Source organism: Comamonas sp. 7D-2, assembly GCF_022749555.1.
Lineage (GTDB): Bacteria > Pseudomonadota > Gammaproteobacteria > Burkholderiales > Burkholderiaceae_C > Comamonas > Comamonas thiooxydans.
Genome location: NZ_CP094238.1, coordinates 3200630 through 3314174 on the forward strand (window position 1 = coordinate 3200630; position 113545 = coordinate 3314174).

Sequence of the window (113545 nt, forward strand, 5' to 3'; positions counted from 1 at the left end):
TCATTCATCAGATTTGAATAGTTTTCTTATTGAAAACCTTTCATACCGTACGCTAGCAGCTCTCTTTTTTGAGAAGTTACAGGCCCTTGGCCTTGAGCGCCTTGTCCAGGCGCGTGAACACGCGGCGGGCATTGCCTTCATAGACGGCGTGCTTTTCATCGGCCGTCAGGTTCTGCGTGGCTTCGATGTAGCGCTTGGTGTCGTCGTAGTAGTGACCGGTCTGCGGATCGATGCCGCGCACGGCGCCGATCATTTCGCTGGCGAACAGGATGTTCTTGGTCGGAATCACTTCCGTCAGCAGGTTGATGCCCGGCTGGTGGTAGACGCAGGTGTCGAAGTAGATGTTGTTCAGCAGATGCTCTTCCAGCAGCGGCTTCTTCATCTCCTGCGCCAGACCGCGGAAACGGCCCCAGTGGTAAGGCACGGCGCCGCCGCCATGGGGGATCAGGAACTTCAGGGTCGGGAAGTCCTTGAACAGATCCGAAGTCAGGCACTGCATGAAGGCCGTGGTGTCGGCATTCAGATAGTGGCTGCCCGTGGTGTGGAAGCAGCTGTTGCAGCTGGTAGAGACGTGGATCATCGCGGGGATGTCGTACTCCACCATCTTTTCGTAGATGGGGTACCAGCTCTTGTCGGACAGCGGGGGCGAAGTCCAGTGGCCGCCCGAGGGATCGGGGTTCAGGTTCAGGCCCACGTTGCCGTATTGCTCAACGCACTTGACCAGCTCGGGAATGCAGGTTGCAGGGTCCACGCCGGGCGACTGGGGCAGCATGGCGGCGGGAATGAAGTGATCGGGGAACAGCTCGCTGACGCGGAAGCAGAGCTCGTTGCAGATGGCGGCCCAGGTGCTGGAGGTCTGGAAGTCACCGATGTGGTGCGCCATGAACGAGGCACGGGGGCTGAAGATGGTCAGATCGGAACCACGTTCCTTCATCAGACGCAGCTGGTTGGTTTCAATGGTCTCGCGGATTTCATCGTCGCTGATCTTCAGATCGGCCACCGACGGGGTCTTGCTCGGGTCCTTGAGGCCGGCGATCTGCAGATCGCGCCATGCGCCCAGAGCCGCAGGCGCCGTGGTGTAGTGACCGTGTACGTCAATGATCATCTTCAAGCTCCGTTAAAAATAATTCGTCAATCAAAAAGTTCAGTGCGCGCCGCCCAGGCCCAGCATGGAGGTGCGCGGTGCGCCGCCGGCATAGCGGTTCTTGACCAGCAGCGCCAGCGCGGCGATGACACCGGGAATGGCCACCACCATGAAGACCTGCGGCAGCTCCAGGTGACGGCGCGACAGCTCGGCCACCAGGAAAGAGCCTGCAATGCCGCCAAAGCGGCCGATGCCCAGCATCCAGGACACGCCACTGGCGCGGCATTCCGTGGGGTAGTACTCGGCAGCCAGCGCCTGCATGGACGACTGTGCCGCATTCATCAGCAAACCGGCAATGAATACCGAAGCCACCAGCATGCCCACGCCACCGCCGAGCACCTGGCCGATGAAGGCCACGCCCAGGCTGGTCAGGAAGTAGCCCGTCGCGATGATCAGATTGGCATTCCAGCGGTCCATCAGCAAACCGACGAAGATCGCGCCCACGCCGCCGAGCTGGAACAGCGCGGCAATCACGGCCGCCTGGCTGGCGGGTACACCTGCTTCCTTGAACAGCACAGGCATCCAGTTGACCAGGCCGTAGACGATCACCAGGCCCATGAAATACGTCACCCACAGGGCCAGCGTGCCGACCAGATATTTCTGCGAGAACACCAGACGCAGGCCCTGAGGACCTTGCTGTGCCTGGGCAGCCCCCTCGCCGCCGTCGTTCAGCACAAAACGCGCTGCATTGCGCGTGCCGGCGGCGATGCGCACCATCACCTTGCGCACGCGGTCTGCCGAGTAGTTCTTGAGCACCATGAAACGCACCGACTCGGGCAGCATCACGATCATCAGCACGGCCAGGATCAGGGGCACCACGCCGCCCACGATCAGCAGGCTGCGCCAGCCGAAATGCGGAATCATCCAGGCGGCGATAAAGCCGCCGAAGGCCGAGCCGATGGGGAAGCCGCAGAACATGCAGTTGGTGATGAAGGAACGCTTGCTGTCAGGGCAGTATTCGTTCATCAGCGTGATGGCGTTGGGCATGGCGGCGCCAAGACCCAGGCCGGTGATGAAGCGCCAGATGGTCAGGCCTTGCAGATCGTGCACCAGACCGGAAGCAATCGATGCACCGCCCATCACCACCGAAGCGATGATCAGCACGGTCTTGCGGCCCACGCGGTCCGCCAGCGGACCCGCGCCCAGCGCGCCGAACGCCAGGCCGAACAGGGCCGCGCTCAGCACCGGGCCCAGATGGGACTTGTCGATGCCCCATTCGCCAAGCAGCGAAGGAGCGATGAAGCCGATGGCGGCGGTATCAAAACCGTCGAGCAGAACAATCAAAAAACAGAGGAAGAAAATCCCCCACTGGAAGCGTGAAAACGGGCTCTCGTTGAGCACGGTCTGCACATTGACGACCGCCGGGCCGGTGCTCTGTTTGCTAGTTTGCGAAGTCATAGTTGGAATCTCAGTTGCCTCTCTTTGTCGCCTCTATCTCCTGTCTCGCGGCTGGCGCCAAAGCCTCGAAGGCATCTGGTACGTCCGTCACGAAAGGGCTATGACTGCCCTTTTGCTGGATGGGGTGTCAGTGCCAGGCCCCCGCCTGGACACGAATCAATTCAAGCGGGCTCCATGCCCTGGCGGCGCTTGGCCGCTTCGGCTTCAGGCGAAGCCATGAAGGCCAGCAGACGCTGCACGGCATCCGCATGTGCCGAGCCCGTCACAACGCCGGCAGAAAACACCGTGTCGATGGCAATCGCTGCAGGCAGGCCGCCCACGATCTGTATGCCCGCGACATGGATCAGCTCGCTCAGTTGCTGAAAGCCCAGCGCCACTTCGCCCGAAGCAATCATGGAGCCCACGGGTACACCGGGCCGGGCCTGCACGATGCGGGACTTGATCTCGTCGGCAATGCCCCAGCGCTCGAACAGCTTTTGCAGTGCCACACCGCTGGGGCCGGTGGAATAGCCAATGCTGGGCGCGGCCAGCACGGCAGCACGCACAGCCTCTTCAGAACCGATATCGGGCTGCTCCGCAGCAGCAGGCACGGCCACGGCGGTGCCAGAGAGCACCAGATCCACCTTGCTGCCTGCGACCACTCGGCCGGCGGCCTGCAGCTTGTCGATGGCGTTGGAAGCCAGGAAGACCACATCAAAAGCCTCTTCACCGGACTGCACACGCTGCGCGGCATCCACACCACCCACGGATTCGATCTGCACCGGCTCGCCGCCCTTCTCCTGCCAGGCTGCAACCAGATCCGCCAGGACCTGGCGGGTTGCCATGGAAGAAATGCCTTTGAGTGCTGCGCTCATGCCGGAAGACTCCTGAAGTGGATGCCATGGCTGCCCCGCAATCTCGAATGCCGCGTCCCGGCCGTTGAGGCCTTTCAAGCCACTCCCGTCACGCTGCGGGCAGACTGCACCGGCAGGACGAGGCGCTCGACAGGGCTTGCATCAGGGCAACCATATAGTCAAAACGAATGAGACTATTGTCGGCAGCCCCGCGCCCTCCCACTAGGCAAGCCCTCTGCTAGCAGCTATGCCGCAAAGGCATAGCAAAGTGCTTGCTCATAACACGTATAAATACCTACAAACAAAGCATGAAGCCAATAAAAATAAAAGGCTGATTGCTATTTTTTCAATAGCAATCAGCCTTCATTGCTGTGCATAAGCAACAGTGAATTTAGTGGTTAACCCCTAATTCAGTCGTCATGGCGTCCATGCCCACGCCCGTGACCATGACCACGCCCCCCCCGATCATCGCGATCATGCCTGTCCCAGTCACGTCGATCGCGGCGATCGTCTCTGTCCCAGTGCCTATGGTCCCGGCGGTCGTCATGCCAGTCGCGTCGCTCGTGGTGGTGGCGCGGCGGAGGTCCTGCACGCCAATGGGGTGGCGGATTGCGCAGGAAATAGACCGGCTGGCCGCAGGCGTGGTAGCGGCCGCAGTAGCGGCGCCAGTTGCGCGAATGGCCGGGCGGCACCCACATATAGATGGGCTGCACCTGCGGCACTACCGGGCCGCCCCACATCGGCTGGGCATACAGCAGCGGCGGCGGTGCATTACCGATATTGACCTGGCCGTAAACCCCGGGCGCCAGCTGCCCTGAGATGGAGCCGCTGATATAGGCCTGCGCCTGGGCGGCACCCGCTGCGCAAACCAGCGCCAAGGCTGCCAGGCTGCGGATGAGTGAAGTGCGATTGGACATATGTCTCCATGCTCGATATAGATCACCGTGGGCCGGCGAGATCGCGCTTCGTCCCGGAAACGCTTCAGTCCTTAACGTGCCAGAGCCGAATCTCGCTGACCTGGACCTGGCATGAAGCGTAATGAGGCGTAATGAGCTCACCCGGCTCATGGGCTGGATGGCCTGGCAGCCCTGTCACCTGATCGTCTGGCCCTGCAGACCTTTTTTCAGAATCAGGTCCACCACGGGCTGCTCGCGCTTGTTGGCACGCATGCAGTGATCCTTCTGGAAGTGATCGGTGATCCGGATGACCCAACGCGCCCAGCGCTTGTTCTCGCGTTCGCGCCAGGCATGCGATGACACGCTTTCCCAGGCATAGCCATTGAGCACTGCCGCATTGACAAAATGGTCCAGCGCCCGCACTCCGGCCCTGCCCCGCTCCGTCTTGCCGAACAGGCCGACCCAGCAAAGAATCAGCCAGCCCACGACCGCCAGCGGAACGACTGCACACATCAGCGCAAAACCTGCCAGGCGCTCCTTCATGCAGCCTCTCTCTTGCGCAAATTGATGCGTACGCCATTTTCGGAGCGAATCGTCAGCCGCCCCACAGGCTGCGGCACATGGCCTGCCGCCGGCAGGATTTCATAGCGCTGCAGCAGGCAGGCCAGAATCAAGACCGCCTCCTGCAAGGCAAATGCGGCCCCCAGACAAACGCGCGGACCCATGCTGAAAGGCATGTAGGCGTGTTTGATGGCTTCCTTGTCCTCCTCACGGTCAAAGCGATCCGGGTCGAAGGCATCTGGGTTCTTCCACCATTTTCGGTGGCGCTGCAACAGCCAGGGCGCCACCACCACCGTGCTGCGCTCCTTCAGCTGCTTGCCCCTGATAGGACAGGACTGAACATTCTCCCGGGCGAAGAAGCCCACAGGGGGAAACAGACGCAAGGTCTCCCGAAAGATATTCCAGACCTGAGAGAAGCTCTTCATGTCCGCCTGCTGCGGCAGACGATCGCCAACCACTTCCACCACTTGCTCGTAGGCACGCTGCTGTATGTCGGGTGACTGGGCCAGAAGATAGCTGGCCCAGGTCAGCGCGCTGGCCGAAGTTTCATGCCCTGCCAGAAACAGCATGGCGACCTGATTGACCAGCTCTTCCTCGTTGAAAGGCTCGCCTGTGTTCGGGTCCTTGGCCTGCATGAAGGCGGCAAGAATATCCTCCTGTTCCTCGGCCTCGCCCTTCAGATGCGCTTCATAGCGCGGCTTGATCATGGCGTGCAGCAAACCACGAATCTCCCTGGCCGCCTGGTTGCTCTGCCAGCGATACCAGGGCATGGTCAACCAGCGAGCACCGAACAGCGCTGGCAGCATGAGCTTGGGCGCCAGTGACTGATAGCGGGCAAATGCCTCGAAGATGCGATGCGCATCCGGCCCCTGCATGGGCTTGGAGAAAATCGTGCGGAAAATGATGTCGGCCGTGACATGGGTCATCTCGATCTCGATGTCGTACGGCTGTCCCTCCTCCACGGCATCCAGGCGCTCCAGCATGGATTGCGCAGCTCCCAGCATGCGTGGGAAAGCGACGTTCACGCGCGCCTGGGCAAACGCGGGGTTCATCATGGTGCGCTGACGCTGCCACTGCTCGCCATTGGTCGTGAAGATGCTGTCTCCCAGCAAAGGCTCCAGCGATTCATGCAGCAGATGGCTTTTGGGAAACTGCTGCGCCTCGCTCTGCATGACTCTCTTGACCTCTTTGGTGTCATTGAGCATGTAAAGATCCACGCCGGGCAGATGAACCTCACCCATCTGCATGCTGTAGCTGCGCTCGAACAGGGCATCCATCCAGGAGCGCCGCGCATGCCAGAACATGCGCAACTTCGATGTCTGTTCGGGGTGGGGCTTGGGATAAACGGGACAGAAACGACTCATCGCACCAATTTCCTCTCTATGTAGTCACGCATCGGACCGGCGCTGGTGAGCAACTCGAAATAATCATAGGCACCGGCAACTTCGCCGGCCATCAGATACTGAAAATGCATGCGCATCTTGTTCCTGCGCAACCAACGGTAGGTTGTCGGCAAAAACAGCTTGTGAAAGCGCGGGGAGCATATCGCTTGCGGATTGAATCCCCACTGCGGCCGGCGCTTGCTGGAATCAGCAACGGAGTTGACGGACGGGGCCCCATCCTTGCGCCCATCTTCGCGCAACGACAGCCCCACCACATCGCACATGCCGAAACACACGCTATCGCTGGGAGAAGAAATATCGGCCCAGTACACCGCGTCGTCCATGGCGACCTCACGCAAGGTTTGCCGCAACGCGCCAGCGCCGGGAAACAGCGCAAACAACGGAATGCAATTGCCCAGGGTGACCAAGCTCACCAGCGGCTTGCGAGAAGCGTGTGAGGATAACGGATCTTCAGCCAGCTTACGGCGAAGCGCCTGAGTCAGCTTCAGAGCCTGCACACTGCCGACACTGAAGCCGACCACGACCACCTCGCGCCAACGCTGCTGCTGCATGGCCTGCGCCACCTCGGCGGCCATCGCCTCGATACGCGCATCCAGCACGGGGAATGTTTTCCCGGAACTGGCATGGGCAAAGTTCAAAATTCTCAAAAGCCAGCTGATATGCAGATACCGGTCCAGCACAAAGCCGCCCCAGCAAACGGCAGCAAGCACCGCAAGCATCAGTGCGAATGCGCCCGCTTTCGGCAAACCGTCCCATAGATTAACGAGCAAGGATCCCATGCCGATTCCGGCCAGCAGCACCAGCAGCACATAAAACAGCGGGTACATCAGCGCCCACAAAGTAAAGCGCGCCTGCTCTCGCACAGGTTTCAGCCACTGCCTCAAATTCCAGACAGCAATATAGGTTCCCAGGGCCTGGCGAAAGACTTCCGCCCGACTCTGGGGCCAATGAAGACGAACCTGATCATGCCAGTCAAAGAAAACAAAATCGGCAGATGCAGTATTTTCGGACCCCGCCTGAGAAACCCGCCATCGAGAATGCAGTGATTTTTCTTGCGCGGCCTCGCCCTCATTCCACTTCTCTCTGCTGCCAATCGCGTATTTTCTACCCTCGGAAACAGACGGCTGCTTTTGCGATTCTGCGCGCATCAACTGGTGATAATGCCTTGCCCCACGGGGATCAAAGCCACCCATGAAGATCACCAGGCGCTCGCAATCACTTGTCTTCCCGGAAGACTCGAATGAGATATTCTTTTCTCTGCTAGTCATTGCACTCCGGAAAACGGAATCCTTCCATACCATGGCTTATTCAACAGAGGCCACCCCCTGCAACATAGAAGGCATGGCATTTTCCTGATTTTCCTGTCGGGCAACGAATACTGGCTCCACAGCCTCTTCCGGCCAAAGCAAGGGATCCACCGACGAACCGCCGCCCCACAGACGCTGAGCCATCTGTCCGTCCAGCGCGGCCCCGCAACGCCATGAGACAGCCGAAAGCCGGCGATAGAAGCTGCCGTTGATCTGCGTGCACTCTATCAAGGCCCTGCGAAAGCGCGAGAGCATATCCTGATCAGGAATGGCCTGATGGGCCCGAAACCAGAAATCCCGCATCTTGCCCTGAAAGGTCAAGCCTTCCAGGTCATACAAGGCATTGCCGCAGACCTTGACAGGGGCACCATGACCCAAAGCCGAAAGACCGGTCGTGCTATTGACCAGCACCACCCCCTTGGCATTCTTGAGCAACGATGGCAGATGCTGGTCATGGATATATAAGACCTTGCCCTGCAAACCATGGCGCCTTGCCAACAGGCTGATGATATTGGCGTAGTTCCGGTGCCCCCGGTCCATGGGGTGGTGCTTGAACACCACCACGTCATCCGCAATCGACTTTCCACCTTCGGGCACACCGTTCATGCGCTCCAGCGCCTGTGCCCTGGAAAATGAATGCAAAACGTGATTGATGAAATCCGTCACGAAATCATAGTTCGAGTGAACCACGATCTGGGCATCGTTATATACCTGCAGCGGAGCCAGGAAGAATTTCTTGCGCAAATCGCCGAGCAGCCGCTCTTCGATTTCCTTTTCCGTGCGGCGATACCAGAATTTACGCAGATAGCTCAGCCACCACCAAGGCGCATCCCTCACGGTCATGCTTCTGTGATGCAGGGAGTTATTCCAGAACCACTGCCCCAGCCAGGCAGCAAAGAAATACAGCATGCCCCATATAGCCGAATGCCAGAATGAGTTCCCGACCTTCTTCCATGACTCCGTCATCGGTCCATTCGGATGAGAAGGCTGTGGCGCAGTCTCTTGCTGCGCCCTCTGCTTAAGCCATATGGCCAGTCTCTTTTCAAAATGAGAATGCCCGTTGACGCCCATGGGCTCAAAAGTGATGTGGTCAGGCCGCAGATAGCCTTCTTCAAACACGCCTAAGGCACAACCCAGACGCTCCGTCATGGAGCGCACGCACGCATGCACAGGCCGGCAATCGCCGAACAGCAGCACCGCGTCAATCCGGTGTCTGATGATGAAGGCCTCCAGAGCCTCGGGCCACTGTGCCAACTCCCCCTCCCCCGCTGTCAGAATAGTTGGAACCTCTACAGATGTTAGAGTTTGAATATCCAACCTGGGGCAGAGAGAAGGTTCCCATGAAGTATTCCCCCGAGCGGCGCGAAGCCATCTTGGCCAAGCTGGAAGCGCCGTATAACCGTACCGTCAATGATCTGGCTGGCGAGGAAGGTATCTCAGCTGCCACGATATACAACTGGCGAAAGCAAGCCCGTAGCACGGGCCGATTGCTTCCAAACGCCTCCCCCACCACGGAAGGCTGGACCTCGGCGCAGAAGTTCAATGCGGTACTGGAAACCGCTGCGTTGACCGAAGAAGAGCTGTCCGAGTACTGCCGTCGCCGTGGTCTATATCCTGAGCAGATTCGTCGCTGGCGCGCCAGTTGTGAACAGGCCAATGATCGGTCTGACCAAGCCGCCGCACGGCAATCAGAAGCGACCAAGGCCGAGCGCAAACGCATACGGGAGCTAGAGCGGGAGTTGCGTCGCAAGGACGCCGCCTTGGCTGAAACGGCAGCATTGCTGGCGCTGCGAAAAAAAGTCCAGGCGATCTGGGGGGACGAGGAAAAATGACCAATGCCACAGATCGCCGTCGGATTGTAGAGTTGGTCAACCAAGCCAGAGCGGCCGGTGCGCGCCTGCGTCATGCCTGTGGCGAGCTGGGAATCGGGCAGAACACCTACCGGCGTTGGTCGGCAGGTGGTGAAGACCAGCGGCCTCACGCGACACGGCCAAGGCCGGCTCATGCCCTGACGCACAAAGAACGCCAGGCGGTGCTGGATGTCTGCCACCGACCGCAGTTTGCCAGCTTGCCTCCGGCGCAGATTGTTGCGCGGCTGCTGGATGATGAGCAACGGTATCTTGCCTCGGAGTCGACCTTCTATCGCATCCTGCATGCGGCGGGAGAACAGCGCCGTCGTGGTCGCCAAGCCGCGCCCCAGCGCAAGGGCCCGCCACGGCGCCATCGTGCCGACCACGCCAACGCCGTGTGGAGCTGGGATGTGACTTATCTGCCGACCCGGGTTCGCGGCCAGTTCTTTTATCTGTACCTGATCGTCGACATCTACAGCCGCAAGATCGTGGGCCACGAAGTCTTTGAAGCCGAGAACATGGCCAACAGCGCGCAGGTCGTTCAACGAGCGGTACTGCGTGAGCAATGTGGTCACCGGCCGCTGGTCCTGCACGGCGATAACGGCTCGGCGATGAAGGGTTCGACCATCCATGCCAAGCTTGAAGAACTCGGCGTCACACCGTCGCACAGCCGTGCCCGCGTCTCGAACGATAACGCCTACTCTGAATCCTTGTTCCGTACCTGCAAATACCATCCCGCCTTCCCTGTGGCTGGCTTTGCCGACCTGACCGACGCCCGCAAGTGGGTGGGGCAATTCGTGTATTGGTACAACGAACAGCATCGCCATAGCGAGATCCGTTACGTCACGCCCGCTCAGCGCCACGCCGGCCAGGATCACGCCATTCTTGCCCGGCGCCATGCCCTTTATCAGATCGCTCGCGCTCAGCATCCTGCACGCTGGTCGGGCAATACTCGAAACTGGCAACCCGTAGGCAGCGTTTGGCTGAATCCAGAGAAGGAAACGACCGTTATCCATGTGCATAGTGAACTAGAAGCAGCATGACTCATGTTCCAACTACATTGACAGACGCCGCCCTTAAACGAATGGGCCTTGCGGGGATAGAACAGCCAATCCCCCGCATTGAAGTTGAACTTGAAAACAGTCGCCCCCACCGAGCGCAAGTCCTTGGCCAGGTTCCAGAAAAAAGGCCCTACCGGGCCTTGCAGCAACAAAACACGTTTAGACGCAAATCCACTCTTGTTCTTCATGCGTTAGGAACTGCAGGCTGTCAGGCCGCTTGGTATCTTTATGGAGGCGTCATGAAGCATGACCTCCCTATTCTAGGGGGTTTCACCGAGAGAAACCTCTGCACATCACTGCACGTTGACAACAAATCGATGAAAAATAATTGCAAAAAAAGGTAAGTATCACCAATCCGACAAAATCGACTGCAGCAATACCCTGGATTTACGCCATTGCCGCCTCAACCAGCCGGACTTCAGGCCCTGCAAACTGCCCGACTGCTCCAGGGCAGTACGTTGCTCAAGCAAACGCCTGAGCACCGCTTCGCAACTCGTGTAGCCTCTGAGCACCGGATCCCAGTACAAGGGGTAGTACAGCAGCGCCCCGGCAACCAGCTCATCCAGAGACAGCGAGCGGCTGCGGCGCGGCACGGGCAGACAGTCCTGCGTGAGGCCCCAACCAGCGTAGAACGGCCGCCCGTGCACCACCACTTGCTTGTTGCGCAGCAAGGCATCAAAGCCGGTCAGCGAGGTCATGGTCACCACCACATCGCAGGCCTCAATACAGCTCACCACCGAAGCACCTTGCTCCATGTGGTCGGCATACAGCAAAGCCTGAGCCGGCTCGACACGCCCCTTGCGATTGCCGCTGCTCACATCAGGGTGCGGCTTGAAGACAATGAAAGCATCGGGGAATGCAGAGCGTGCGGCCTGGAGCAGACCCAGATTCGTGCAAACACCCTTGGGATCGCAGCCAAAGCGAATGGAAGCATCGTCCTCTACCTGACCCGGCACCAGCACCACTTGCCGACCTTCCTTCGGACGGTCCTTGTGGAACCAGTCCACCGGGCAATTGGGCTCCAGGTTGTACTTGGTGATGCCGTGCTCGACGATGAAGGCGCGCACATTGCGCGCACGCTCCAGGTCCTGCACCATGAATGTCCGGGTATTGAGCAGCTCCTCCAGCTCCGAAGGCTGACCCGGGTCGAAATAGATGCCCTTGGCATCCAGCACAAAGGACTGCGGCGGGATCAGGTCGGAGCCCAGCCCCACGGAGCGCACAAAGCCGTCCTCCATGCGAAGCAGGCGCACGCCTGATTCATCAGCCAACTCCTGCACACCCTTTGGCGGCACCCGGCCCCAGCAGACCAGGCAATCGTCTCCAGCAGGCCGCAAAGCCCTGGCTGCAGCGGCATTCTTGACAAAGACCACCTTGCCGGGATGCAGCGACAGCATGGCCTTCACGTTCGCCGCCTTCCAGCGCCGAAAGCCCACCACAATCATGCGCCCATCAAAGCGCTGGGCCACTTGGCGCTGACGCTCCAGCCAGTCCAGCACATCCAGTACATTGCCGCGCTGCCGGGTCTCAGGGTTCAGATAGCGGCTGTAATGCGTATAGCCGGCTGCAAACAATTCGTCCACCGAGCGCCTGCGGCCAACCCGGCGCACCATGGCCGGATGCTGCGGCTGGCGATCATCCGTCACGCCCCAGCCCGAATACCAGGGCACACCAAAACAGATGACGGGCTTGTCGGCAAGCAAGGCTTCAAAGCCCATGGTCGAGCTGACCACATAGACCTTGTCCATCTGAGCAATCAGACTCATCGGGTTGACGGCGTCGCGCAGTACCACTGTGCGTGCGTCGGGCTGCACGCCCGTCAGATAGCCACCCTTGCGGCCCGATGTCACTTCGGGGTGGGTCTTGACATAGATAGTGGCCTGCGGATTCTCGGCCTGTGCGGCTGCCAGCATGGCTTCAAACGTAGCGGCATCCGCCCCACCCTTGGCCACACTCATATCTCCAGCCGTCTGGTCCACTACCAGAACCCGCTGAACATCATCGACGCGCAACACGCCTGCGGGCAGATCCGGTGCATGGTTGTATTTGCTGAGGCCCGCTGAAAGCAGCTTCTCGCGGGCCTGCCGCGCCAGCGTGGCATCTGGCGTCAATACATCAGCATCATTGCAAAGCAAGCGCTCCAACGCACTGGGCCGCGTGCAGTCGTAGTAGATGCCTTCTTCATCGACCACCAACGACAGCGGCGGGAAATGCTCGCCTGTGCCAAAGGAGCGTAGAAAGCCATCCTCCAGTGCCACATAAGGCAGCCCGTGCTTGCTTGCATAAGCTATGGCCTTGCGTGTGCTGGGGCGCAGGCCCCACCCAGCCACAGCATCCACATCCAAACGGAGCCAGGAAGACAGGCGCGAAACATCAGCTCCCGCCAGCCTATCAAGGAAAGGGATTCTGCCAATACCCTTCGAGAGAACCCCGAACCTCATATCAAACTGCCGGAGAGGTTTCGCCCTTCAGGCCATAGATCTGAAGCACGCCCGTCACTTGACCTCCGCCATTCTTCACAATCAGAGCGCCCACCTCTTTTTCCTTCATGAAGGCTTCGGCTTCCGCAAAACGAACCTCTTCACCAATCGTCAGGGGGTTCGATGACATCATCTGCTGAGCGCTCAAAAGCTTTACATCATCCTGAGCACCGAATGCCCTGCGCAGGTCGCCATCGGTGATGATGCCTTGCAGCACTTCGCCATCCATCACCAAGGTCAGCCCCATACGGCCATAGGTGATAGAGGTCACCACATCGCGAAACGATGCCTCGGGTGAACATACAGGCAATGGCCCTTTTTGCATGACATCGCACACACGCGTCAGCAAACGGCGCCCCAGGCTGCCGCCGGGATGGAAGCGCGCAAAATCCTCAGGCTGGAAATCGCGCTTTACTGTCAAGGCCACCGCCAGGGCATCGCCCATCGCCAGCGTATTGGTGGTGGAGCTGGTAGGAGCCAGATTGTTTTTGCAAGCTTCACGCTCAACCCCAACATCAAGCACGACGTGCGAATGTCGTGCCAGTGTGGACTCCATCTTGCCGGTCAGTGCAATGATCCTGTTCTTCTGATGCTGCAGGAACGGGAGAATGCGCAGCACTTCTTCCGTCTCACCAGAGTTGGAAATCAGCAGTGCCACATCGATAGGCTTGATCATGCCCAGGTCGCCGTGGAATGCTTCACCCGGATGCACAAAGAAGGCTGGCGTTCCAGTGGACGCCAACGTGGCAGCAATCTTCTGTCCAATGATGCCGGACTTGCCCATGCCCACCACCACCACGCGCCCCTGCATGGCCAACACCATCTCCACCGCTTCGTTGAAGCGGCCATCGATACGCGAGCGCATGCGACGCAGTGCCTCGATCTCTATGTCCAGAGTCTCTTGTGCAATGGCCAATGCATCGCCTGCAGTATCGTTTTTCACCTGCATATCCATTTGTCTATTCTCCTTTGTGTGTCATTGCGCCATGGCAGACATGACGCCTGCGTAGCCTTCGGCAGAACCGATCACGTTTTGCTTGCCCTGTGCTGCCAGAATGGCATCCGCCAGTTCACGGAAGGCGCCCTGCCCACCCGGCGTCTGCAACACGCCGCTTGCTGCCTGGCGCACGTAAACAGGGGCATCAGGTACGGCAAAGCTCAGGCCGCAAGCAGCAAATGCCGGCAAATCAATGCTGTCGTCACCAATACAGACTGTTTGTGCAGCCTGCACTCCAGCCAGGGACATCAGTTCACGACAAGCAACGGCCTTGTCCTTGACGCCCAGCATGCACAGAGTCAAGCCCAGATCGGCAACACGCTTGCGCAGCGTGGCCGAGTCACGACCGGAGAGCACGGCCACACGTACACCGCTTTCTTCCAGCAGCTTCATACCCAGACCATCTCGCACGTGAAAGCGCTTCAGGCACTCACCAGTAGCGTCATAAAACAGCCCGCCATCGGTCAACACCCCATCCACATCGGTAATCACCAAGCGAACATCTGCCAGCGTCGGCTGCGACACCGGCACACGCCCTTCCAGCAAGGCACGCACGCGCTCCAGACACTCGGGCGTATCGACACCAGGCCCGGTAGGCTCCACCGCATAGGCGCGAATCTTCAGACCAGCGGCCATGAGGCGCAACTGCTCGAGCTTTTCAGCTTTCTCTGTCATGGGCTGTGGCAAGCCGGAATAGCGTTCCAATACCTCACGACGATAGGCATAGACGCCCACATGCTTGAGATAAGTGGCTTCCTGCGCATCACGTGGATAGGGAATGGGAGAGCGGCTGAAATACAGCGCGTCGCCGTTATCCGCCAAAACTACCTTCACCGTATTCGGGTTCAGTGCTTCCTGCCCCTCGATCGAATGGCAGAGCGTTCCCACTGCCACGCTGGCATCAGCCAGCATGCCATCCACCAGTCGCTGTACATCCTCGGGGCGTACCAGCGGTTCATCGCCCTGCAAATTGACATAGATGTCTGCGGGGATCTGAGCCATCACCTCAGCCAGGCGGTCCGTTCCGGACGGATGATCCTCAGAGGTCATCACCCAGCGACCGCCAAATGCCTGCACGGCTTGCGCCACACGATCATCATCGGTTGCCACCAGCACGGCCTGTACACCTGCAACCTGGCAAGCGCGCTCGTACACATGCTGAATCATGGGTTTGCCCGCAATATCAGCCAGAGGCTTTCCGGGCAAGCGGGTGGAGCCATAGCGGGCTGGAATAACAATAGCTACTGCTGTACCTATGCCAGCACCGCCCCTGGAATAAGCGTCCGAAGTGGGCTCCGTCAGAGCATGTTGCATATTCAATAAATATAAAAACAATAGCTACTACCGCCTATCAGACAAGCGATAGCAGCTATTTTTATAAAAAAATCAGCGAAAGCCGCGATACATCGCGGTTCAGTCAATCTCCAGCGGCTCGAATGACTTCACCAGGTCATCCACTGCCTTCACTTGGGCCAGGAAGGGCTCCAACTTGTCCAGCGGCAGTGCGCTGGGGCCATCGCACTTGGCCTGGTTCGGATCGGGGTGAGCCTCCAGGAACAAGCCAGCAAGCCCTGTTGCCATGCCTGCACGGGCCAGATCCACAATCTGCTGACGGCGTCCGCCCGATGCGCCTGCGTTAGGGTCGCGCTGCTGCAGCGCATGCGTCACGTCAAAGATGATGGGCAGATCACCCGTCACCTTCTTCATCACGCCAAAGCCCAGCATGTCCACCACCAGGTTGTCGTAGCCAAAGCATGTACCACGGTCGCACAGCATGAGCTGATCGTTGCCGGCTTCCTTGAATTTCTCCACGATATTGAGCACCTGAGAAGGGCTCAGGAACTGCGGCTTCTTGATATTGATGGGCTTGCCTGTCTTGGCCAAGGCCACCACCAAATCAGTCTGGCGGGCCAGAAAGGCCGGCAGCTGCAATACATCCACGACCTCAGCCACAGGCGCCGCCTGCCAGGGTTCATGCACATCGGTAATCACCGGAACGCCGAACTCTTTTTTTACCGCTTCAAAAATCCTTAAACCCTCTTCAAGTCCTGGGCCGCGATAAGAATGAATAGAGGAGCGATTGGCTTTGTCGAAGCTAGCTTTAAAAACATAAGGAATATCCAATTTTGCTGTGACTTCCACGTAGTGCGCAGCGCACCTCAAGGCAAAATCCAAATCCTCAAGTACATTGATGCCGCCAAAAAGTACAAATTTTGACGAATTAGAGAGAGGTGATTTTTCAAACTTCATAATTAAACAAACTCTTTATACAAACGCACTGCATTCAGTAACATGGCCTTCTGGCGCTCTGGCCGATCGTCATGCAAAGGCAGCATCGAGAGAAATAGCAGCACAACCAGGGGCATGGCCTCTCGGACTGGCACACCGTCGATAAAAGGAACGTCCAAGAACACTTTCTGCACAGCTGCCAGTCGCTGATCAATCTCGAATCGAATGCAGTCATAGCCATCTGCATCCGAATCAATCGCATAGCGACCCGCAATGATGAAGTCGTATAAACCAATCACCGAATGTGCCAACTTGGCCAAGTCGTACTTCTGATCCCCATGAATCGAGAAGTCCCCTTTGAAATTAAGGCCTCGCGGATCAATGACTTTCAGACGCTCCGAACGTGAGTCGAACAAGATATTGCTAAAGCACAAATCCCCATGGAGAATGGAAGGAGCCACGGGCATACTCAGTGCACGCCTCACGCAATCCTGCACGATCTGAGCCGCCGTCAACGGTTTCCCTTGATGCCTGGCAATCACAGCCTCACGAGAAAATCCGGTTTCCTGCTCGTACTTGCGCAACCTGGCAATAGTCTTTTCTTCGTAGAGCGATACAGCATCGCGCAGCACATCTTCATGCGCGCAAGACTCAAGCTGACAAGCTTGGCGAGCATCCGCAAAAAACTTTTTTAGCAAGGCAAACTTCTGCACCCAGAAGTCAACGGAATTGCGACCGTGCACGAACAGCTCGTTCAGCGGTAAATAGGGCAGATACTCCAATGCATAAAAATGCCCACCATCAGGCAGTGCTCCAGCATCCAGAAGATGGGGGGTGTATTTTTTGACCGCCAATGGAACGGTCTTGAACCATCGCTCTTCTGCTTCGATTTTTTCTGGTGGAATGCCAGTCTTGTACAGCACGCCCTCACTGATCTTTAAGGCATTGAACGAACGCTGAGTGGTAATTTGGGAGCGCGAGGAGAAATAGGTATTCACATGCCCAAGATCGAACCAGTCTTCGCAAGATACTGCAGTCAAGGATAGCGCCTGGCCATACAGTCTTACGGCCTTCACAAAATTACCTCGGCTCAGCGCCAAAGCTCGTAAAAACTCCCGCTGGCTGGAAAATGCGAAAAAACCGGACCATACCAGAGCATCGACCGCCTGGCCTTCCCCTGATGATTCAACCTCCCAGTCATAATCCCCTCTCGAGTGCCCCACTGCAACGGTATCCAGCTTATCGGGCATATCCAGAATCAGCGTATCGCCATGCAGCAAGCGCAGTCCATGCTCGCCATTGGCAGCAATATTGAGCACATAGATCAAGGCCTCGGCCAAAGAAAAGCCATCCGGTACAGCAACCAACTCAACCTGCAGCGTTTCCAGCAAATCACGCTCGTCAAGCGTCAACTCATAGCTGGAAGGTAAAGACACAACAATGCGCTCGCCCTCAAAGCGCCGCAGGACGCGCACCTGATGCTGCAGCAGCTTTTGATTTCCCAATGGCAGCAAGCAAGGAGGAATTGCTCCTAACTCATTCCGGAACTCCGGCACCACGTAAGCGGCAGAGTTGATGACGATCATCTCTTGATCCCCACTAGCTTCCGAATATCCTCCACTGACAACTGCACAAACTCGTCAGGCCGCAAAGCTCGATCATCCACGTAGAAACCATCGGTTCCACACCAAGGCTTTCCCGTATAGATCTCGTCATACGGCACTTTGTGCTTATCCAGCCAGCCGACAATAATCGGCAGTGTATTAGCATTGATCTTGCCAACATTGCCTTCATACGTGCGCATATTGCGGCTCGTACTGATCACGATCTCAAATCCCTGTGCCTTGAATTCGCGCATGCGCTCGATAACATCCGGCTTGGGTATGGAGTTTGCATAGTCGCCATTCACAGTGGAGCAAATGGTCTCATCCAGATCCATGACAATTCTCTTCATACCAGAGCCTTTTTCTTCAACAGTGCTTCGTACTCGTCCGGGGTGCCACAGAAATCGATCTGCTCTGGGCCGATTACCTCATACTTGACTATACCTCCGGCATCGATCAACCGGTTGTATAACGGAGCGATATAAAACTCACCCTTCACCTGCTCATTGGCTGCGATGGCTTGCTCAAAAATACTGCGAAACTGCAACTGACTCCTGAAATAGTACAGTCCATCGCTGCACAAATCAGAAATTCTCTCTTTTTCTGTCGTCCGAATTACCGACTGCTCAGGACCGGGCTCGACAAACGACCAATGCTCCCCTTCTCCACGAAAAACCTCCAAGTATCCATCACATTCATTGATAAACGCAGGTTTTTTATAACCATACCGAATAGTATCAATATTAAATATCGTCACTGGAAAATCTTCAGAAAATTCCTTCAAAGATATATATGCGGTTTCAGCTTGACCTCGTGTTTCTTTCCCCAAGCAAAAAATCCGATAATTCTTTATACCCAATCTATCAGCTGCATTAACAACAAATTTTTGCGAAAAATCATCTTGGCGGATAACAAAAACAAAAATCTCACTTTCAAAATAATTCTCAAATGTTCTAATTGCCCATTCAAACATGCTGCACCCATCTATTGGAAGAGCATATTTAGGCACTTGAAATCCAGCTTTAAAAAATCTGCTACTCAAGCCAGCCATTGTAATTAATATCATAAGATTAATAAATAAAATGAGATTTATATTTCAAATAATTAATTTACACAACACCAAATTACTTCAAGAGAACATGAAATAACTCTTTAACACTATCTTGATTTGGTGCGACTTTCATAGCTTTTTCAATATAAAATTTTGCATCATCCTTACGATCAAGGTACATTAGATTTCTCGATAGTTCACGCAAGATAACCCAGTCCTTTGGGCGATATAAGTATGCGCTCAAATAATTTCTAACTGCCTCTGAGAATTTACCCAATCTTGAGGCGCAACGTCCTGCTCCTGCATATGAGAACGCAGAAAGAGGATCTTTTTTTACTGCCAAATAGTAATAGTCTAGCGCAGCTCCAATAGACCCTTTACGCTCATGCCCATAAGCAACTATTTGCAAAGGCTCGCAAGAATCAAAATTTATAGCAGAAATACCATTAGCTCTAATTTTCTTCATCTTAATTTCAGAGCTAATTTCATTCCTTATAGACGAAAACACATGATGGTTATCAGAAATACATTCTTCAAAAATATTAACCAAGTCATCCAGAGAATATTTCGAATAAGGAATGATTGAAGGCATTTGAATCTTGTGAACTCGAACACCTTCTTTTACAAGATGATGATAAAGCAAGAATCCTGATGTCAGCCGAACCCCATCCCCCCAATAATCACTCAAAGATGGCCATATATTTGAATATTTACGCATTACCTCCTGCGTGCCGAAAGCAAATTGGTCATCCACATGCGTTTCCAAAGGAGTTGATCTAACAATCAAACCATCATCACCTACCTTCTTATACTCCCCTATTACGTCGATCTTTTCCTTTAAATCAAAATCAGCCCTAACCCTTAAAACATAATCATATTCACCATCAAGAAGCTCATTGCATTTCCATATTTTATAAAACATTGGAAGGCAAAAAATATCTCGAGGATTCGATTTCAACAATGCCAAAGGGTAGGTCACGCCAAACAAGCTAGGCTCAGATATATAATCCTCCTTATCTGGCTCGATGTCGAATACCTTTGATTCTATGCCTTCAAAATCGCACTCAGAAGCAGTACCGCACTCATTTATCTTACTAAAGAACTTAGGAAATTTCTGTTGAAAATCAGCAAGATTTATTTGATGATTTTTATGAGGCGCATCAAAAAAATAATGGTGATATACACTTGGTACGATTCTATCGAGAGCTGACGTTTGCCCTTTATTCTCCCAAACACTAAAATAGAAATCAGGATTAACAGGTAAGCATAAATTTTCAATGCTTTTAAGCAAAGACCCTGAAAAATCTCTTACTTGTCCCGAAACACAAACTGCAACACGCATTTTTCTACTCAGATTAAAATAAGTGCCTGATACTGCGGGCCAAAGGAGATTTAGAGTCCGCAAAGAATTTTCTGGGATTAGCTATAAATTTCTTAAATTTCCTATTTTTTGCAGAGATATTCTCTTTGCGAGGATTCTCTTCTTTTACAGGAGCAGTTTTCACTTGAGCCTTATTCGCGACAACAAGAGCTGATGGCCCATTTACTTTCTTTGATACACCTTCGACTTTGGGTGGCACATCATTTTTCGGAGATGTTTTTTTTGCAACACCAATAGTTGCAGGCGATAAGAAAATTGACTCTATCTTTGAGACACCAGAATCATGAACAGAAACCAACTGCCCTTGCATTAATCTATGTAAGAAGGTTTCAAAATTCTTATATTCTGAAAAATTCATTGTCCCATCAATATTTCCGGCCAAAATATCATCTACGCAATCTTTACAGCCTGCCAGGGGATAATCCCCCGTAAAGCCTTTCCCCCCAAAAAAAGCATTTCCGAACTGCAATGGCTTTAATCCATTAAATGCCGCCTCAATAAGACTTTGCGAATTAAGACCAGCGACAAAATCAGAATTTGCAAATAGCTTTTCTATTGGATAATGATCAACTATTTTTATACGACATTTTTCCATCTCAGGGAGGTCAGAGATGTACTTCAGCAATATATCGCGAGTCAGGGATGTTTTAATATTGGTTTTTTTCTCTTCCCAGGGGTGAGACTTGAAAACAACATTAAACCCACTTTTAACCAATTCACCAATAAGATCCTTATAAAAGGAAATAGATGCCAGACCCGTGTTCTTATACTCCAGCAAAGAGAAATCATTAACAACCTGGCCTAGAATTGTCACTATTTTTCCAGGAAATGGGAATATTATCTCCTCACCAAAATCCGGCTGCTCTACATTCTTGTTCTTTGCAAGAATCACCTTGTTAATAGCCTTCATTCGCTCTTTATCCATATCATTGGCGGACAACTCCACAGCCAACGATTCATAAACAGCTTTATGGCGAATTTCACAATTATTCGCTATTGGGCCATATTTTTCCTCACAGTAATAATCATTACCAGTGAAGAGCGACTCCATTACCATTACCTTCGTAGGCGTGTAGCGCAGCAACTCAATTAAAGACCTCTGATATATCAGTGACCCGGAGAAGACGCAGCAATGAGTGAATGCCTTCTCGTCCGCCAAAATTTTCGACCAGAAATCAAGCCAATCCCATGCTGCAGCAAGGCACAGCATCAAGACAGGTTTGTTATTAATTAGCAGCTTATCAAAAATTCCCCTAGATGATTCGGGATAAGCAACGTCATACCATTCTGGTTCGACCGCAACCCTCGAAAGAGTCTCCGCCCGCGATATTTTGAAAAGATTAACGCCTCTCACATTGTAATTAAACAATGTATCTGCAGGCAAACAAGCTAAAACCCGTGCCTTCTCATTCAAATCAGGTGCCTTCGACTCATAATTCCCATACAGGGCAACCCAATCTTTTCTATCCTTAATAAATTTTACCGTTGACGCATTTTTTGCGATGAACTTATGAAAAGAAGGGAAATTCCGTTGATTAAGATGCAAATCATCGGGAATCAAAATACTATATTTTTTACTCATGTACGGCCTCCAGCTCTATAGCCAAGCTTTCTTCTTGGATGTTTTCATCCTCTAATACATCCAGATATATAGGTTCAAAAATATTCGCACCAATTATCTTTGAATATGCGTCCAGATTTCCTCGAACCGAATCACCCCAAGTCGGAATAGTCGTAACTTGGCTCAGACATCTTCTTTCCACCAGTTCAAACTCCATATTATCGGTGGCATATTTCATTATCAAATTTGCATCAATATCTGGATCCAACGTCAAGAAGAACCCATTATCTCCGTGCTTGATAAAATCCAAAGACATTCCGATTGGGCTTGAAAATACGGGGGTTCCAGTGGCCATAGCCTCTGGTATATTGGCAGGACCACCTTCATGACTGCTACACATCAATAAAGCATCTATTTCAGAATAGAAGCTTTGGAATAAACGATAAGGCAAACGCTCAAAGACTTCAATCTCAAATCCATATCGACGAAAATCTACTGCGTCAATACTCCGGTCTTGTCCAACCAATAGGAATTTCACTAAATCTGGATCAAGTCGCTTAATTAATTCAGAGAGATATGCCTCACCCTTTACACGTCGACCATAGCGCCGAGACGCAATCCCCAATGTAAATTTTCTTTGCCTGTTTTTTTCTTTCTGAATAGGCGACAATATTTTATTGTTGTAACCATGTGGAACAACAAATATTTTCTCTTCTTTTACACCTTCCTCATTAATGAGTATTTTTTTCTGCGTCTCATTCAGGCATATAACAGCTGATGATTCGTTATATCGAGGAATAAACCTCTGACGCGCATGCCAAATATCTGGATCATCCAAATCATGATGCACTGTGCAGACCGAGTTTTTTCTCAGCTTCGTTTCCAAATGTGGGCGATGATAGTGATAAACGTCAGCCTCTTCCAGAGGCTCTACACTTTCAACGTTATCAACCCATTCGGGACTATTCTCTCTAAAATATCGAAGAATAGCCGCAAAGATACCACTATCGATATCTTTGCTCATTACATGATTGATCGTATATTTTTTGATTTGCATTAATTTCCCCTGTCCCTTTAAAGCCCGAATACAACCTTCGCGCCAATAGCGATCTGATACATGATCTGGGTGATATCCTTCCAGAACTGGCGCTTTTTCTCATCCACCTTGGGCAACACCAGCACCTGATCGCCGGCCTTGAGTCGGGTGTTTTCAAAAAGCTTGCCGGTATCGACCTGCTCGAATGCACCATCGCGGTGCGCAACAACGACGCGAGCAGCATCTGCGGTCTGGGTAAAGCCGCCGGCACGATCGATATAGTCCTTGAGGCTCAAAGAGCCATCGAATGCAACGGCATTCGGGAACAATACTTCCCCACTGACCAGCACCAGACCATCCTTTCGCGGTATGCGAATGACATCGCCGTTTTCCAGCAACATATTGTCACGCTGGGAAGCCTGGGCTATCTGCACCTGGCCAGTGGGTTCCACCTTCTTGGCCCGCTCCACCCATTGCAGAGTCAGATCGGCTTCTTCCTTGCGCAGTCGGGCCTCTTCGCTGCTGCCACTACGTGCGGTTAGCAACGCGGTCTCAAGACTACGAAGGCTAGTGGCCAGCATCTCCTTCTGGCGATCCTTCACACTCTGGCGAAAGAGTTGAATGCTTTCAGGCTCTGCGTCTGTAGAGGTCTGAATGTTCTGCATCAGAGAGCCCAGACGAGTGCCGTAGGGCAGCACATATTCCTGGGAGTTCATGTGCTCGCCTTCGACGCGCACGGTAATGGTGCCTGGCTTTTTGTCCGCGGTAAATTCCAGCTCATCGCCGTTTTGCAGCACCAATGCATTGGCCTCCTGCAGCGGGTAGTACTCCGTGTTCTTCACGGTTCCGGTATTGCGAGCAATACGCACATGGGTTGCCTGGGCCTGTGGCTTGGCCAGCTGCATCAACTGAGCCACAGTTTCAGAACCCTGAGCAAACTCGAAGCGCTTGGCATTGTTCACAAGACCGGATACGCGCACCCGGTTGGCAATGGGGGGGACAAAAATCACATCCCCATCATTGAGTTGCAGCAGCGGCAACTGGCCTTTGAGCAGAAAGTCATAGAGATTGAAAGTGGCACGCACGGTGCTGCCGCGCTTGACCTGCACAGTCAGAAAGCTGCCGCGCTCGGGGTCGATGCCGCCCGCCTGGTCCAGATAGTTAAGCAGGCTGTCCATGCTGGTGCCGTTGTAAAGGCCCGGACGCATGACATTACCGCCCACAAAGATACGCACCGGCTGCGCAGCAGCCAGGCTGGCATAGCTATAGACATTGGCACGGAATACACGGCGTACTGCTGCCTCTACCTGTTGCTGCAGATTCTTGTTGGCAATGCCCAGCACCTTGATCGGCCCGACCTGAGGCAGAAAGATATTGCCTTGCGGGTCAACAGCGGCCACGCTATCAAAGGTAAAGCCACCCCACAACCGTAAATGAATGCGGTCGCCTACCGTAACCAGATAATCGGGGTTGAACTGCGTTGCCCCTGCACGCGCAAAGTTGCCGGTAAACAGATTGGCACCAAAGACATCGCTATTGAGGTTGGCCGTGTAATCTGCCGTCTGGGGTGCTTGCGGCAATACGGGAGCCTGCATGGGGACCGCAGCGCCAGAACGGCTTGCCGAAGCGTCGCTGGAAGCTCCGCTAGAAGGGGTCAATCCCAGCGCCTGATTGATCTGGAAAGGATCAATACTGGATGCCGCCGATGCATCCTGCCTTGAACTGGCTTGAGAAATCTGTGCCTGGGCCGGTACCAAACCAGTCAGCAGCACCGCGACTGCTGAGCTGAGACAGGTTCGCGCGATAAAACGTTGCATGATAAAACTCGAAAAATTCAAAACAATCAGTCGCGGTGGTCGCGCACGATAGAAGCCAGCAATTGCACCAACCCGGCCAGCAGCAAGGCCCCCAGAATAAAGGTGGCAATGTTATAGAGGCGGCGCGGTCGCATGGGATATTCAGGCATTGATGGGCTCTGAAGTACCAGCACCTTCTTCAAGGTACGTGTTGCTTCCACGCGGCCTTTTTCAAGCGCTACCAGGGCGCTCTTGTAAGCATCCTGCTGAAACTGCGCCTCCAGTTCCAGGCGCTGGTATTCTTCAACGGTCTTGTTCAGCGACTGCCCCTTGGCACTGGTCAAACGGGCTTTTTCCGTTTTGATCTGCTTTTCCACGGCCTGAATCTGCAGATCGACTTCCACAACCGCAGGGGCTGTAGGCGCGAGATAGCCCAGCAGCGCCGTCTTGCGGGCACTGAGTTCGGTCAACTGCTCATCCAGCTTGTTGACCACGCCGGCCAGATTTTCGGCTGCGGACTGGGGAGAAATCAGACCCTTGGCATTCTGGAATGCCAGAACACGCTGACGTGCGTCCAATGCATGCTCACCGCGCACCTTGACCTGCTTCTCGAGAAAATTCACCTGCTCCTGAGCCAGTTGGTGGCCCAACGTATTCATATAGCGCTCGCCCTCATGCACCAGTGCCTTGGTGATCTTCTGGGCCATTTCTGCATCGTAGGCCTGAGCCTGGATGACCAGCACACCCGCATACTCGTCATATTCCACACTTACGCGCGAGAGAAAATGCCTATGAAAAAATTCTAATGATGCATCATGGAAGAACATGCGCGAAAGCACATCGTGATCGTGGCTGCTGTAGTGGTCGCGCAGGTTCAGATCCTTATCCAGTTGCAGCAACATATCGACAGACAGCAATCTGTCGCGCAGCAACATCTGGTCTGCACGTGATATTCCATCGCCACCAGCCAACAGCGAGCTGAAATCCATAGCCTGCGAAGCCGCCATATCGGTTCGCTGAATCAGAACGCGGGCTTCAGAAACATAACGATCAGAAGCTATAAATCCCCAATAGATAATCGCCAATATGGATACGCATAATGCGATTGCAAGAGCCTTCATGCGCCAAATGGCCCGAAATACCCCATTAAAATTTCTTTTCTTCAACAAATCGGTCATTTGGAAATACTATCTTTATAGTTTCTTAAAGCATCTTCAATATCATCAAACCAATAAGCCTGACCATCATTGAGCCAGATACCTGCTTGGCAAAATTGACGTAGCGTTCCATCGCCATGCGCAACCATAATGAGTCCAGAGCGGTCAGCAATCCGTTTGAATGCATCAGCCGCTTTTTGTCGGAAAGATGCATCACCAGCAGATGTCGCCTCGTCCGATATATAGACATCAAAGTCAAATGCCAATGACAACCCGAACTGCAGACGAGATTTCATGCCCGAAGAATAAGTGCGAACGGGCTCATCAAAGGATGAGCCCAATTCGGCAAAATCTTGTATATAGGCAATTTTTTCCGTCATGGCTTGTAATGAATCAAACCCATGCAACCGGCAGACAAATTTTGCGTTCTGCCGCCCAGTCAAGGAGCCTTGCAGGCCGCCGCCATAACCCATGGGCCACGATACACGACAACGCCGCTCCACCGTTCCACGAGTAGGCGTATCTACGCCTCCGATCAAATTCAGCAATGTAGATTTACCCGCCCCATTACGTCCGATTAAGCCTACGCTGACATTAGAAGGGATAGTGAAATTCACACCCTTTAGAATCCAGCGGCCAGCGCCATGGGGTGTCTGATAACGCTTGTGCACATCATTGACGATAATCATTGAGCTCTCAGCCGTTGAGAAAAACGCACTTGCAATGCAAGCCCTAAGAAAATAGAGCAGGCAGCGAAAGCATAAAGATATTCAAAATTAGCCTCGGGCGAGGCATGGTATGTAGGGAAAAAGCTACTCCTTAGCAGTTCCAAGCCGTGCGCAAATGGATTGAGAAAAGCCCATTCCCTATACTTAATTGGAATAGCTGACAACGGGAAAATAGCCCCTGAAAGCAGATATAAGGGCCTAAAAAGAAAATTCACCAAGTTTGCCGCCTCAGGCACCAAATCACTGAGAACAGAAAGAATGAGACCAACACCAAGCGCACAAAGAATCAGCCCTACAAACGAAAATATTGATTCAATAGGTGATTCAGGAATAATTGTTCGGCCGAAAAATGCTAAAACCAGAAGCAAAGCCAGCAATATTATGAGCCCCATCAGCGTTTCAAGAGCTGCACGCACAATCACAGTGTCTATGGGGCGCACCTGACGATAGGCAAATAGTGCCTTGTTGGCATCGACTGCTCCCATTGATCGCTGGAAAACGTTCTGCACCGTGAAGTAGCCGGTCAAGCCCAGGACCAGCCACACAGCTACATCAGCACCAGCCATGGTGCGAGTGCGCAACACCGTATACAACAGCAGCATGAAGCATGCATGAAGCACAGGCTCCAGCACGATGAGCACCCAGGCTCCGCGCGTAGCGCTCAAGCGCGCAACGGCTTCGCGCAGGAAAAGTGCATTCCATACCGCAAAAGTAACGGAAAGTGAACTACGTGGTGCGGTGATCTCACCAGAAGACGGGGCTGAGTCCAAAATAAATCCTCGTTCTTTTGGACTCAAGACGCACTGAAATCCAATCGGCTGATTGTAAATGAAAACATAAGCAAAACCTTATTACAACCAGTCATCACACCCGTTTCACATTCAATTACATTACAAATAATCTATTGATCAGATCAAGTCAATTTATTTTAACTATTTTATTATTTTAATGTTAAAGGTAGTTAACTTAAATTTTTTCAATCTGCGGAGTACGTTAGCGCATGAATATGCTATTCATCTCTCGCACCGATTTCCGAAAATATCAGTCAAGAATAAAAAACCTAGCTTCCTGGCATTTGACCATTAAAAACTTTAGTTATTGAATATTCAAAAATAATATTCCACAGCACCCAGTACACAGCGGAGCCATCTTGATGCCTCTCCAAGCACATCTCCCAGAGAATCGACAATAGACTGCAAACCAAGACTCCAGACAGTCAATAATGAGAGCCTACTGTGCATTCGGGATGAACTTCCGGCAGAGCATAAGCATCTCTATCACTACCGCAGCAACATAAGCGCTGCTTGCCGTCTGGATTGACATGAACATCACTCAAGAAACCGCCTCCCCCGCGACCCCGCGCCTGACATCTCTCTCTCACGGTGGCGGCTGCGGCTGCAAGATTGCACCCGGCGTGCTGTCGGAGTTGCTGGCCAAAAGCAATCTGCCCAAGCAGTTTTTCCCCGACCTGCTGGTAGGCACAGAGACCGCAGACGACGCGGCCGTTTACAAGATCAATGACGAGCAGGCCATCGTGGCGACGACGGACTTTTTCATGCCCATCGTCGACGACCCTTATGACTTTGGCCGCATTGCCGCCACCAACGCGCTGTCCGACATCTACGCCATGGGCGGCACGCCGCTGATGGCGCTGGCCATTGTTGGCATGCCCATCAATGTGCTGCCACACGATGTGATTGCCAAGATTCTGGAAGGCGGTGAATCGGTCTGCCGTGATGCCGGCATTCCTCTGGCGGGTGGGCACTCGATTGATTCGGTCGAGCCCATCTACGGCCTGGTCGGCATCGGTATCGTCAACCCCAAGCAGATGAAGCGCAATGCCGATGCCAAGGACGGCGATGTGCTGATTCTGGGCAAGCCCCTGGGCGTGGGCATTCTCTCGGCGGCGCTCAAGAAGAATCTGCTGGACGATGCAGGCTACCGTGCCATGGTGGATGCAACCACCAAGCTCAACCGCCCCGGCGCCGAGCTTGCCAAGCTTGACGGCGTGCACGCGCTGACCGACGTGACCGGTTTTGGCCTGCTGGGCCACGGCCTGGAGCTGGCCCGTGGCGCCCAGCTCAGCGCACGCATTGAAAGCGCCAAGCTGCCCGTGCTGCCCGGTGTCCAGGCGCTTGCAGAGCAAGGCATTTTCACGGGCGCATCGGGGCGCAACTGGGCATCCTATGGCGAGCACATGCAGTTGGCATCGACCGTGACAGACGCCCAGAAAGCGCTGCTGACCGACCCTCAGACCTCTGGCGGCCTGCTTGTTTCCTGTGCGGCGGATGCTGTCCAGCAGGTGCTCAAGGTCTTTGCCGACAGCGGCTTTGGCGATGCTGCAGTGATTGGCCGCATGGAGGCAGGTGCATCCAAGGTCTTTGTGGACTGAGCGCCAGGCAGTCGAGAAGGAGCGCGGCCCTGCTCTCCTTCCACCACAGAATGCAAAACGCCCGGCTCAAACCGGGCGTTTTGCATATGAGCGTCAGACTGTGACTTGCGTCTAAGCCTCTCCCACAACCTCGGCCGTGGTGCGGCGGTCGATCTTGCGGCTCAGCACCACCGAGGTATAGGTCTGCTGGATGCCGTCGATCAGGCCGATACGGTCGAGCAGCGCATCCAGTTTCTCATTGCTCTCGCAGCGCACAAACACCATGTAGTCGTACTGTCCGCTGACGGCCGACACCTCTTCCACCTCGGTGAAGCGGTTGAGCGCCTGCATCACCGAAGTTGCTGTCTTGGGCTGAACACGGATACCGCAATAGGCGCGCACGGCAGACTGCTCCATGCGCGAGCCAAGGCGAACGCCATAGCCGGCGATCACGCCCTCCTGCTCCAACTTGGCAATGCGAGCAACCACCGTGGTCCGAGCCAGATTCATCTGCCGAGCCAAATGCGCGGTCGAGGCACGCGCGTTGGTCTGCAGCAGGCGCAGCAGCTGGCGGTCCGTTTCATCCAGTCGATATTCCATACCTTGTCTATCCAAATCTTGCCGTGCACTTACGCAAACGCTGCGTGAAACACAAACCCCAAGAACTCTCTGCCACCACCTGCAGCCATGCCTTGCGCCGAGCGGCTTCTGTTGCTGTTCGCCCTCAGCCAAACGCGTGGAGCGAACCTCAGCGACACCCAACAGCCAATCATTGTGTCAGCTAACCCAGCCTGGTAGTGAGCTTGTCTTTTCAGATGGCAAATCTGTATACATTTGTTTCAATCAGGCAAGATATATCAACATATCTGCACTTGCCTGCGCTTGTGACCATGGCAAGGGCGCACTGCGGTACGTCAGAGTGACTCCGGCCGAGACCAGGCCTCTGTCGTGGGCGAGCGGTCAAGCTCGCTCACAAGGACCCAAGTGCGCTCACCGAGTAACAGCGACACAAAAGAGCGAAGAGTCTAATGGTTGTTTTCCCGCGCTCATCGATGCCACCGACGATACGGCGAAAACACTCGGTAAGTTTGGCTGGTTTGCTGCAAATATCTGCAAAAGGTAAGTGCTTACCCTAGGTTATCCCTTGGTCTGGTGCGTCGATTTCAGCAATGCTTGAGCCCACCAGACTGCAAGCAGCCCCCAATCACCGACAACTGCGCCTGTGCTGCCCAGCAAGGCTGTATGTGCGATAACGCACCCTGAGCGCCCCAATCGCGCATGACTGAAAGCTTTGGGCTCGCTTTCATGCGCCCCAAGCTCACAAACAAAAAACCCTGCTCATTGCAATGAGCAGGGTTTTGGATTTTGGCAGGGGAGGAAGGATTCGAACCTTCGCATGCTGGAATCAAAATCCAGTGCCTTAACCAGCTTGGCGACTCCCCTACGATGGAACGAATTCTACAACGACTTTTCGCTATAAATTTCGAAGTAGTCCAAAAATGTGCAATTGCACATGGAATAGGTTTGCAGCCTTCCTTGCGTCAAGCCAGCTCAGTCACTGGCTGCCTATTCCACGACGACAGCCGTGCCGCTGGCCGAGACCATGAGCATGCCATTGCCCTGGCCCAGCACCTCGAAATCAAGGTCCACGCCAACCACCGCATTGGCACCCGCCTCGGCAGCGCGTTGCTCCAGTTCCTTGAGGGCAATTTCACGCGCTTTTTGCAGCTCGCGTTCATAGGTTCCAGAACGCCCGCCCACGATGTCGCGAATTCCGGCAAAGAAGTCCTTGAACACATTGGCGCCCAGAATGGCCTCGCCCGCCACCACGCCGCAATAACGGGTGATGCGCTTGCCTTCGATGGAGGGAGTGGTTGTGACGATCATGCTTTGCTCTCTTAAAAATCAGCGCAAGGAGACTGGCAGCCATATGCTCTGGTCATAGCGCTGCGCGTGGCAGAGGCAGATACAGGCCTGTCCTTGCCGCAGGCGCCAAGTCATCCGGTCGGATCAGTATATGCGTGCAATCCGCGCTGTTATCAAGGCGATGGCAGCTGCGTCCATCGACGCTCAGGGCTTCTCATGACTGACTCCCAACGACTTACTCCCAACTGCTCTGGCAGCGCAGACCAGCCTCCATGCAGCGCAGGATGCAGGGTCAAATCAGAAGTCAGGCCGCCCCATCAAGGGCAAGACGCCATCAAAAATCATGCATCCGGCAATAGCAGCTTCTGCATGCCTTGCACGGCATCGCGCAGAAAGCTCCAGGTCGTGGCTATGCGCGGAATCTGGCGCGACTCTACGGGCATGCTCATCCAGAAGGTGCGTGTGAAACAAGCCTGCTCGGGCAGCACGCGGCTCAGTATCGGATCCTTGTCGGCCACAAATGCCGGCAGCACGGCCAGACCGGCACCGGCACGCACGGCTTCGTATTGAGCGGTGATGCTGGTGCTGCGCAGCGCAAAACGCTCGGGCCGGTGCAAGGTATCCAGCAATTGCAGCTCGCGCGTGAACAGCAGATCGTCCACATAGTGCACAAAGCTGTGATGGCGCAGGTCCTCGGTTCTGGCCACCAATGGCTTGCGCGCCAGATATTCACGCTGGCCGTAAAGATAGAGCCGGTAATCGGTCAGCTTGGTGACGACAACCGAGCCGCGCTTGGGCCGCTCCAGCGAGATGACGATATCGGCCTCGCGGCTGGACAGATGCAGCATGCGCGGCAGCGCCAGCAGGTCCACGCTGAGCAGCGGATAGCGCAACGTGAGTCTGGCGAGCTCGGAGGCCAGCATCTGTGTGCCAAAGCCTTCGGTGGCCCCCACCCGCACCAGACCGGCCAGCCCCTCGGCGGTCGCTGCATGCGCCAGGGGGCCCCGCTCCAGCCCGTCAACCGCGCTTTGCATGGTGTTGGTCACTTCCTGCAACTGCCGCCCTGCCTCGGTCAGCCGCCACTGGCCGCCTTCGCGAGCAAACAGTACGGCACCGAGTTGCTTTTCCAGCGCTTGAATGCGCCGCGACACCGTGGTGTGCTCGACTCCCATGCGCCGCGCAGCCGCCGCCATGCTGCCGCTGCGCGCCAGTTCGCCAAAAAAACGCAGATGGTCCCAGTCCAATGTCTTTCCTTGCGATCCGTGGTTCAGTCGTTCACGCTGCCCTGCATCTTGCCCGTAAGGCCCTTGACCGCCTTGACGGCAGCACTGCGCTTGCGCTCGGCACTGCGCTGGGCCACCGCGCTCGGGGCGCGCGCGAACTCGTCGTTCTCGTGAATCAGCAGCGACAGCATTTCCATGAACTGCGCCCGTTTGTCGTCAGGAAGAGGCTCCAGCATGCGGCGCTGAGCGCGCAGCACCGAAGGCTCGGCGGCCACCAGCAGGCCGCGCCCCTCTTCGGTCAGGCTCAGCAAACGCACGCGCCGGTCCGCAGGGCTGGCGTTGCGCGCCATCAGGCCGCGTGCTTCCAGGCGGTCGATCACGCTGCCTATGGTGGAGGTGTCGAAGCCGATATTGCGTGCCAGCGTGCGCTGGTCGATGCCCGGCTGACGCAGCACGGCCGACAGGGCCGCGTATTGCACGGGCGTCACGCCGAATTCCTCGGTTTCTTCCATGAACACGGCTACGGCGATCTGCTGCAGCCTGCGGATGTGGTAGCCGGGATAGTTTTCTAATTCTGCGGGTTGGTATTGCATGTCTTGGGTGGCCGAAGCCGAGCCCGCCCTGCCTTGCGGCAGTTGAAGGGCCATGACTGAAAGACCCCGATATTCGCACGACTGCCGCCCCGATTCGAGCCAGGCCTGCTACCGGGTTTAACCCAATCATCGCTGACGCAGATCAACATTATGCTAATCATCAGTGTGCTGTTTATTTGATTCACAGCCTCTCTTTGACCCCATTCCAGGCCGCAAGCCGCCAGACCCGGCAGCAACGCACTGCCAAGCAGATACCAAAGAAAGAGACAAACCATGAGCCTTGCGCAAGCCCAGCCCTCACCGGTCAAGCTCACGGCCCGCGACGCCCCCGGCCAACCCGAGCCCACAACTGCGCTTGCGCAGCTGTACCGAGGTTTCGAGCAGGAAATGCTGGTGCCGCTGTGGACGGAAATCGGCGGCCTGATGCCTGCCCACCCCAAAAGCCAGGCAGCCGCCCATTTGTGGCGTTGGGAGAATCTGCTCAAGCTGGCTGATGAAGCCGGTCGCATCGTCCCCGTGGGCCGGGGCGGCGAGCGCCGCGCGATTGCCCTGGCCAATCCGGCGCTGGGCGGCCGCCCGTTTGCCACGCCCACGCTGTGGGCTGCCATCCAGTACCTGATGCCCGGCGAAGATGCGCCCGAGCACCGCCACACCCAGCATGCCTTCCGCTTTGTGGTCGAAGGCGAAGGCGTGTGGACCGTGGTCAACGGCGACTCGATCCGCATGTCGCGCGGCGACTTTCTGCCCCAGGGCGGCTGGAACTGGCACGCCCACCACAATGCGGCCAGCCAGCCCATGGCCTGGATAGACGGGCTGGATATTCCGTTTGCCTATTACACCGAGTCCCAGTTCTTCGAGCATGGCCGCCTGCATCTGGACCCCGAGGAGCGTGCCACGCCCGAGTTCTCGCGCTCCGAGCGCCTCTGGGGCCACCCTGGGCTGAGCCCTGTGGCCCATCTGCAGAACAGCCCGAGCACGCCTTTGCTGGCCTACCGCTGGGTGGATACCGACCGCGCGCTGAGCGAGCAACTGGCACTCGAAGCCGAAGGTCATGCTGCCACCGTCAGCCCAGGCCATGCCGCCGTGCGCTACACCAACCCTAGCAATGGCCGCGACGTGCTACCCACCATTCGCTGCGAAATGCACCGCGTGGCTTGCGGCGCCAGCACCCGGCAAAAGCGTGAAGTGGGCTCTGCCGTCTTCCAGGTCTTTGACGGCCAGGGCACGGTGACCGTGGGCGAGCGCCAATGGCAGGTGCGGCGCGGCGACATGTTTGTCGTGCCCTCCTGGCAGTTGTTCAGCGCGCAATGCGATGCCGACCAGGCGCAGCTGGATCTGTTCCGTTTTGCCGATACGCCGATTTTCGAGGCCGTCCACGCGTACAGGGCAGATACCCCCTGAGCCGCTTCGCGTCTTCCCCCTCAAGGGGGAGACAGCCTTTGCTGCGGGGCCGCCCAGGCCCTTGCCGGCTGTCTCACACATAGAACGCGTCTTTTTCAAGTACCTAGTCACCGATACCCATCAGGAATCACACATGACCCAAGCCAACTATCTCTGGGCACCATCCCCCGTGCAATCCCTGCCCGTGCGCGGCAGCGAGCAGCGCCTGCCCGTCAACCGCCTGTTCTTTGTGGGCCGCAACTACCACGCCCATGCGCTGGAGATGGGCCGCCCCGTGGACAAAAGCACAGAGCGCCCCTTCTACTTCACCAAGGCCCCGCAGACGCTGACCGAATCGGGCGCCACCGTGGCCTATCCGCCCGAGACCAGCAACTACCACTTCGAGATGGAGTTGGTCGTGGCCATCGGCAAACCTGGCTTTCGCATTCCTGCCGACCAAGCCCATGAGTACATCTATGGCTATGCCTGCGGCCTTGATATGACGCGCCGCGACCTGCAACTGGTGGCACGCGACAAGGGTCGCCCCTGGGATCTGGGCAAGGATGTGGAGCAGTCCTCCGTCGCCAGTGAAGTCGTGCCCATGGCCGGCAAGGTGATCGAGTCCGGCCTCATCGAGCTGAGCGTCAACGGTCAGGTCAAGCAGCAGTCCGATGTGAACAAGCTGATCTGGAATATCCGCGAAATCATTGCCGATCTGTCGCTGTTCTATCACCTGCAAGCCGGTGATCTGATCTACACGGGCACTCCCGAAGGCGTGGGCGCCGTGCTGCCCGGCGACCGGATCACAGGTCGTGTGGAAGGCGTGGGCGAGATTGCCCTGAACGTGGGCCAGCCCGAGTAAGGCGCGCAGACCATGAAGCTCTACAGCTTTTTTCGCAGCGGCACCTCGCACCGCCTGCGCATCGCCCTCAATCTCAAGGGCCTCACGCCCGACTACCTCCCTGTCGATCTGCGTGTGGACGAGCAGGCCGAAGCGCCGTTCAAGCGCATCAACCCTCAAGGCCTGGTGCCCGCGCTGACGCTGGACAACGGCGAGACGCTGATCCAGTCGCCCGCCATCATCGAATGGCTGGAAGAACGCTACCCCACGCCAGCGCTGCTGCCTGCCGACCCCGAGGCCCGCGCCCATGTGCGCGCCCTGGCGGCCGTCGTGGGCTGTGATGTGCACCCCATCAACAACCGCCGCATCCTGCAGACCCTGCGCCAGCAGTTCGGCGCCGACGAGGCCGCCATCAACGCCTGGTGCGCCACCTGGATCACGGCCGGCTTTGACGCCATCGAAGCCTTGCTGGCACAGGACGACACACGCGGCAGCTTCTGCTTCGGCAAGGCTCCCGGCCTGGCCGATGTCTATCTGATTCCGCAGGTCGAGAGCGCACGCCGCTTTGGCGTGGATCTGGCCCGCTGGCCGCTGATCAGCGCTGTCGATGCGGCTTGCAGCGCCCTGCCCGCCTTTGCCCAGGCAACGCCTCTGGCCCAGCCCGACGCTCCGCGATAGACCCGTCCCCTGCGGCCGCGCCCGGACGCGGCTGCCCAGCAACGCTTTGCAGTCCCTAAAAAACGCCCACCGGAGACAAACTGTGAAACACGAGCAAAATCAGCACCAAAGCCAATCCATACCTACGAAAACAGCTATTAAAACAATAGTTTCCGCAGCTACCATGCTGGCCGCAGCCGGCCAGGCGCTGGCCCAGGGTGATTCCTCCAGCTATCCCAACCGCCCGGTGACCGTGGTCACGGCCTTTGCCGTGGGCAGCGGCCCCGATGCCGTGCTGCGCATCGTGGGCGAAAAACTGGCCCAGCGCTGGAAACAGGGCGTGACGGTGGACAACCGCCCCGGTGGCGGCGGCTTTGTCGCCATCGAGTACGCGCGCCGCGCCAAGCCCGACGGCTATACCCTGCTGCAACTGGACAGCGAACATATCTCGGCCCTGCCCTATCTCTACAAGAACAAGAACTTCAACACGCTGAGCCACTTCGACCCCGTGGCCCCACTGTTCCTGACTCCTTTCTTTGTGGCCGTACCCACGAATTCGCCGTGGAAGAACATGGGCGACCTGATCAAGTCCGCCAAGGCCGAGCCCGGCAAGATCAGCTACGGCTCCTGGGGCGTGGGCAGCCCCGGCCATCTGGGCGGCGAATGGCTGGACTATCTGACCGGCAGCAAGATGACCCATGTGCCTTACCGCGAGGTCAGCCAGTTGTTCACCTCGGTTGCCAACGGCGACCCAAGCTGGAGCTTTGCCAGCCTGCCCTCCAGCCAGGGCATCTACAAAAGCGGCAAGATCCGCTATCTGGCCGTGGCCGCGCCCAAGCGCATCGCGCAAATGCCCGACGTGCCGACGGTCGCCGAAGCCGGCGGCCCAGCCGAGCTGGATGTGAACTCCTTTGTCTCCCTGCTCAGCCCCAAGGGCGTGGACACCGCCGTGCGCGACAAGATCCGCAGCGATGTGGTGGCCGTGCTGCAGGACCCGCAGGTCAAGGAGAAGTTCTCCACCTTCGCCTTCCAGCCCATGAGCTTCACCGTGCCCGAGATGCAGCAATTTGCCAAGAAGAAGTCCGAGCAATACAAGCTGCTGATTGAAAAAGCCCAGATCAGCCTGGATTGAGAGCCGCCTGCGGCCATCAAATAGATCACGGCACAGGCATACGCCTGCAGCCGGCAAAGCCCCGTCAGCACAGGCTGCACGGGGCTTTTTTCATTGGCGCGACGACCCGCCTCGCTCCGGATCAAGAAGGCCGCACATAGACAGCAGAGCTCCAAAGGCGTGCAGAAAACGACCTCGACCCGGGGTTACACTTGTTGCGAGGCGTTTCTCCGGACTTCCATCCCACCTCTAGAGCGCCCGTATGCCATGAGCCCCTGCTGATAAGCATCAGGGCTGTTCGGCAGCTTCCCGCCCAAGCCGCAGCGCCGCCTGTCTGCCAGGGCCCCATGCTGTTTTCACGTGACTCCACGTGATTCAGCCCCTTTAAATCGTTATAAAAAAATGAACAATTCCATCAAGACAGCCATCGCCTTTTTGCTGCTGCCTCTGGCTGCAGCCTCACAGGCTGCCGAGCCGCCATCGCCCATTGCTGCGGCCGAGCTGTACATCCGCACCCTGGTCAATCACGATGAGCAGGCCATCAGCCAGCTCAATGACTATCTGCGCCCCGACCGCCTGCGCTCGGGCCGCAGCGCGGACTATGCCAACGCCGCCGAACTCAAGCAAGCCGACAAGGACTTCCCGGGCGAAGTCACCGACATGGCCCTGCCCCTGTTCCCCGAGGCCCAGCGCAACGCCCTGCGTGCGCCCGTGGAAAGCCTGATGAGCACGGTGCAAAAGGCGCGCCAGCAATCGCAGTGCAAGACCGTCTCGGCCACCAAGCCCAAGCTCGACAAGCATGGCGTGCTCAATACCGATGTGAAGTTCAGCTGCCAGCTGGTCAAGACCCCCGAGACCTGGGCCGAGGGCATTCAACGCATGGTGCGCAACAAGCTCAGCCTGGATCAGGTGCAAGGCGAACTCAAGAAGTTGCAAGCTGCATACTCAGCCCCCGCCAGCTACACCTACGAGGGCGTACTTTCCCTGGGCATGGTGCCCAAGGACAAGGACAAGGCCTGGCGTAACGACTTCGCTAGCGAAGCCTTTGACGAGATGTTCAGCGAGCTCTAAGAGAACCTGAGAACGGCAAAAGGGCCCGGGTGGGCCCTTTTGCATTTTGCCGCCGCAGGTACTGCAGCCATGCCTGCACGACAAGCTCCAAAGCGCTGGCAGACATAGCATCCACTTGTGCACATTTGCACACCCTATGTGCAGTGTTTTCTATTGCTACAGCAAATCCGCACACATACCATGAGGAACGAATTCACCAACGGAGACACCTCATGAACGCACCGACTTCCGCCAAGGTTCTGGCGCCCACGGTCAAGCTGCTCATCAACGGGCAGATGGTCGAATCCAAAACCACCCAGTGGCGCGATGTGGTCAACCCCGCGACGCAGGAAGTGCTGGCGCGCGTACCGTTCGCCACGCCCGACGAGGTCAACGCCGCCGTGGCCAATGCCAAGCAAGCGTTCAAGACCTGGAAAAAGACGCCCATCGGCGCACGTGCGCGCATCTTTCTGAAGCTGCAGCAGTTGATCCGCGAAAACATGAAGGAGCTGGCCGCCCTGCTGACGGCCGAACAGGGCAAGACCCTGCCCGACGCCGAAGGCGATGTCTTCCGCGGCCTGGAAGTCGTGGAGCACGCGGCCAGCATCGGCAATCTGCAACTGGGCGAGCTGGCCAACAATGTGGCCAGCGGTGTCGATACCTATACGCTGAACCAGCCGCTGGGCGTGTGTGCAGGCATCACGCCCTTCAACTTCCCGGCCATGATTCCGCTGTGGATGTTCCCCATGGCGATCGCTACGGGCAATACCTTCATCCTCAAGCCTTCCGAGCAGGACCCCATCGTCACCATGCGTCTGGCCGAGCTGGCACTGGAAGCCGGCGTGCCTCCTGGCGTGCTCAACGTCATCCACGGCGGCGAGGACGTGGTCAACGCCATCTGCGACCACCCCGATATCAAGGCCATCAGCTTCGTGGGCTCGACCAAGGTCGGCACCCATGTCTACAACCGCGCCAGCCTCAACGGCAAGCGCGTGCAATGCATGATGGGCGCCAAGAATCACGCCATCGTCATGCCCGACGCCAACAAGGAGCAGTCGCTCAATGCCCTGCTGGGCGCTGCCTTCGGTGCGGCCGGCCAGCGTTGCATGGCGGTCTCCGTGGCCGTTCTGGTGGGAGAGGCACGCAACTGGATTCCCGATCTGGTGGCCAAGTCCAAGACCCTCAAGGTCAATGGCGGCACCGAGCCCGGCACCGATGTCGGTCCTCTGGTGAGCTGCGCGGCCCTGTCGCGTGTCGAAGGCCTGATCGAACGCGGTCTGGCCGACGGCGCCACGCTGGAGCTGGATGGCCGTAAACCCGAGGTGGCCGCCTATGCCAAGGGCAATTTTGTCGGCCCCACCATCTTCAGCGGCGTCAAGCCCGGCATGAGCATCTACGAGCAGGAAATCTTCGGCCCCGTGCTGTGTCTGGTCGCTGCCGAGGACATCGATCAGGCCATCGAGTTCATCAACGCCAACCCCAATGGCAACGGCACAGCCATCTTCACCCAATCGGGTGCGGCCGCGCGCAAGTTCCAGGAAGAGATCGATGTGGGCCAGGTCGGCATCAATGTGCCCATCCCCGTGCCCGTGCCGCTGTTCTCGTTCACGGGCAGCCGTGCATCCAAGCTGGGCGACCTGGGCCCTTACGGCAAGCAGGTGGTCATGTTCTACACCCAGACCAAGACCATCACGGCGCGCTGGTTCGACGACAGCACCACCAGCCACGGCGTGAACACCACCATCAGCCTGAAGTAAGCCGGCCATGAAACCCGACAGTGCAGCCCTGCCTCTTGCCAGGCCCGGGCTGCGCTGTGTGGCTTTGCCGATGATGGCTGGCATGTACGTTCAAGAATTGTCACGCTCCTCCCCCCTGCGCCCAGCCGCAAACACATCTCACAGCCCCGCACGGCGGCTGGCCCGTCTGTGCGCCCTGGCAGCCGGCAGCCTGCTGATTGCCCATCTGCCTGTGGCATCGGCCCAGGACAGCGAGCCGGCCCCGCTGCACTGCCCCTCAGATCAGCCACTGTCTCTTGCCTGCCTTGAGCAACAGGCCCAGATTCTGGAACGGAGCATGCAGGTGCTCTACCTGTACCTGCAGCGCCAGCTGCCGCAGGCCAACGCCCAGGCCCTGCAAACCGAACAGGACGACTGGACGCAGGAGCGCGACCGGCGCTGCCAGCCCAATGGCTATGTCCATGAGGCTGAGGACATGGCTGCTTGCCGCATCGGCATGGCCCTGAGCCGGGTCAAGGCCTTCAAGAACCAGTGGTATCCGCTGGCAAAGAACGCACAGGGTGAAAAGCAGCCATGAACCGGGCAAACTCATATCACTTGCGCCAGCAGGCCAGCCCGGGCTGCGATGATGCGGGCATGACGATCCGCATTCAGAAATTCAGGCAACCGCGGCCTGCAACCATTGACACCAAATCGCTTGCCGCTCTTCTTATTGCAGCAAGCTTGAGCCAGCACGCCCTGGCCCAGGCCGGAGCCGACTGCGTGCCCGGCGGCACCACGGCCCAGACCAATGCCTGTGCCATCAAGGACTTCCAGCAAGCCGACACCGACCACCAGATTCTCTATGGCGATGTGATGCGCGCGCTATCGGCCCATGAGCGCCCCGCCCTGCGCAAGGAGCAAGGCGAATGGAGCCGCCATCGCATCACCCATTGCAAGCAGGCCACAAAGGCCTTTGAAGCGCAGCCCGATTGGCCCAGCCGTTACCACGGCTGTCTGGTGCAGCAGATCACGGCCCGAGATGCGGTGCTCAAACGCTGGCTGCACCAGGGGCCGCCGGACTGAGCTGCAAAGCCGTCAGGGGCCAGAAGACGAGTAGAACAAAAAAGGAGACATGAAATGGACTTTGAACTCAGCGAAGATCAACGCGCTTTTGCCGATACTGCCCGTGCTTTTGCGCAGGCCGAGCTGGCACCGCATGCGGCCGAGTGGGACCGCGAGCACATCTTCCCGCGCGAGGCGATTGCCAAGGCCGGCGAGCTGGGCTTCTGCGGCCTCTATGCACCGGAAAGCATTGGCGGCCTGGCCCTGCCACGACTTGATGCAACGCTGGTATTCGAAGAAATGGCGGCCGTCGATCCATCGACCACGGCCTTCATCACCATCCACAATATGGCGACCTGGATGCTGGGCACCTGGGCCACCGATGCCGTGCGCGCCCAGTGGGGCGAGCAGCTCACCAGCGGCAGCAAGCTGGCCAGCTACTGCCTGACCGAACCCGGCGCAGGCTCGGATGCGGCCTCGCTCAAGACCCGGGCCGAACTGGTCGGCAACGAGTACATCGTCAACGGCAGCAAGGCCTTCATCAGCGGCGCTGGCAGCACCGATGTGCTGGTGCTGATGGCAAGAACCGGCGATGCCGGCTCCGGGGCTTCGGGCATCTCGGCCTTTGCCGTGCCTGCCGATGCGGCCGGCGTGAGCTATGGCAAAAAGGAAGAAAAGATGGGCTGGAACAGCCAGCCCACGCGCGTCATCAGCTTCGACAATGTGCGCATTCCCGCTCACAACCTGCTGGGCCGCGAGGGCGAAGGCTTCAAGATCGCCATGAAGGGCCTGGACGGCGGCCGCATCAATATCGCCACCTGCTCGGTAGGTGCAGCCCAGGGGGCACTGACCCAGGCACAAAGCTATATGCAGGAGCGCAAGCAGTTCGGCAAGGCCATTGCGAGCTTTCAGGCCCTGCAGTTCAAGCTGGCCGATATGGCGACCGAGCTGGTCGCAGCGCGGCAGATGGTGCGCCTGGCTGCATCCAAGCTGGATGCCGGCGCGCGCGACGCATCGACCTACTGCGCCATGGCCAAGCGCTTTGCCACCGATGCCGGCTTCATGGTCTGCAACGAGGCTCTGCAGCTGCATGGCGGCTATGGCTATATCCGCGAGTACCCGCTGGAGCGCCTGATGCGCGATGCCCGCGTGCACCAGATTCTGGAAGGCACGAACGAAATCATGCGCGTCATCATTGCCAGGCGCATGCTGGAGGGCGATGCTCCGGAGGTCATTCGCTAAGCTGCTGCCATCACGCAACGCAAGGATCGTCATGCCCGCCAAGCCCATCGCCCCTGAAACCCTGCAGCTCATAGATGCCGTGCGCGATGCGCTGCAGGATTGCACAGCCGTGGAAGAGAAGACCATGTTCGGCTGCCATGTTTTCATGGTCGACGGCAAGATGTGCCTGGGCGTGGAAAACGACGAGTTGCTGGTGCGCCTGCCCCCCGCCAGTCATGCGCAGATTGCGGAGATGCCGGGCGTGCGCCCGCTGTCCTCGCGCGGACTGATGGACGGCTACTTTCTCGTCGGCCCCACGGCCTACGCCAGGCGTGAACAGTGGCAGCACTGGATCAGCGAAGCCCTGGCTTTCAACCCGTTGGCAAAGGCCACGCCAAAACGCAAGACCGGCAGCAAGGCCAGCAGCGAGACCGATAGCAAGAAGCCGGGCGGTGGAAAAAGCCCTGCCGGTCAGGGCACCAGCAGCGGGCGCAAGCGCACCAGGGCTGCCCCGAAACCGGCTGATGCCGACGCCCCCAGAAAACATCCTATTTTCGACAGCGAATAAGCACAAAGGACGGACCTCATGGCCATACGCATAGTCCAGCTAGGCAGCGAACGCGCCCCCGACGAGGGCCTGCGCATAGGTACGGTGCGCAGACCGCCGCGCGGCGTGCCCAAGGCCGAGTTCGCAAGCCGCAACTACTACGACTGCTGGTATCCCGAACTCTCGCCCGAGGTGGAGCTGATGCAGCAGGCCCTGGAGGCCATCAGGCTGCGCACAGCCGGCCAGGAGGCACAGGCCGACAAGCTCTGGAAGCAGTTTGAAAAGCAGTTCCGCAAGCAACTGGCCGAGCCCGCAGCCGATCGCACCCTGGGCCTGCTCGCAGCCTTGTCGCACAGCTCCGCCTTTTCTCTGGGCTGCTACTGCGACGACGAGGCGCATTGCCACCGCAGCATCTTGCGCAGCCTGCTCGCTGACAAGGGTGCCATTCTCAAGAATTAAGCGAAAAACCAATCAATCGCTTATGGATAAAGCGCTAGACGCTATCAATTCAATAACAGCAAGGAGACAGACATGCAAATCGCTTTTATCGGTCTGGGCAATATGGGTGCCCCCATGGCCGTCAATCTGGCCAAGGCCGGCCACAGTGTCAAAGCCTTCGACCTGAGCCAGGAGGCCATCGCCAAGGTCGTGGCCGCCGGGGCACAGGCGGCCTCCAGTGCCCAGGAAGCCGTGCAAGGCGCCGAAGCCGTCATCACCATGCTGCCCGCCAGCCAGCATGTAGAGAGCCTGTTCCTGGGCCGCGACGGCGCGGCCGGTCTGCTCGCGCACATCGCCAAGGGCACGCTGGTGATCGACAGCTCCACCATCGCCGCGGCCACCAGCCAGAAGGTGGCCAAGGCGGCCCAGGCAGCGGGCATAGACTTTATCGACGCCCCGGTCTCGGGCGGCACCGGCGGTGCCATTGCCGGCACGCTGACATTCATGGTGGGCGGCAGCGACGCACAGCTGGCACGCGCCCAGCCATTGCTCGAAAAAATGGGCGCCAATATCTTCCACGCGGGCGGTGTCGGCGCGGGCCAGACGGCCAAGATCTGCAACAACATGCTGCTGGGCATTCTGATGGTGGGCACCAGCGAAGCAATCGCCCTGGGCGTGGCCAACGGTCTGGACCCCAAGGTGTTGTCCGAAATCATGCGCCGCAGCTCGGGCGGCAACTGGGCCCTTGAAAAATACAACCCCTTCCCCGGCGTGCATGAGAACGCGCCGGCCAGCAAGGGCTATGCAGGCGGCTTCGGCACGGACCTGATGCTCAAGGATCTGGGCCTGGCGCAGGACAACGCCACGGCCAACCGCGCCAGCACGCCGCTGGGCGGCATGGCGCGCTCCATCTATGCGGCGCACAGCCTGTCCGGCCATGGCGGCGAAGACTTTTCCAGCATCATCAAGATGCTGCAGAAAAAGGCCTGAGACCATGGCCCTGCCCCACGCCCAACCCGGGGTTCCCGTCGAAGTGCAGCCCCACGGCACTTCGCTGGGAAACCAGAAGACCGCTGCACTCTTCAAGTCCGACACCCTGGAAGTGATCCGTCTGGTGTTGATGGCAGGCAAACGCCTGCCTGCGCATCAGGTGCCGGGCGAACTGACGATTCAATGTCTGGAGGGGCAGCTCGCCGTCATCCAGGGCGCAAGCCGCCAGACATTGAACGCGGGGCAGCTGCTGTTTCTGCCCGCCCAAACCATGCATGAGGTCGAGGCCGAGCACGACTCCTCGGCCCTGATCACCATCGTGCTGCACAGCCACTAACCACCAAACCCGGTCACCGGCCAGCTGACCCCGCTCTGCTGCAGCGGGTATCACGGCAGGCCTCCGGGCTTGAAGCCTGTCAAGCTGTCAGCTCTGACTCCGCAAGTGCTGACAGCTATTCTTTCCGAAGCGGACTGCTCCTGCTGAAGACTCCTTGTCTGCCCACGCAAATCGACTCCTGCTGACGCTTTTCTCAGTGGTGCAAATCGCCGCCCTGTGTTTAAGATGGCCCCAGAGGAAGTGATCGCTGCGTTGCTCTCAAGGAGTTCTCCATGATGAAGCTGACTGGACAGAACATTCTCATCCTCGGCGCCGGCAAGATCGGCTCAACGATCGCCGACATGGCTGCCGAGCTGCATGAAGCCACCGTCACGCTGGCCGATATGCAGCCCCCGCCCGGCAACGACCCGCAGATCCGCACGCTGCAGCTGGACATCGACGACGATGCGGCGCTGACCCACGCGCTGCAGCAGCACTCGCTGGTCATCAATGCCCTGCCCTTCTTCTGTGCCGAGCGCGTGGCCCGGGCTGCGGCGCGGCAGGGCGTGCATTACTTCGATCTGACCGAGGATGTGGCGGCCATGCGCGCCATACAGGACATGGCGGCGCAGGCACGCTCGGTGCTGATGCCGCAGTGCGGACTGGCACCGGGCCTGATCGGTATGCTGGGCGGTCATCTGGCCCAGCAGTTCGACGAGCTGTTCGATCTGCAGCTGCGCGTGGGCGCGCTCACGCGCCATGCGACGAATGCGCTACGCTACCACTTCACCTGGAGCGTGGACGGCGTCATCAACGAGTACTGCAAGCCCTGCAACACCATCGTCAATGGACAGCCCATGCTGGTGCCGCCGCTGGAGGGGGTCGAGCCGCTGATCCTGGACGGCGAGAACTTCGAGGCCTTCAACACCTCGGGCGGTCTGGGCACCCTGTGCGAGACGCTGCAGGGCCGGGTGCGCAACCTCAACTACAAGACCATACGCCACCCCGGCCACCGCGATGCCATGCATTTGCTGCTGCATGGACTGCGCCTGATCGAGCGACGCGATCTGCTGCGCCAGGTGCTCGAAGGCGCGGTGCCCCACAGCCGTGAAGACATGGTGGTGGTTGCCGCCATGGCCAGCGGCAAGCGCGCGGGCCGGCTGGAGCAGCTGACGCGCGGTGCCCGCATCTTCGGTGCGGCGCTGCGCGGCAGACAGCGCACGGCCATAGAGCTGACGACCTCGGCCGGCATGCTGGCCGCCGTGGAGCTGTTCGCCACGGGCCAGCTGCCGCAGCAGGGCTTTGTGCGCCAGGAGCAATGTACGCTGGCCGCACTCTCGGGCACTCGCGTGGCCCCCTACTTCGAAGGCCTGCTCGGCTGAAGCCTGTATCTCACACCCATCAGGAGGGACTGCCATGACCGCCATCTCCGCAACCGACTTCCAGACCGTGCTGAGCCGCTGCGGCATAGAGCTGCAGGCCCTGGCGGGCAAGGATATCAGCGTGCACTCGCCCATCGACGGCACGGAACTGGCCAGTCTGGCCGCCCTGCCCGGTGCCCAGGTGCCTCAGGTCATAGACCATGCGGTGCAGGCTTTCAAGCAGTGGCGCCTGATACCCGCCCCGGTGCGCGGCGAGCTGGTGCGGCTCTGGGGCGAGGAGCTGCGCCGCGCCAAGGCCGATATAGGCCATGTGATTTGCTGCGAGGTCGGCAAGATAGCTCAGGAAGGCCTGGGCGAGGTGCAGGAAGGCGTGGACATCTGCGAATTCGCGCTGGGCCTGTCGCGTCAGCTGCATGGCAAGACCATTGTTTCCGAGCGTCCCGGCCACCGCATCATGGAGCAATACCACCCGCTGGGGCCAGTGGCCGTCATTACGGCCTTCAACTTTCCGAGTGCCGTGTTTGCCTGGAACGCGGCGATTGCCCTGGTCTGCGGCAACCCGGTGCTCTTCAAGCCTTCCGACAAGGCACCGCTATCGGGCCTCGCCACCTTCAAGGCGCTGGAGCGCGCCATTGCCCGGTTTGGCGACCGGGCTCCGGCAGGTCTGGCGCAGATCGTGCTGGGCGGCGCGGCTGTCGCCGAGGCCCTGGTGGACAGCCCCCGGATTGCGCTGGTATCGGCCACGGGATCGAGCCGCATGGGCCGCGCCGTGGGTCCCAAGGTGGCGGCGCGCTTTGGCAAGCGCATTCTGGAGCTGGGCGGCAACAATGCCATGGTGGTCACGCCGGCAGCCAATCTGGATCTGGCCGTGCGCGCCATTGTCTTCAGCGCCGTGGGCACAGCCGGCCAGCGCTGCACCTCGCTGCGACGCCTGATCGTGCACCGCGATGTCAAACAGCCGCTGCTGGACAGGCTGCTGCCGGCCTATCGCAGCCTGCGCATCGGCAACCCTCTGCAGCCTGACATCCTGGTCGGCCCGCTGATCAATGAGGCATCGTTTGAGGCGCTGCAGCACTCGCTGAGTCAGGCACTGAAAGACGGAGGTCATTTGCTGACGGGCGGCCAGCGCCAGCTGGAGCAGCAGTTTCCGCAGGGCTTCTATGTGGCACCGGCGATCGTGGATATGCCGGCCCAGACCAGCATCGTGCGACACGAGACCTTTGCCCCGCTGCTCTATGTGCTGAGCTACGACGAACTGGAGCAGGCCATTGCGCTCAACAACGATGTGCCTCAGGGCCTGTCCTCCTGCATCTTCTCCAACGATTTGCGCGAGGTGGAAGTCTTTCTGAGCGCGGCCGGCTCGGACTGCGGCATGGCCAATGTCAACATCGGGCCCAGCGGTGCCGAGATCGGCGGCGCCTTTGGCGGCGAAAAAGAGACTGGCGGCGACCGCGAGAGCGGCTCCGACGCCTGGAAGCAATATATGCGCCGCACGACCAACACCATCAACTACTCGCGCGAGCTGCCGCTGGCGCAAGGCATTCAATTCGGGTGAGGCACAGCCATTGCCATCTTTGACTGCCAGGGAACACCGGGCCCCAGAGAGCTGCTTTTCTCGTCGAGCGGCCAAAGAGGCGCCGCAGTTGCGGGCCTAGCGGACTACGACTGGGAGTTCTGGCTGTGCGGCCTGCACCAGGTTCTGCACGCTGGCCACAAAGGCTTCGAGCACGGCCGGCATGCCCCGTGGCCGCCAGGCCAGCACGGCCGGCGTGGTCACCCGGCTGCCGCGCAGCGCTGCAAAGCGCACGCCGTTCATGCCCACGGTCTGCATGCAGGCCGGCACCAGGGCCACGCCCTGACCGGCAGAGACCAGTGCCATGACGGTCAGCCACTGGCGCGCGGCATGGCGTGTATGGGGATGGATGCCGGCCTGCTGCAGACAGGCGATGACGTTGTCGTAATTGGCCGGCGCCACCTCGCGCGCAAACATGACAAAGGTATCCTGGGCCAGTTCGCGCAGGTCGATTTCGGCACGCCGGGCCAGCGCATGCTCACTGGGCAGGCAGCAGACAAAAGCCTCCTCGCCTATGGACAGCGTGCGTATATCGTCCTGGGGCGTGCCGATGTTGAGAAAGCCGCAGTCGATTTGCCCCCTGGCAATGGCCTGCAGCTGATCGCGCGTGGACATCTCGTGCAGGCATAGCTCGACCAGCGGGCGCTCGGCGCGAAAGGCCCGGCAGAACCCCGGCACCTGGCGGTAGACCATGGACCCCGTGATGCCTATGTCCAGCCGCCCCTGCAGCCCTTGGGCCACGCCACGCACCACCTCGGCCGCATGCTGGAGCTGAGCCAGCACCTTGCGCGCCTCATGCAAAAAGGCCTCGCCTGCCGGCGTGAGCTTCACGTTCTTGGCGTCGCGCTCCATGAGCACCGTGCCCAGATCCTGCTCCAGCGCCTTGAGCGCCATGCTCAGCGGCGGCTGGGTGATGCACAGGCGCTGGGCGGCCCGGCCGAAGTGCAGCTCCTCAGCCAGAACCACAAAGTAACGCAGCAAATGGGTTTTCATCATGATTCGCAAAGTTTGGCCAAGACCATACCCCATACCCCATACCCCATGCCGCAAGACGCAGGGGTTTCGCCTCGGCAGCTCATGTGCCTCGCTCACCAACTCCTGCGGTCATGTAGCCGCAATAGAGAATTCAATTCAGATCAGCCTCTAGCCCTTTCACAGCATGCGCAAGCAGCTATCAAAAACAGCAATCAGATTTGTCGCCAGCGACAGAGTCCTTGCTGGCCACGCCGGGATTTCGCCCCGGCGGGCGACTCACTTTCTTGCTTGTGACGGAAGGCCGCCCCCAAGAAAGTAAGCAAAGAACACAACCCGACCGTCTGCGTCCCTGCGCTGCGCTCCGGGAAAACCTGCGTCACGCCTTTCAGGCTGCGCTGCCGCCCAACTCGCTGCGCGGCACGCCGCTTCACTCACACAGACGGCGGCAAGCCAGTTCACGATGCAACGCTGTCCTGCGGCAGCGTTGCCCGCAGCCCGAACCGCGCGCCGCAGGCGCAGACACACGGGTGGATACGGGCGGCCTGCAAGAATTGGGACGAAGCCAGTTGTTGGTCTCGCCCCTTGTGCCCACGCTGCCCGCAGGCGTAGCCGCAGGGACGGGGGCAGCAGGGGCTGGCTCTTTGCCTACTTTCTGGTGGTCCGGCACACCGGCGGAAGAAAACAGGTCGGCTGGCGGGCCGAGGCCCGCCCTCTGACTTTGGCGAAGAAAGGTCAAGCTGCTCATTCGCTTAACCCCCCATCCCCTGCCCCTTGGCCGATCAATACGACTTGGGCAAGCCCAGCACCTTTTCGGCGATAAAGCACATGATGAGCTGCGGGCTTACGGGCGCCAGGCGCGGAATCCAGGACTCGCGCATATAGCGCTCCACATGGAACTCCTTGGCATAGCCCATGCCGCCATGCGTGAAGATGGCGGTCTCGCAGGCCTTGGCGCAGGCTTCGGCGGCCAGGTACTTGGCTGCATTGGCCTCGGCGCCGCAGGGCAGGCCCTTGTCATAGAGGAAAGCGGCCTTCTGCACCATCAGGTGTGCGGCCTCCAGCCCCATCCAGGCCTGGGCCAGCGGGTGCTGTACGCCCTGATTCTGGCCTATGGGCCGGTCGAAGACCACGCGTTCGTTCGCGTACTGAGTGGCGCGCGCGAGAGCCGCACGGCCCAGGCCCACGGCTTCGGCCGCGATCAGGATGCGCTCGGGGTTAAGGCCGTGCAAGATGTACGAAAAGCCCTTGCCCTCCTCGCCGATGCGGTCCTGCACCGGGATGCGCAGGCCGTCGATGAAGAGCTGGTTGGTGTCCACGCATTTGCGGCCCATCTTCTCGATCTCGGTCACGGCGATGCGGCTGCGGTCCAGGTCGGTGTAGAACAGCGACAAGCCCTCGGTGCCCTGGCACTCCTCCACGGGCCTGGTGCGTGCCAGCAGCAATATCTTGTTGGCCACCTGGGCCGTGGAGATGAAGACCTTCTGCCCGTGCACCACATAGACATCGCCTTCGCGCACGGCACGGGTCTGCAGCTTGAGGGTGTTGAGCCCGGCATTGGGTTCGGTCACGCCGAAGCAGGCCTTGTCCCGGCCAGCGATCAGCGGCGGCAGCCAGCGCTGTCTTTGCTCGTCGGTGCCGAAGACCACGGCCGGGTGCAGGCCGAAGATATTCATGTGCACGGCCGAGGCCCCCGACAGGCCCGCCCCCGTGGCCGAGATGGTGTGCATCATCAGCGCCGCTTCGGTGATGCCCAGACCCGCGCCGCCAAATTCCTCGGGCATGGCGATGCCCAGCCAGCCGGCTTCGGCCAGGGCCTGGTGGAAGTCGTGCGGAAAGCCGCCGTCCCTGTCCTTCTTCAGCCAGTAGTCGTCGTCGAAAGGCGCGCAGGCCCGCTGCACGGCATCGCGTATCTGTTCCTGCTCGGCGCTCCATAAAAAATCCATGGCGGCTTCTTTCTATCAGTTGAATTTCAATGAAATCCGCCTCAAACGCCTGTCTCACAAGCGCTATCAGCTATTGTTTTTTATCAATCAGGCCGGCGCACGCGCGCCGGGTTCTCGCCATAGGGCGGGCTGTAGATGACCAGCAGACGCACAGGCTGGTCGCTGGTGACGCGAAACACATGCATGCAGTCCTCGGGGAAAAAGCAGGTGTCGCCCGCCTGCATGGCAAAGCGCTCGGTCTGGCCCTGGCTTTGCACCTCCACCTCGGCCGTGCCGTCCAGCAGATAGCAGGCCTGCTCCATGCCGGGGTGGGCATGTGGTAGCGCACCGCCGCCTTTTTCCAGCGTTCCGAGCACCACCTCCATGTGCTGGGCGCCTACATTGGCCTGGCTGACCAAGCGGCGGTTCACCGTGCCGTGGTGATTGGCGGGGCTGTATCCCTGTACGTCCTGCTCGCGAATCAGATAGCGGGGCATATGTCTGTCTCTCTTTTATCGTTGGATGATGAAGCCTGCATGCAGCCACCGCTGGCCTGCAGCGCGGCAATCTGCGCCTCGCCAAGACCCGCCTCGCGCAGCACCTGCAGCGTGTGCTGGCCCAGTTGCGGCGCAGCGCTGGCCTCTCGGCCCGGGGGCGTTGCGCTCCACTGAGTGGGATTGGCCGTGGTGCGCAGCCGTCCCTCGCTGGGATGCTCGATCTCGCGCACGAACCCCGTGGCCGCATGGTGGGGGTCGGCCAGCAGGTCTTCGGGCGAAGCCATGGGCATATTCGGCACGTCGGCCGCATCGAGCAGTGCACGCCACTCGGCCGTGCTGCGCTCGCGCATCAGGCTTGCCACCTCGGCATAGACGGCATCGATATTCGCTGCACGCTGGCCGTGGGTGGCAAACATGGGCTCACGCATGCGCTCGCCCTGCCCAATGGCGTTGAAGAAGCTGTGCCAGTGCTTGTTGTTGTAGATCAGCACGCAGAGATGGCCGTCGCTGGTGCGGTAGGGCTTGCGATGGCGCGTCAGCAGCCGCGCATAACCGGCATCGCCCAGCGGCGGCTCGAAGCTCAGCCCGGCCATGTGATCGCCGAGGATGAACTGCGTCATGGCCTCGAACATGGGCACGACCACCGCCTGGCCCCGGCCGCTCTTATCGCGCGCATACAGCGCAGCCGTGACCGCATAGACCGCATGCAGGCCCGTGACCCGGTCTCCCAGCGTCATGGGCGCATAGGACGGCTCGCCCCCGCCGTACTGCTGGGCCAGCCAGGGCACGCCGGTCGCCCCCTGTATCAGGTCGTCGTAAGCCGGCTTGGCCGCATAGGGGCCGGCCTGATCGAAGCCGCAGCAACTCACATGGATCAGCCGCGGATGGCTCTGCTCCAGCATCTGCCAGTCCAGGCCGAGTCTGGCCATGGCCTGGGGCCGCACATTGCTGATGAAGACATCGGCATCGGCCAGCAACTGCAGCAGCGCCTGGCGCGCTGCGGCCTGCTTGAGATCCAGCACCACCGAGCGCTTGCCCTGGTTGGCCTGCAGAAAAATGGGGCCCATGCCGGGGTTTCGCATGGGGCCTACATGGCGCATGTTGTCACCCTCGGGTGACTCCACCTTGATCACATCGGCGCCCAGGGCGGCCAGAATCTGCGTGGCAAACGGCCCCATGATCACCGAGGTCATGTCCACGATCCTGACGCCTGCCAATGGCCCCGCTGAAATACCCACAGCCTCACGGCTATCGCTATGCATGCTCGTCATATCACTGCGCCTCGATGCCGGCCTGCTTGACCAGCTGCCCCCATTTGGCGAGCTGCTCCTTCACATAGAGCGCGAACTCGTCGGGCGTGGCCGTGGGCCAGACTTCGAAGCCGACCTGGGCCAGTTGCTCCTGCACGGCCTTGTCCTTGAGAATGAGCTGCAGCTCGCTGTTGATGCGCTCGGCAATGGCCTTGGGCATGCCGGCCGGGCCGAAGATGCCGTTCCACGAGGTGATGTCGAAGCCCGGCAGCGTCTTGCCGATGGCGGGCACATTGGGCAGCAGCTGCGACCCCTTGGCCGCCGTCACACCCAGCGTGCGCACGCGCTCGGTCTTGAGCGTGCCCCAGGCCGAACCCAGGTCGGCCACATACATCTGGATCTGGTTGCCCATCACATCGGTCAATGCCTGCGGGCTGGACTTGTAGGGCACGCCGGTGATCTGCGTACCCGTGATGTATTTGAAGGTTTCCGAAGCCACCAGCGAGGTGCTGTTGGGCGTGCCGTAGGAGAGCTTGTCCGGATGCGACCTGGCATAGGCAATCAGCTCGGCCACAGTCTTGGCCGGCACCGAGGGATGGACCACCAGCGCGAACGGCAACTCGCCCACGCGAGCCACGGGCGTGAAGTCCTTGACTGGGTCGTACTTGAGCCCCTTGACCAGCCAGGGATTGGCCGAATGCGAGGTATTGGTGGTCATGAACAGCGTATAGCCGTCCGGCTTGGCCTTGACCACATGCGCGGCTGCAATCTGGGCATTGGCCCCGGCCCGGTTGTCCACCACCACGGGCTGCTTGAGTCGCTCGCCCAGCTTGTTGGCCACCACGCGCGCCACCGCGTCGGTGCCGCTGCCCGCGGCAAACGGCACCACCAGCGTGATGGGGGCTGCGGGATAGCTCTCCTGAGCCAGCACCGTCCCGCCAAAGCCCATGCTCATGGTGGCTGCCAGGCCTGCGCTCGCACAGGCGCGCAGTAAGAATCGCTTGTTCATGCTTGTCTCCTTGTTCAGGCTGCGGCACCTGTATCCGGAGCCTGCACTGCATGCTGAAGCGTTCAATCATTCAAGTCCAATTGTTTAAACCGCATGAATGATTCGATTTGCGAATCATTAAATCCAGCTAGACATTCCCAGCCGCTGCGCACGACGCCTCGCCTTCCCCTCTGCACGGAGAAATGAGCCGGATTTGTACCTGCGTCCCCAGCCCATATGCCCTTGAGGTGGCGGCAGCAGCCCGTTCTGGCCAGGCCCCGAGGCGTCGAGGTCGGCAGAGCTTTTGGCGGCGAAAAGGACACCGGCGGCGACAGCGAGAGCAAGAGCGGCTCCGACGCCTGGCGGCAATACATGCGCCGCAACAGGCTTCAGCCCCATGCCTGCCGAGAATCTGTGGCACCTGGCATGACAGCTGCCAGTCGCGCCCAAGCCTCAGTGATGCGCACCAAACAGCGCTGATGAGCAACGAAACGAGGCGATAAGGCCTGATGCCCTACAGCGCTGTCACAAAACGGTGATTGAACTTGGGCCCCACTCGGGGGAGAATGCCTTATTACCGCTTTCGCTCAGGTGCTGTCATGGACCATATCCACTCCACGCCCACCCACCAAGCTCTGGATGTCGCTCCTTACGGAGCCAGGCTTCCTGCCGCTCACTCGAGCGTGCTCTTCAAGGCGGAAGATCTGGAAGTCATTCGCGTCGTGCTGCGCTCGGGCCAGTCGCTGCCGCCGCATCGCGTGCCTGGCAGCGTCAGCCTTCAATGCCTGGAAGGTCGGCTCGAAGTTCTCATCGGCCAGACCGTGCATGAACTGGGCCCCAAGCAACTCATGCATCTGCCAGCCAATATGCCCCACGCCGTGCGTGCCATGGAAGACTCGTCCGCGATTGCCACCATCGTGCTCTGTGAGGTCTGAAGAACTTCTATCGAACGGGCAAAAACTGCATGAACGGGCCGGCAAGCAATCCCTGCGCATAGCCGATGACGGAGCGCCGGTAGCGCTCGGTGGTGTAATCCGCCACCAGATCCAGCCGGCCGATGATCTTTCCCATCTCGCGCTCGAAGCTCAGATTGCGCCCCTCTTCCGCTATCTGATTCGATAACAGCAAGGGCTTTCCTCCGGGTGCTTTGCGCGAGTTGAGAATCCAGTTGGCAATTTCCAGATTGCGCGCCGCATTGAAGACATGCTGCGGGTCCAGCCCGTCGATCAGCGTAAAGCTGGTTCGCCCGCCATGCGCGGTGATCAGCATATCGGCTGCAGCATGGACGAAGGCTGCGACCCGGTCTCCGGCGAACTCGGGCTGCAAGGCCAGGGACAGCGCCGCCACGTCACGCTTGTCCTGCAGCTCATGCCAGGGCTGGCGCTCCATGACGGCAATACGCACATAGGTCATGGCCGCTTCACGGCTGGAAGCCGTCTTTTTCCATTCGGCGGGGTTGCGGCGATAGAGCTTGTCCATGATGAGAAACAGGCTCTCCAGATTCTCCTTCATGGCCAGCGTTGCCATGCGGTTGCTGTCGGACTGCAGCAGCTCGAGCGAGTGAAAGTTCTCGCCCTTCACTTCGCCGTGATTCGTGGGGGCGCTGGAACAAGCGGCCAGACCGCAAAGCACAAGCCCTGACAGCAGCCACCGCCCCATGCGCGGGCGAGCACGCAGGAAATCGCGCCTGCAGTGGCCTGCGGCGGCATGGGGCAAAGCTCGTGCTGCTGTCATGCTACAAACATAACAGCAGATGCGATGCGCTCAATCACGCTAGAGGCGCGCGATTGTTATCAATCGTGAACGACGCCCTGCCCAGGCACCGGTTTCGGCGCTATTTGCGCAGCTGCCTGAGGATCTGCTCCAGCACCTTCCATGGCTCGGCCTGGTCGGCCATCGCCACGGGCACACGCAGCTTGCTGCTCGTTGCCTGCTGCGGTGAAAACAGCAGGCCCGGAGCCAGCAGCAGATTGCTCAGCGCCGCCTGACGCGCCAGCACCTCGGTGTCCACGCCGCAATCGACCCAGGCAAAAGTACCGGCCACGGGTTCGTACTCCGCATGGCAGCCCAGCGCTTCGAGCTTGCGCAGGCAGCGCCCGCGCGCGCGGTCCACGCGCTCGCGCAGCCGGTCCACATGCTTGCGAAAGGAACCGTCGGCCAGAATATGGTGCACGATCTGCTCCGCCGGCAGCGAAGAGGTCAGCCCCGCCAGGAGCTTCATGTCGGTCAGGCGGTGCACATACTCGGGTTTGGCCGCGATATAGCCCACGCGCAGGCCGCCCGACAAGGTCTTGGAATAGCCGCCCACCAGAATCACGCGCTGCAATCTGTCCATGGCCGCCAGTCTCAGCGGCATGGCGCCCAGGAATTCGGCATAGGTGTCGTCCTCGACGAGCAGGAAATCATGGCGCTCGGCAATGCGCAGCACCTCGTGGGCCACGCCGGCAGACAGGCTCAGTCCCGTGGGATTGTGTACCGCCGTGTTGAGGATGAAGAGCTTGGGCTTATGGCTCTGGGCCAGCGATGCCAGGGCCGCCACATCGGGTCCGCCTGGCAGGCGCGGCACGCCGACCACATTCACACCCATGTACTTGAGCCGCCCGAAGATCAGGAACCAGGCCGGATCTTCGACCAGCACGGTATCGCCGGGCTTGAGAAAGCAGCGCACGACCAGGTCCAGACCATGGGTCACTCCGCCCACCGTCATGAGGTTGGCCTCGGGATGGGCCGGCACCTCCTGGGCTTGCAGATTCGAGGCGATCTGCTGGCGCAATGGCAGAAAGCCCTGTGGATGGCCATAGCTGAGAAAGCTCTGCTCGGCCCGCGCATTGTTACGGGTGATGGCGCGCATGGCGCCCGTGATCAGGCCCTGGTCCATCCAGCTCGAAGGCAGGCAGCCTGCGCCCCCGGTGCCCGCGCTGTCGTCGCGAAAAATGCCGCGCAGCAGATAAGCGGTGTCGAAGTCCGCCGGCTGCGCCGAGGCGGCAGCAACGGCGGCAGGCTCCATCACGCGGCGCTGGGCAGCCACATAAAAACCGCTGCCGCGCCGCGATTGCACCAGGCCCTGGGCAGCCAGCTTGTCGTAGGCCTGGACCACGGTGTCTCGGCTGACACCTGCGCTTTCCGCCAACGCCCGCACCGAAGGCAGGCGCACGCCCACACGCAGGCCGTGGTTGCGGATCAGCCCGCCGAAATGCTCGACCAACTGCTCCACCAGGCCTGCTGCACTGGAGCGCATGGGCTGCCAGCCCAGGGATGCCGTAGCGGCCACAGGCAAGGCTGCCGGGGTCGCTGCCCTGCCGTCGATATGAGCATCCAGCATGAAGTGCTTCCTCAAAGTGTCAGGTCAATTAGAGCAGGCCAGCCCATAAACTGGCCTGCAAAAGTGTACTGATAGTGTACTGACTACAGATCTTAGTATAGAGGCACAACGCTTATGCAGCCCCAAGGTTCACCATGCCATTTCTGCCTGAATCCTCAGCCTTCATCCTGCCACTGGCCATGTTTGCCTTTGTCAGCTCCGTGACGCCCGGCCCCAACAATGTGATGCTGACGGCCTCGGGGGCCACTTTCGGCTATCGCCGCAGCGTGCCGCATATGCTGGGCATCTGTCTGGGCGTGGTCATCATGGTGCTGCTGATCGGCGCGGGCCTGGGCAAGCTGTTCGAGGCCGAGCCCCGCATCTACACCCTGCTCAAATATGTGGGTGCGGCCTATCTGATCTGGCTGGCATGGAAAATCGCCCGTGCCGGCGGCGTGGACCAGGGTCAGTCGGGCAGCCGCCCGTTCAGCTTCTGGCAGGCCGCTGCCTTCCAGTGGGTCAACCCCAAGGCCTGGATCATGGCCGTGGGCGTGGTGGCGACTTACACACCGCGCGAAGGCTTTTTCGTCAATCTGATGTTGTCGGCCCTTGTTCTGGGCCTGGTCAACTATCCCAGCATCAGCGTCTGGACCCTGTTCGGCAGCACCGTGGGGCGCGCACTGCGCACTCCACAGGCCATGCGCATGTTCAACGGCGTGATGGCCGGCCTGCTGCTGCTGTCGCTGGTGCCCATCTTTGCCGAGCATGTCTAAACTCGGTCCATGCAATATGACATACGCCAACTGACCGAGTCCGACCTTTGCAGTTATCGCGCCCTGCGCCTGCAAGCCCTGACAGAATGCCCCACCGCCTTCGGTGCCACACCTGCCAGCGAACGGGCACTCGGCGATGCGCAGATACTGAGTCGTTTCGGCAGCACGCCAGGTCAAGCCATGTGGGGAGGCTTTGACGCCGACGGCAGACTCTGCGCCACCCTGGGCATGTATCGCGAGCAGGGAGAAAAGACTGCGCACAAGGGCAATCTCTTTGCCATGTACGTGGCTGCGCCAGCCCGAGGCCAAGGCCTGGCCCGCCGCCTGCTGGAGACGGCTGTTGAGCACGGCAGAGCGCTGAACTTGCGACAGCTGATGCTGGGCCGCAATGCCGGCAACGGCAACGCACTACGCTTGTATGAGCAAGCAGGTTTTAGCGAATATGGGCTGGAGCCTGCGGCCCTGTATGTGGACGGCGAGTATTTCGACGAGGTGCTGATGGTGATGAAGCTGGACTAATCCGCACCGCACCGGCCCGTTTCAGCTGGCAGGCTTGAACAAGCGGCTTGGCTCAGCGCGCCTGCATCGCAATGATCTGCTGCGCCAGACCGGCGATGGCCTCGTCCGAAAGCTGGTCTGTCTCCAGAACCTGGCGCCGAGGCCATTGCTCGAAGTGATTCGACTGAGAGCGCTCGTAGTGCGGGTCGTAGTGGCGCAGCATCAGCTCTTCGAACAGCGAAGGCAGCTCCCCGGCCCGAGCCCATTGCTGCCAGCGGCCCACGGTCTCCTTGCCCTGCAGCTCCTTGAGCCAGCCCAGCTTGGTGGCCAGCACTTCGGGATCGTCCCCCAGGTAGGCATAGTCGCGCAGCAGATAGGAAAGACGTGCGGCGGTCGTCGCACGCACCTCGATGACCGGAGCCTTGTGCAGATGCTGCACCAGCACCAGCGGCAGGCCGACGCGGCCGATCTTGGCGCTCTCACCCTCCAGATAAACGGGACGCGAGAGATCGAAGGTCTCCAGCTGCTCGGCAATCAGGGTCTCGAAACGCTTCTGGCTGGGCTGCTCGATGCCGGGCAGACCGCCCAGCAATGAGCCCTTGTGGCTGGCATAGCCCTCCAGGTCCAGCACCTGCTCTCCGCTTTGGGCCAGCGCATGCAGCACACGGGTCTTGGCCGAGCCGGTGGCGCCGCAGAGCACGCGCATCTGCAGCTTAGGCACCAGGCTTTCGAGCTGCGCAATCACATGGCCGCGAAACGCCTTGTAGCCGCCGGCCAGTTGCTGGGCATCCCAGCCGACCAGACGCAGCCAGGTCACCATGGAGCCGCTGCGCAGGCCGCCGCGCCAGCAATAGACCAGGGGCTTCCAGTTGGCAGGCTTGTCGGCAAAGGTTTCGCGCAGATGGCGTGCCAGATTCGCCGACACATAGGCCGCCCCCAGACGCTTGGCCTCAAAAGGGCTGACCTGCTTGTAGATGGTGCCGATCTCGGCACGCTCGGCATTGCTCAGTACCGGACAGTTGATGGAGCCGGGGATATGGTCCTGCTCAAACTCGGCGGGCGAGCGGGCATCGATCAAGGCATCAAACTGGTGACGTTCGGGAACGCGAACGGGCTGGCGGTGGGACACGGCGGACTATCCATGGCTGCGCCTGACGGCCTGCATGGCTGCCGGGCAATGGCGTGTGGTCGGGCGCAAAGCGGGAATCGCGACAATGCGGCGATTCGACCTGAGGCTCGGCAACATGAAAAACCTGCAGTCTCATCTCAAGATGAAGACCGGCAGGCCACGAAGCAAGGGCGTGGATCGAGCCTCGATACGCACAACGGCTGCGGCAAGATTTTCCGCAACAGTCATTCCCTGTATAGGGGGTATTTTCGCAGATATGCGGGGCTGCTTCAGCCACGGCCCCAAAACTGCACAGGGCGCAGCTGCTTGCACAACTGCGCCCTGTGTGAGGTCAAGTCAATCTCCAGCACTTGTGCGTCAAGTGCCTAAAGCTGCCGAAATGATCAGGCCTGATTATCCTGGCGCGCAAAGTATTCGCGCGTGAGCTGCACGATCACGGGTGAGAGTAGCAGCAGCGAGATCAGATTGGGAATCGCCATCAGCGCGTTCAGCGTATCGGCGACCAGCCAGGCAAAGTCCAGCGTGGCCACGGCACCCACAAAGGCGCTGATGGTCCAGAGGATGCGGAAGGGCTTTTCACAGATGGTGCCGACCAGATAGGTCCAGCATTTTTCACCGTAATAGGCCCAGCCCAGAATCGTGGTGAAGGCAAATACCGACAGCGAAACGGCCAGCACATATTTGCCTACGCCGGGCATGGCGGCCTCGAAGCTCTGGGTGGACAGCACGGCCCCGGTAGCGCCGGAATTCCAGACGCCGCTGACCACGATGGCCAGCCCGGTCATGGTGCAAACGATGATGGTGTCGATGAAGGTACCCATCATGCCTACCAGCCCCGAGAAAACGGGGTCACGCGTGGCACCAGCAGCCTGGGCGATGCCGGCCGTGCCCAGGCCCGCTTCGTTGGAAAAAATGCCGCGCGCCACGCCCATGCGGATGGCCATCAGCACCGTCGAGCCCAGAAAGCCGCCCGTGGCCGCCGTGGGGCTGAAGGCCTGCTCGAAGATCAGTGCAAACGCAGCCGGAATGCGGTCGAAGTACACGCCCAGCACATAGAGCACGCAGATCACATAGGCCACGCACATGGCAGGCACCAGCTTTTCGGCCACTGCGCCGATGCGGGTGATGCCTCCCAGCACCACGGCGCCGGTAAGCACGGCCAGGCCCAGGCCTGTGATCCAGCTCTCCAGACCGAAAGCCGTGTGCATGGCTGATGCAATACCGTTGGACTGCACCATGGAGCCGATGCCGAAACCGGCCAGACCGCCAAAGATGGCAAACAGCGTACCCAGCCATTTCCACTTGCTGCCCAGACCGTTCTTGATGGCGTACATCGGGCCGCCCACCCACTGGCCGTGGTCGTTTTTCTCACGGTACTTCACCGCCAGCACCACCTCGCCATACTTGGTAGCCATGCCCAGCAGCGCCGTCATCCACATCCAGAACAGTGCGCCCGGGCCGCCCACGGCAATGGCCGTGGCCACGCCGGCAATATTGCCCGTGCCCACGGTGGCGGACAGTGCCGTCATCAGCGCTGCATAGGGAGTGATGTCGCCATCGGCCTTGTCGCCGGGACGGCGGCTGCGCCAGATCATGCGGAAGCCGCGCACGATGTTGCGCAGCGGCATGAAGCCCAGGCGGACCTGCAGATAAAAACCCGTGCCGAGAATCAGCACGATCATGGGAACGCCCCAGACAATATCGTTGAGGGCTTTGAAGAGTTGGGTTAACCAGTCCATTGAGTGTCGTCTGCCGCAGCCAGCTTTCGCCTGCGGTCCATTGAATGGCAACAGTCCCGGAACATGTCTTTCACCCATGAGCGGCGAGTGCGGCAACCGCAAGAGGCCCGTGTGAGGCCCACGCACAGCGCACTATTCCTGTTTGCCGGTTGGCAAAGCGCCCTACTTTAATCCAGTCTGCGATCGCTTTTGGGCTGCCGCGGTCCATGACTTGCACAAGTGCACAAAATCACGGCCAGTGTCTTCACGGCACTCACTTGCGCGGGCGCAGCAGCATTTCATCGCCGCTCATCTGCACATCGAAGAAGCGCAGAAAGTTCTGGCCCAGCAAGGCGTCGTCGCTGTCGTCGCCCGTATAGCCTGTGCCCACGCGCACGTCGCGCACACGCAGGCTGGCGATACGGACCTCGTCGGCGGTGACGATGCGGCCGTCACGTTCGCCGTTGGCCGTGCGAAAACGCACTTTCTCGCCACCCTCCAGACCGGCACGCTCGGCCAGCGCATCGGTCACGCTGACCGAGGTGGCACCGGTATCGACCATAAAGGTGACGGGCTGATCGTTGACATAGCCCTTGACACGGAAATGCCCGTCCATGCCGCGCTCTATGCGCACCGTGCCGTCGGCCATGACCTTGGCTTGGGCCGGCTTGAGGAAATGCTGCATGGCCAGATACATCGCAGCCATGACCACCAGCCAGAACAGCAGAAACAGCATGGTGCTGCGCCGTGCCACGGATTGCGGGGAAGGCTCGGACTCTGGCGAGGACTGGGGCGGCGGCGTGACATTCAGGCGCATGGGCAGGCAAACAAGCTGAGGACAATGCAGCCATTTTGCCAAGACCAGCGCCAAGGTCATACCCGGCCATTACGGCGCCAGCGCCGCTACCGCGCTTACATTGAAGCTTGTTTGCAAATCTACCGGCCTGCAAGGTCGCCCAATATGAACACATCCAAGCTGCCCGCCCTGGTGCTGCACTATATTTTCGATCCTCTGTGCGGCTGGTGCTATGCCGCTGCCCCGCTGGTCAAGGCCGCGCGCGAGGTGTCCGGCATCGAGGTTCAATGGCATGCCGGCGGCATGCTGACCGGAGCCCACACGCGCACCATCACCGCGGACTGGCGTGACAAAGTCATGCCCAGCGACCAGCGCATTGCAGAGATGACGGGCCAGCCTTTTGGCGATGCCTATCTCAACGGTCTGCTCAATGACATTGGCGCGCCGCTGGACTCCGAGCCCCCGACCACGGCCCTGCTGGCCGCAGAAGCGCTGGCAGGCAAGGGCCTGGAGATGCTGGCTGCCGAGCAAAAAGCCCATTACGTGGAAGGCCGCCGCATCAGCGAGCCCGCCGTGCTGCGCGAACTGGCGGCCGGCATTGGCCTGGACAGCACGGCCTATGACGTGGCCTACGCCGAGCAAAGCGGCGCGGCCACGCAAAAGCATATTGCCGAAAGCCGCGAATGGCTGGGCATGGTGCAGGGCCAGGGCTTCCCCACCCTGGCGCTGGAGTTCGACCACCCCGAGCAGGCTGGCCAGCGCGCCGTGCAGCGCATCGAGATCGGCGAATGGCTGGGCGATGTCGACGGCTGGAAGCAGCAGCTGGCCGCCTGGGCCGAGCAGATTGCCGAGCTCAACCAGCAGCAGGCCGGCAACACCGACACCAGTGGCGACCCCAGTTGCGGCCCCGACGGCTGCGAGCTGCCAGCGCGCTGAGCGGTACAGCCTGCGCGGCAGATACTCTTTTATTCATAGCTCACAGCGCTTTGTATTTAAAGAGTTCAGGCATTATTCAATCTGAATTCCTTATTCATCAAGCGCAATAAGCTATCTTTTTTAATCCATCTGCCGACGGCTCCACACCCTGTCGCTATTGCCTTCGCTACTGCGGCAGGGCATAGGCGATCACATAGTCACCGCGCTTGGGCGACTGGCGTGCGCCACCGGCGGTGATCACCACATACTGCCTGCCGGTTCTGGGCGAGACATAGCTCATGGGCCCGCCCTGGCTGCCCACGGGCAGGCGCGAGCGCCAGATCTCCTTGCCGTTGGCACTGTCGAAGGCGCGCAGATAGAAGTCCTGCGTGCCCGCGAAGAACACCAGCCCCGACTTGGTGACCATGGACGGCCCCAGCGTGGGCATGCCGATGGGAATGGTCAGCCACATGGGAATGCCCAGAGGACCGGTGTCACGCACTGTGCCCACGGGTACCTGCCATTTGATCTGCCGCGATTTCAGATCCACGGCCGTCATGGTGCCGAAGGGCGGCTTCTGGCAGGGAATGCCCAGCGGCGACAGAAAGCGCTGGCGCATGGCGCCGAACGGCGTGCCCTCCTGGGGCACGGCCCCCATCTCGATGCCGCTGGCGCCCGGCTTCATATCAGCGCGCGCAATCATGTAGTTCGCCAGACCCAGGCGCATATCGTTGACGAACATGGTCTGACTGATCGGGTCTATGGAGACACTGCCCCAGTTCATGCCGCCCAGCGAGCCCGGAAACTGCAGCGTCGGCCCCATTCCCGGCGGCGTGAACACGCCCTGATGATCCATGTCCTTGAAGGCAATGCGGCACAGCAGCTGATCGAAGGGCGTGGCCCCCCACATATCGGACTCCTTGAGGGTCTGGTTGCCGATATTGGGCATGCCCGTGGAATGCGGCTGGGTCGGCGCATAGCGCTCGCCGGGCACATGGCCTTGCGGCACGGGCAGCTCCTGCACCTCTGCCAGAGGCTCGCCACTCTCGCGGTTGAGCATGAAGATCATGCCCTGCTTGGTCACCTGCAGCAGCGCAGGGTCCACCCCGCCCTGGGCATTGCTCACATCGACCAGAGCGGGCTGGGACGGAATGTCGAAGTCCCACAGATCGTGGTGCACAGTCTGGTAGAGCCAGCGCGGCTTGCCCGTGCGGATATCCATGGCCACGATGGCGGAGCTGTTCTTCTCCATCTCCGGCGTGCGCTGGGCCGCATAGAAGTCCGGCGTCGCATTGCCCGTGCCCAGATAGGCCAGCCCCAGTCTGGCGTCATAGGACATGCCGCCCCAGACATTGGGCGAGTTGCGCGTATAGGTCTGCCCCTGGGGCAGCTGTCCGGTGATGTCGGCATTGCCCGGGTCCCAGGCCCAGACCAGCCTGCCGCTATGCACATCAAAGGCGCGCACCACGCCCGATGGCTCGTCGATCGAGAAATTGTCGGCCACGCGGCCGCCCACGATCACCAGGTTCTCGGCCACCAGCGGCGCCGAGGTCTGCTGATACCAGCCCTGCTTGACCTCGCCCATGCCTTCGGTCAGATCCACCACACCGTCCTTGCCGAAGTCGGTGCATGGCTTGCCGGAGTCGGGGTCTAGCGCGATCAGGCGCGCATCGATAGTGGGCAGAAACAGACGACGCCTGCAGCCTGGCGCAGCATCTCCGGGCTTGCCGAGTGCGCCCGAGGCCTTGATTGCGGCCTCATTGCCATCGAAGTAACCCAGGCCTCGGCAGCGCTGCCAGTTGGGTGACCTGGCTTCGGGGTCGAATTTCCACTTCTCCTCGCCCGTGTCCACATCCAGCGCCAGCACCTTGCCGTAGGCCGTGCAGACATACAGGCGGTCACCGATCTGCTGCGGCGTGTTCTGGTCTTCGGCACCCGAGCCCGTGCTCTGCGGCACATCGCCGGTGCGCGCAGTCCAGGCCACGGCCAGCTTGTCGACATTGTCCCGGCTGATCTGCTCGACAGCCGCAAAGCGCTGTCCTGCGGGGCCCTGCCCCCAGTCCGTCCAGTCCGAGGCCTTGATCTCCATGGAGCCTACCGAAGGCACTTCGGTGACCTCGGGGGCAATCACGCCCTTGGGCGAGAAGGCACTGACGGCCGTCGCGACTATGCCCAGGCCCAGCACCACCACCGACACTGCGGCTCCAAGGCGTCCGTAGTCGTTCATGACCAGCTTGCCCGCTTCAAGCTGTGCATAGCCCAGGGCCACCAGCAGGCCCAGCACGGCAAACACCATCAGGCGCGACACCAGCGGCCAGAACTCCCAGCCCGCATCCCACCAGGCCCAGACCATGCTCAGCACAAAGGCCAGCGCATAGAGATGGGCGCCAGCCCTGCGCCGCGCCAGCAGCAGTGTGGCCGACGCCAGCATCGCCAACCCCATCAGCACAAAGTACCAGCTGCCTCCCTTGCCGAGCAGAATGCCGCCGCCTATGGTCAGGTACAGACCCATGAGCAGCATCAGCAACGCCACTGCAAGCCAGTACCAGCGCCCGTCATTGGATGAAGGAGCCATAGCCTCACCTGAAATTAATTGCCATTTGTGTATTGCACGCCTTAACGCCGATACACATCGACATACTTTCGAGGCTTTGCACGCCAGCCTCAGGACTACAAGCCCCAGGTAAGAAGGCATAAAAAAACCGCACCGTCGAGACGGTGCGGCCGCTGAGATGGCAGTGCCGGCAGATCTTCAAAGCTGCCAGGCAGGCGGCGCAGCTCAGTCCATCATCGAGATCACCACATCCCCGAAGCCCGAGCAGGACACCTGGGTCGCTCCGTCCATCAGGCGGGCGAAGTCATAGGTCACATGCTTGCTCTGGATGGCTTTTTCCAGCGACTCGACGATCAGATCCGCAGCCTCGCGCCAGCCCATGTGGCGCAGCATCATCTCGGCGCACAGAATCATGGAGCCGGGGTTCACATAATCCTTGCCCGCATAGCGCGGCGCCGTGCCGTGGGTGGCTTCGAAGCAGGCAATGCTCTCCGACAGATTGGCACCGGGCGCAATGCCGATGCCGCCCACCTGCGCGGCCAGCGCATCCGAGATGTAGTCGCCGTTGAGGTTAAGCGTGGCCACCACCGAATATTCGGCCGGACGCATCAGAATCTGCTGCAAAAAGGCGTCGGTGATCGAGTCCTTGATGATGATGTCCTTGCCCGTCTTCGGGTGCTTGATGCGGCACCAGGGGCCGCCGTCGATCAGCTCGGCACCGAACTCGCGCTGCGCCAGCGCGTAGCCCCAGTCACGGAAGGCGCCTTCCGTGTACTTCATGATGTTGCCCTTGTGAACCAGGGTCACGCTGGGCTTGTTGTTGTCGATGGCGTACTGGATGGCCTTGCGCACCAGGCGCTCCGTGCCCTCGCGCGAGACGGGCTTGATGCCGATGCCCGAGGTTTCGGGAAAGCGGATCTTGTTGGCGCCCATTTCCTTGGCCAGGAAGTCGATGAGCTTTTTCGCCTTCTCGCTGCCGGCCGCGTATTCGATGCCCGCGTAGATGTCCTCGGAGTTCTCGCGGAAGATCACCATATTTGTCTTCTCGGGCTCCTTGAGCGGCGAAGGCACGCCCTTGAAGTACTGCACGGGGCGCAGGCAGACATACAGGTCCAGCTCCTGGCGCAGCGCCACGTTCAGCGAGCGGATGCCGCCGCCCACGGGCGTGGTCAGCGGGCCCTTGATGGACACGGCATAGTCGCGCACGGCGGCCACGGTTTCCTCGGGCAGCCAGACATCGGGGCCGTAGACGCGCGTGGCCTTCTCGCCCGCATACACCTCCATCCAGGCAATCTTGCGCTGGCTGCCGTAGACCTTGGCAACGGCAGCGTCAGCCACCTTGCGCATCACCGGCGTCACATCGACACCGACACCATCGCCCTCGATGAAGGGGATGATGGGTTGGCTCGGAACATTCAGTGTCTTGTCCGCGTTGACGCTGATCTTCTCCCCCTGCGGCGGAACCTGGATGTGCTGGGACGTGCTCATGTTGTGGAATCTCCTAGTCTTGAATATTGCGCGGCGGCGCACCTTTTTGGTGCTATTTTGTTGCCCCCGATTTTGGCACCTTGCTCTAAGCAAATTTTAAGAAATACAGCATAAAAACCTGTCAACGGCGGCACAGAGCTGCTGTTGAGAGGGTGTGGGGGACAGATGGGCTGCTCCTCACTTCAATCTGAAACCTGGCATTGCCGCATCTTTAGGAAATTGGCAACTATGAAAAAACTACTCGCTGTCCTGATTGCTGGTTCGTTCGCTGCTGGCGCTTTTGCTCAAGCCGCCGCGCCGGCGCAGCCTGCCACACCTTCCGCAGCAGCAGCGGCGCCCACCGTCAAGCATATGAAGGCAAAACCTACCAAAAAGCATCATATGCAGCACAGCAGCAAAAAGATGCAAAAGCCAGCCTGATCGCGCGCTGAAAACCGGTCTGGCGATACCGGCACTCCAAGCCTCTGCACGCCGGATCTGACTCACACCCAAGCCTGCCGGACGGAAAGTTCTGCAGGCTTTGCATTTTGCAGACCGGCTCCGGCCGCCTATTTGCGACAGCGATTTGCACCGCAACCCACGCGGATTGCTATAGGCTTGTGACTTCCGACTTCCTGTTTGGCATGCAAGGCTCATGAAGAACCTCCCCACCAAGACAATCCCCAAATCCGGCTGGCGCGCCCCGCTGCTGGCCCTGGCCTGCACCGCCCTGCTGGGCCTGTTCGGCAACCCGGCCATGGCCCGCGAAGAAGGTCAGCCGCAGACGAATCTGCGCCGCATCGATCTGACGGCCGGCATGTACCGCATCGACACCCAACTGGCCATCACGCCGCAGCAGCGCGAGATCGGTCTCATGTTCCGCAAGGAGATGCCGCAGCAGGAAGGCATGCTCTTTGTCTTCGAAGTACCCGGCGTGCAGTGCTTCTGGATGCGCAACACCATCCTGCCGCTGACGGCGGCCTTTGTGGCCGATGACGGCACCATCGTCAATCTGGCCGACATGAAACCCATGAGCGAGGACTCCCACTGTTCGGCCAAGCCCGTGCGCTATGTGCTGGAGATGAACCAGGGCTGGTTTGCCAAGCGCGGCATCAAGGCCGGCACCAAACTGGGTGGCGCGCCCTTCAATCGCTAAACACCGCCAGAATCAGCATCCTTCATGCTCTACCAGCCGCGGTTTCCACAGGCACTGAGCGATATCGCCGTTGCATTGCTGCGGAGATTGGAAAAATCGCAAGCGCTTGAGTCCTACCCCGGCTTCACGGTAAGGATCAATGGCGAATTGCTGCATGCACCCTACCGCGTCTACTATGACGAACGTGAGCTGCAGCAATGCATTCAAAAAAGCAGCGGCCCCACACATCAACTGGCCCTGTGCCTGGGCAGCCGCCACGCCAACGGGCATGTGCGCGAAATCTGTCTGCGCCAGTTGCTGGCGCATGACTGCGACTGGGTGCGGCCGTTTGTGGTCCGCGCGGCTGGCGAGTATGTACTGGAAATTGCCGAGCATCTGACAGCCCAGACCCATAGGCTATCGCCACACAGCTACGGGCGTTTTGCTGCCGAAAACCCCGATTTTGTGACTACCTGCAAGCAGCAGGCCGCCAGTTACTGGGACTGCTACCACCGCCAACGCTATCCGCTGCTGCACCAGCATCCCGGCATACGATTTGTGCGCTGGGTTGACGAGGCACGGCAATCACTGCCCCACGCGGATTGATGCCACTTTACTCAGAGCGCGCGGTTCATGCCGATAGCGGTTGCGCGCTGCCGGTGGGAGCACGCTCTTGAGCATTCGGTAATCGCAGGCCCCAAAGTACTGAAAGTTGCGCCGACCTTCGCGCAGCGTCATATGGTTGGGGCCGGAGTATTCATCCGGGCAGTCCACATCCCAGCCACTGTCTTCCCAGAAGCAGACGCTGCAGATGCTGTACTCACCACGCTCATCCAGCGAGAAATAGTCGCAGCAAGGACACTGATACAGCGGCATCGAGCGCCTTTCATAAATTCGGATCAAATCAAGCTACAGCGCTTATACATCAGGCACAGGAAGCTTCCATTTATATAGCAACTACTGAGACCGGACACAAAAAAGCCGGCGACCTTTTCAGGTCCACCGGCTTTTTATGGAGCACTGCCTGCACGCAGGCGGGGCAACCCGCGCTGCGAGGCAAGCTGGCTTACACCGACGCGATGGCGGCGTTGAAGGTGGCGCTGGGGCGCATCACGGCGTCCAGCTTGGCCACGTCGGGCATGTAGTAGCCGCCGATATCGGCAGCCTTGCCTTGCACTTCCTTCATCTCGGCCACGATCTTGGCTTCGTTCTCGGTCAGGCTCTTGGCCAGAGGTGCGAACTTGGCCGCCAGTGCTGCATCTTCGGTCTGAGCAGCCAGAGCCTGGGCCCAGTACAGAGCGATATAGAACTGCGAACCACGGTTGTCCAGCTCGCCGGTGCGGCGCGAAGGCGACTTGTCTTCGTCCAGCAGCTTGCCGGTGGCTTCGTCCAGAGTCTTGGCCAACAGCTTGGCGCGGGCATTGTTTTCCTTGATGCCCAGGTCTTCAAACGAGACGGCCAGAGCCAGGAATTCACCCAGCGAGTCCCAGCGCAGGTGGTTTTCTTCCACCAGTTGCTGCACATGCTTGGGAGCGGAACCGCCAGCACCGGTTTCGTACATGCCGCCACCGGCCATCAGAGGCACGATGGACAGCATCTTGGCCGAGGTGCCCAGTTCCAGAATCGGGAACAGGTCGGTCAGATAGTCACGCAGAATGTTGCCGGTCACCGAGATGGTGTCCAGACCGCGGGCCACGCGCTCCAGCGTGTAGCGCATGGCGCGCACTTGCGAGAGGATGTGGATTTCCAGGCCGTTGGTGTCGTATTCCTTCAAGTAGGTCTGCACCTTCTTGATCAGCTCGGCTTCGTGCGGACGATAGGGGTCCAGCCAGAACACGGCAGGCATGCCGGAGTTGCGGGCACGGGTCACAGCCAGCTTCACCCAGTCACGGATAGGAGCATCCTTGACCTGGCACATGCGCCAGATGTCGCCAGCTTCCACGTTCTGGCTCAGCAGCACTTCGCCGGTGGCGATGTCCACGATGTTGGCCACGCCGTCTTCGGCGATCTCAAACGTCTTGTCGTGCGAGCCGTACTCTTCGGCCTTTTGCGCCATCAGACCCACGTTGGGCACGGTGCCCATGGTCTTGGGGTCGAAGTTGCCGTGCCACTTGCAGAAGTTGATCACTTCCTGGTAGATACGGGCAAAGGTGGACTCAGGCATCACGGCCTTGCAGTCGTAAGGCTTGCCGTCAGCGGCCCACATCTTGCCGCCCACGCGGATCATGGCGGGCATGGAAGCATCCACGATCACGTCGTTGGGCGAATGGAAGTTGGTGATGCCCTTGGCGGAATCGACCATGGCCAGACGCGGACGGTGCTCCTGGCACTTGTGCAGGTCACGGATGATTTCTTCGCGCTGCGAAGCAGGCAGGGTCTCGATCTTCTCGTACAGATTGGCCATGCCGTTGTTCACGTTCACGCCCAGCTGATCGAACAGCTTGCCGTGCTTTTCGAAGGCTTCCTTGTAGAAGATCTTCACGCAGTGACCGAACACGATGGGGTGGGATACCTTCATCATGGTGGCCTTCACGTGCAGCGAGAACAGGATGCCCGACTCGCGGCAGTCTTCGATTTCCTTTTCATAGAAGGCGCACAAGGCCTTCTTGCTCATGAACATGGAATCGATCACTTCTGCCGCCTGCAGCTTGACCTTGTCCTTGAGAACGATGCTGTTGCCGGACTTGGTCTCCAGCACCATCTTCACTTCGCGGGCCTTGTCCAGCGTCATGGACTTTTCGCCGTGGTAGAAGTCGCCCTCTTCCATGTGCGACACATGGGTTTGCGACCACTGCTTCCACTCACCCATGGAATGGGGGTGCTTCTTGGCGTAGTTCTTGACCGCTGCAGGCGCGCGGCGATCCGAGTTGCCTTCGCGCAGCACGGGGTTCACGGCAGAGCCGATGCACTTGTTGTAGCGTGCCTTGATGTCCTTTTCGGCATCGGTCGTGGCGGTTTCAGGATAGTCGGGGATGGCGTAGCCCTTGCCCTGCAACTCCTTGATCGCTTCTTGCAGCTGGCCCACGGATGCGGAGATATTGGGCAGCTTGATGATGTTGGCTTCAGGCGTCAGCGTCAGCTTGCCCAGTTCAGCCAGGTTGTTCGGAGCACGTTGGGCTTCGGTCAAAAAGTCGGGGAACTCGCCCAAGATGCGGCCTGCCAGCGAGATATCGCTGGTCTCCACATTGATGCCGGCCGGTGCTGCGAAAGCACGGATCACGGGCAGGAATGCGCTGGTAGCCAGGCGGGGAGCCTCGTCAGTCAAGGTGTAGATGATGGTGGGTTGCTGCGTACTCATCTCTTGTCTCAGGTTGTGAAAAAAGGGGGAAAGGTGCCTTGGGCCTGCATCCCGGGCTTGCGCAATGGGGCCTGACACAGCGGGACGACACTTTCTTGATGCAATGCGTTCCCACAATACAAAATTCTACGCGCAACCGGGCCGATTTTTTTAAGTCTTGTACAAGACTCAAGGATTTAGCTCAACTTTCAAAAGGCGTTTTCATTGGGAAACAGGCTTTTTTTCCCGGTTTTCTGCCATGTAAAAAAGTCGCACTGCCGCATCCATTTAGCGGCCATCACAGCCGTGCAAGTTGCGTTGAAGAGTTGCGTTGCGCGGCCTTTGGCACAAATTTGCGCCATCTTTGGCACAAAGTAGCACAGGCTTTGGCACCAAGGCTGACAAATTGGCAAGCGATCACGTCCTCGAATGTGTTGTTTTATCACCCATCGACCAGTCTCCGTTGACGATGGGGGCGTTGGATGGATGCGTTGACCAGTTGGCCTCCAACCGGGAGCACTGGCAAGAACAGGCCTTTAGCTGCCCTGTAGGTTTCTGCTAAACAGGAGTCCTGCAAAACCATATGGGTCACTTCTGACTGAGCGGCTCAAGTCGGCTTACCGCGAGCGCCGAACGAATGCTTTGTGGGCACTCAATAGGATGGCTTCTGGTCACACCTAGCCAATCGCTCCATACCTTTGAACAAGACGTCGTGCAGTACGAGACGCTTCAGTACCTGCTTGTCTCTAAAGCTCATCATATTTTTTTGTGTGCGCCTGAGCTTTTGGAGTTGACATACCTCAAACCAAGACACAATGTACGCGGCCACTTTCGATTGAAAGTGAACCAACTGCATAAACGACGTATCTCATGTATGGGTGCATCCCTTTAGTGCTGGTTCATAACTTTACATAGGACCTCTTTTAGATGAGTACACATTCTTATAAGGATTTGTTGGCACAACGCGAGGCTCTTGAGCAGCAGATTGCTGCCGCCCGCAAGACTGAAGTCGCAGACGCGGTGCAAAAAATCAAAGGCTTGATCGAGGCTTTCGGACTGACACAGGATGATGTCTTCCCTTCCGCCAAGCAAAAACAAAAACGCGAGGCTGGCTCTGTGGCTCCAAAATATCGTGACCCAACCACAGGCCAGACTTGGTCCGGTCGAGGAAAGCCTCCGAACTGGATCAAAGATCAAGATCGTTCTCAGTTTGAGATTTGAAAGTGGCCCTAGCGGCCACTTTTTATTTCTCCCGACTGCCGCAGCGACCGTTCTTGCTCGCCCATTGGCGATTCTTTCAACACTGCCTCGGCTGGCTCCTCGCTCTTGGCCCGGTTTTAAATCGCCAATTCGCCACATTCGCGCTGATTCGCATCGCCGCCAACCGCGCACTCCCGCCGCCGGGCTTCCATCTCAAAGTCCTTGAAGCATGCCCGGATTGCAGAATCCGGTCGTTGATGCTGATGGCGGCCTTGCCTTTGATTTTCCAGAGCTTTTCAGCCCTCAGCTCGTACTGCCCCTACTCGAACGACACACCATGTGTCTTCAGTCTCCCTGCGGATGTGCCGTGCCGTACCGTATCGATCCATCTGTGCCCAAGCAAGCTGCTCAATGTAAGCGTCGCCTGTCATTCACAGCTATGCCGCTGATAGGTTCACAGCCACGCCGTGAGCGAAGCCACATTCAGCGGGCTGCGACAAGGGACTTGCTCACATGTCCAAGCAGGGCTTTCGGCCCAAGTCCAGAAACTTCAAGTCATTTGGCCAGCCCGAGAAGATCAAGTCGCTCAGGAGGAAGCCGGATGCAGCGATAGCCTCGCCACCTCGCTCGCTTTCGTGTGCCGAACCCTAGTCGAACACCACTCCTGAAAACTGCTCAGTCTTCAATCAAAGCTGGGCGTTTTTATAACGTTCTCCAAATTGATATGGCTCAAGAATTCAAAAGAAAAAAGCGAGCTCTTCTAGAGGCTCCACCGTAAAAATGCGCGGCAAATTGAATTCAGCATTTGTGTAATGCGTCTTGATCGTATCAAAAACGCTGAAAAAGAACGCTATTTATCTGCTGACTACTGAATATCACATTGCTCTGCCGAACTAGCAAAGAGACGCGTCAAGAGCAACCGACACACAGAATTTCGCAAATTTCAACTCCCCGGCAATGTGAACCAATGACAACAAATGAAACAAATCGCATATTGTTTGTATATTTGAGCTTGTATACCTCAGTTTGCATGTTGATGGACCCTGCACACTCCTCCTATCCGGAGTGTCTGGATCCCTTGCATGGATGGTGATGTCAGCCTAGGCCAGCGGCAAGTGAAAATGGCTTGTGCGGCCTGCATCTAGCGTAGGAGCGCGTTCTATGGTGCGGAGGTCTAGTTTCGAGTCTAAGGTTGTCACAGCATTTGGAACAGCCGCGCTGGTAGTGATCGCGATGGCACTATCGACGTGGGAAGTTGCAAATGATGCAGCCAAAGCCGCCCAAATGGTGACACATGCACACCAGTTGCTCAACAATATAGATCGCGTCAGAGGCTATTCTCTCCAATCTGAACTAACCACTCAAAATTTCCGTCTGACAGGTAATGCCGAGCATATTGCCGAGCGAAATGCAGCGATGGCTGAGCGAGAGCTTTCGCTGGAAAAAATACGGCAACTAACGATCGATAATCCAGATCAACAACGTCGCTGGACAGAGCTGCGTAAAGTCATTGACCAGCGCATGGCAGCTGCACGCCAAATTGAAAAATTGCGCAATACCCAAGGTCAGAAGGCAGCAAATGCATTTGCTGCCGCAACTACGCTTGCATCCACGCGTTTGCGCACCTATGAATTGCTGAGCGAGATGGATACCGAGGCGCGCCTGCGACTCGCTCTGGAAGAGGCCGAGCACAAGCAAGCGCGTCATAAGCTGGTGATGGCTGGAGCATTGGTCGCTGTGGCACTTATCTTGCTATTGGGTTCCTCCTATTTTCTGATAAGACGTCAATTGCGCGAAACAGAAGCGAGTCAGCGTGCTCTGGCTGACAATGAAGAAAGCCTTGTGACTACCTTGCACTCGATCGGCGATGCAGTACTCGCAACAGACACTGAAGGGCGAATCACTCGCATGAATTCAGTGGCCGAACAGCTCACAGGCTGGAGTATTAATGAGGCTCAAGGCCGTTCTATCGGGGAAGTATTCAATATCATTCATGAGCAGACCCGCGAGCCTGCTCATATTCCTGTAGCAACGGTGTTAGCCACCGGGGAAGTGCAGGTACTTGCCGACTACACCTCAATCATTGCCAGAGATGGCACCGAACGTCCAATCTCTGATAGCGCCGCCCCCATCCGCGATTCCAAAGGCCAACTACGAGGTGCTGTACTAGTCTTTCGGGACGTTACTTTGGAGCGAAAGGCACAACGGATCATCCGTGAGCAAAACGCGTCACTTGAAGCTGACGTGCACCAACGCACTTTGCAATGGCATGAGATTCAAAGCCATTTGCACAACGTCATCAGCGCCGTTCCGGCGCTGATTGCCTACGTTAATGCACAACAGCACTACGAGTACGTCAACACTCAGTACCGGGAGTGCTTTGCACCTGACCGCGAAGACATCACGGGTGAGTCGGTAAGAAAAATCCTCGGAGAGGAACGCTATGTTGTTGCCAATGACTTGATCGGCAAGGTCCTCGCAGGAGAGCCGCAAACATATGATTGGCAGCCCTTTCCAGGAGTTTGGCAGACTATTCAGTATGTTCCCAAACACCAAGCCGATGGAACGGTTGCTGGCTATTACGTATTGGGCACCGATATTACTGAGCGCAAGCACTATGAAGAACGTATCCAGACGCTCAATGGGGAACTTGAACAACGAGTGCATGAGTTAGAGCATATTGGCCGCGGACTGCGAACCTTGAGCGCCGGTAATCGCACCATGCTACGTGCCAGCGAAGAACAGAGTCTGCTTGAAAACATGTGCAGAGCCATCGTGGCTGCAGGAGGCTATGGCATGGCTGCCGTCTGGTATTCGGGTAACGAGCCAGATCAACAACTACGTCCGATGGCCGAGTGCAATTATCCAGGCGGTATAGAAGCACTTCGCAGCCTAGGACTCATAGCAGCCGATACGGAGCTAGGCCAAAGCCTGACATCTAGCGCAATTCGCAGCGGCAAGGTTCAATTTGTCCGAGACATGCGCGTAGATTCCAACCATGTTCGATGGAGCGACAAGCTTGGTGAACTTAAATCAGGTGTATCTTGCCCTTTATTGGTTGAGGGCGAAGTCATTGGTGCACTATCCATTTATGACACCGAACCAGACGCGTTCGGCGAAGATGAAATCGCATTGCTGACCGAGTCAGCGGACGATCTAGCCTTTGGCATTTCCATTCTGCGTACACGCTCAGAGCAACTACGTGTACAAGCAGAGATGAATCATATGCTGCGCCATGATCCCTTGACTGGACTACCCAATTCGATTGAATTCAGGGAAGTTCTGACTGCGAAAATTGAAGGAAGCTCTTCACATCCAGAACCAATCGCGGCTTTGCAATTCAATATTGAACGCCTTCGAGAAATCAACGAGGTGCTAGGTTTCTCTAATGGGGACCAGATTCTTAGAGACTTCGGAGAGCGCCTAAGGCAAAGCATTCCTGATTCTGCACATATTGCGCGTTTACGCGGAGACGAATTCGCAGTATTAGCACCCACTCTGGATAGAGGTTCCGCCGTAGCCTTGGCCGAAGAATTGGAAAAAAACATCTCCCGCCCTTTCCCGATCGCAGATATTGAATTGGATGTCAGCGCAAGCGCTGGCATAGCTTTGTTTCCCGAACACGGCACAACTGCCGATGAACTATTGCGTCAAATGGGAAAGGCCACCCATCAAGCCAAGGCCCGCGGATTGAGCCAGTGCGTATTCGACCCGTCGCATCAGAAAAATCAAGCGGGACGCTTGACCATGGCAGGGGAACTTCGGCGAGCCATTGCAGGCAACCAGCTGCGACTATTTTTACAGCCAAAAGTTGATTTTTCCTCCGAGCAAATCTGTGGAGCAGAGGCCTTGGTACGCTGGATGCATCCACTTAAAGGCCTAATTCCTCCCGGATTGTTTATCGACCTGGCTGAGCAAACAGGCCTGATCAAGCCTTTGACGGAATGGGTCATTGTCGCAGCCCTTGATCTGCTGCAGAGCTGGCAGGCAAAAGGTTGTGCTGTTCCTATAGCAATCAATCTCTCCGCGCGAAACTTCAGAGATGAGCAGCTTTTCGCCAAATATCGCCAATGGCATTCAGAGCGCTCTGTGTCAACCGGACTATTGGAAATCGAGATTACGGAAAGCACCGTAATGGAGCATGCTGAATATGCTCTACGAGCACTGAGTGAGATGAGCGATGCAGGGATTCCTCTTTATGTGGATGATTTTGGAACAGGGTACTCCTCATTGAGCTATCTACAAAAACTACCAGTAGACTACATCAAGATCGACCAATCATTCGTTTCTGCAATGCATCGCGATCGGGATTCTGCCACGATTGTGCGCTCCACCATTGATCTCATACATGATCTTGGACGGAAGACAGTTGCCGAAGGTGTGGAGACCAAAGAGCACTGGGATCTGCTCAAGGATCTTGGCTGTGATATCGCACAAGGCTACTACATCGCCCAACCTATGCCTTCCAGCGATTTCCAGCAATGGGCCGAAGATTTCACAAAATGCCAATTACGGGATAAATCATCTTTCTCGGGATAGCCAATTACATGAAATCACGCACCTACCAACAAAAAAATACTCATAAATCTCATAGATAGGCCTGAAATTTCATGCCAACAAATTCAATAAATTCAGCCGACAACCAATTAACCTATAGCGAGAAATAATCCCACGGTTGCAAGGCTCTCTCCTTTTCCCCGAGCTTCGCACATTCATAGCTCAATACATTCTCACTGCCAACTTCATACGAGCTTGCATTTTTTCAAACTTATAATCGTCAGGCATCTATTTGCTTTAAATGATATTCAAAGGTCGAAACCAAAAGCAACTGCCGACCTTATTGCTTCCGGCCTCAGACTGAATTCCAAGCACACAAGAAGCGCTTCAAATGCGCACCACGCAAAAAAGTAAGTACGCCAGTGGCGCCATGCTGATCACTATCGTCTGTGGATTCAACTGGACAATGCAACACAATGACTGCCTCTGGCGCAAGGAGTGCTGGCATGAAGCAAAGACCGCGGATTTACTACACTGGAAATCTAAAGAGCCGCACTTTGTACCCAAGCAGTCATTCCCCAACAACCGCTGTCAGTCCGACCTCGCTGTCCAATTCACTTACCTCGGACTACTACGCCTGCCACCATGACACCTGACCAATATCTTGCGCATTTGCAGGCTGTGTATGCTGCATTCCAGCTACGCTTTCACCCCTTGCCGCCGGCCAGCGAACAGGATCTGGCCGCTTTGGCCGCCGTGCTGGGGCCTCTGGATACCGATCTTGCCGCATTCTGGCACCTGACTGCGGGCAGCAGCACCGACAGCACCCAGCCCCTGTTTCAGCGGCCAGGCTTTGTGGATGCACTGGACCTTCTCACGCCGCCGCAGGCCATGGCCCAGGCACTCCGCATGGAAAAGCGGGCCCAGCGCATGTGGGATCTGGCCGGCCCCGCGTCCCAGGACCCTCGCCTGAGCGGGCGCTGGTGGCACGCCGGCTGGCAGCCGTTTGCCAGCTTCTATGGCGACATCGTGCTAATGGCCGATCATCATCCCGGTCCTGAAGGACAGCGCGGCCAGATCCGGCGTCTGTCAATGTAGTTGGAACATGAGTCATGCTGCTTCTAGTTCACTATGCACATGGATAACGGTCGTTTCCTTCTCTGGATTCAGCCAAACGCTGCCTACGGGTTGCCAGTTTCGAGTATTGCCCGACCAGCGTGCAGGATGCTGAGCGCGAGCGATCTGATAAAGGGCATGGCGCCGGGCAAGAATGGCGTGATCCTGGCCGGCGTGGCGCTGAGCGGGCGTGACGTAACGGATCTCGCTATGGCGATGCTGTTCGTTGTACCAATACACGAATTGCCCCACCCACTTGCGGGCGTCGGTCAGGTCGGCAAAGCCAGCCACAGGGAAGGCGGGATGGTATTTGCAGGTACGGAACAAGGATTCAGAGTAGGCGTTATCGTTCGAGACGCGGGCACGGCTGTGCGACGGTGTGACGCCGAGTTCTTCAAGCTTGGCATGGATGGTCGAACCCTTCATCGCCGAGCCGTTATCGCCGTGCAGGACCAGCGGCCGGTGACCACATTGCTCACGCAGTACCGCTCGTTGAACGACCTGCGCGCTGTTGGCCATGTTCTCGGCTTCAAAGACTTCGTGGCCCACGATCTTGCGGCTGTAGATGTCGACGATCAGGTACAGATAAAAGAACTGGCCGCGAACCCGGGTCGGCAGATAAGTCACATCCCAGCTCCACACGGCGTTGGCGTGGTCGGCACGATGGCGCCGTGGCGGGCCCTTGCGCTGGGGCGCGGCTTGGCGACCACGACGGCGCTGTTCTCCCGCCGCATGCAGGATGCGATAGAAGGTCGACTCCGAGGCAAGATACCGTTGCTCATCATCCAGCAGCCGCGCAACAATCTGCGCCGGAGGCAAGCTGGCAAACTGCGGTCGGTGGCAGACATCCAGCACCGCCTGGCGTTCTTTGTGCGTCAGGGCATGAGCCGGCCTTGGCCGTGTCGCGTGAGGCCGCTGGTCTTCACCACCTGCCGACCAACGCCGGTAGGTGTTCTGCCCGATTCCCAGCTCGCCACAGGCATGACGCAGGCGCGCACCGGCCGCTCTGGCTTGGTTGACCAACTCTACAATCCGACGGCGATCTGTGGCATTGGTCATTTTTCCTCGTCCCCCCAGATCGCCTGGACTTTTTTTCGCAGCGCCAGCAATGCTGCCGTTTCAGCCAAGGCGGCGTCCTTGCGACGCAACTCCCGCTCTAGCTCCCGTATGCGTTTGCGCTCGGCCTTGGTCGCTTCTGATTGCCGTGCGGCGGCTTGGTCAGACCGATCATTGGCCTGTTCACAACTGGCGCGCCAGCGACGAATCTGCTCAGGATATAGACCACGGCGACGGCAGTACTCGGACAGCTCTTCTTCGGTCAACGCAGCGGTTTCCAGTACCGCATTGAACTTCTGCGCCGAGGTCCAGCCTTCCGTGGTGGGGGAGGCGTTTGGAAGCAATCGGCCCGTGCTACGGGCTTGCTTTCGCCAGTTGTATATCGTGGCAGCTGAGATACCTTCCTCGCCAGCCAGATCATTGACGGTACGGTTATACGGCGCTTCCAGCTTGGCCAAGATGGCTTCGCGCCGCTCGGGGGAATACTTCATGGGAACCTTCTCTCTGCCCCAGGTTGGATATTCAAACTCTAACATCTGTAGAGGTTCCAACTATTCTGACAGCGGGGGGATCATTGCCTATGTGCACGACCCCGACCAGATCTGCTGGATTGCCCCCAGCTTCTCAGCCTATCTTCAAGCGTCCGCCGACTCGATTGACGATGACAGAGAAGAATTTTTGAATGGACCACTGGACGAGCAGGAATGAGCGGGGCTCTGAGCTACGCCCCGGCCTGAAAGCAGTAACTGGACAGCGTGGCCGAGTCCATGAAGGCCTCTTCAAAGTAAACGCGGCGGGCCAGGTCCTGCTCGGCCGCCCCCACCACCACCATCAGCGGCAGCAGATGCTCCTCCCGCGGATGGGCCATACGCGCGCCGGGGGCCCGATCCCAATCGGCCAGCCGCTGGCTGCGCGCGGCAGGTGTCATCTGCATCAGCGTCTCGGCCAACCAATCGTCAAACAGCTTGGAAGGCGCCCGCCCCACGGGGCCGAAGCTACGCATATTGTGATAGCTGGAGCCGCTGCCAATGATGAGAACTCCCTCGTCACGTAACGGGGCCAGCGCACGGCCCACGGCCAGGTGTTCTGCAGCATTCAGATTGCTGCGCAGGCTGAGCTGAAGCACGGGCACATCGGCCTGCGGATAGATCACAGCCATGGGCACAAACATGCCATGGTCGTAGCCGCGCTGGTCGTCAGCCCGCACGTCCTCTCCAGCCTGCGCCAGCAACTGCTGCACCCTGCCTGCCACCTCAGACGAGCCGGGCGCACGGTAATGCAGGTTATAGGTGTGCGGCGGAAAGCCGCCATAGTCATACAGCATGCCAGGATGGGCGGCACTCTGCACGGTGAAAACCGGCTCCTCCCAATGGGCGGAGATCAGCAATACGGCCCGGGGCCTGCGCGCCAGTTGGCGCGGAATATTGCGCAAGCCCTCGGCCATCAGCGCATGCCAGTCGTGCATCTCCGGCACCCAGGGCCAGGGGCCGGCGCCATGGCAGAGAAAGTACACGGGCATGCGAGCGCCTGCCTCCATCAACCCGGAAACCGCCTGCCTGCTCAGGCCTTCACGCTCTTCCATGCCAGTCTCTCCCATGTATCAACAGGTCATCAAAAACATAGCTGCCTGCGCTTTTCCCATCAAAACTAGAGACCTAAAGCTCCTCATTCTTAGCAGACAGGCATAAAAAAACCTCCTTACGGAGGTTTTTTGCCAACGATCAGGTCCGAACCGTGCAGCCGCAGACCTGATGCCGCATTGCCGTGATCAGGCAGCGAAGTTGGCTTCGGCGAACTTCCAGTTCACCAGCTTTTCCAGGAAGGTTTCGACAAACTTGGGACGCAGGTTGCGGTAGTCGATGTAGTAAGCGTGTTCCCACACGTCCACGGTCAGCAGCGCCTTGTCGGCGGTGGTCAGGGGGGTACCGGCAGCGCCCATGTTGACGATGTCCACGGAACCGTCGGCCTTCTTCACCAGCCAGGTCCAGCCGGAACCGAAGTTGCCGACAGCGGAAGCCACGAAAGCCTTCTTGAACTCGGCGTAAGAGCCCCACTTCTTGTTGATGGCATCAGCCAGAGCGCCTGTAGGTTCTGCTCCGCCGTTGGGGGTCATGCAGTTCCAGAAGAAAGTGTGGTTCCAGATCTGGGCAGCGTTGTTGTAGATGCCGCCGGAAGACTTCTTGACGACTTCTTCCAGATCCATGTTTTCGAATTCGGTGCCCTTTTGCAGGTTGTTCAGGTTCACCACATAGGCGTTATGGTGCTTGCCATGGTGGAATTCCAGAGTTTCCTGGCTGTAACCGAACGGAGCCAGTGCATCGATAGCGTATGGCAGGGGGGGCAGAGTGCGTTCCATGATGGTTTTCCTCGTGGTTGAAATTTTTGGGGGCCGTCCAGTGCCAAGGCGCCTGAGCGGTGACCGCTGTGCCGGCCGGCACATTGCTGTACTACAGACGTCAAGTATTGCACTAACCGAACCATTGTAGAAAGAACTGAGTGGCTGCGCGCCACTCATCAGGACTATTGCGCACGCAGCCAAAAGCATGCGCTCACGGCTTACAGCGCATGAACACTGGCCCCTGTTGCATTGCCTGCGCCGATTGCAAAAGAGTTCTGATGAAGAACCCGGTTAGCGTGCAGGTGTTTTGCGGCCAGCTTGTGGCTGGCGAGCATCAAAGCAGGCGCGGCTGAGTGACCACCACATCCACCACCCCGTCCGACAACTGAGCCTTCAACGCCGCTCCCGGAACGGCCTGCCTGACCTGGGTCACAGCCCTTCCCTGCTCATCCGTCAGCAAGGCATAGCCGCGCTGCAGCACCAGGCGCGGATCCAGCAGTTGCAAGCGCAGGTCGATACGATCAAGCGCTTGCTTTTGCTGCTCCAGATTGCGCTGGAAGATATTGGGGAAATTGACCTGTAGCGCTTGCTGGTTCTGCGCAAGTCGCTGCAACTTCAATAGCATGGAGTGGCGCAGGCGCTGGGCCTGACGGCTGAGCTGCAGCTGGTTGCGCGCCAACTGCTCGCTGGGCCGCCCCAAACGCTGTGCAGCGATATCCAGGCGCTGGGCCTGGCGGTCCAACACACGCTGCACCGCGTTGTCCATGCGGTCCTGGGCCAGAGCCAGCGCACCCAGCCAGACCTCGCGCGGCTGGGCTGCCAACTCGGCCGCAGCCGTAGGCGTGGGCGCGCGCAGGTCGGCGCAAAAGTCGGCAATGGTGAAGTCGGTTTCGTGACCCACGCCGCTGATCAGCGGCACCGGGCTTTGCACAATGGTGCGCGCCAGTTGTTCGTCGTTAAAGGCCCACAGGTCTTCCAGCGAGCCGCCACCGCGCACCAGCAAGATGGTGTCTATCACCGGCTGCCGTGCAGATTCAACACGAAAATCGCCGCTTGCCTCATTTCCCTCTTGCGCCAGGCGATACAGTTTTGATAGCGCCTGCACAAGCGACTGCGGCGCCTGGGCCCCCTGTACCAGGGCAGGAACAATTACCACCGGGATATGCGGCACGCGGCGGCGCAAAGCCGTCACCACATCGTGCAAGGCTGCCGCCCCCAGGGAAGTGACCAGGCCAATACCGCGCGGCAAAGGCGGCAGCGGCCTCTTGCGCGCAGGGTCGAACAGTCCCTCGGACTCCAGCCGGGCCTTGAGGCGCAGAAACTGCTCGAACAAGGCCCCCTGTCCGGCTCGCTGCATGCTCTCCACCACCAGTTGCAGATCGCCACGCTGCTCGTAGACGCCTAGACGCCCTCTGACTTCGACCAGCTCGCCATCACGTGGCGAGAAACCGACCTGCTCGGCCGCACGACGGAACATGGCACAGCGAATCTGCCCGCTCGCGTCCTTGAGGTTGAAATAGCAATGCCCGCTGGCAGCACGCGAAAAGCCACTGAGCTCGCCGCGCACGGCCACCGGATTGAAGCGCGCCTGCAAGGCATCGCCAATGGCGTGGCATAGCGCGCCAACTTCCCACACATGCGGCGTGGCTGCTGAGTTTGGACGTTCAAACATTGAATTCATGCGGTGTCAGCGAGGTCTTACGCGGGCCGGATTCTCCACAGATGTCGGCGTCCAGCCCTGTCGGCGACAAAGCCAGAAAAATCCTAAACAACACATGAGGAACATCATCCATCTTATTGATTTAAAACAACTTATAAGGCTTCACACAGGTGTCAAACTCGTAACAAGCCTTTAAAGCGAAGCAGATAACCGACCGGCATAGCAACTAGATCACAAAGTTATCCACAGATTTCTGTGATATACGCGAAAGCATTCGCAAAGAATCGCAAGCACTTTGTGCCCGCTCTACCGCTCCAAGCTCCGTGCGCTTCAAGCGCTGCCGCACGATCTTGCTGCGCTGGCTCAAGCCTGCCGTACGAGGCCTGTAAAAACGGGTCGCAGCGGCACGGCAGTGGGTCATAATCGTCGGCTGCAATTTCTGAACGACGAGGGAGAGCAACGTTGCTGTCGATCATACAAGCCGCAGGATGGCCTATCTGGCCTTTGATTGCCTGCTCGATTTTGGCCCTGGCCCTGATTTTTGAGCGCTTTGCCTCGCTGAAAGCCAGCAAGGTCGCGCCGACCAATCTGCTCAATGAAGCGATTTCGGTCTCCACCAAGCACCTGCCCAGCGCTGAAACCACCCAGCAACTGGCCCAAAGCTCGGTATTGGGTGAGGTTCTGGCAACTGGTCTGCGTACCCGCCAGGCACATCCCGAAAGCAGCGAGGAAGAGCTGCGCTCGGCCATGGAGGGCGCGGGCCGCGCCGCCGCTCACAAGCTGGAAAAGTATTTGAGCGCCCTGGCCACCATTGCCTCGGCCGCGCCACTGCTGGGCCTGTTGGGCACGGTGATCGGCATGATCGAGATTTTCGGCTCCCAGCCCGGAGCCAGCTCCGGCGCCGGCAACCCCGCCCAGCTCGCCCATGGCATCTCGATTGCGCTCTACAACACGGCATTCGGCCTGATGGTGGCCATTCCGTCGCTGATCTTCTGGCGCTATTTCCGCGGCCGTGTGGACGGCTATCTGCTGGGCATGGAACTGGCGTCCGAGCAGTTCGTGCGCCATCTGGGTCGCCTCAAGCCTGCCAAGTAAGAAGCGGAACGCATCCATCATGAACTTCCGTCCTCGTCACCGCGATGAGCCCGAGATCAATCTGATCGCCTTCATCGACGTGCTGCTGGTGGTGCTGATCTTTTTGATGCTCTCCACCACTTACAGCAAGTTCACCGAGCTGCAGCTAACCTTGCCCGTGGCCGACACCGAGCAGCAACGCGATCGCCCCAAGGAAATCATCGTCGGCGTCTCCGCTGATGGCCGCTACTCCGTCAACAAGCAAGGCGTGGATGACCGCAGCGTCTCCTCTGTTGCCGCCGCCCTGTCCGGTGCGGCAACAGCGGGCAATGACAGCGTGGTCATCATCAGTGCCGATGCCAACTCCCCGCACCAGTCGGTGGTGACCGTCATGGAAGCGGCCCGCCACGCGGGACTGTCGCAGATCACGTTTGCCACCCAGACCTCGGCCAGCGCAGGCAAGGCCAACTAGGAGCCCCTCGGGGAATGGGCAGCACATGAAAAAACGGGCCAGATGGCCCGTTTTTCTTTGCACCCATGCCATTTCTCAGGCCTGGAGTCCCAGCACCGTCAGATCCAGCTTGCCGCCAGAAACCGGCGGACACCAGAAATAGCAGCCCGTCAGCGGCCTGGAAAAGCGGAACAGTCCATCGCTGATGCCGTCATCCATGCCCAGCATGCGGCGCATCTGAGCCTCGAAAGCGTCAAAGCTGCAGCCAAAGGCGGAGAACATCAAGCCGCTGCGATCACTGCCCTGCGGGCTGACGCTCCACCAGGGCATTGAGCGTCGCACCACAAAGGCTTCCGGCTCAAAGCTCTCCTGCGCCGTGCGCTTGACATGGGCCGATTCAGGGGCATCGTCCAGCTCCTCGTTGTCGCTGCGGCGACGACCCACGGCATGGTCCTGCTCCGTGGTGCTCATGCCGCCAAAGGCCGAGTAGTCATGTTCCCACTGCTGCAAGGCCCAGTAGCTGCAGCCGTCCATTCCTGGCCCCTGCTCTGCCGCAATGCCGGCTGCCACGGCCTCATCGTCCTCGGGGTTCTCGGTGCCGTCTTCATAACCGGTCAGATCACGGCCGTGACCGTTGTCCGAACGCTGGTGCACAAAGGCATCCACGATGTGATCACGCTTGAAGACCGGCGCCAGCAAGTTGGTCAGCTTGGCCGTCAGAGCGATCAGCTCACCGCGTTGATCGCCGCGCAGCCACAGGCACAGCGCATAAGGTGTGCTGGGTGCTTCGAACTGCGGGCCCTTGAGGTGCGGGAACTCGCGCATCAGCGGCAGTTTCTTGTCCAGCTGCTGCAGCACCTGCAGGCCCAGACCCGCCACTACCTGCTGACCGTCAACACTGGTCTGCAATTTCTTCAGACTGTTCTGCAAATCTGCACCTGCACCGGCCAGGGTGAAGAAAACATAGCGCCCCTGTTCAGGAAGAGACGCCAGAATGCCTGCTTGTGCTTTTGTCATGGGGTTGCCGATTCAATGGTTGGAAAACACATCAAAGTTTAGTAGCGAATCAGCAGCGCCCCGCCAAGCCTTGAGCCGCTTGCCAGATTTGAAAAAATTCAGCCTCAGGCGCAAAAAAGTCGCGACTTTGCCCAAACCACCATTTTTCCGCTGCTAGAATTCATCCCATCGACGACAGGCGCGTAGCTCAGCTGGTTAGAGCACCACCTTGACATGGTGGGGGTCGTTGGTTCGAGTCCAATCGCGCCTACCAAACATCGCAAGCAAAACCAGAGCTTGCAAGCAAGACAGCCCGCTGCAAAGCGGGCTTTTTTGTTTCTACTCATCTCTTGGAACGCCGACGCATGGATCACGCCATGCATTGACCTCCGGCCGTCAATGTCGCTCTCTGCGTCGTTTTCACGCTCCGTCAGGGATGCTCGGCTCCACCAGGAGGGCAAGCAGCTGCAGCGACTCCTGCCAGCCCAGATAGCAGGCCTGCTCGGGAATCACGTCGGGAACGCCCTCCTGCACCACATGCAGCTCGGTGCCGCAAAACACGGCTTTCAAGTTCACGGTGGTAATCATTTCACCCGGCAGATTCGGGTCCTCGAAGCGGTCGGTATGGCGTATGCGCTGGCCCGGCACCAGCTCCAGAAACTCGCCGCCAAAGCTGTTTTGACTGTTGGCGGAAAAATTGATGAAGCTCATGCGATAGCGGCCGCCCACACGGGCGTCAAATTCATGCACCTGCGCCGCGAAACCATGGGGCGGCAGCCACTTGACCATGGCTTCTGGGGTCGTGAAGGCCCGATAGACGCGTTCGGGCGGAGCTTTGATCACACGGTGCAGTCGAATGGTCTGTGGCATGCGAGACTCCTGAGGTAGAGGCCGCAAGCTTAGCTCTCATCACAATGACTGGCTACCAGCTTCTCGAGGATGCGCTCATCAACCGCTGCGTCGAAACAAGCACCACTACAGAAAGCTCCATTGACCGGTCCGGCTCGACATTCACAGAACCCGGTGAAGGATTCGCCGGCTTTAGGCAGATGACTGTCCATGGCGCGCGATGACGAGGTCGTCATCGATGCCGCCGACATCAACCACGAGGCATCGTCCAATCTGTGGTGCTTTTCTCCGTGCGATGACGAGTCCCTGGGCCTCAGCGCTGCAGCTCTTGTCGATTTCATCAACCAGGTCATGACAGCCAGGCGAGAGAAATTGAGCGGAAATTCATCCATGCTTTTCTATTGCTGGCATGACGCACAGACGAGGCAGCTACGCTTCAGTCTTGTCTCCAGCACACATGGCCGGCTGCCTTTCGGCTGCGCCATTGACCCCTCTGCAGAGCTCGCCGCCATCCCAGAACATATCGTCAAGAAAGACTGGCTCAATGCAGACTGGGGCAAGACTGGGCCGAACAGCCCTGATGCAGAAGCAGCCTTGAGCCTGCCCGTGTTCGTTGCCAACCTGTAGCAGCCAAGCCCGGCCTTCAGACTCATCACTGCCCAAGCCAGTCACCGGCCTGAACGCTCCCGCCGCGATTCAGAAGCTGCCCACGGACATAGGGCACGGAACATGGCACACTGTGGCAAACAGCAGCGAGAGCAATGCGGACCGAAGCATCGATTTGCTAGTCGCAAGCTTGTCTCAGCCTCATGAAAACTGCCCCGGGAGTTCGTATGGGCAAAGGCAAACCAGACGCCGCAGTGGCGTTTTCAGCTATCGCATCCCCGCTTGTCGACTCGGCAGTCGAACAGGCCCGGCACATAGCCCGAGAGCCCGCCGCCGAGGGAATTCATCAATTGCGCGTTGCGCTGCGCAACCTGCTGACACTATGGTGGCTCTACCGCCCCCTGATGGGCGCCGAGGAATATGCACGGCAGCGCGGCTGCCTGAAATCGATTGCCGGCGCAGCAGGCAAGGCCCGCGATTACGACATTCTGATCGAGCTGCTAAGCCGTCATGACAAATGCAGTGCAGCCGGCATTGCCGCAATATACGTCGCTCGCGAGGCAGCCTTGCAGGCTGGCAGAGAAATCCTGTCGCCTCCGCATATACAGACATGCCTGCTGAAAACTCTGACACAAACAGAGGCAAGATTGCGCGCCAAGCCTCGCCAGCTGCGATTGGGAGCACTTGCCGAAGCACGGATCGCAAAGTCCAGGCGGCAGTTGCACCAACGCATCAAGCGGGCGATAACAGCGAACAAGCCAGATATCGAAGCATTTCACGATGTCAGAAAAGCTGGCAAGAAAACTCGTTATCTGCTGGAGCTGTTCGAACCTCTGCTGCCCAAAGATCATCACCGTCTGCTCAAACGCCTCAAGAAAATCCAGCAACCTCTCGGAGAGCTGAATGATCTTGCCGCCAGCGAAAGCCTGCTACGCCAGAACCTGCGCCTGATCTCCACACCGGATCAAGCGAAAAAGCTAGAACGCTGGCTCAAGAGAAAACGCAAACGTCGCCAGAATACTCTGGCCTGCTCGCTGCGGCAGGATTGGCAGCCCAAGCGGCCCGGTTAAGGGCCTAATACGGCACCAGTATCAGTCCCACACAGGAGCCAGGCCATCAGGGCTGACTTCTCGCCCATTTCGCTCCAGCGCAGCGATCAGCGCCATGTCTTCGGCATCCAGCTTGAGGTCGCGCGCCAGCAGGTTGCTGGCCAGGTTCTCGCGCTTGGTGGACGACGGAATCACCGCATAGCCCAGCTGCAGCGCCCAGGCCAGGGCCACCTGCGCCACCGTGGCGCTGTGCTTGGCCGCGATCTGCGCCAGCACCGGGTCCTTGAGCACCTTGCCGTAGGCCAGTGTCATGTACGAAGTGACCTGAATGCCCTGCTCCTTGAGGAAGCTCGTCAACTTCCAGCCTCGCAGATAGGGGCTCAGCTCGATCTGGTTGGTGGCGATCTGGTCCCTACCCACAGCGGCGATGGCCTGCTTGGTCAGTTCGATGTTGAAGTTGGAGATACCGATCTGGCGGGTCAGGCCCTTGGCCTTGGCCTCGGCCAGCGCCTCCATGTACTCGGACAGCTCCACGCCGTTGCCGGGTGCGGGCCAGTGGATCAGGGTCAGGTCCACATAGTCGGTACGCAGCTTCTTCAGGCTGTCTTGCAGGCTGGGGATCAGCTTGGCGCGGCTGTAGTTATCGGTCCAGATCTTGGTCGTGACGAACAGATCGCCACGTGCCACGCCGCTCTCGGCAATCGCCTGACCGACTTCGGCTTCGTTGCCATAGATCTGAGCCGTGTCGACAGCGCGGTAACCCACATCGAGTGCATTACGCACGGAATCGATCACGGTCTGACCGGAGAGGCGGAAGGTACCGACGCCGAAGGAAGGAATATGGCTCATGAAATAACTCCTGAATGAGATTGAAGACGGCAGCCAGTCCTGAGCTTGCATGTCTGCTATCAGGCCAGGCTTTTCCGATGCCTGAAGTTTGCCCAACCCATATTTGTAGATTAAGCCCTGTATTTCACAAATTCTTTTGAAATAAAATCAAATATAAAAACTCGAATCTTGCGCCAGCAGTGACCAGTCTTCATCATCTTTGATAGCAACACGTGCCCCACCAGACATGGCTGCCATGCCCGCCGCGGGAATGCTGGCTTGGGTGCCATCGGCAATCACCAACAGTCGTTCCACCAAGGTGAATTCGGCAATGCGCCGGTGACCGGGGCAAACAGAGCCACAGACGAGCTCCCAGGGCGATGCACTCGGTTGATATTTGCAAATCAAGCCTGGCATCTCCTCAATTTTCTTGAACTGAATTCAACAATGAAGACCACGCTCGATGAATTGCAGGCCTTTGTGGCCGTCGTGGACACGGGGTCCATCACCGCAGCTTCGGAGCTGCTGGGCCTGACAATTTCGGCTACCAGCCGCACGCTGGGGCGTCTGGAAGAAAAGCTGCAGACCACGCTGCTGCGCCGCACCACCAGACGTCTGGAACTCACTGAGGAAGGCGCCACCTTCTTGCAGCATGCCCGTGCCATTCTTGCATCGGTGGACGAAGCGGAGGAGCTGATGGCGGCGCGGCGCATGCGGCCGGCGGGAAGATTGCGTGTCGATGCAGCCACCCCTTTCATGCTGCATGTGCTGGTGCCGCTGATTGAGGGATTTCGTACGCGCTACCCCGAGGTGGAGCTGGAGCTGAACTCCAACGAAGGCATCATCGACCTGCTCGAAAGGCGCACCGACGTAGCATTTCGCATCGGCGTGCTCAAGGACTCCACGCTGCACGCCCGCCCTGTGGGCATCAGTCGCATTCGCGTGCTGGCCAGCCCGGCCTATCTCAAGCGCCGCGGCATGCCCGCCAGTCCGACACAGCTCGCCCAGCACAGCCTGCTGGGCTTTACCCAGCCCGAGTCGCTCAACGACTGGCCGCTGCGCGACGCCGACGGCAACGCCGTGCGCATTCGCCCGGACATTGCCTCCTCCAGTGGCGAGACACTCCGGCAAATGGCGCTGGCCGGCCTGGGCATAGTCTGCCTGTCGGACTTCATGACCCGCGCAGACCGCGAGCAAGGAAATCTGGTGCAGTTGTTTGGCAAGCAGACACTGGACATCTGCCAGCCCGTCAATGCGGTCTACTATCGAAACACCGCACTGGCGGCGCGCATCACCTGCTTTGTGGACCATGTGGTGGAAACGCTGGGCAGCCGTCCCTTCGGGACCTGAGCGGCGCAAGCCGGCGAATCAAAGACGATGGCGGCTGTCATACCTGTGTCGCGATGACGCTGCGCAATGGGCCTGCAGCGCAGCACTTGCAGCGAGACTGTACCGCCGCAGCCCCGGCACGGGCTGCGCTGCTTTTGACTTGAACGCCGTGACTGAACGGTTTGCTTAGGGAGGTGCATGTGATCAGCATTTTGGGCATCGTTCTTTCACTCGGTCTGCTCATCACTTTGGCCTATCGCGGCGTCAGCGTGCTGCTGCTGGCACCACTGACAGCCCTGCTGGCCGTGGCCTTCGGTGCACCGGAGCTGATGCTGGCCAGCTACACCCAGATCTTCATGCTCAGCCTTGGCGGCTTTGTCATCGCCTACTTTCCGCTGTTCTTGCTGGGCGCAGTCTTCGGCAAGCTGATGGAAGCCTCGGGGGCAGCTCACATCATTGCCCAGGGCATTGCGGCAGCACTGGGCGAGCGGCGCGCCATACTCGCCGTGGTGCTGGCCTGCGCCGTTCTCACCTACGGCGGTGTTTCCCTGTTTGTCGTGGCCTTTGCGGTGTACCCCATCGCCCAGGCGCTTTTCCGGCGTGCCGACATCCCGCGCCGCCTCATGCCGGCCACGATTGCGCTGGGAGCCTTTACCTTCACCATGACGGCGCTGCCCGGCACGCCGGCCATCCAGAACGCGATTCCCATGCCCTATTTCGGCACCACGCCGTTTGCCGCGCCGGGACTGGGCCTGATCGCCGCAGCCGTGATGCTGATGCTCGGCCTGTGGTGGCTGCACTGGCGCAGCGCGCGGGCGCGCGCCAGAGGCGAAGGCTTTACCGCCGAGGATGAAGCCCAGCAGCCGGCGGACGAACCTGCTCCAGAAGCAGAGGCCGCCCCCAGCCATCTGGAGCTGGGCAAGGCCTTGCTGCCTGTTGCCGTGGTGATCGCTCTGAACTATCTTTTATCGGTGCATGTGCTTGCAGGGTTGGACACGCGCTATCTGGCCGAAGCCCGTTTCGGCGCCACCAGCATCGAGGCGCTGCGCGGCATCTGGGCCGTGATTTCGGCCCTGACCGCGGCAATCTGCCTGCTGGTTGCCCTGTGGTGGGGCCGCCTGCCACAGCTCAAGCAACTGCTCGACGAAGGAGCCAGCGCCTCGGCCCTGCCGCTGCTGAACACAGCCTCCCAGGTCGGTTATGGAGCGGTCATAGCCTCGCTGGCAGGCTTCACGCTGATACGCGATGCGGTGCTGAATATCTACCCGGACAACCCGCTGATCTCGATGTCGATCGCCATCAATGTTCTGGCCGGCATCACCGGCTCGGCCTCGGGCGGCATGAGCATTGCCCTGCAGACCCTGGGCAGCACCTGGCTGCAGATGGGCGAGGCTGCAGGCCTGTCGCCCCAGTTGCTGCACCGCGTCACGGCCGTCGCCACGGGCGGGCTGGACACCTTGCCGCACAACGGCGCCGTCATCACCCTGCTGGGCATCTGCCGGCTCACACATCGCCAGTCCTATCTGGACATTGCCATGGTGGCCATCGTCCCGGCCGTCGCTGCCCTTGCCGTCATCGTGGCGCTGGGCAGCCTGTTTGGCAGCTTCTGACCTCAGGCTCCCGGGATAAGGACCCAGGTATTTGCGCATCACGCAGGCCCGCTGGCGGCGGGAACTCCGGCCGCGCCCGTATGATCCCAACCCCTATGCCTCAAAACACCGTCCAAGCATCCTCCTCGCAACATGGCTTGCGCGCCCTCTGGCGCCAGCGTGGAGCGGGTGCCTGGCTGCTGTGGCCGCTATCGCTACTCTATGGAGTGCTGCAGGCCTGGAACGCCAAGCGCATGCTCGGCCACCAGCAAAGCACGGGTCTGCCAGTCATCGTCGTCGGCAATGTGATTGCGGGCGGCGCGGGCAAGACCCCCGTGACTCAGGCCGTGGTGGCCCACCTCAAGGCCAGGGGCTGGCAGCCGGCCATCATCTCGCGCGGCTATGGCCGCAGCATAGAGAAAGGGCAGGATTGCCGTGAGGCTCTGCCGGACAGCCCCGCCAGCGAGGTCGGCGACGAGCCCGCCCTGCTTGCGCGCAGCACCGGCGTGCCGGTCTTTGTCGCCTCCAGGCGCCTGGAGGCGGCGCAAGCGCTGCGCCAGCGCTACCCGCAGGTCGACGTGATCGTAAGCGACGACGGCCTGCAACATCTGGCGCTGGCACGCGATGTGGAGCTGTGCGTCTTCAATGATGAAGGAGTCGGCAACGGCTTTCTGCTGCCCGCAGGCCCGTTGCGCGAGCCCTGGCCTCGCCCGGTGACGGCCACACTACATGCCGGCCAGCCGCCCCGGCCACTGGGCTCTTCACCGGCGTTCGCGCTGCAGCGCAGCCTGGCCGACACCGCCCACAATGGCCATGGCCAGAGCATCCCGCTGCGCAGTCTGGCCGCTCAGAGCCCGGAGGCCGTGGCCGCCGTGGCACGCCCCGAGTCCTTTTTTGCCATGCTGGCCGCCCAGGGCATCACTCCGGCAGCAACCCAGGCCCTGCCCGATCACTATGATTTCGAGAGCTTCTCGCGCACGCTGGAAAATGACAAACCCTTGATTTGCACCGAAAAAGATGCCGTCAAGCTCTGGCGCAGCCATCCTGAAGCCTGGGCCGTGCCCCTTAAGCTGCAGCTGCCGCAGGCCTTCTGGGAGCTGCTGGATGCGCAGCTGGCCAAGGCCAACGCCAATATTCGCCGCGATGGCAAGCCAGCCTGACTATCATTGAGCCTATGGATCAACGACGTTTGATCACCTCTTTTTGCAGCGCCAGTTCACTGCTGGCGCCCTCATCCCGTTTTGCAGGAATACTCCATGGACGCCAAACTTCTCGAACTGCTGGTCTGCCCCGTCACCAAGGGCCCGCTGCGCTTTGACCGCGAGCATCAGGAGCTGATCAGCCACAGCGCGCGTCTGGCCTATCCCGTGCGCGACGGCATCCCGGTGCTGCTGGAAAACGAAGCCCGCACCCTGTCCGACGACGAGCTGGAAGAAGAAAAGCAATAAGCCATGAGCTATACGGTACTGATCCCGGCCCGCCTATCCTCGACCCGTCTGCCCGGCAAGCCCCTGGCTGATATTGCCGGCCTGCCCATGGTGGTGCGCGTGGCCCAGCGCGCGGCTCTGGCCGGCGCAGCCCGCTGCGTGGTGGCGGCCGACGACGAGAGCATTGTGGCGGCCTGCGCCCAGCATGGCGTCCAGGCCATCCTGACCCGCAAGGATCATCCAAGCGGCAGCGACCGTCTGGCCGAAGCCTGTGCGCAACTGGGCCTGTCCGGTGACGATGTGGTCGTCAATGTGCAGGGCGACGAGCCGCTGATCGACCCCAAGCTGATCGAGGCTGTGGCGCAACTGCTGCTGGCCCGTCCCGAAGCCAGCATGGGCACGGCGGCTCATCCTATTGATAGCCTGACGGATTACCGCAACCCGAATGTGGTGAAGGTTGTCTGTGACGCCAAGGGTCTGGCCAGCTATTTCAGCCGCGCACCCATCCCCTGCTCACGCGACCACGGCGATGAAGCCTGGTGGCAGACGGCGGCCCCCAGGACCGGTCACACAGGTTTCACACCGCTGCGCCATATTGGCATCTACAGCTACAAGGCCGGTTTTCTGCGCGAGTTCCCGCAACTCGCGCCCGCCCCCACCGAAGCCATGGAGCAGCTGGAGCAGCTGCGCGCCCTCTGGCACGGCCACCGCATTGCCGTGCATATCACGCCTGATGCACCGGGTGCCGGCGTTGACACGCCCGAAGACCTGGAGCGTGTGCGCGCTGTTTTTGCTGGTTGAAAAAAGACCTGCGCACTTTGGCGACACCAGTCCGCAGGCTGTCTTCATCCGGGGCCGCTCACGCATCAAGCCGGCAGCTGCCCAGTCCGCGCGCGCCACCCCAAAGGGCCCTGGGCCAGTCCAGGAAAGCGCTGATCGCTATACTTTCCGCATAGTCCGAATAGCATATGTAACGGCTTCGGCACCTGGATTACAACTACAGCAATCGCGTTTGCAGCGGATACATGCCTTCAATTGGCCGCACTTGTGACAGCCTTGACTGAATTGTGTAAGCCTGTGTTGGTCTTGTGCGTGCTATCCTTGCCCGCGAAAAAATACGGCCCGGGGACTACGGACGACCACCCGTCTGCCTGGGCCAGCAAGAATTTCTACTCTCCTCAAGGATTTCCATGAAACTGATTTTGTTGGGTGCACCCGGCGCCGGCAAAGGCACTCAGGCGGCCTTTATTTGCCAAAAGTACGGTATCCCTCAAATCTCCACGGGCGACATGCTGCGCGCCGCCGTCAAGGCTGGCACCCCTCTGGGTCTGCAAGCCAAGGCCGTGATGGACGCCGGCCAGCTGGTCAGCGACGATCTGATCATCAACCTGGTCAAGGAACGCATTGCTCAGCCCGACTGCGCCAAGGGCTTCCTGTTTGACGGCTTCCCCCGCACCATCCCCCAGGCCGATGCCATGAAGGCCGCCGGCGTGAAGCTGGACTATGTGCTGGAAATCGATGTGCCCTTCGACGCCATCATCGAACGCATGAGCGGCCGCCGCAGCCACCCCGCCTCGGGCCGCACCTACCACGTCAAGTTCAACCCCCCCAAGGTGGAAGGCAAGGACGACGTGACCGGTGAAGACCTGGTTCAGCGCGAAGACGACAAGGAAGAAACCGTCAAGAAGCGCCTGGACGTCTACAGCAGCCAGACACGTCCTCTGGTGGACTACTACAGCAACTGGGCCAAGGCCGATGCAGCAGCGGCGCCCAAGTACCGCGCCATCAGCGGCACAGGCAGCGTTGAAGAGATCACCGAACGCGCTTTGGCCGCTCTGGCTTCCTGATCGCACTGTTCACTCGCTCATGGCGCCTTGCCGACTTTTGGCGGTCGGGCATCTCTGGGCAAAAAGGCCGGTGTCTTCACCGGCCTTTTTTATTCTCGAACCTCAGGCTCCCTGCCGTTCGGCCGGAGTCCATCCGATGCGGGCAAACTGCACCAAGGTGGAGTTGGCGCCATCAATATTCATAGCCATCTGCGCTCATAATCATTAGTTTTTAGATAAAAAACATCATAAATTCTAGGTAACACGCAGGATAGAAGCTCTCAGAATAAGAGCATCAACCCAATTCGCGAGGCCAACCCATCAGCTCCAGCATCAGGCTGATTCTGGCCTTGGCCGCAGGTAGGCTGCTCACATGGCCATCCCCCGCTCTCTCGGCCTGCACCACCTGCCCCTCCTCGCACCGGGTCGTGATGCGCAAAGCCATGCTCTGCACCTGCGCCCAGTCCAGGGCTGCCCCCAATGCCTGATGGACCGTGCCATTTCCCGTGCCCACCACCACCACGGCACGCACGCCTGCCGCATGCCAGGCCTGCATCACCGCCAGCGCCACGGCACTGTTGCAGCCCGCATGGCTGTGCAGCAACTCCACCTGGGGCCATTGACCTGCGGGCGGTAAAGCGATTGCAGGCAAGCCAGCCGCAGCAGCCCTAGGCAGCCCGCCCGTTGCCCAGCGCACCCGTCCCTCTTCCACCCAGCCCTGCGGGCCGGTGCCACTGCCATCAAAGGCATCCACACGGTAAGGATGCACCTTGCGCACCTGGCGCGCACTGAACACCCGGCCCGCCACCACGGCAAGCACACCGCGGCCAGCAGCTTGCGTATCGGCCGCACAGGCCACGGCATCGCGCAGATTGCCGGGGCCATCGGCCGAGATGGCTGTGGCCGGGCGCATGGCACAGGTCAACACCACGGGCTTTGCCGGGCGCAGAACACATTGCAGAAACCAGGCGGTTTCCTCCAGCGTGTCCGTGCCGTGGGTAATGACGATGCCGCTTACATCATCACGCGCGAGCAACTCGGCACATCGCAGCGCGAGTGCATGCCAGGTCGCGTGATCCATATCCTTGCTGTCCAGCTGCGCCAGCTGCTCCGTCTGCAGCGACGCAGCAGCAACGCGTTCCAGGTCCGGCACGGCCTGCAGCATCTGAGCCACGCCCAGCTGGGCCGCACGGTAGCCCACACTGGTGCCAGCCTGCTCGGCGACACCGGCAATCGTGCCACCGGTGCCCAGGATGACGATATTTTTGTCACGTTCCACTTGCAGTCCTCTTCAAACTGATTAAAAATACAGGTACTGGATGAACACACAGTATTCATCATCGATCGATCAAGGAATGCCCATGGACCACCCCAAGCTCACTCCCCGCCAGCAGCAGATTCTGGACCTCATCCAGTCCAGCATCGCTCGCACGGGTGCGCCCCCTACCCGGGCCGAGATTGCCAGCACCTTTGGCTTCAAGTCGGCCAATGCTGCAGAAGAGCATTTGCAGGCACTGGCCCGCAAGGGCGTCATAGATCTGGTCAGCGGCACATCGCGCGGCATTCGCCTGCGCGCCGATACCGTGCGCACCATCAATGCGGCACGCGGCACCAGCTTTGCGCTGCCGCTCACGGCCCTGGCCCCGCTGGTGCTTCCCCTGGTCGGCCGCGTCGCTGCCGGCTCGCCTATTCTGGCCCAGGAACATATCGATCAAAGCTATTCGGTCGAGCCCAGCCTGTTTGCCGCCAAGCCTGATTACCTGCTCAAGGTCCGCGGCATGTCCATGCGTGACGCGGGCATCATGGACGGCGACCTGCTGGCGGTACAGGCTACGCATGAAGCGCGCAACGGCCAGATTGTGGTGGCCCGCCTCGGTGACGACGTGACCGTCAAGCGCTTCAAGCGCACGCCTCAGGGCATCGAGCTGCTGCCCGAGAACCCCGACTACAAGATCATTCACGTCGATCCTGAAGAGCCATTCGCCATCGAAGGCCTGGCCGTAGGCCTTATCCGCAACAGCATGTTCATGTAACGGGCGACGGCGTCCCTCCGTCCATGCAGCGGAGGCACCGAGCCTCTTTCCCTCTCAAGCCCAGGTGGTAGGCGCGAAGCCGTTGAGCTTCGCCCTGGGCGGAGCTTTGCCTGAAGAACGCAATCCTGCCTTTATCCATGCCGCAAGGTCATCAAAGGAGTTGCCAAATGGGATTCGCCACATCACTGCAGTCTTTGACACGCCGGACCCTGAAAAGCCTGTCGTCCATGCAATCTTTCCCCCCGGACTTGCGTTGCGGCGAGGACGGCGCAGCCGTCACGCAGCCTGCGTCCCTCAATGCCCGTGGGCCGAAGGCGACGCGGATCGGCATTCCTTTCATGCGCGCCAACCGCAGCTGCGGCCGTCTCGCCGGCCATGCGCTTCGCATTCAGTCCGTTGCAGCCGCCCAGCTACATGTGCCGATGACCGCCGAACCTGCGCAGGTCGGCGCTCCGCGACTGCTCAAGATCGTGCAGCGTGAGCCGCGCAGTCAGCCCGAATGCCTGCTGATCTCGGGCCGCATGGCCGATGTCTGCGCCGCGCTGGAGCGTATGGCACTCCATGAGCAAACAGCCCCGCAAGTCTGAAAGCACAGTGAGGTTTGACGGCCTCACTTATGCAGCCCCGAGCCCGACACGCGATAGGCCTGCAGGCGGAGCAACAAAGCTTCCATATGCATCCAGCAGGAAGCCATTTCAGCGCTCTTGGCCCATTGGCTGGCAGATATGACGCCAGACGACTCTGCCAGCAGTGCATAGGCGAAAAACTCGATATTGCCAGAGCAGACCCTCTGCCTTGGCGCCGAACGATCTGGATCGCCATGTAAATTTTTTACTGATGCTCTGCCGGGGTCTGTCCGCCGAAACGCATTTCGCACAAGCCTCGCAGCCTTCTAAACTCCTTGTCAGGCGCGAATATGCGTCAGAGCGGATACCCGGATCAGGGTATTGCGGCACCTCTTCGACAGTGGAAACATTCATATACACATGTCAACGAGGGCGTCTTATGAGTGCCTACCGCAAGCTCTTGCAGCACATACAGGCCAAAGACGCCAATGGGAACCTGCGCCTGATTCTGGTCTATCAGAGCTTTGATGAGGTCGACATGCCGCATGGCGTCTCCATACGCCCGTCTGCCATTTACTTTGAAACTGCCGATCACCAGGAGGTCAACTGGCTCAATCCACAGCAGTTCGAGATAGAGGCCACTGGCGAAATCCTCAATCGCGTTCCTCCTTCGCCCGAGGAATGAGACAACTCGACGCGACCGCCCCGTTACAGAGTCTTACCTCCTGTCTACAACTCTGCTGCATTCAAGAACTAGGCATTGCGCGGCTTGAAATATTGGAATAAATTGATTCTCAGGCACATCTTCCGGCATCAGGAGGCTGAACATGTTCAAGCACCTGCTCATTCCCACCGATGGCACCAAACTGTCAGAGGCTGCCGTGCGTGCTGGCGTTCTGCTTGCGCGTGAACAAGGCGCCAAGGTGACCGGCCTTTATGTCATGCCCGATTACCGCGCCATCATCTACGGCGCGGACGCACTGCTGACTTACAACAGCGCAGAGTTCGAGCGAAGTGCCAACAGCGATGCAGATGCGGCTTTGCAGTTCGTTGACCAGATTGCCAGACCTGAAGGCGTACCCTGCAACTTTGTGCGAGTCACCCACGCCTCTGTCTACCAAGCCATTGTTCAGCAGGCACAGGAATTGCAATGCGACCTGATTTGCATGGCTTCACACGGTCGCAAAGGTATCGGCGGAATTTTGCTGGGCAGCGAAACCCAGCGCGTTCTGACGCACAGCCATATCCCGGTGCTTGTACACCGGCCCGCCTCCACCGGCAAACATTAAGGAGCCAGAAATATCGAATAGCAGTCCTGCATGTCGCACGCTTGCCTTGATACAAGATGAGCAAGCGACTTGCAAGTCATGGCTGCAAAATGCAGGCCAGCCAGTCAGGAGTTGCTGGCCGCTCCCGATGGGGCAACCTGTCAACCGTTCAAACGCGTCAGCAACAGTGCAAGAGCGATAAACGGCGATTGAGGCCAAAGTACGCCTCTGCCAAATATTCAAATGCATTGACTGTGTGAGCTGCAGAACCGGATCGAGAGGACCCCGAAACTTGCCCGCCTTGCGCGGGCATTTTTTTGGCTGCTAGGCACATCGCTCCGATACTTCTCCCAATCGCTCACGATGCCCAGGCAAGGTGAACAGAATCTGGAGATTCTGCGAGTCCATTTGCTGCACCACGATGGAGCCGTCTTCGTGCAGATAGATCCGCACAGTGCGTGCATCATCCAGATCCCAGTGCGCAACGCTCGTATTCACCCCCCGCCAGCCATGCTCCTCGCACAGCCGACGCCGGCGCAAGGCCTTCAAAAATTCCTGCGAAGCACCAAGCTCTGCATTGGTTTGCACCCAACTGTCGATCACCAACTCATAAGCCATCTGCTGCGTATGGCAAGGCTTGGCCAGCTTCATGTGCCTGATCCAGGCATCTAGACGGGAGGCAAAAGTGTATTGCAGGTGGTGGGACATGGGCTTTTTTGAATTCAGTAGGGCACAGGGCTAGATCGCCACTTGCGCATCAAAAATCAGAATTTTCCTACGCCCAATTTACCGAAAAGTGCAGCAGAAACAAAATCTACATCACCAATAGGTTCAGGGTTTAACACTGCTTGATGACTGGCCTGAGAGACAACTGGCAAAGCGCGACTGGCCAGAGCCACGGTGAACCCTGAGCCTGCACGGCGACATATCTCAAGGATTGGATAAGCTGGCTTTTGGATGCTTGTCAGCTGCTCAGCCACCGCATTGCCAAGTATTTCGGGAGTACCTACCGATGACTTGCCTGTTGGAATTCAGGCAAGGCGATTCAGCCCTGCTTTCGATGATTCAGGCCTAGAGCATCGTCTTCCTGAAATTCAATGCGCCCCTCTAAAAATTGTCATCATCAGGCGACTTCTACGCTCAAACCCATGCCGGCTCAGAATAGATTTCATTAAAAAAATCTATCTTTTCACTCAGTTACTTAGCACGGCCACTTCATCAAAAAAAGATGACAGCGGCACCGGCAAAGCACCTCCCCAGCGCTTCAGAGAAGCTCACACAGCAGATCTGCTCTGTCCATTAGCGCGATCTGTAAGTGCCTACATACTTCCTTACATCCGCTTGATACAACATCAGTCAAATGCAATGAAATGTCAGCTCGCAGGTCCTGCGGCAAGTCGTTGAGCACCAGGGAGTGTCGTCATGAGAAAAGTTAATCCTGCCGCCAAGAACGCGAACCGCGCTTTTGTCCGTCTGCACACGTATGTGACCAAGCAATTCGACTGGGATCTCTTCACCAAGGACTACCGGGTAGTCCTGCACACAGACGAGGACGGAGGCGTCACCCTCTATATCGTCAAGGTCTTCGACAAGGATGGACAGCCTGCCGCACTAGGCCCAAAGATCCCTAACCAGATTACGTTCTCTTACCGTCAGGCTCCCATCATGTCGGTATGGACAGAGTTCTTTAACGACGGCAAATTCAGTTGGCGCAATGTCTCCTGCCGCTAGGGCGCGGCGGCGGTGGAGGATGGTGGCTTGGCTGTCGGCATAGACACCCGCCGCAGCGCCAGGAGCGCCATCCTGTCCAACACATTCAGGAGAGTTGCATGACCCGCTTCCAACCGATGCTTGCAACTGCTGCCCTGCTCAGTCTCATGACGCTACATCTCAGCAGCAGCTCCATGGCACAGGCCGCCTTTACAACCCCGGGCGGCTACACCAACTCCTACAGCGGCCAGATCACGGGCAACGGTATCGTGCAATACGGGCTCGAAACACGGCCCTTCCAGCGCATGACCGTCACGCTCAACACCAACAACCCGTCCAGCCAGATGAACGTCTTCAAGGACGGCTCTGCCCAGCCTCTATGCCAAGGCTCGGCCAACAACAACATCTGCACCTTCCGCATCGAGCGTGGTGCCAGCTATCGCGTGCTGATCTTCCTCACGCGTGAAGCCGCCCAGCGTGGCGAAAGCGCACGCTTTACGCTCACCACCGAAGAAAGCACCTGACAGCTTGACTGCCGTCAAGAACCCCTCAGTCCATGGCTTGTAAACTGGCTTCAACAAATTCAAAGTGAAAGCCCGTTACACGATATGGAAAACTTTCCCAAGGACATCTACACCGAGCCCACGCCCGATGTGAATACCCTGGCCAACCTCGGCCCCCTCACCGGCATGGCCGGCATCTGGACCGGCAAGCGCGGCCTGGATATCAACCCCAAGGCTGACGGCCCCGAAAAGCAGGCCTTTATCGAGCACATGGAGTGCCAGCCTATCGATGCGCAAACCAACGGCCCACAGCTCTTCTATGGCCTGCGCTACCACACACGCATCGTCAAGCCCGATGACGTGGAAACCTTTCACGACCAGGTCGGTTACTGGCTGTGGGAGCCTGCCACCGGCAACATCATCCAGACCCTGACCATCCCGCGCGGACAGACCGCCATGGCCACGGGCAAGACCACGGCCGACGCCACCAGCTTCACTCTCAGGGCCGAGCGCGGCTCCACCGTCAACGGTATCTCCAGCAACCCGTTTCTGGAGCATGCCTTCAGAACCGACGCCTATACCATCACCGTCACCAAGCACTCGGACGGCACCTGGTCGTACGAGCAGGAAACCACGTTGACCATCCCCGGCCAGAGCAAGTCTTTTTCCCATACCGACCGCAACACCTTGCACAAGATTGGCGAGCCCACGCCCAACCCAACGGCAAGGGCCGCAGTTGAAATCTGATTAGCGCTCTCAAAGGACTCCACGCCCTGGCCGAATTCACTGGCTCCGCAGGGCGCACACTCCCCGATTACCGCATCGCCCGCGATGGCCTTAAGCTGCTGACCATGGACCTTACGGGCAAGAAGGTGCTTGCCTTCAAACTGGCTTATATGCATGTGCCTTTCAACGCATGGAGGCCATTCGCCGCAGGCTGCCGGCATTCGGCGCTTGGAGCTGGCCTTCAATCTGGTCGCGAAGGCTGCACCGCGCTGCGTTCAAGACCTCTATACAGGGCGATGCCGACAAATGGCAGCACAGCAGCCACCTGCCCAACCTGAATTACGGCCGCCCCACCCTGCGCCATGTACCGCCGGTTGTGACCGAGCTGAGGCCGGCCTCCTTCGACAGCCTGCCATGGCGCATTGCCGACGGCGAGATCATCGGTTCGACCGATGCCCAACTGGCCAGGCTGGCAACAGCCGCAGGGCATGCTGCGCATGACGTTCGGATAGTCTGCTTTTGATAGCTTCTAACGCTTTATGGATAAGGGCTTGAGGCGGCTTCTACCTACGCCTTCATGAATTTGATTTCCATCAAGAAACCGTCTGAATACTCATTTCAAGGTGTTGCATTAGCAGCCCTGGAGTGTGAGTATGAGCTCAGTGATCGATCGAATTGATTTGGCAACAAGACGCGCACCTATGCGCAAGGAGGCTGGATATGTTCAAGCACATTTTGATTCCTACGGACGGCTCTAAGCTCTCTGAGGCCGCGCTGCGCGCGGGCATACAACTGGCCAAGGAACAAGGCGCACAGGTGACGGCGCTGTATGTGATGCCGGATTACGCAGCCATGATTTACGGAGCGGAGGCGCTGATCGCCTACAACTCTGCGGAGTTCGACAAGAGCGCCCAGAAGGAAGCAGATCAGGTGTTGCAAGCTGCCCTGGACATTGCCAAGACGGAGGGCGTGGCCTGCCAGACGGTGCGGGTCACGAATATCTCCATCAATCAGGCCATCATCAAGCAGGCGCAGGAGGGTAACTGCGATCTGATCTGCATGGCATCACACGGCCGCAAGGGCATTGCCGGCATTTTGCTGGGCAGTGAGACCCAGCGCGTACTGGTCAACAGCAGCATTCCAGTTCTGGTGCACCGCCCGGTTTAGGCCTGATCGACTGCAGCGCAGCCACTTCCCGGCCGCTCTCACAATGCAAGCAACGCCCCATCGCCCTCGTGCGGTGGGGCGCTTTTTCATGGGCCGATCGTCGTGTAGCATCGGTGCATCAAATTGTGAACCTTTGGTTCCATTTGTCACGCCGGCAGCGGCGTCTCTGGTTCATTTTGAAAAAGGGAAAACGCAGATGAGTCACGCAATCGCAACCGATGCCGGCCTGGCGTGGCGGACCGGCCCGATTCGCCCGAGAGCCTGCACCTGCGGCAGCGTGGTGTGCCAGTTGCTGCATGAGCGGGTGATGAGCGATATGTCGCGCCGCATGTTTGTGGGCGGGGTGGCGGCCATGATGGCGCCATTTGTGGCCCTGCATGCTGCCGAGACAGGCGTGGGCGGGGCGGCCAGGCCGGCCGACCGCCCCGTGTTGCTGACCAATCTGCGCCTGTTTGACGGTACGGGCAAGTCGGTGCGTCAAGGCGTGCAGGTGCTGATCCAGGGCAAGCTGATTGCCGCCCTGCCCTCCGCCGGCGAGAAGATGGAAGGTGCCCAGGTGATCGACTGCCAGGGCAAGCTGGTGATGCCGGGCATGATCGATACGCACTGGCACACCATGCTGGCAGCCATTCCGCAGATGACGGCCATGACGGCAGATCTGGGCTATCTGTATATCTCCGCCGCGCAGGAGGCGCAGCGCACGCTGATGCGCGGCTTTACCTCGGTGCGCGACGCGGGCGGCCCCGCCTTTGCGCTCAAGCGCGCGATCGACGAGGGCATGGTCCCGGGCCCGCGCATCTATCCCAGCGGGGCGATGATTTCTCAGACCTCGGGTCATGGCGATTTCCGCCTTCGCAGCGATATTCCGCGTGCGGCGAACGAGCCGCTGAGCATGGTGGAGCAAACCGGCGTGGCCATGATTGCGGACGGCGAGGCCGAGGTTCTGCGCCGCGTGCGCGAGCAGTTGATGCTGGGAGCATCGCAAATCAAGATGCTGGCAGGCGGCGGCGTGGCATCGCTGTATGACCCGCTGGACAGCACCCAGTTCACCGAGAAGGAGCTGCGCGCCGGCGTGGAAGCCGCCGCAGACTGGAACACCTATGTGATGTCGCATGTTTACACGCCCAAAGGCATCAAGCGGGCCATCAAGGCGGGCGTGAAGAGCATCGAACACGGCCAGTTGGCCGACGAGGAAAGCGTGCGCATGATGCGCGACGAGGGCGTGTGGTGGAGCCTGCAGCCATTTCTGCAGGACGAGGACGCCAACCCCTATACCGATGCAGTGCGCCGCGAGAGCCAGTCGCGCGTGGCCCAGGGCACGGTGCGCGCCTATGAGATGGCGCAGAAGTACGGCATCAAGACGGGCTGGGGCACGGACATTCTGTTCAGCCCCAAGGGCACTGTCACACAGGGCAAGCAGCTGGCCAAGCTGACGCGCTTTTACGACCCCATGACGCTGCTGAAGCAGGCCACGGGCACCAACGGCGAACTGCTGGCCCTGTCGGGCGAGCGCAACCCCTATCCCCAGCCGCTGGGCCGCATCGCCCCTGGCGCATTTGCCGATCTTCTAGTGGCCGATGGCGACCCGACGGTTAATCTGGACTTCCTGAGCAGCCCGGAACAGAACCTGCGCCTGATCATGAAGGACGGCAAGGTGTACAAAAACACCCTGTAAGAGAGACAAATGACCCAGTACATCAACACCACTCCGGGCATGGCAACGGCAGCGCTGGCCGCGAGCCTGCTGGCAGGCACGCCGGCCTGGGCACAGGACAAGACGGCAGCCGATGCATGGCGCTTTCAGCTCACGCCCTATGTATGGATGACGGGGCTGGACGGCAGCGTCCGCCCGTTCAGAGGAGCGCCAACGGTGAGCGTGAACAAATCGTTCTCGGACATTCTGGAGGAGCTGGACGCTGCAGCCTTTGTGAACGGCACGGCACGCAAGGGGCAATATGTGCTGCAGGGCGACTTCAGCTACGCCGCTACATCGGACAAGGCTGCCCTACCCTTAGGCCTGAGCGCAAATGCCAAGATTCGCCAGACCTCGTTGACGATGACCGGCGGGCACAACTGGATGCTGAGTCCGCAGTCGAGCGTTGACCTGATGGCGGGCCTGCGCCTATGGCAGATCAAGGCCGAAGTGAGTGTGCCAGGGGTAGGTTCGGCGCAGTCCAACACCTCGTTCGTCGACCCAGTGGTCGCCGCACGCTGGCGCTACGATATTGCGCCGCGCTGGTCCACCTTGGTGTATGCCGATATGGGTGGGCTGGATGTGGGCTCGAAGTTCACCTGGCAGGTGCACGGCTCGGTGAACTACCAAGTCAAGGAAAACATCTTTGTGTCCGTGGGCTACCGCCACCTGAGCGTGGACTACCGTGACGACGGCAAGCGACTGGACTTCAGCCAGAGCGGCCCGATCGTCGGTGCGACGTTCAGGTTCTGATAACCACCAGCGGATAGCCAACACCCAGCCCGTCAGACCTGCGGCTGCAACGCCGCATGCAGCAATGGCATAGGCGATGGCAATCGCTGCGGGCGAACCAGGCTGCACCAGGCCCTCTATAGCACTGGATTACCTGGTGCGCGATCTCTCTCCGTTTCAGCGCATGGAGTCACCTCGACCACCGGAGAGTCAGAGCCTGAAATCGCGCTCGAAACACCACCACAGGACAAACCAGGGGCGTGCGCACTCATTGCTGCAGCCTGCCTTTCCTTGCTCCGTCAACCGCCCACGCCGGGCGACAATGTCAAAGCAGCACCAACTGACCAAAACAAGAAATCCGACAGGCCACAAGGCATCAATGAACCGCACCGAATTTCTGCAACAGCCCGAAGTCATTGGCTTTACCGACTGGCTTGCAGCCACACTCCCCCAGCGACAGATTCAGTTGAACATTCGCTCTTCCAGCTACGTCCCCAAGGGCTTGATGGCCACCACCCGTTTTGCCGATCTGGTACCTCGCCACTACCGCTGGCGAGCGACTGGCCTGGCAACGGGCGACTGGGCCGAGTCGTGCATCAAGACAAGCGCTCTTTCTGCCAAGCTGCGCGCTGCCGTGCAGGCCAACGATGCGACAGCCACCCTGGCCGCCTGTAGCGATGTGCTGGACTGGGGCGGCGAGCGCAACCCCAAAGAAGGTGCGCGGCCCTTTCTTGTGGGCCTTGGCACTAACATCAGCCACTACATCGCCCAGACCCACCAGGAAATGGCGCTTGGCTCGGCCAGCCTGCGCACCGGCTTTCCGACAGTGCGGCTCATGAACTCCATGCTCACCAAGGTACACGCCTTTTATTCGGCCGAAGGCTTGCCCATCTATGACTCACGGGTCAGCGCCGCAGCGGCTGCACTGGTGGAGTTCTGGCGCCGCAGCAGCGGCAGGCCCCACCTGCCCGATACGCTGAGTTTCCCGCTGGCCGGCGGCAGCCAGAAGCCCCAGCACAAACTGGCTTGCCTGTTTGACCAGCCACCCTCGCCGGGCACCCTGCTCTACACCAGCCAAAGCACGCCCCAGCGCTGGGCTGGCGCCAAGGTGCGGCTGGCCTGGGTAATGGCCGAGACCCTGCGCAAGACCCCCAGCCTGTTTTCAGGCCAGCCCGATCGCATGCGCGCCATGGAAGCTTCACTCTTCATGGTGGGCTACGACCTGAACTGCCTGGCCTGAACAAAACAGCCCCTGCCAACCAGTGGTTGCAGGGGCTTTTCTCCGCATCCAGGCATTTAGGTCAGATAGGCCTCCAGCGCTTATCCGTCAAACGCCGGAAGCTATCAAAACGGCTAGCTCTGGAAAAAGCCAATGGGCCTGTCGAATGCGGACAAGGGCAAAACGGCAAGACTGGCGGAATCACGGCAACGCCCTTCACCAAGGCATAAGGCCGGCCGGTGGACCCGGTTCAGGGTACTGCGGTTGGAGCGACTTGCATCGGGGAGGCAGCGACCGCAATCCTGAATGAGCCCGGAACCCACCACATCCTGCTGCGCGTCCGGATGAATACTGTGAGGAATATCGAGAGTTCCGCCTCAAACGTAAACCAAATGCTACGTAATGGCCGTGAATTCACAAAATTCAGCGTTGCGCCACGTTCTCCTACAAAAGGGTTTTCCATGACTCGGCGACCATGCATCCACAGCAAGCCAACCCGGTTTGCTGGTCACCTACCTGAAGGAGTGAAGGACATGACGCAACAGGCGAACCAGCAGCACAGCCCCAGCCAACAGGACAAGCAGCAACAGCAGCAGCAAAACCCTGGGCAACGCCAACCAGGCCAGAGCACCAGCCAACTCGGCCAGCAGCAACAGCAAACCCCAGGACAGCAGAAGACCCCTGCTCAGCAACAGCAGCCTGGGCAGCAGCACAAAACGCCCCAGCAGTGAAAGTGAGCGCCTCAGCGCTGGCCCACCTTGCCAGCGTTGTTCTGTACCACGCAAAGAAAGGAGCAGGAATGCAACCAGCCTCACCTGTCATCTCATCCGATCGTGTCAACGGCACCAACGTCTACAACCCCAACGGCGACAAACTGGGAGCTATCGACTCACTGATGATCGACAAGCTCACCGGCAAGATTCGATATGCAGTGATGCAGTTTGGCGGTTTCCTGGGCATCGGCTCAGATCTCTACCCACTGCCGTGGGATAGCCTCAAATACGAACCCAGCCAAGGCGGGTACGTGGTTTCCGTCACCAAGGAACGGCTTGAAAACGCCCCTCGCTACGAGGGAGGCACATTGCCCGAATACACCGACGACTACGGCCGCCGTGTTTATGACCACTACGGTGTGCCCTTTGTCTAACCCCGGCACGCAACCACACATGCGCTAGTGCCCAAACTCAAGAAGAACCGCAGGCCGGTCGGCGCCGGCCGCCAACCAGTTGGAGTTCAGCCCACCTCGCGGTCGGCTTTTTTTTGCGCGGAGATTTTCAAATGTAGCCTCCTGGCCCCGCGGGCCTTAAGCGCGACCTCTCCCCGCAGGGTCAAGCGGGGCCATCTGGTGTGATGGTTCCTGGTACAAGGTATTGCTCAAAATCGAGGCCTGAAATACGCTTTTCCAATACCGTAGTGCACAAGCCGTGAGCTGCGGTCTGAGCAGTCACACCAGATGGTGATGATATCCATTGCTTTCTGCCGAGCCTGAGGTTCTCTACCCTCCCTCTGCTTCCCCAGGCACGCCGCAAGGCATCGGCCTTTACCCGCAAGCCCACCAGCCAACGCTGGTGGGCTTTTTCTTTGCCGGTAGACGCTCAGTGCAGCCACGCAACACATGAGGTCGATGTCTGTTGACGCGCTGTACAGGGAAAATTTAAACTACTGTACAAATGAACAGCACTGATAAAAATAACAGTAAAATTCAAGGCAACAGCTTGCTGCGCCGGAGCGCGAAGCGCATTCACTCCATACCTTTGTTGGTTTCACCTGCTCTCAAGAGCGCTGGTCTTTTTTATCCGCCCCCGCCCATCCAGCGGGCCTGCTTCTCGCCAAAAGGAGACTCCATGCTGTACAGCACCGTTCCTCAACCCGTTGATGAAGACCTCGTGCAGCGCCTGCGCGAGAAGGGAGGCCTGTGAAATGGCCACACATCCCCACCGCCCTGCTCGCGCTGCTCCTGACAGTCCTGCTCTTGATCGCCCCGGCCTTGGAACAAAGCTACTGACCGCCGCGCAATGGGGCCTCTGCCTCCTGGGGATCTTTTGCCTCATCGGCGTGGCCGTCGTCATTGCCACCACCCCGCAAGCCTGGCCGCTGTAAACGGTCAACCTCATCGATTTTGATAGCCACAGGCGTTTTCCTGACAAGCGCCAGACCGGAGAAATATCATGGAAAAGATCATCGAGTCCCTGATCCTCGTCGCCGCCATCTTCATGGGCGTACTGTGGCTTGCCACCCCCAACGCCCAGGCAGACGAACCCACCACCCTCACCAAATCCGTGCGCGACGAGTTCGCCTGCCCAGGCATGCACGCCGAATGGCTGGACGCCCACACCGTCCAGTGCCTGCGCGAAAAGCCCTGATCTACCGCCCCGCTGCCCCCGCGAACAGCCCATGCCCCATCGACACCGTACGGCAACAACTACAGCACCGCGACAGCCAACACAGCCGGCTGCTGCCTGCTATGGAAAGCAAGGCTGCTAGTTCAATCCAGACGATGCCATCAGTAGCAGCACACTTTCAAATGCAGATAGGGCAGGCGCAACGCAATCGCCAATTCAGAAGCTCGGAAGCGCCCGCCAAGCAGACAAAAGCCCGCAAGGTTCCAGACCTAGCAGGCATTTTTGCCAAGTGGTTGGCATGTAATACCGCTACCTCAATCTGCTATGGCAAGCCCGCAAGCACTTGCGCGAGCGTTACTCGGCAGGTTTTGCGTAGACCTCTGCACTCAGCACCTCAAGGCCGACAAAGGGTTCAGTCCCTTCGACCCAGGCATCGTGGCCAGGTGGGATGGCGTAGGACTCCCCTGCGCTGAGCATTTTCTGAGAGCCGTCCTGCATTTGAACGGTGAGCTTTCCCGAAACGACGTGCCCCACATGCGAGAGTTGGCAGTATTCGGTCTTCACCACGGGCTTGATGCATTCGGACCAGCGCCATCCGGGCTCAAAGTTGAACCGTCCAATCGTGTAGCCCTGAAGCTTTACGAGCTCCACGCGAGTTTTGCTAGGTGTGCGAAGTTCATCGGGCTCGCTGTGTGACCTGACTTCTAGCTTCTCAACGCTGACTGGAGTGGCCATGATTTTCTCCTTCATAAGAGCTGCACCTCGAGCCCCCAAGGAATTCTTCAGGTATAGCTGGTGAGCCGAAGGACAGCTGAAAAAACTTATCACTACGTCATTCGCATGGCATTGCCAGGAGCACTTATCAGTTACCAATTGCTGCATGCGGCACGGCACCGTCTGCGCCGTCCAATCCACGGCTGGCAACAAAAAGCATGCTTTGACATACAGGGTGCCTACGCGGCCCATCTAAAGCGCCACAAGTTCGCACAGATTTTTCAGATTTGCATACAGCAAGCAGATCGAATGCAGCTGCAGCAAGAGTGGCATGACTTCTTTGCGCAGACCCAAGACGGCGCGATGCTGACTGTTTTGGGCACAGCCAATGCCTTACCCATTGGTAAAGCTGGCTGAACTGTCCAGCCCCTGCCCACCCTGCCTGCGCCGTATGGTTTTTTTGTCTGCCATTCACGGAGGCGCGATGGGTCGCGCCGACCCCTTGGCCTCAGCGAGGTACATGCCCGAGCCACCCACCGCGCATCAAGAACCTACTAGCACTTGAGCCCGCTGATGTTAGGACTACGGCTCGGTTACTTTGCAGGGTGGTCGCGGCGGAACAACTCCCACTCGTCGATTTCCGTGCCGTTGGGCAGCACGCAGATGCCGCGTTCTCCGGCAGTGGTCTTCTCGATGCGGGTCTTGCCGCCCAGCTTGGCACAGTACACCGATGCGGGGTTGGCCACGCCGATCACAGGCGCAGCGGACTGAGGCTGGGCGCAACCGCTGATGGCCAGTGCAGAAAGTACTGCGCTGGTGGTTCCAAGTGCTTTTTTCATGGACTCAATGTAGCAAATGCCGCCTTTTTCATGGAGCCGCAAAAAATCCTGACTCACATCAATTTCTCGTTTCCTTCATACATATGGGCTAAGGGTTGGCACCGACGATGCTGGCGACACTCTGTCAGCCAATGTCACTTTTAATTATTTCACCTCCAAAAGAGGAAAAGTGAACTGTCAGAAATCGCAAGAAGTTGTTAATTTCTGATCCGGAAGATGAGCGGCTGACACATTAATGGCCGCCTTGGCATTTAGATTTGACTAGAGATATGGCCAGTCTGGCCTGTCTGTTGGTGATCACTAGCAGAAGGGCTGTGTGTATGCATACGAGCAACGACCACATCTTTGTGTTGATGCCATCTCTGTCCCTGCTCTTTCTGGCCGGTCTGCTGGGAGTGTGCTGGGCGACCCAGCCCAAGCAACGCTTTCTACTCTGGCTGTGCGCCTCTTTCCTGCTAACCGCAATGTCTATCAGCATTCGCAGCGTGCTGAAGTTTGAAGTCCTCAATCATTATGTGGTTCTCGTCAACGCACTGTTTCTGGCGGGAGCTTGGTGTTTTACCAAGAGCTTTTCAGAGCGTCGGTGCGTACCCACATATCCGCTTGCAGCATTTGTCTTGTGTGCCGCGACGCTGGCCTCGCTCTACTATTTTGCCAATGTGGCACAGAACCAGGTGGGTCGGCTGCACACATTCGGTATAGGCGTAGCTCTGATGCTCTTGCTGCCAGTGCCGGCAGTTCTCAAACGAGGCCTCACCAACGACTGGCTGGATAGGATTTTGCTGTGGTCCTATCTGTCTTATGCCGTCTTTACCATGCTGCGCCCGACGCTGGTCGCAACTTTCGCGCATAACGGTCTCGGCGATGCCATGGATGCCAACTCAACCTATTGGCTGACAACGCTGATGAGTATTTTGCTTTTTGCATTGCTCTTCACGGTTTTAGTCTGTGCAGTCACCATCAGGGACACAGTCCGTCAACTGCGCACTGAACGCGACCTGGATGCTTTGACCCAGATACTGAATCGCCGCGCATTCAGTGAAGCCGCACAGCATCGCCTGGCCGATCAGCGCCTGTATCCCATGGCGCTTCTGGCCAGCGATATTGATCATTTCAAACGCATCAACGACAACTGGGGGCACGACAAAGGTGACGCGGTCTTGCAGCTTGTCGCCAAAGCGATGCAGCACAATGTGCGCAGCAACGATCTGGTTGCACGCTTCGGCGGTGAAGAGTTTATGGTTCTGCTGACAAAGATCGATTTGCTAGGTGCCGAGCAAGTCGCCAAGCGCATTGGCCTGGAGTTGAGAAATGACCAGGAGCTATTACCGAAAGGGCCAGCCCTGACGCTGAGCTTTGGCATCACTTCAATCAGCAATGCCGACCAGCTTGAAGGTGCACTGAGGCAAGCCGACCAGTTGCTGTATAGCGCCAAAAATGCTGGCCGAGACCGCGTTCATGTGGAAGGCCGCAGCTACCCAGACATCAGCTTTGAACACACCATCCCGGCAGACCACCCCATGGCATTGCTGACGTAAGCCGGTGAATTCGCTGGCCAATGCCATCCGCACCAGGCAGCTCACGTATCCAAGTTGGCCCACAATGACTCCTGCATGGTCGCTGACAAACCAATTTGTCAGCATTGATGCACCCCGTCATGGGTGCACTTTTGTCAGTGGAATCCTTGATGCGCAGACTTCGCCATCTCACCAACCGGCATCGCACACCGTCCACCAATATCGCCCTGGGTCTGCTGCTGGCCTTTAACGCGGGCGCGGTCAACGCTGGCGGCTTTCTTGTGCTGCGGATGTATACCTCGCACATGACGGGCTTTGCCTCTCAACTGGCTGACGGCCTGGTGCTTGAGAACGCCAAGCTGCTGCTGAATGCGCTTGGTGCCATCATCGCCTTTACAACGGGCGCGGCCGTCTGCGCGTTGCTGGTGAACTGGGGGCGCAAACGCCATCTGTACAGCGTCTATGCCCTGCCGCTGATGCTGGAGGCCGTCATGCTGATTGCCTTCGGCCTGATGGGCACAGTCACCTTGACATGGAATACGCCCTTCGCAGTGCCGCTGACCGTGCTGCTGCTGTCCTTCATGATGGGTCTGCAGAATGCCGTGGGTTCCAAGACATCCGGCGGCAGCACTCGCACCACGCACATGACCGGCAATTTCACGGATCTGGGCATGGAACTGGGCAAGATGTTCTTCTGGAAGCGCCACGCCAACGCCGACCTGCAACTATCACCCCTGGTTAGGCATGACTGGCGCCGTATGAAGGTGTCCGCAGGGCTGATCTTGATGTTTGTGCTGGGCGGCATTACCGGTGCGCTGGGCTTCAAGCATATCGGCTTCATCTGCGTGGTTCCGCTGGCCGCTCTTTTGCTTGTACTGTCCGTGCCACCATTTATGCGTGACGCAGCGCAGTCCGCCGAGCGGCCGTCACTCTTCAGCAAGAAGAGCTGAGTGCATCCTGTATCTCACGCCGCTGCCGCGACGTCCCCGGGTCCATGCACGACGACCTGATCGCGCCCAAGCTCCTTGGCCTTGTAGAGTTGCTGGTCAGCCCTCATTACGGCTTCGCGCAGATCGCTGCCGAATGGACTGACAACGATACCCATGCTCAAGGTCACGCGCTGACCATCGGGCAATGGCGCAATGATCTCGACCGCTCCGGCACGAATACGCTGCGCCACACGTTGTGCAGTCTCAATGTCGGCATGGGTCAACAACAGCACAAATTCTTCGCCTCCAAAGCGAGCCACCAGGTCGGTACCACGGACACTTGCCTGTATGACTTCCGCGACGGCCTTGAGTACTCCGTCGCCATACTCGTGCCCCCAGTTGTCGTTGACCCGCTTGAAGTGATCCAGATCCGCCACCACGATGGAAAGCGGCTGCGCTTTTCGATCCCGGGCCAGCGGGTCTGCAAACTCCCAGAAGCCGCGACGATTCAACACGCCAGTCAGCATGTCGTGATTGCGTTCGTCTCTGAGTGTGGCCATTGCATCCCTCATCGAAACGATGAGCATGAGGCCCGAGAACACCAGGCTGAACAATAGCGAGCCCAGCATGGTGACCAACCAGTAAATGGAGCTGAGCATGTCCTGGAGCTCAGTGAATCCAAGAAACAGCACCATGATGGGCCTGAGCACTGTATAGATCGCAAAGGCCCCGTAGGACCGGTAAAGCAGCTTCTCCAGCCCGTCACGTCTGACTTTTTTTAGCGCGATGGCAGGAAACGGTATGAAGTGAATGACGCCAAGCCCTGTGTTCAGCCAGAGCACACGTGCAGCAATGTTGTCCTGCACGATGCTGTACTCGTAAAGAGCAGCAACCACGATGATCGATACCAGGGCCGAGATCTTGGGATATGAGGAGACGGAAAACTTTTGAGCAACGCCCCAGGTACAGAGCCAGGCACCAAGCAGATAAATGGGCCCGGTGTAAACAGCCCATCGAACCAGTTGTCCGTGAGGTGTCAAGCATTGCCAACCCAAGGCAAGCCCCGTAAGTGTCAACCCACAAGCCGTCGAGAGCAGAAACACGGAGCGGCGCTGTGCAAGCCAGCAAAAAGCCATGAGTGCGCCCAGTGCCGTTATGCATACCGGCGCGACCAACAAGTAGAGCTGCAAATTGCTAGGCATGAATTGGCGGATCAGAAAAGCTCATTCACGCGGCAACGCAATTGTGGTGACCCATGCTCTGAGACTCAGAAGGTGGAGTCCATTTGATAAGTGGACTGATAAACGCCCGAATGTTAACAATTGTGCCGAGAACCCTGCAAATCTCCTCCAAAACACATCGGTTTCCCTGGTTCGTCACGAGTCCGTCAAGAAGCAGCAACTCGCGATCACCCCACCCGCAGCACTCGCCTCGGCCCCACCTTTGAGCGGGCTTTTCATGACTGAATCAAGGATGTACCTCCGAGGCAATCGCTCCCCAAATCATCGCCAAAGAAGTCGCTGCCCAACTGCCGGGCCTGTCCGGGAAGACCTTTGAGCGCCTTGTACGGCAAGACGACCTGCCTCAGCCTCGGCAAATCAGCGCGGGACGCTGACTGGTTAGCGATCTTGACGACTGGGCGAACAAGCACTCTTTGTCCCGATTGCAGTCGCCGGAGCACACCGGCGC

Annotated in this window: 109 protein-coding genes, 2 tRNA genes and 3 pseudogenes; 60 read left to right on the forward strand and 54 right to left on the reverse strand. The window is 58.9% G+C overall.

The window, feature by feature from the left end; translation table 11 throughout:
- Positions 1-76: 76 nt before the first annotated feature.
- The 8 genes from MPZ60_RS14740 to MPZ60_RS14775 form a co-directional block, all read right to left on the reverse strand.
- On the reverse strand, positions 77-1105 hold the full coding sequence (locus MPZ60_RS14740; RefSeq protein ID WP_003054189.1) for an amidohydrolase family protein: 1029 nt from the start codon (positions 1103-1105) through the stop codon (positions 77-79).
- A gap of 39 nt (positions 1106-1144) precedes the next feature.
- Positions 1145-2542 (reverse strand): MFS transporter, encoded by a 1398-nt coding sequence (locus MPZ60_RS14745; protein ID WP_034358165.1) that lies wholly within the window; start codon positions 2540-2542, stop codon positions 1145-1147.
- A 161-nt stretch (positions 2543-2703) separates the two neighbouring features.
- A complete protein-coding gene (locus tag MPZ60_RS14750) occupies positions 2704-3396 on the reverse strand; it encodes a substrate-binding domain-containing protein (RefSeq protein ID WP_080746230.1) in 693 nt (230 codons plus the stop codon).
- Between the two features lie 389 nt (positions 3397-3785).
- Positions 3786-4292, reverse strand: coding sequence for a hypothetical protein (locus MPZ60_RS14755; RefSeq protein ID WP_080746231.1), 507 nt, complete (start codon positions 4290-4292; stop codon positions 3786-3788).
- 174 nt (positions 4293-4466) lie between these two features.
- Positions 4467-4814, reverse strand: a complete 348-nt coding sequence (locus tag MPZ60_RS14760; RefSeq protein ID WP_003067549.1) for a hypothetical protein — start codon at positions 4812-4814, stop codon at positions 4467-4469.
- A complete protein-coding gene (locus MPZ60_RS14765; RefSeq protein WP_034358167.1) occupies positions 4811-6196 on the reverse strand; it encodes a cytochrome P450 in 1386 nt (461 codons plus the stop codon). The genes MPZ60_RS14760 and MPZ60_RS14765 overlap by 4 nt, the downstream gene beginning before the upstream one ends.
- Positions 6193-7503, reverse strand: a complete 1311-nt coding sequence (locus MPZ60_RS14770; RefSeq protein ID WP_034358581.1) for a hypothetical protein — start codon at positions 7501-7503, stop codon at positions 6193-6195. Before MPZ60_RS14770 ends, MPZ60_RS14765 begins: the two co-directional genes overlap by 4 nt.
- A 36-nt stretch (positions 7504-7539) precedes the next feature.
- Positions 7540-8796 carry a capsule biosynthesis protein gene (locus tag MPZ60_RS14775; protein ID WP_242882049.1) on the reverse strand — a complete coding sequence of 419 codons (1257 nt, stop codon included), beginning with the start codon at positions 8794-8796 and terminating at the stop codon, positions 7540-7542.
- An 86-nt stretch (positions 8797-8882) separates the two neighbouring features.
- On the opposite strand from MPZ60_RS14775, the pseudogene MPZ60_RS14780 reads away from it, so the two are divergent.
- Positions 8883-10435, forward strand: a pseudogene (locus MPZ60_RS14780) (IS3 family transposase).
- A gap of 365 nt (positions 10436-10800) precedes the next feature.
- Here the strand turns inward: MPZ60_RS14780 and MPZ60_RS14790 are convergent.
- From MPZ60_RS14790 to MPZ60_RS14855, 14 genes are all read right to left on the reverse strand, one after another.
- Entirely contained in the window at positions 10801-12783 is a 1983-nt protein-coding gene (locus MPZ60_RS14790; protein WP_242882048.1) for a capsular polysaccharide biosynthesis protein, read from the reverse strand.
- A gap of 112 nt (positions 12784-12895) precedes the next feature.
- Positions 12896-13882: an SIS domain-containing protein gene (locus MPZ60_RS14795; RefSeq protein WP_122974749.1), complete on the reverse strand. Its 987-nt coding sequence runs from the start codon at positions 13880-13882 to the stop codon at positions 12896-12898.
- A gap of 27 nt (positions 13883-13909) precedes the next feature.
- Positions 13910-15244, reverse strand: coding sequence for a 3-deoxy-manno-octulosonate cytidylyltransferase (gene kdsB, locus MPZ60_RS14800; RefSeq protein ID WP_080746232.1), 1335 nt, complete (start codon positions 15242-15244; stop codon positions 13910-13912).
- 99 nt (positions 15245-15343) lie between these two features.
- Positions 15344-16180 carry a 3-deoxy-8-phosphooctulonate synthase gene (gene kdsA, locus MPZ60_RS14805; RefSeq protein ID WP_034358170.1) on the reverse strand — a complete coding sequence of 279 codons (837 nt, stop codon included), beginning with the start codon at positions 16178-16180 and terminating at the stop codon, positions 15344-15346.
- A 2-nt stretch (positions 16181-16182) separates the two neighbouring features.
- Positions 16183-17745, reverse strand: coding sequence for a phosphotransferase (locus tag MPZ60_RS14810; protein ID WP_034358171.1), 1563 nt, complete (start codon positions 17743-17745; stop codon positions 16183-16185).
- The gene (locus MPZ60_RS14815) at positions 17742-18098 is read right to left on the reverse strand and encodes a capsular biosynthesis protein (protein ID WP_242607128.1); all 357 of its coding nucleotides are present in this window, start codon (positions 18096-18098) and stop codon (positions 17742-17744) included. Before MPZ60_RS14815 ends, MPZ60_RS14810 begins: the two co-directional genes overlap by 4 nt.
- An 11-nt stretch (positions 18099-18109) precedes the next feature.
- Positions 18110-18814, reverse strand: coding sequence for a glycosyltransferase family 2 protein (locus tag MPZ60_RS14820; protein ID WP_242608134.1), 705 nt, complete (start codon positions 18812-18814; stop codon positions 18110-18112).
- A 73-nt stretch (positions 18815-18887) separates the two neighbouring features.
- Entirely contained in the window at positions 18888-20156 is a 1269-nt protein-coding gene (locus tag MPZ60_RS14825) for a tetratricopeptide repeat protein (protein WP_131324713.1), read from the reverse strand.
- Between the two features lie 13 nt (positions 20157-20169).
- A complete protein-coding gene (locus MPZ60_RS14830; protein ID WP_034358177.1) occupies positions 20170-21777 on the reverse strand; it encodes a hypothetical protein in 1608 nt (535 codons plus the stop codon).
- Complete coding sequence (locus tag MPZ60_RS14835; protein WP_080746233.1) at positions 21770-22813, reverse strand: glycosyltransferase family 4 protein; 1044 nt, start codon at positions 22811-22813, stop codon at positions 21770-21772. Before MPZ60_RS14835 ends, MPZ60_RS14830 begins: the two co-directional genes overlap by 8 nt.
- Positions 22814-22830: 17 nt before the next feature.
- Positions 22831-24609, reverse strand: coding sequence for an SLBB domain-containing protein (locus tag MPZ60_RS14840; RefSeq protein ID WP_034358184.1), 1779 nt, complete (start codon positions 24607-24609; stop codon positions 22831-22833).
- 26 nt (positions 24610-24635) lie between these two features.
- Positions 24636-25766, reverse strand: coding sequence for a chain-length determining protein (locus tag MPZ60_RS14845; protein ID WP_034358187.1), 1131 nt, complete (start codon positions 25764-25766; stop codon positions 24636-24638).
- Positions 25763-26434 carry an ABC transporter ATP-binding protein gene (locus tag MPZ60_RS14850; RefSeq protein WP_080746234.1) on the reverse strand — a complete coding sequence of 224 codons (672 nt, stop codon included), beginning with the start codon at positions 26432-26434 and terminating at the stop codon, positions 25763-25765. The genes MPZ60_RS14845 and MPZ60_RS14850 overlap by 4 nt, the downstream gene beginning before the upstream one ends.
- Positions 26431-27270, reverse strand: a complete 840-nt coding sequence (locus MPZ60_RS14855) for an ABC transporter permease (RefSeq protein ID WP_242607130.1) — start codon at positions 27268-27270, stop codon at positions 26431-26433. The genes MPZ60_RS14850 and MPZ60_RS14855 overlap by 4 nt, the downstream gene beginning before the upstream one ends.
- A gap of 524 nt (positions 27271-27794) precedes the next feature.
- On the opposite strand from MPZ60_RS14855, the gene selD reads away from it, so the two are divergent.
- Positions 27795-28865 (forward strand): selenide, water dikinase SelD, encoded by a 1071-nt coding sequence (gene selD, locus MPZ60_RS14860; protein ID WP_187771849.1) that lies wholly within the window; start codon positions 27795-27797, stop codon positions 28863-28865.
- Between the two features lie 111 nt (positions 28866-28976).
- On the opposite strand, the gene MPZ60_RS14865 is transcribed toward selD, so the two are convergent.
- From MPZ60_RS14865 to MPZ60_RS14885, 5 genes are all read right to left on the reverse strand, one after another.
- Positions 28977-29444, reverse strand: coding sequence for an Lrp/AsnC family transcriptional regulator (locus tag MPZ60_RS14865; protein WP_003067511.1), 468 nt, complete (start codon positions 29442-29444; stop codon positions 28977-28979).
- Positions 29445-30210: 766 nt separating this feature from the next.
- Positions 30211-30287: transfer RNA gene (locus tag MPZ60_RS14870), tRNA-Gln, on the reverse strand.
- A gap of 123 nt (positions 30288-30410) precedes the next feature.
- Positions 30411-30731 (reverse strand): heavy metal-binding domain-containing protein, encoded by a 321-nt coding sequence (locus MPZ60_RS14875; protein ID WP_003067510.1) that lies wholly within the window; start codon positions 30729-30731, stop codon positions 30411-30413.
- A 320-nt stretch (positions 30732-31051) separates the two neighbouring features.
- Positions 31052-31954 carry a LysR family transcriptional regulator gene (locus MPZ60_RS14880; protein ID WP_003067507.1) on the reverse strand — a complete coding sequence of 301 codons (903 nt, stop codon included), beginning with the start codon at positions 31952-31954 and terminating at the stop codon, positions 31052-31054.
- Between the two features lie 23 nt (positions 31955-31977).
- Complete coding sequence (locus MPZ60_RS14885) at positions 31978-32526, reverse strand: MarR family winged helix-turn-helix transcriptional regulator (RefSeq protein WP_034358594.1); 549 nt, start codon at positions 32524-32526, stop codon at positions 31978-31980.
- Between the two features lie 273 nt (positions 32527-32799).
- On the opposite strand from MPZ60_RS14885, the gene MPZ60_RS14890 reads away from it, so the two are divergent.
- The 15 genes from MPZ60_RS14890 to MPZ60_RS14960 all read left to right on the forward strand — a co-directional run bounded on the left by MPZ60_RS14890 (position 32800) and on the right by MPZ60_RS14960 (position 46794).
- Complete coding sequence (locus MPZ60_RS14890) at positions 32800-33927, forward strand: cupin domain-containing protein (protein ID WP_034358194.1); 1128 nt, start codon at positions 32800-32802, stop codon at positions 33925-33927.
- Positions 33928-34060: 133 nt separating this feature from the next.
- On the forward strand, positions 34061-34768 hold the full coding sequence (locus MPZ60_RS14895) for a fumarylacetoacetate hydrolase family protein (RefSeq protein ID WP_034358196.1): 708 nt from the start codon (positions 34061-34063) through the stop codon (positions 34766-34768).
- A 12-nt stretch (positions 34769-34780) separates the two neighbouring features.
- The gene (gene maiA, locus MPZ60_RS14900; RefSeq protein ID WP_034358197.1) at positions 34781-35425 is read left to right on the forward strand and encodes a maleylacetoacetate isomerase; all 645 of its coding nucleotides are present in this window, start codon (positions 34781-34783) and stop codon (positions 35423-35425) included.
- 163 nt (positions 35426-35588) lie between these two features.
- Positions 35589-36536, forward strand: a complete 948-nt coding sequence (locus MPZ60_RS14905; RefSeq protein WP_122974747.1) for a tripartite tricarboxylate transporter substrate binding protein — start codon at positions 35589-35591, stop codon at positions 36534-36536.
- A gap of 381 nt (positions 36537-36917) precedes the next feature.
- Positions 36918-37586, forward strand: coding sequence for a hypothetical protein (locus MPZ60_RS14910; protein ID WP_034358198.1), 669 nt, complete (start codon positions 36918-36920; stop codon positions 37584-37586).
- 212 nt (positions 37587-37798) lie between these two features.
- Positions 37799-39322, forward strand: a complete 1524-nt coding sequence (locus tag MPZ60_RS14915; RefSeq protein ID WP_034358199.1) for a CoA-acylating methylmalonate-semialdehyde dehydrogenase — start codon at positions 37799-37801, stop codon at positions 39320-39322.
- Positions 39323-39404: 82 nt separating this feature from the next.
- On the forward strand, positions 39405-39878 hold the full coding sequence (locus MPZ60_RS14920; protein WP_233425174.1) for a lysozyme inhibitor LprI family protein: 474 nt from the start codon (positions 39405-39407) through the stop codon (positions 39876-39878).
- 20 nt (positions 39879-39898) lie between these two features.
- Positions 39899-40366: a lysozyme inhibitor LprI family protein gene (locus tag MPZ60_RS14925; protein ID WP_370552204.1), complete on the forward strand. Its 468-nt coding sequence runs from the start codon at positions 39899-39901 to the stop codon at positions 40364-40366.
- A gap of 54 nt (positions 40367-40420) precedes the next feature.
- Positions 40421-41587, forward strand: a complete 1167-nt coding sequence (locus tag MPZ60_RS14930) for an acyl-CoA dehydrogenase family protein (RefSeq protein ID WP_034358203.1) — start codon at positions 40421-40423, stop codon at positions 41585-41587.
- Positions 41588-41618: 31 nt separating this feature from the next.
- Positions 41619-42134, forward strand: a complete 516-nt coding sequence (locus MPZ60_RS14935; RefSeq protein ID WP_034358205.1) for a TfoX/Sxy family protein — start codon at positions 41619-41621, stop codon at positions 42132-42134.
- An 18-nt stretch (positions 42135-42152) separates the two neighbouring features.
- Entirely contained in the window at positions 42153-42572 is a 420-nt protein-coding gene (locus MPZ60_RS14940; protein ID WP_034358206.1) for a DUF488 domain-containing protein, read from the forward strand.
- 72 nt (positions 42573-42644) lie between these two features.
- Positions 42645-43541 (forward strand): 3-hydroxyisobutyrate dehydrogenase, encoded by an 897-nt coding sequence (mmsB, locus tag MPZ60_RS14945; RefSeq protein WP_003067480.1) that lies wholly within the window; start codon positions 42645-42647, stop codon positions 43539-43541.
- Between the two features lie 4 nt (positions 43542-43545).
- Positions 43546-43878: a cupin domain-containing protein gene (locus MPZ60_RS14950; RefSeq protein ID WP_034358208.1), complete on the forward strand. Its 333-nt coding sequence runs from the start codon at positions 43546-43548 to the stop codon at positions 43876-43878.
- A gap of 272 nt (positions 43879-44150) precedes the next feature.
- On the forward strand, positions 44151-45239 hold the full coding sequence (locus MPZ60_RS14955; RefSeq protein WP_034358210.1) for a saccharopine dehydrogenase family protein: 1089 nt from the start codon (positions 44151-44153) through the stop codon (positions 45237-45239).
- 34 nt (positions 45240-45273) lie between these two features.
- Positions 45274-46794 carry an aldehyde dehydrogenase family protein gene (locus MPZ60_RS14960; protein WP_034358212.1) on the forward strand — a complete coding sequence of 507 codons (1521 nt, stop codon included), beginning with the start codon at positions 45274-45276 and terminating at the stop codon, positions 46792-46794.
- A gap of 96 nt (positions 46795-46890) precedes the next feature.
- On the opposite strand, the gene MPZ60_RS14965 is transcribed toward MPZ60_RS14960, so the two are convergent.
- The 5 genes from MPZ60_RS14965 to MPZ60_RS14985 all read right to left on the reverse strand — a co-directional run bounded on the left by MPZ60_RS14965 (position 46891) and on the right by MPZ60_RS14985 (position 52465).
- The gene (locus tag MPZ60_RS14965; RefSeq protein WP_242607131.1) at positions 46891-47808 is read right to left on the reverse strand and encodes a LysR family transcriptional regulator; all 918 of its coding nucleotides are present in this window, start codon (positions 47806-47808) and stop codon (positions 46891-46893) included.
- A 758-nt stretch (positions 47809-48566) separates the two neighbouring features.
- On the reverse strand, positions 48567-49730 hold the full coding sequence (locus MPZ60_RS14970) for an acyl-CoA dehydrogenase family protein (RefSeq protein WP_003075814.1): 1164 nt from the start codon (positions 49728-49730) through the stop codon (positions 48567-48569).
- Positions 49731-49813: 83 nt separating this feature from the next.
- Positions 49814-50206 carry a cupin domain-containing protein gene (locus tag MPZ60_RS14975; RefSeq protein ID WP_034358217.1) on the reverse strand — a complete coding sequence of 131 codons (393 nt, stop codon included), beginning with the start codon at positions 50204-50206 and terminating at the stop codon, positions 49814-49816.
- Positions 50191-51477 (reverse strand): CaiB/BaiF CoA-transferase family protein, encoded by a 1287-nt coding sequence (locus MPZ60_RS14980; protein WP_080746235.1) that lies wholly within the window; start codon positions 51475-51477, stop codon positions 50191-50193. Before MPZ60_RS14980 ends, MPZ60_RS14975 begins: the two co-directional genes overlap by 16 nt.
- A gap of 1 nt (position 51478) precedes the next feature.
- On the reverse strand, positions 51479-52465 hold the full coding sequence (locus MPZ60_RS14985) for a tripartite tricarboxylate transporter substrate binding protein (RefSeq protein WP_034358219.1): 987 nt from the start codon (positions 52463-52465) through the stop codon (positions 51479-51481).
- Positions 52466-52720: 255 nt separating this feature from the next.
- Here MPZ60_RS14985 and MPZ60_RS14990 point away from each other — a divergent pair.
- Positions 52721-52924, forward strand: a pseudogene (locus MPZ60_RS14990) (hypothetical protein); the annotation flags it as partial.
- Between the two features lie 119 nt (positions 52925-53043).
- Positions 53044-53379, forward strand: a complete 336-nt coding sequence (locus MPZ60_RS14995; RefSeq protein WP_034358600.1) for a cupin domain-containing protein — start codon at positions 53044-53046, stop codon at positions 53377-53379.
- A 7-nt stretch (positions 53380-53386) separates the two neighbouring features.
- Here MPZ60_RS14995 and MPZ60_RS15000 read toward each other — a convergent pair whose 3' ends face one another.
- Positions 53387-54178, reverse strand: a complete 792-nt coding sequence (locus MPZ60_RS15000; protein WP_034358223.1) for a hypothetical protein — start codon at positions 54176-54178, stop codon at positions 53387-53389.
- 100 nt (positions 54179-54278) lie between these two features.
- The gene (locus MPZ60_RS15005) at positions 54279-55766 is read right to left on the reverse strand and encodes a PLP-dependent aminotransferase family protein (protein ID WP_034358226.1); all 1488 of its coding nucleotides are present in this window, start codon (positions 55764-55766) and stop codon (positions 54279-54281) included.
- A gap of 134 nt (positions 55767-55900) precedes the next feature.
- Here MPZ60_RS15005 and MPZ60_RS15010 point away from each other — a divergent pair, with 134 nt between their 5' ends.
- Positions 55901-56518, forward strand: a complete 618-nt coding sequence (locus MPZ60_RS15010) for a LysE family translocator (protein ID WP_034358228.1) — start codon at positions 55901-55903, stop codon at positions 56516-56518.
- A gap of 9 nt (positions 56519-56527) precedes the next feature.
- Positions 56528-57037: a GNAT family N-acetyltransferase gene (locus MPZ60_RS15015; protein WP_034358231.1), complete on the forward strand. Its 510-nt coding sequence runs from the start codon at positions 56528-56530 to the stop codon at positions 57035-57037.
- Between the two features lie 52 nt (positions 57038-57089).
- Here the strand turns inward: MPZ60_RS15015 and mnmH are convergent, their stop codons facing one another.
- The 3 genes from mnmH to MPZ60_RS15030 form a co-directional block, all read right to left on the reverse strand.
- Complete coding sequence (gene mnmH, locus MPZ60_RS15020) at positions 57090-58145, reverse strand: tRNA 2-selenouridine(34) synthase MnmH (protein WP_003067451.1); 1056 nt, start codon at positions 58143-58145, stop codon at positions 57090-57092.
- Between the two features lie 383 nt (positions 58146-58528).
- Positions 58529-59884, reverse strand: coding sequence for a sodium:alanine symporter family protein (locus tag MPZ60_RS15025; RefSeq protein ID WP_034358234.1), 1356 nt, complete (start codon positions 59882-59884; stop codon positions 58529-58531).
- A gap of 253 nt (positions 59885-60137) precedes the next feature.
- Positions 60138-60680 (reverse strand): TIGR02281 family clan AA aspartic protease, encoded by a 543-nt coding sequence (locus MPZ60_RS15030; protein WP_012838794.1) that lies wholly within the window; start codon positions 60678-60680, stop codon positions 60138-60140.
- Positions 60681-60824: 144 nt separating this feature from the next.
- Here MPZ60_RS15030 and MPZ60_RS15035 point away from each other — a divergent pair, with 144 nt between their 5' ends.
- A complete protein-coding gene (locus MPZ60_RS15035; RefSeq protein WP_034358237.1) occupies positions 60825-61595 on the forward strand; it encodes a DsbA family protein in 771 nt (256 codons plus the stop codon).
- A gap of 166 nt (positions 61596-61761) precedes the next feature.
- Here MPZ60_RS15035 and MPZ60_RS15040 read toward each other — a convergent pair whose 3' ends face one another.
- Positions 61762-64149, reverse strand: coding sequence for a membrane-bound PQQ-dependent dehydrogenase, glucose/quinate/shikimate family (locus MPZ60_RS15040; protein ID WP_034358240.1), 2388 nt, complete (start codon positions 64147-64149; stop codon positions 61762-61764).
- Positions 64150-64353: 204 nt separating this feature from the next.
- Positions 64354-65616 carry an NADP-dependent isocitrate dehydrogenase gene (icd, locus tag MPZ60_RS15045; protein ID WP_034358243.1) on the reverse strand — a complete coding sequence of 421 codons (1263 nt, stop codon included), beginning with the start codon at positions 65614-65616 and terminating at the stop codon, positions 64354-64356.
- A 228-nt stretch (positions 65617-65844) separates the two neighbouring features.
- Here icd and MPZ60_RS15050 point away from each other — a divergent pair, with 228 nt between their 5' ends.
- The 3 genes from MPZ60_RS15050 to MPZ60_RS15060 all read left to right on the forward strand — a co-directional run bounded on the left by MPZ60_RS15050 (position 65845) and on the right by MPZ60_RS15060 (position 67336).
- Positions 65845-66036: a hypothetical protein gene (locus MPZ60_RS15050; RefSeq protein ID WP_034358245.1), complete on the forward strand. Its 192-nt coding sequence runs from the start codon at positions 65845-65847 to the stop codon at positions 66034-66036.
- A 214-nt stretch (positions 66037-66250) separates the two neighbouring features.
- Positions 66251-66751 (forward strand): DUF192 domain-containing protein, encoded by a 501-nt coding sequence (locus MPZ60_RS15055; RefSeq protein ID WP_034358247.1) that lies wholly within the window; start codon positions 66251-66253, stop codon positions 66749-66751.
- A 24-nt stretch (positions 66752-66775) separates the two neighbouring features.
- Positions 66776-67336 carry a hypothetical protein gene (locus MPZ60_RS15060; RefSeq protein WP_034358249.1) on the forward strand — a complete coding sequence of 187 codons (561 nt, stop codon included), beginning with the start codon at positions 66776-66778 and terminating at the stop codon, positions 67334-67336.
- Here MPZ60_RS15060 and MPZ60_RS15065 read toward each other — a convergent pair.
- The gene (locus MPZ60_RS15065) at positions 67316-67606 is read right to left on the reverse strand and encodes a CPCC family cysteine-rich protein (protein ID WP_034358251.1); all 291 of its coding nucleotides are present in this window, start codon (positions 67604-67606) and stop codon (positions 67316-67318) included. The genes MPZ60_RS15060 and MPZ60_RS15065 overlap by 21 nt on opposite strands.
- Positions 67607-67796: 190 nt before the next feature.
- Positions 67797-70028, reverse strand: a complete 2232-nt coding sequence (locus MPZ60_RS15070) for an NADP-dependent isocitrate dehydrogenase (RefSeq protein WP_003067431.1) — start codon at positions 70026-70028, stop codon at positions 67797-67799.
- Between the two features lie 906 nt (positions 70029-70934).
- Between MPZ60_RS15070 and MPZ60_RS15075 the strand changes: the two genes are divergently transcribed.
- From MPZ60_RS15075 to MPZ60_RS15085, 4 genes are all read left to right on the forward strand, one after another.
- Entirely contained in the window at positions 70935-71228 is a 294-nt protein-coding gene (locus MPZ60_RS15075) for an H-NS histone family protein (RefSeq protein ID WP_080746236.1), read from the forward strand.
- A 1140-nt stretch (positions 71229-72368) separates the two neighbouring features.
- Positions 72369-75746, forward strand: a complete 3378-nt coding sequence (locus MPZ60_RS15080; RefSeq protein ID WP_034358257.1) for an EAL domain-containing protein — start codon at positions 72369-72371, stop codon at positions 75744-75746.
- A gap of 424 nt (positions 75747-76170) precedes the next feature.
- Positions 76171-76353 carry a hypothetical protein gene (locus MPZ60_RS25250; RefSeq protein WP_122974428.1) on the forward strand — a complete coding sequence of 61 codons (183 nt, stop codon included), beginning with the start codon at positions 76171-76173 and terminating at the stop codon, positions 76351-76353.
- On the forward strand, positions 76350-76802 hold the full coding sequence (locus tag MPZ60_RS15085; RefSeq protein WP_242882047.1) for a hypothetical protein: 453 nt from the start codon (positions 76350-76352) through the stop codon (positions 76800-76802). Before MPZ60_RS25250 ends, MPZ60_RS15085 begins: the two co-directional genes overlap by 4 nt.
- Positions 76803-76814: 12 nt before the next feature.
- Here the strand turns inward: MPZ60_RS15085 and MPZ60_RS15090 are convergent.
- From MPZ60_RS15090 to xseA, 4 genes are all read right to left on the reverse strand, one after another.
- A protein-coding gene (locus tag MPZ60_RS15090) for an IS3 family transposase (RefSeq protein ID WP_228412727.1) occupies positions 76815-78367 on the reverse strand; the annotation gives its coding sequence in 2 pieces (ribosomal slippage) (positions 76815-77917 and positions 77917-78367; 1554 coding nt in all).
- A gap of 230 nt (positions 78368-78597) precedes the next feature.
- A complete protein-coding gene (locus MPZ60_RS15095; RefSeq protein ID WP_080746238.1) occupies positions 78598-79458 on the reverse strand; it encodes a class III extradiol ring-cleavage dioxygenase in 861 nt (286 codons plus the stop codon).
- 186 nt (positions 79459-79644) lie between these two features.
- Positions 79645-80232, reverse strand: coding sequence for a superoxide dismutase (locus tag MPZ60_RS15100; protein WP_034358261.1), 588 nt, complete (start codon positions 80230-80232; stop codon positions 79645-79647).
- A gap of 316 nt (positions 80233-80548) precedes the next feature.
- Complete coding sequence (gene xseA / locus MPZ60_RS15105; RefSeq protein WP_122974748.1) at positions 80549-81886, reverse strand: exodeoxyribonuclease VII large subunit; 1338 nt, start codon at positions 81884-81886, stop codon at positions 80549-80551.
- A 450-nt stretch (positions 81887-82336) separates the two neighbouring features.
- On the opposite strand from xseA, the gene MPZ60_RS15110 reads away from it, so the two are divergent.
- Both MPZ60_RS15110 and MPZ60_RS15115 read left to right on the forward strand, forming a co-directional pair.
- The gene (locus MPZ60_RS15110) at positions 82337-82969 is read left to right on the forward strand and encodes a MotA/TolQ/ExbB proton channel family protein (RefSeq protein WP_034358265.1); all 633 of its coding nucleotides are present in this window, start codon (positions 82337-82339) and stop codon (positions 82967-82969) included.
- 19 nt (positions 82970-82988) lie between these two features.
- Entirely contained in the window at positions 82989-83420 is a 432-nt protein-coding gene (locus tag MPZ60_RS15115) for a biopolymer transporter ExbD (protein ID WP_003054027.1), read from the forward strand.
- Between the two features lie 75 nt (positions 83421-83495).
- Here the strand turns inward: MPZ60_RS15115 and MPZ60_RS15120 are convergent, their stop codons facing one another.
- Complete coding sequence (locus MPZ60_RS15120) at positions 83496-84416, reverse strand: Dyp-type peroxidase (protein WP_034358269.1); 921 nt, start codon at positions 84414-84416, stop codon at positions 83496-83498.
- 176 nt (positions 84417-84592) lie between these two features.
- Between MPZ60_RS15120 and MPZ60_RS15125 the strand changes: the two genes are divergently transcribed.
- A tRNA-Val gene (locus MPZ60_RS15125) sits at positions 84593-84669 on the forward strand.
- A gap of 146 nt (positions 84670-84815) precedes the next feature.
- Here the strand turns inward: MPZ60_RS15125 and MPZ60_RS15130 are convergent.
- On the reverse strand, positions 84816-85265 hold the full coding sequence (locus MPZ60_RS15130; RefSeq protein WP_034358272.1) for an SRPBCC family protein: 450 nt from the start codon (positions 85263-85265) through the stop codon (positions 84816-84818).
- Between the two features lie 189 nt (positions 85266-85454).
- Here MPZ60_RS15130 and MPZ60_RS15135 point away from each other — a divergent pair, with 189 nt between their 5' ends.
- Both MPZ60_RS15135 and MPZ60_RS15140 read left to right on the forward strand, forming a co-directional pair.
- Complete coding sequence (locus tag MPZ60_RS15135) at positions 85455-85871, forward strand: hypothetical protein (RefSeq protein ID WP_034358274.1); 417 nt, start codon at positions 85455-85457, stop codon at positions 85869-85871.
- A 206-nt stretch (positions 85872-86077) separates the two neighbouring features.
- Complete coding sequence (locus MPZ60_RS15140; protein ID WP_034358276.1) at positions 86078-86920, forward strand: CHAD domain-containing protein; 843 nt, start codon at positions 86078-86080, stop codon at positions 86918-86920.
- A gap of 21 nt (positions 86921-86941) precedes the next feature.
- Here the strand turns inward: MPZ60_RS15140 and dkgB are convergent, their stop codons facing one another.
- Complete coding sequence (dkgB, locus tag MPZ60_RS15145) at positions 86942-87748, reverse strand: 2,5-didehydrogluconate reductase DkgB (protein WP_242882046.1); 807 nt, start codon at positions 87746-87748, stop codon at positions 86942-86944.
- Positions 87749-87895: 147 nt separating this feature from the next.
- On the reverse strand, positions 87896-88144 hold the full coding sequence (locus MPZ60_RS15150; RefSeq protein WP_131324715.1) for a hypothetical protein: 249 nt from the start codon (positions 88142-88144) through the stop codon (positions 87896-87898).
- 30 nt (positions 88145-88174) lie between these two features.
- Here MPZ60_RS15150 and MPZ60_RS15155 point away from each other — a divergent pair, with 30 nt between their 5' ends.
- From MPZ60_RS15155 to adk, 6 genes are all read left to right on the forward strand, one after another.
- Complete coding sequence (locus MPZ60_RS15155; RefSeq protein ID WP_034358280.1) at positions 88175-89077, forward strand: LysR family transcriptional regulator; 903 nt, start codon at positions 88175-88177, stop codon at positions 89075-89077.
- 179 nt (positions 89078-89256) lie between these two features.
- A complete protein-coding gene (locus tag MPZ60_RS15160) occupies positions 89257-90666 on the forward strand; it encodes a GntP family permease (protein WP_034358606.1) in 1410 nt (469 codons plus the stop codon).
- Between the two features lie 95 nt (positions 90667-90761).
- On the forward strand, positions 90762-91805 hold the full coding sequence (gene lpxK / locus MPZ60_RS15165; protein ID WP_034358282.1) for a tetraacyldisaccharide 4'-kinase: 1044 nt from the start codon (positions 90762-90764) through the stop codon (positions 91803-91805).
- A gap of 96 nt (positions 91806-91901) precedes the next feature.
- The gene (locus MPZ60_RS15170) at positions 91902-92093 is read left to right on the forward strand and encodes a Trm112 family protein (protein ID WP_003054006.1); all 192 of its coding nucleotides are present in this window, start codon (positions 91902-91904) and stop codon (positions 92091-92093) included.
- Between the two features lie 3 nt (positions 92094-92096).
- Positions 92097-92873: a 3-deoxy-manno-octulosonate cytidylyltransferase gene (kdsB, locus tag MPZ60_RS15175; RefSeq protein WP_034358284.1), complete on the forward strand. Its 777-nt coding sequence runs from the start codon at positions 92097-92099 to the stop codon at positions 92871-92873.
- 389 nt (positions 92874-93262) lie between these two features.
- Positions 93263-93919 (forward strand): adenylate kinase, encoded by a 657-nt coding sequence (gene adk / locus MPZ60_RS15180; protein WP_003062884.1) that lies wholly within the window; start codon positions 93263-93265, stop codon positions 93917-93919.
- Positions 93920-94193: 274 nt separating this feature from the next.
- Here the strand turns inward: adk and MPZ60_RS15185 are convergent, their stop codons facing one another.
- Positions 94194-95177 (reverse strand): asparaginase, encoded by a 984-nt coding sequence (locus tag MPZ60_RS15185; protein ID WP_080746239.1) that lies wholly within the window; start codon positions 95175-95177, stop codon positions 94194-94196.
- A gap of 82 nt (positions 95178-95259) precedes the next feature.
- On the opposite strand from MPZ60_RS15185, the gene lexA reads away from it, so the two are divergent.
- From lexA to MPZ60_RS15205, 4 genes are all read left to right on the forward strand, one after another.
- Positions 95260-95931 carry a transcriptional repressor LexA gene (gene lexA, locus MPZ60_RS15190; protein ID WP_034358608.1) on the forward strand — a complete coding sequence of 224 codons (672 nt, stop codon included), beginning with the start codon at positions 95260-95262 and terminating at the stop codon, positions 95929-95931.
- A gap of 227 nt (positions 95932-96158) precedes the next feature.
- The gene (locus MPZ60_RS15195; RefSeq protein WP_224648407.1) at positions 96159-96518 is read left to right on the forward strand and encodes a hypothetical protein; all 360 of its coding nucleotides are present in this window, start codon (positions 96159-96161) and stop codon (positions 96516-96518) included.
- A gap of 418 nt (positions 96519-96936) precedes the next feature.
- Positions 96937-97182 (forward strand): hypothetical protein, encoded by a 246-nt coding sequence (locus MPZ60_RS15200; RefSeq protein WP_034358289.1) that lies wholly within the window; start codon positions 96937-96939, stop codon positions 97180-97182.
- 142 nt (positions 97183-97324) lie between these two features.
- Entirely contained in the window at positions 97325-97786 is a 462-nt protein-coding gene (locus MPZ60_RS15205) for a universal stress protein (protein WP_034358290.1), read from the forward strand.
- Positions 97787-98089: 303 nt separating this feature from the next.
- On the opposite strand, the gene MPZ60_RS15210 is transcribed toward MPZ60_RS15205, so the two are convergent.
- On the reverse strand, positions 98090-98416 hold the full coding sequence (locus MPZ60_RS15210; RefSeq protein WP_233425177.1) for a hypothetical protein: 327 nt from the start codon (positions 98414-98416) through the stop codon (positions 98090-98092).
- A 771-nt stretch (positions 98417-99187) separates the two neighbouring features.
- Here MPZ60_RS15210 and MPZ60_RS15215 point away from each other — a divergent pair.
- The 13 genes and pseudogenes from MPZ60_RS15215 to MPZ60_RS15270 all read left to right on the forward strand — a co-directional run bounded on the left by MPZ60_RS15215 (position 99188) and on the right by MPZ60_RS15270 (position 107878).
- A complete protein-coding gene (locus tag MPZ60_RS15215) occupies positions 99188-99496 on the forward strand; it encodes a hypothetical protein (protein ID WP_003053988.1) in 309 nt (102 codons plus the stop codon).
- Positions 99497-99594: 98 nt separating this feature from the next.
- Positions 99595-99999, forward strand: coding sequence for a hypothetical protein (locus MPZ60_RS15220; RefSeq protein WP_003062872.1), 405 nt, complete (start codon positions 99595-99597; stop codon positions 99997-99999).
- Positions 100000-100083: 84 nt separating this feature from the next.
- A complete protein-coding gene (locus MPZ60_RS15225) occupies positions 100084-100725 on the forward strand; it encodes an FABP family protein (RefSeq protein ID WP_034358293.1) in 642 nt (213 codons plus the stop codon).
- A gap of 26 nt (positions 100726-100751) precedes the next feature.
- Positions 100752-100868: pseudogene (locus tag MPZ60_RS25255) on the forward strand (hypothetical protein); the annotation flags it as partial.
- A gap of 26 nt (positions 100869-100894) precedes the next feature.
- On the forward strand, positions 100895-101227 hold the full coding sequence (locus MPZ60_RS15230; protein WP_034358296.1) for a hypothetical protein: 333 nt from the start codon (positions 100895-100897) through the stop codon (positions 101225-101227).
- Between the two features lie 197 nt (positions 101228-101424).
- Positions 101425-101871, forward strand: a complete 447-nt coding sequence (locus MPZ60_RS15235) for a universal stress protein (protein WP_003062865.1) — start codon at positions 101425-101427, stop codon at positions 101869-101871.
- 196 nt (positions 101872-102067) lie between these two features.
- A complete protein-coding gene (locus MPZ60_RS15240) occupies positions 102068-103546 on the forward strand; it encodes an amidohydrolase family protein (RefSeq protein WP_034358298.1) in 1479 nt (492 codons plus the stop codon).
- 9 nt (positions 103547-103555) lie between these two features.
- Entirely contained in the window at positions 103556-104317 is a 762-nt protein-coding gene (locus MPZ60_RS15245) for a YfaZ family outer membrane protein (protein ID WP_034358301.1), read from the forward strand.
- Positions 104318-104675: 358 nt separating this feature from the next.
- Complete coding sequence (locus MPZ60_RS15250) at positions 104676-105536, forward strand: hypothetical protein (protein WP_034358303.1); 861 nt, start codon at positions 104676-104678, stop codon at positions 105534-105536.
- Between the two features lie 512 nt (positions 105537-106048).
- Positions 106049-106246, forward strand: a complete 198-nt coding sequence (locus MPZ60_RS15255) for a hypothetical protein (RefSeq protein WP_080746240.1) — start codon at positions 106049-106051, stop codon at positions 106244-106246.
- A 68-nt stretch (positions 106247-106314) separates the two neighbouring features.
- Complete coding sequence (locus tag MPZ60_RS15260) at positions 106315-106662, forward strand: PRC-barrel domain-containing protein (RefSeq protein WP_012838823.1); 348 nt, start codon at positions 106315-106317, stop codon at positions 106660-106662.
- 523 nt (positions 106663-107185) lie between these two features.
- The gene (locus MPZ60_RS15265; protein WP_165571717.1) at positions 107186-107434 is read left to right on the forward strand and encodes a hypothetical protein; all 249 of its coding nucleotides are present in this window, start codon (positions 107186-107188) and stop codon (positions 107432-107434) included.
- A 249-nt stretch (positions 107435-107683) separates the two neighbouring features.
- Positions 107684-107878 carry a hypothetical protein gene (locus tag MPZ60_RS15270; protein ID WP_003053971.1) on the forward strand — a complete coding sequence of 65 codons (195 nt, stop codon included), beginning with the start codon at positions 107684-107686 and terminating at the stop codon, positions 107876-107878.
- A gap of 333 nt (positions 107879-108211) precedes the next feature.
- Here the strand turns inward: MPZ60_RS15270 and MPZ60_RS15275 are convergent, their stop codons facing one another.
- Entirely contained in the window at positions 108212-108592 is a 381-nt protein-coding gene (locus MPZ60_RS15275; protein ID WP_034358610.1) for a cupin domain-containing protein, read from the reverse strand.
- A 60-nt stretch (positions 108593-108652) separates the two neighbouring features.
- Here MPZ60_RS15275 and MPZ60_RS15280 point away from each other — a divergent pair, with 60 nt between their 5' ends.
- A complete protein-coding gene (locus MPZ60_RS15280; RefSeq protein WP_131418896.1) occupies positions 108653-108988 on the forward strand; it encodes a hypothetical protein in 336 nt (111 codons plus the stop codon).
- 176 nt (positions 108989-109164) lie between these two features.
- On the opposite strand, the gene MPZ60_RS15285 is transcribed toward MPZ60_RS15280, so the two are convergent.
- On the reverse strand, positions 109165-109410 hold the full coding sequence (locus MPZ60_RS15285) for a DUF333 domain-containing protein (protein ID WP_034358310.1): 246 nt from the start codon (positions 109408-109410) through the stop codon (positions 109165-109167).
- A gap of 320 nt (positions 109411-109730) precedes the next feature.
- Here MPZ60_RS15285 and MPZ60_RS15290 point away from each other — a divergent pair, with 320 nt between their 5' ends.
- On the forward strand, positions 109731-110948 hold the full coding sequence (locus MPZ60_RS15290; protein ID WP_034358311.1) for a GGDEF domain-containing protein: 1218 nt from the start codon (positions 109731-109733) through the stop codon (positions 110946-110948).
- A gap of 149 nt (positions 110949-111097) precedes the next feature.
- Positions 111098-111877 carry a YoaK family protein gene (locus MPZ60_RS15295; RefSeq protein ID WP_034358313.1) on the forward strand — a complete coding sequence of 260 codons (780 nt, stop codon included), beginning with the start codon at positions 111098-111100 and terminating at the stop codon, positions 111875-111877.
- Positions 111878-111891: 14 nt separating this feature from the next.
- On the opposite strand, the gene MPZ60_RS15300 is transcribed toward MPZ60_RS15295, so the two are convergent.
- Complete coding sequence (locus MPZ60_RS15300; RefSeq protein WP_034358315.1) at positions 111892-113058, reverse strand: GGDEF domain-containing protein; 1167 nt, start codon at positions 113056-113058, stop codon at positions 111892-111894.
- Positions 113059-113545: the final 487 nt, after the last annotated feature.

Excerpts from the sequence above, each read along its gene's own strand:
- MPZ60_RS14960 (WP_034358212.1), top strand. The coding sequence starts at position 45,274 with ATGACCGCCATCTCCGCAACCGACTTCCAGACCGTGCTGAGCCGCTGC.
- MPZ60_RS14890 (WP_034358194.1), top strand. The coding sequence starts at position 32,800 with ATGAGCCTTGCGCAAGCCCAGCCCTCACCGGTCAAGCTCACGGCCCGC.
- kdsA (WP_034358170.1), bottom strand. The coding sequence starts at position 16,180 with ATGAAGTTTGAAAAATCACCTCTCTCTAATTCGTCAAAATTTGTACTT.
- MPZ60_RS15085 (WP_242882047.1), top strand. The coding sequence starts at position 76,350 with ATGACACCTGACCAATATCTTGCGCATTTGCAGGCTGTGTATGCTGCA.
- MPZ60_RS14845 (WP_034358187.1), bottom strand. The coding sequence starts at position 25,766 with ATGACCGATTTGTTGAAGAAAAGAAATTTTAATGGGGTATTTCGGGCC.
- MPZ60_RS14995 (WP_034358600.1), top strand. The coding sequence starts at position 53,044 with ATGGACCATATCCACTCCACGCCCACCCACCAAGCTCTGGATGTCGCT.
- MPZ60_RS15025 (WP_034358234.1), bottom strand. The coding sequence starts at position 59,884 with ATGGACTGGTTAACCCAACTCTTCAAAGCCCTCAACGATATTGTCTGG.
- MPZ60_RS14815 (WP_242607128.1), bottom strand. The coding sequence starts at position 18,098 with ATGGATCTGGATGAGACCATTTGCTCCACTGTGAATGGCGACTATGCA.
- MPZ60_RS14930 (WP_034358203.1), top strand. The coding sequence starts at position 40,421 with ATGGACTTTGAACTCAGCGAAGATCAACGCGCTTTTGCCGATACTGCC.
- MPZ60_RS14825 (WP_131324713.1), bottom strand. The coding sequence starts at position 20,156 with ATGCGTGTTGCAGTTTGTGTTTCGGGACAAGTAAGAGATTTTTCAGGG.
- xseA (WP_122974748.1), bottom strand. The coding sequence starts at position 81,886 with ATGTTTGAACGTCCAAACTCAGCAGCCACGCCGCATGTGTGGGAAGTT.
- MPZ60_RS15050 (WP_034358245.1), top strand. The coding sequence starts at position 65,845 with ATGAAAAAACTACTCGCTGTCCTGATTGCTGGTTCGTTCGCTGCTGGC.
- MPZ60_RS15015 (WP_034358231.1), top strand. The coding sequence starts at position 56,528 with ATGCAATATGACATACGCCAACTGACCGAGTCCGACCTTTGCAGTTAT.
- lpxK (WP_034358282.1), top strand. The coding sequence starts at position 90,762 with ATGCCTCAAAACACCGTCCAAGCATCCTCCTCGCAACATGGCTTGCGC.
- MPZ60_RS15295 (WP_034358313.1), top strand. The coding sequence starts at position 111,098 with ATGCGCAGACTTCGCCATCTCACCAACCGGCATCGCACACCGTCCACC.
- MPZ60_RS15300 (WP_034358315.1), bottom strand. The coding sequence starts at position 113,058 with ATGCCTAGCAATTTGCAGCTCTACTTGTTGGTCGCGCCGGTATGCATA.
- MPZ60_RS15055 (WP_034358247.1), top strand. The coding sequence starts at position 66,251 with ATGAAGAACCTCCCCACCAAGACAATCCCCAAATCCGGCTGGCGCGCC.
- MPZ60_RS14985 (WP_034358219.1), bottom strand. The coding sequence starts at position 52,465 with ATGAACAAGCGATTCTTACTGCGCGCCTGTGCGAGCGCAGGCCTGGCA.
- dkgB (WP_242882046.1), bottom strand. The coding sequence starts at position 87,748 with ATGAGCCATATTCCTTCCTTCGGCGTCGGTACCTTCCGCCTCTCCGGT.
- MPZ60_RS15150 (WP_131324715.1), bottom strand. The coding sequence starts at position 88,144 with ATGCCAGGCTTGATTTGCAAATATCAACCGAGTGCATCGCCCTGGGAG.
- MPZ60_RS15075 (WP_080746236.1), top strand. The coding sequence starts at position 70,935 with ATGAGTACACATTCTTATAAGGATTTGTTGGCACAACGCGAGGCTCTT.
- kdsB (WP_034358284.1), top strand. The coding sequence starts at position 92,097 with ATGAGCTATACGGTACTGATCCCGGCCCGCCTATCCTCGACCCGTCTG.
- MPZ60_RS15225 (WP_034358293.1), top strand. The coding sequence starts at position 100,084 with ATGGAAAACTTTCCCAAGGACATCTACACCGAGCCCACGCCCGATGTG.
- MPZ60_RS15010 (WP_034358228.1), top strand. The coding sequence starts at position 55,901 with ATGCCATTTCTGCCTGAATCCTCAGCCTTCATCCTGCCACTGGCCATG.
- MPZ60_RS14975 (WP_034358217.1), bottom strand. The coding sequence starts at position 50,206 with ATGCCCCGCTATCTGATTCGCGAGCAGGACGTACAGGGATACAGCCCC.
- MPZ60_RS15060 (WP_034358249.1), top strand. The coding sequence starts at position 66,776 with ATGCTCTACCAGCCGCGGTTTCCACAGGCACTGAGCGATATCGCCGTT.
- MPZ60_RS15200 (WP_034358289.1), top strand. The coding sequence starts at position 96,937 with ATGAGTGCCTACCGCAAGCTCTTGCAGCACATACAGGCCAAAGACGCC.
- mmsB (WP_003067480.1), top strand. The coding sequence starts at position 42,645 with ATGCAAATCGCTTTTATCGGTCTGGGCAATATGGGTGCCCCCATGGCC.
- MPZ60_RS14745 (WP_034358165.1), bottom strand. The coding sequence starts at position 2,542 with ATGACTTCGCAAACTAGCAAACAGAGCACCGGCCCGGCGGTCGTCAAT.
- MPZ60_RS14865 (WP_003067511.1), bottom strand. The coding sequence starts at position 29,444 with ATGGAATATCGACTGGATGAAACGGACCGCCAGCTGCTGCGCCTGCTG.
- MPZ60_RS14770 (WP_034358581.1), bottom strand. The coding sequence starts at position 7,503 with ATGACTAGCAGAGAAAAGAATATCTCATTCGAGTCTTCCGGGAAGACA.
- MPZ60_RS15195 (WP_224648407.1), top strand. The coding sequence starts at position 96,159 with ATGCAATCTTTCCCCCCGGACTTGCGTTGCGGCGAGGACGGCGCAGCC.
- MPZ60_RS15000 (WP_034358223.1), bottom strand. The coding sequence starts at position 54,178 with ATGACAGCAGCACGAGCTTTGCCCCATGCCGCCGCAGGCCACTGCAGG.
- MPZ60_RS14850 (WP_080746234.1), bottom strand. The coding sequence starts at position 26,434 with ATGATTATCGTCAATGATGTGCACAAGCGTTATCAGACACCCCATGGC.
- MPZ60_RS15215 (WP_003053988.1), top strand. The coding sequence starts at position 99,188 with ATGAGAAAAGTTAATCCTGCCGCCAAGAACGCGAACCGCGCTTTTGTC.
- MPZ60_RS14955 (WP_034358210.1), top strand. The coding sequence starts at position 44,151 with ATGATGAAGCTGACTGGACAGAACATTCTCATCCTCGGCGCCGGCAAG.
- MPZ60_RS14965 (WP_242607131.1), bottom strand. The coding sequence starts at position 47,808 with ATGATGAAAACCCATTTGCTGCGTTACTTTGTGGTTCTGGCTGAGGAG.
- MPZ60_RS14740 (WP_003054189.1), bottom strand. The coding sequence starts at position 1,105 with ATGATCATTGACGTACACGGTCACTACACCACGGCGCCTGCGGCTCTG.
- MPZ60_RS15095 (WP_080746238.1), bottom strand. The coding sequence starts at position 79,458 with ATGGAAGAGCGTGAAGGCCTGAGCAGGCAGGCGGTTTCCGGGTTGATG.
- MPZ60_RS15065 (WP_034358251.1), bottom strand. The coding sequence starts at position 67,606 with ATGCCGCTGTATCAGTGTCCTTGCTGCGACTATTTCTCGCTGGATGAG.
- MPZ60_RS15275 (WP_034358610.1), bottom strand. The coding sequence starts at position 108,592 with ATGGCCACTCCAGTCAGCGTTGAGAAGCTAGAAGTCAGGTCACACAGC.
- adk (WP_003062884.1), top strand. The coding sequence starts at position 93,263 with ATGAAACTGATTTTGTTGGGTGCACCCGGCGCCGGCAAAGGCACTCAG.
- MPZ60_RS15255 (WP_080746240.1), top strand. The coding sequence starts at position 106,049 with ATGACGCAACAGGCGAACCAGCAGCACAGCCCCAGCCAACAGGACAAG.
- MPZ60_RS14795 (WP_122974749.1), bottom strand. The coding sequence starts at position 13,882 with ATGCAGGTGAAAAACGATACTGCAGGCGATGCATTGGCCATTGCACAA.
- MPZ60_RS15080 (WP_034358257.1), top strand. The coding sequence starts at position 72,369 with ATGGTGCGGAGGTCTAGTTTCGAGTCTAAGGTTGTCACAGCATTTGGA.
- icd (WP_034358243.1), bottom strand. The coding sequence starts at position 65,616 with ATGAGCACGTCCCAGCACATCCAGGTTCCGCCGCAGGGGGAGAAGATC.
- MPZ60_RS14905 (WP_122974747.1), top strand. The coding sequence starts at position 35,589 with ATGCTGGCCGCAGCCGGCCAGGCGCTGGCCCAGGGTGATTCCTCCAGC.
- MPZ60_RS15220 (WP_003062872.1), top strand. The coding sequence starts at position 99,595 with ATGACCCGCTTCCAACCGATGCTTGCAACTGCTGCCCTGCTCAGTCTC.
- MPZ60_RS14760 (WP_003067549.1), bottom strand. The coding sequence starts at position 4,814 with ATGAAGGAGCGCCTGGCAGGTTTTGCGCTGATGTGTGCAGTCGTTCCG.
- MPZ60_RS14980 (WP_080746235.1), bottom strand. The coding sequence starts at position 51,477 with ATGACGAGCATGCATAGCGATAGCCGTGAGGCTGTGGGTATTTCAGCG.
- MPZ60_RS14970 (WP_003075814.1), bottom strand. The coding sequence starts at position 49,730 with ATGGATTTTTTATGGAGCGCCGAGCAGGAACAGATACGCGATGCCGTG.
- MPZ60_RS25250 (WP_122974428.1), top strand. The coding sequence starts at position 76,171 with ATGCAACACAATGACTGCCTCTGGCGCAAGGAGTGCTGGCATGAAGCA.
- MPZ60_RS14765 (WP_034358167.1), bottom strand. The coding sequence starts at position 6,196 with ATGAGTCGTTTCTGTCCCGTTTATCCCAAGCCCCACCCCGAACAGACA.
- MPZ60_RS15210 (WP_233425177.1), bottom strand. The coding sequence starts at position 98,416 with ATGAAGCTGGCCAAGCCTTGCCATACGCAGCAGATGGCTTATGAGTTG.
- MPZ60_RS14820 (WP_242608134.1), bottom strand. The coding sequence starts at position 18,814 with ATGGCTGGCTTGAGTAGCAGATTTTTTAAAGCTGGATTTCAAGTGCCT.
- MPZ60_RS15070 (WP_003067431.1), bottom strand. The coding sequence starts at position 70,028 with ATGAGTACGCAGCAACCCACCATCATCTACACCTTGACTGACGAGGCT.
- lexA (WP_034358608.1), top strand. The coding sequence starts at position 95,260 with ATGGACCACCCCAAGCTCACTCCCCGCCAGCAGCAGATTCTGGACCTC.
- MPZ60_RS15130 (WP_034358272.1), bottom strand. The coding sequence starts at position 85,265 with ATGCCACAGACCATTCGACTGCACCGTGTGATCAAAGCTCCGCCCGAA.
- MPZ60_RS15260 (WP_012838823.1), top strand. The coding sequence starts at position 106,315 with ATGCAACCAGCCTCACCTGTCATCTCATCCGATCGTGTCAACGGCACC.
- MPZ60_RS15245 (WP_034358301.1), top strand. The coding sequence starts at position 103,556 with ATGACCCAGTACATCAACACCACTCCGGGCATGGCAACGGCAGCGCTG.
- MPZ60_RS14830 (WP_034358177.1), bottom strand. The coding sequence starts at position 21,777 with ATGAGTAAAAAATATAGTATTTTGATTCCCGATGATTTGCATCTTAAT.
- MPZ60_RS14835 (WP_080746233.1), bottom strand. The coding sequence starts at position 22,813 with ATGCAAATCAAAAAATATACGATCAATCATGTAATGAGCAAAGATATC.
- MPZ60_RS14840 (WP_034358184.1), bottom strand. The coding sequence starts at position 24,609 with ATGCAACGTTTTATCGCGCGAACCTGTCTCAGCTCAGCAGTCGCGGTG.
- MPZ60_RS15250 (WP_034358303.1), top strand. The coding sequence starts at position 104,676 with ATGAACCGCACCGAATTTCTGCAACAGCCCGAAGTCATTGGCTTTACC.
- MPZ60_RS14895 (WP_034358196.1), top strand. The coding sequence starts at position 34,061 with ATGACCCAAGCCAACTATCTCTGGGCACCATCCCCCGTGCAATCCCTG.
- MPZ60_RS14950 (WP_034358208.1), top strand. The coding sequence starts at position 43,546 with ATGGCCCTGCCCCACGCCCAACCCGGGGTTCCCGTCGAAGTGCAGCCC.
- maiA (WP_034358197.1), top strand. The coding sequence starts at position 34,781 with ATGAAGCTCTACAGCTTTTTTCGCAGCGGCACCTCGCACCGCCTGCGC.
- MPZ60_RS15140 (WP_034358276.1), top strand. The coding sequence starts at position 86,078 with ATGGGCAAAGGCAAACCAGACGCCGCAGTGGCGTTTTCAGCTATCGCA.
- MPZ60_RS15035 (WP_034358237.1), top strand. The coding sequence starts at position 60,825 with ATGAACACATCCAAGCTGCCCGCCCTGGTGCTGCACTATATTTTCGAT.
- MPZ60_RS14920 (WP_233425174.1), top strand. The coding sequence starts at position 39,405 with ATGTACGTTCAAGAATTGTCACGCTCCTCCCCCCTGCGCCCAGCCGCA.
- MPZ60_RS15155 (WP_034358280.1), top strand. The coding sequence starts at position 88,175 with ATGAAGACCACGCTCGATGAATTGCAGGCCTTTGTGGCCGTCGTGGAC.
- MPZ60_RS15265 (WP_165571717.1), top strand. The coding sequence starts at position 107,186 with ATGAACAGCACTGATAAAAATAACAGTAAAATTCAAGGCAACAGCTTG.
- selD (WP_187771849.1), top strand. The coding sequence starts at position 27,795 with ATGAACATCACTCAAGAAACCGCCTCCCCCGCGACCCCGCGCCTGACA.
- MPZ60_RS14915 (WP_034358199.1), top strand. The coding sequence starts at position 37,799 with ATGAACGCACCGACTTCCGCCAAGGTTCTGGCGCCCACGGTCAAGCTG.
- MPZ60_RS14750 (WP_080746230.1), bottom strand. The coding sequence starts at position 3,396 with ATGAGCGCAGCACTCAAAGGCATTTCTTCCATGGCAACCCGCCAGGTC.
- MPZ60_RS14885 (WP_034358594.1), bottom strand. The coding sequence starts at position 32,526 with ATGCAATACCAACCCGCAGAATTAGAAAACTATCCCGGCTACCACATC.
- MPZ60_RS15040 (WP_034358240.1), bottom strand. The coding sequence starts at position 64,149 with ATGGCTCCTTCATCCAATGACGGGCGCTGGTACTGGCTTGCAGTGGCG.
- kdsB (WP_080746232.1), bottom strand. The coding sequence starts at position 15,244 with ATGCAACATGCTCTGACGGAGCCCACTTCGGACGCTTATTCCAGGGGC.
- MPZ60_RS14810 (WP_034358171.1), bottom strand. The coding sequence starts at position 17,745 with ATGATCGTCATCAACTCTGCCGCTTACGTGGTGCCGGAGTTCCGGAAT.
- MPZ60_RS15290 (WP_034358311.1), top strand. The coding sequence starts at position 109,731 with ATGCATACGAGCAACGACCACATCTTTGTGTTGATGCCATCTCTGTCC.
- MPZ60_RS15230 (WP_034358296.1), top strand. The coding sequence starts at position 100,895 with ATGGAGGCCATTCGCCGCAGGCTGCCGGCATTCGGCGCTTGGAGCTGG.
- MPZ60_RS15115 (WP_003054027.1), top strand. The coding sequence starts at position 82,989 with ATGAACTTCCGTCCTCGTCACCGCGATGAGCCCGAGATCAATCTGATC.
- MPZ60_RS14875 (WP_003067510.1), bottom strand. The coding sequence starts at position 30,731 with ATGATCGTCACAACCACTCCCTCCATCGAAGGCAAGCGCATCACCCGT.
- MPZ60_RS15205 (WP_034358290.1), top strand. The coding sequence starts at position 97,325 with ATGTTCAAGCACCTGCTCATTCCCACCGATGGCACCAAACTGTCAGAG.
- MPZ60_RS15170 (WP_003054006.1), top strand. The coding sequence starts at position 91,902 with ATGGACGCCAAACTTCTCGAACTGCTGGTCTGCCCCGTCACCAAGGGC.
- MPZ60_RS15005 (WP_034358226.1), bottom strand. The coding sequence starts at position 55,766 with ATGCTGGATGCTCATATCGACGGCAGGGCAGCGACCCCGGCAGCCTTG.
- MPZ60_RS14940 (WP_034358206.1), top strand. The coding sequence starts at position 42,153 with ATGGCCATACGCATAGTCCAGCTAGGCAGCGAACGCGCCCCCGACGAG.
- MPZ60_RS14935 (WP_034358205.1), top strand. The coding sequence starts at position 41,619 with ATGCCCGCCAAGCCCATCGCCCCTGAAACCCTGCAGCTCATAGATGCC.
- MPZ60_RS14755 (WP_080746231.1), bottom strand. The coding sequence starts at position 4,292 with ATGTCCAATCGCACTTCACTCATCCGCAGCCTGGCAGCCTTGGCGCTG.
- MPZ60_RS15100 (WP_034358261.1), bottom strand. The coding sequence starts at position 80,232 with ATGGAACGCACTCTGCCCCCCCTGCCATACGCTATCGATGCACTGGCT.
- MPZ60_RS15030 (WP_012838794.1), bottom strand. The coding sequence starts at position 60,680 with ATGCGCCTGAATGTCACGCCGCCGCCCCAGTCCTCGCCAGAGTCCGAG.
- MPZ60_RS15235 (WP_003062865.1), top strand. The coding sequence starts at position 101,425 with ATGTTCAAGCACATTTTGATTCCTACGGACGGCTCTAAGCTCTCTGAG.
- MPZ60_RS14910 (WP_034358198.1), top strand. The coding sequence starts at position 36,918 with ATGAACAATTCCATCAAGACAGCCATCGCCTTTTTGCTGCTGCCTCTG.
- MPZ60_RS15135 (WP_034358274.1), top strand. The coding sequence starts at position 85,455 with ATGGCGCGCGATGACGAGGTCGTCATCGATGCCGCCGACATCAACCAC.
- MPZ60_RS15120 (WP_034358269.1), bottom strand. The coding sequence starts at position 84,416 with ATGACAAAAGCACAAGCAGGCATTCTGGCGTCTCTTCCTGAACAGGGG.
- MPZ60_RS15285 (WP_034358310.1), bottom strand. The coding sequence starts at position 109,410 with ATGAAAAAAGCACTTGGAACCACCAGCGCAGTACTTTCTGCACTGGCC.
- MPZ60_RS15240 (WP_034358298.1), top strand. The coding sequence starts at position 102,068 with ATGAGTCACGCAATCGCAACCGATGCCGGCCTGGCGTGGCGGACCGGC.
- MPZ60_RS15270 (WP_003053971.1), top strand. The coding sequence starts at position 107,684 with ATGGAAAAGATCATCGAGTCCCTGATCCTCGTCGCCGCCATCTTCATG.